At 70.6% G+C, this 115,343-nt stretch carries 94 protein-coding genes and 1 tRNA gene (2 of these 95 only partly in view); 49 read left to right on the top strand and 46 right to left on the bottom strand.

What is annotated here, in order from left to right; genetic code table 11:
• On the bottom strand, window positions 1-2,083 hold the 5' portion of the coding sequence (locus ACQPZQ_RS09070) for a cytochrome c oxidase assembly protein (RefSeq protein ID WP_433294004.1). The gene continues 158 nt to the left of window position 1, outside the view; only the first 2,083 of its 2,241 coding nucleotides appear in the window; it begins with the start codon at window positions 2,081-2,083; its stop codon lies beyond the left edge, outside the window.
• Between the two features lie 78 nt (window positions 2,084-2,161).
• Here ACQPZQ_RS09070 and ACQPZQ_RS09065 point away from each other — a divergent pair, with 78 nt between their 5' ends.
• On the top strand, window positions 2,162-2,884 hold the full coding sequence (locus ACQPZQ_RS09065; RefSeq protein WP_433294002.1) for a class I SAM-dependent methyltransferase: 723 nt from the start codon (window positions 2,162-2,164) through the stop codon (window positions 2,882-2,884).
• A gap of 90 nt (window positions 2,885-2,974) precedes the next feature.
• Here the strand turns inward: ACQPZQ_RS09065 and ACQPZQ_RS09060 are convergent, their stop codons facing one another.
• Together ACQPZQ_RS09060 and ACQPZQ_RS09055 are read right to left on the bottom strand one after the other, a co-directional pair.
• On the bottom strand, window positions 2,975-3,769 hold the full coding sequence (locus ACQPZQ_RS09060; protein ID WP_433294000.1) for a PP2C family protein-serine/threonine phosphatase: 795 nt from the start codon (window positions 3,767-3,769) through the stop codon (window positions 2,975-2,977).
• Between the two features lie 139 nt (window positions 3,770-3,908).
• Complete coding sequence (locus ACQPZQ_RS09055; protein ID WP_433293998.1) at window positions 3,909-4,580, bottom strand: GOLPH3/VPS74 family protein; 672 nt, start codon at window positions 4,578-4,580, stop codon at window positions 3,909-3,911.
• Between the two features lie 600 nt (window positions 4,581-5,180).
• Here ACQPZQ_RS09055 and ACQPZQ_RS09050 point away from each other — a divergent pair.
• Window positions 5,181-5,254: transfer RNA gene (locus tag ACQPZQ_RS09050), tRNA-Arg, on the top strand.
• A 292-nt stretch (window positions 5,255-5,546) separates the two neighbouring features.
• Window positions 5,547-6,080 (top strand): pyridoxamine 5'-phosphate oxidase family protein, encoded by a 534-nt coding sequence (locus tag ACQPZQ_RS09045; RefSeq protein ID WP_433293996.1) that lies wholly within the window; start codon window positions 5,547-5,549, stop codon window positions 6,078-6,080.
• Between the two features lie 79 nt (window positions 6,081-6,159).
• On the opposite strand, the gene ACQPZQ_RS09040 is transcribed toward ACQPZQ_RS09045, so the two are convergent.
• From ACQPZQ_RS09040 to ACQPZQ_RS09025, 4 genes are all read right to left on the bottom strand, one after another.
• Window positions 6,160-8,550 carry a PAS domain-containing sensor histidine kinase gene (locus ACQPZQ_RS09040; protein WP_433293994.1) on the bottom strand — a complete coding sequence of 797 codons (2,391 nt, stop codon included), beginning with the start codon at window positions 8,548-8,550 and terminating at the stop codon, window positions 6,160-6,162.
• 74 nt (window positions 8,551-8,624) lie between these two features.
• Entirely contained in the window at window positions 8,625-9,989 is a 1,365-nt protein-coding gene (locus tag ACQPZQ_RS09035) for an ABC transporter substrate-binding protein (RefSeq protein ID WP_433293992.1), read from the bottom strand.
• A 517-nt stretch (window positions 9,990-10,506) separates the two neighbouring features.
• On the bottom strand, window positions 10,507-11,811 hold the full coding sequence (locus tag ACQPZQ_RS09030) for a cytochrome P450 (RefSeq protein ID WP_433293990.1): 1,305 nt from the start codon (window positions 11,809-11,811) through the stop codon (window positions 10,507-10,509).
• A gap of 50 nt (window positions 11,812-11,861) precedes the next feature.
• Complete coding sequence (locus tag ACQPZQ_RS09025; protein WP_433293988.1) at window positions 11,862-13,481, bottom strand: FAD-dependent oxidoreductase; 1,620 nt, start codon at window positions 13,479-13,481, stop codon at window positions 11,862-11,864.
• A 274-nt stretch (window positions 13,482-13,755) separates the two neighbouring features.
• Between ACQPZQ_RS09025 and ACQPZQ_RS09020 the strand changes: the two genes are divergently transcribed.
• The gene (locus tag ACQPZQ_RS09020) at window positions 13,756-15,360 is read left to right on the top strand and encodes an MFS transporter (protein WP_433293986.1); all 1,605 of its coding nucleotides are present in this window, start codon (window positions 13,756-13,758) and stop codon (window positions 15,358-15,360) included.
• Between the two features lie 150 nt (window positions 15,361-15,510).
• Here the strand turns inward: ACQPZQ_RS09020 and ACQPZQ_RS09015 are convergent, their stop codons facing one another.
• Together ACQPZQ_RS09015 and ACQPZQ_RS09010 are read right to left on the bottom strand one after the other, a co-directional pair.
• Window positions 15,511-16,728: a cytochrome P450 gene (locus ACQPZQ_RS09015; RefSeq protein ID WP_433293984.1), complete on the bottom strand. Its 1,218-nt coding sequence runs from the start codon at window positions 16,726-16,728 to the stop codon at window positions 15,511-15,513.
• Window positions 16,729-16,847: 119 nt separating this feature from the next.
• The gene (locus ACQPZQ_RS09010; RefSeq protein ID WP_433293982.1) at window positions 16,848-17,708 is read right to left on the bottom strand and encodes a polysaccharide deacetylase family protein; all 861 of its coding nucleotides are present in this window, start codon (window positions 17,706-17,708) and stop codon (window positions 16,848-16,850) included.
• A 190-nt stretch (window positions 17,709-17,898) separates the two neighbouring features.
• Between ACQPZQ_RS09010 and ACQPZQ_RS09005 the strand changes: the two genes are divergently transcribed.
• A complete protein-coding gene (locus tag ACQPZQ_RS09005; RefSeq protein ID WP_433293980.1) occupies window positions 17,899-18,669 on the top strand; it encodes an E3 ubiquitin ligase family protein in 771 nt (256 codons plus the stop codon).
• 3 nt (window positions 18,670-18,672) lie between these two features.
• Here the strand turns inward: ACQPZQ_RS09005 and ACQPZQ_RS09000 are convergent, their stop codons facing one another.
• Complete coding sequence (locus tag ACQPZQ_RS09000) at window positions 18,673-19,545, bottom strand: class I SAM-dependent methyltransferase (RefSeq protein WP_433293978.1); 873 nt, start codon at window positions 19,543-19,545, stop codon at window positions 18,673-18,675.
• 257 nt (window positions 19,546-19,802) lie between these two features.
• On the opposite strand from ACQPZQ_RS09000, the gene ACQPZQ_RS08995 reads away from it, so the two are divergent.
• Window positions 19,803-20,828, top strand: a complete 1,026-nt coding sequence (locus tag ACQPZQ_RS08995; RefSeq protein WP_433293976.1) for an arabinan endo-1,5-alpha-L-arabinosidase — start codon at window positions 19,803-19,805, stop codon at window positions 20,826-20,828.
• 9 nt (window positions 20,829-20,837) lie between these two features.
• Here ACQPZQ_RS08995 and ACQPZQ_RS08990 read toward each other — a convergent pair whose 3' ends face one another.
• Entirely contained in the window at window positions 20,838-21,524 is a 687-nt protein-coding gene (locus ACQPZQ_RS08990) for a response regulator (RefSeq protein WP_433293974.1), read from the bottom strand.
• Window positions 21,512-22,645: a sensor histidine kinase gene (locus ACQPZQ_RS08985; protein ID WP_433293971.1), complete on the bottom strand. Its 1,134-nt coding sequence runs from the start codon at window positions 22,643-22,645 to the stop codon at window positions 21,512-21,514. Before ACQPZQ_RS08985 ends, ACQPZQ_RS08990 begins: the two co-directional genes overlap by 13 nt.
• 182 nt (window positions 22,646-22,827) lie before the next feature.
• On the opposite strand from ACQPZQ_RS08985, the gene ACQPZQ_RS08980 reads away from it, so the two are divergent.
• From ACQPZQ_RS08980 to ACQPZQ_RS08960, 5 genes are all read left to right on the top strand, one after another.
• A complete protein-coding gene (locus tag ACQPZQ_RS08980) occupies window positions 22,828-23,058 on the top strand; it encodes a hypothetical protein (RefSeq protein ID WP_433293969.1) in 231 nt (76 codons plus the stop codon).
• A 138-nt stretch (window positions 23,059-23,196) separates the two neighbouring features.
• Window positions 23,197-25,140: a substrate-binding domain-containing protein gene (locus ACQPZQ_RS08975; RefSeq protein WP_433293967.1), complete on the top strand. Its 1,944-nt coding sequence runs from the start codon at window positions 23,197-23,199 to the stop codon at window positions 25,138-25,140.
• The gene (locus ACQPZQ_RS08970; RefSeq protein WP_433293965.1) at window positions 25,137-26,426 is read left to right on the top strand and encodes an extracellular solute-binding protein; all 1,290 of its coding nucleotides are present in this window, start codon (window positions 25,137-25,139) and stop codon (window positions 26,424-26,426) included. Before ACQPZQ_RS08975 ends, ACQPZQ_RS08970 begins: the two co-directional genes overlap by 4 nt.
• Window positions 26,427-26,540: 114 nt before the next feature.
• Window positions 26,541-26,966, top strand: coding sequence for a hypothetical protein (locus ACQPZQ_RS08965; RefSeq protein ID WP_433293963.1), 426 nt, complete (start codon window positions 26,541-26,543; stop codon window positions 26,964-26,966).
• 165 nt (window positions 26,967-27,131) lie between these two features.
• Entirely contained in the window at window positions 27,132-28,658 is a 1,527-nt protein-coding gene (locus ACQPZQ_RS08960) for a GMC family oxidoreductase (RefSeq protein ID WP_433293961.1), read from the top strand.
• A gap of 22 nt (window positions 28,659-28,680) precedes the next feature.
• On the opposite strand, the gene ACQPZQ_RS08955 is transcribed toward ACQPZQ_RS08960, so the two are convergent.
• Together ACQPZQ_RS08955 and ACQPZQ_RS08950 are read right to left on the bottom strand one after the other, a co-directional pair.
• Window positions 28,681-29,601 carry a ribonuclease Z gene (locus ACQPZQ_RS08955; RefSeq protein ID WP_433293959.1) on the bottom strand — a complete coding sequence of 307 codons (921 nt, stop codon included), beginning with the start codon at window positions 29,599-29,601 and terminating at the stop codon, window positions 28,681-28,683.
• Window positions 29,602-29,660: 59 nt separating this feature from the next.
• On the bottom strand, window positions 29,661-30,602 hold the full coding sequence (locus tag ACQPZQ_RS08950) for an SDR family NAD(P)-dependent oxidoreductase (protein ID WP_433293957.1): 942 nt from the start codon (window positions 30,600-30,602) through the stop codon (window positions 29,661-29,663).
• 793 nt (window positions 30,603-31,395) lie between these two features.
• Here ACQPZQ_RS08950 and ACQPZQ_RS08945 point away from each other — a divergent pair.
• The 3 genes from ACQPZQ_RS08945 to ACQPZQ_RS08935 all read left to right on the top strand — a co-directional run bounded on the left by ACQPZQ_RS08945 (window position 31,396) and on the right by ACQPZQ_RS08935 (window position 35,127).
• Window positions 31,396-32,355: a hypothetical protein gene (locus ACQPZQ_RS08945; protein WP_433293955.1), complete on the top strand. Its 960-nt coding sequence runs from the start codon at window positions 31,396-31,398 to the stop codon at window positions 32,353-32,355.
• Window positions 32,352-33,617 carry a glycosyltransferase gene (locus ACQPZQ_RS08940; RefSeq protein WP_433293953.1) on the top strand — a complete coding sequence of 422 codons (1,266 nt, stop codon included), beginning with the start codon at window positions 32,352-32,354 and terminating at the stop codon, window positions 33,615-33,617. The genes ACQPZQ_RS08945 and ACQPZQ_RS08940 overlap by 4 nt, the downstream gene beginning before the upstream one ends.
• A 178-nt stretch (window positions 33,618-33,795) precedes the next feature.
• Entirely contained in the window at window positions 33,796-35,127 is a 1,332-nt protein-coding gene (locus ACQPZQ_RS08935) for a right-handed parallel beta-helix repeat-containing protein (RefSeq protein ID WP_433293950.1), read from the top strand.
• A gap of 26 nt (window positions 35,128-35,153) precedes the next feature.
• On the opposite strand, the gene ACQPZQ_RS08930 is transcribed toward ACQPZQ_RS08935, so the two are convergent.
• Window positions 35,154-36,614, bottom strand: a complete 1,461-nt coding sequence (locus ACQPZQ_RS08930; RefSeq protein ID WP_433293948.1) for a peptide MFS transporter — start codon at window positions 36,612-36,614, stop codon at window positions 35,154-35,156.
• Between the two features lie 351 nt (window positions 36,615-36,965).
• On the opposite strand from ACQPZQ_RS08930, the gene ACQPZQ_RS08925 reads away from it, so the two are divergent.
• Window positions 36,966-39,137 (top strand): putative bifunctional diguanylate cyclase/phosphodiesterase, encoded by a 2,172-nt coding sequence (locus ACQPZQ_RS08925; protein ID WP_433293946.1) that lies wholly within the window; start codon window positions 36,966-36,968, stop codon window positions 39,135-39,137.
• Between the two features lie 10 nt (window positions 39,138-39,147).
• Here ACQPZQ_RS08925 and ACQPZQ_RS08920 read toward each other — a convergent pair whose 3' ends face one another.
• The 3 genes from ACQPZQ_RS08920 to ACQPZQ_RS08910 form a co-directional block, all read right to left on the bottom strand.
• Window positions 39,148-40,863, bottom strand: coding sequence for a PHA/PHB synthase family protein (locus ACQPZQ_RS08920; RefSeq protein WP_433293944.1), 1,716 nt, complete (start codon window positions 40,861-40,863; stop codon window positions 39,148-39,150).
• A gap of 377 nt (window positions 40,864-41,240) precedes the next feature.
• Window positions 41,241-41,513, bottom strand: a complete 273-nt coding sequence (locus ACQPZQ_RS08915) for a hypothetical protein (protein ID WP_433293942.1) — start codon at window positions 41,511-41,513, stop codon at window positions 41,241-41,243.
• Between the two features lie 153 nt (window positions 41,514-41,666).
• A complete protein-coding gene (locus ACQPZQ_RS08910; RefSeq protein WP_433293940.1) occupies window positions 41,667-42,452 on the bottom strand; it encodes an IclR family transcriptional regulator in 786 nt (261 codons plus the stop codon).
• A 358-nt stretch (window positions 42,453-42,810) separates the two neighbouring features.
• On the opposite strand from ACQPZQ_RS08910, the gene ACQPZQ_RS08905 reads away from it, so the two are divergent.
• Complete coding sequence (locus ACQPZQ_RS08905) at window positions 42,811-43,770, top strand: extracellular catalytic domain type 1 short-chain-length polyhydroxyalkanoate depolymerase (RefSeq protein WP_433293937.1); 960 nt, start codon at window positions 42,811-42,813, stop codon at window positions 43,768-43,770.
• A 47-nt stretch (window positions 43,771-43,817) separates the two neighbouring features.
• Here the strand turns inward: ACQPZQ_RS08905 and ACQPZQ_RS08900 are convergent, their stop codons facing one another.
• The 6 genes from ACQPZQ_RS08900 to ACQPZQ_RS08875 form a co-directional block, all read right to left on the bottom strand.
• Window positions 43,818-44,825: a YihY/virulence factor BrkB family protein gene (locus tag ACQPZQ_RS08900; RefSeq protein WP_433293935.1), complete on the bottom strand. Its 1,008-nt coding sequence runs from the start codon at window positions 44,823-44,825 to the stop codon at window positions 43,818-43,820.
• A 67-nt stretch (window positions 44,826-44,892) separates the two neighbouring features.
• A complete protein-coding gene (locus ACQPZQ_RS08895; RefSeq protein WP_433293933.1) occupies window positions 44,893-45,534 on the bottom strand; it encodes an anti-sigma factor family protein in 642 nt (213 codons plus the stop codon).
• Window positions 45,531-46,118, bottom strand: coding sequence for a sigma-70 family RNA polymerase sigma factor (locus tag ACQPZQ_RS08890; RefSeq protein WP_433293930.1), 588 nt, complete (start codon window positions 46,116-46,118; stop codon window positions 45,531-45,533). Before ACQPZQ_RS08890 ends, ACQPZQ_RS08895 begins: the two co-directional genes overlap by 4 nt.
• Before the next feature lie 45 nt (window positions 46,119-46,163).
• A complete protein-coding gene (locus ACQPZQ_RS08885; protein ID WP_433293928.1) occupies window positions 46,164-47,093 on the bottom strand; it encodes an LLM class F420-dependent oxidoreductase in 930 nt (309 codons plus the stop codon).
• A gap of 16 nt (window positions 47,094-47,109) precedes the next feature.
• Complete coding sequence (locus ACQPZQ_RS08880; protein ID WP_433293925.1) at window positions 47,110-47,607, bottom strand: MEKHLA domain-containing protein; 498 nt, start codon at window positions 47,605-47,607, stop codon at window positions 47,110-47,112.
• 251 nt (window positions 47,608-47,858) lie between these two features.
• The gene (locus ACQPZQ_RS08875; protein ID WP_433293923.1) at window positions 47,859-48,569 is read right to left on the bottom strand and encodes an SDR family oxidoreductase; all 711 of its coding nucleotides are present in this window, start codon (window positions 48,567-48,569) and stop codon (window positions 47,859-47,861) included.
• A gap of 90 nt (window positions 48,570-48,659) precedes the next feature.
• On the opposite strand from ACQPZQ_RS08875, the gene ACQPZQ_RS08870 reads away from it, so the two are divergent.
• On the top strand, window positions 48,660-49,115 hold the full coding sequence (locus tag ACQPZQ_RS08870; protein WP_433293921.1) for a winged helix-turn-helix transcriptional regulator: 456 nt from the start codon (window positions 48,660-48,662) through the stop codon (window positions 49,113-49,115).
• A 12-nt stretch (window positions 49,116-49,127) separates the two neighbouring features.
• Here ACQPZQ_RS08870 and ACQPZQ_RS08865 read toward each other — a convergent pair whose 3' ends face one another.
• The 3 genes from ACQPZQ_RS08865 to ACQPZQ_RS08855 are packed head-to-tail and all read right to left on the bottom strand — an operon-like array spanning window position 49,128 to window position 53,711.
• A complete protein-coding gene (locus tag ACQPZQ_RS08865) occupies window positions 49,128-51,143 on the bottom strand; it encodes an ABC transporter ATP-binding protein (RefSeq protein ID WP_433293919.1) in 2,016 nt (671 codons plus the stop codon).
• Window positions 51,140-52,948 carry an ABC transporter ATP-binding protein gene (locus ACQPZQ_RS08860; protein ID WP_433293917.1) on the bottom strand — a complete coding sequence of 603 codons (1,809 nt, stop codon included), beginning with the start codon at window positions 52,946-52,948 and terminating at the stop codon, window positions 51,140-51,142. The genes ACQPZQ_RS08865 and ACQPZQ_RS08860 overlap by 4 nt, the downstream gene beginning before the upstream one ends.
• 43 nt (window positions 52,949-52,991) lie before the next feature.
• On the bottom strand, window positions 52,992-53,711 hold the full coding sequence (locus ACQPZQ_RS08855; RefSeq protein WP_433293915.1) for a TetR/AcrR family transcriptional regulator: 720 nt from the start codon (window positions 53,709-53,711) through the stop codon (window positions 52,992-52,994).
• A gap of 209 nt (window positions 53,712-53,920) precedes the next feature.
• Between ACQPZQ_RS08855 and ACQPZQ_RS08850 the strand changes: the two genes are divergently transcribed.
• Window positions 53,921-54,802, top strand: a complete 882-nt coding sequence (locus tag ACQPZQ_RS08850) for an alpha/beta hydrolase (protein WP_433293912.1) — start codon at window positions 53,921-53,923, stop codon at window positions 54,800-54,802.
• 55 nt (window positions 54,803-54,857) lie between these two features.
• On the opposite strand, the gene ACQPZQ_RS08845 is transcribed toward ACQPZQ_RS08850, so the two are convergent.
• Window positions 54,858-55,301: a carboxymuconolactone decarboxylase family protein gene (locus ACQPZQ_RS08845; protein WP_433293909.1), complete on the bottom strand. Its 444-nt coding sequence runs from the start codon at window positions 55,299-55,301 to the stop codon at window positions 54,858-54,860.
• An 89-nt stretch (window positions 55,302-55,390) separates the two neighbouring features.
• On the opposite strand from ACQPZQ_RS08845, the gene ACQPZQ_RS08840 reads away from it, so the two are divergent.
• Window positions 55,391-56,254, top strand: coding sequence for a sigma-70 family RNA polymerase sigma factor (locus ACQPZQ_RS08840; RefSeq protein ID WP_433293907.1), 864 nt, complete (start codon window positions 55,391-55,393; stop codon window positions 56,252-56,254).
• A gap of 77 nt (window positions 56,255-56,331) precedes the next feature.
• On the opposite strand, the gene ACQPZQ_RS08835 is transcribed toward ACQPZQ_RS08840, so the two are convergent.
• Genes ACQPZQ_RS08835 through ACQPZQ_RS08815 form a run of 5 tightly spaced genes read right to left on the bottom strand, consistent with a single transcriptional unit; the run spans window position 56,332 to window position 61,976 of the window.
• On the bottom strand, window positions 56,332-57,423 hold the full coding sequence (locus ACQPZQ_RS08835) for a mandelate racemase/muconate lactonizing enzyme family protein (RefSeq protein ID WP_433293905.1): 1,092 nt from the start codon (window positions 57,421-57,423) through the stop codon (window positions 56,332-56,334).
• On the bottom strand, window positions 57,420-58,805 hold the full coding sequence (locus ACQPZQ_RS08830; RefSeq protein ID WP_433293903.1) for a cellulase family glycosylhydrolase: 1,386 nt from the start codon (window positions 58,803-58,805) through the stop codon (window positions 57,420-57,422). Before ACQPZQ_RS08830 ends, ACQPZQ_RS08835 begins: the two co-directional genes overlap by 4 nt.
• A gap of 34 nt (window positions 58,806-58,839) precedes the next feature.
• Entirely contained in the window at window positions 58,840-59,706 is an 867-nt protein-coding gene (locus ACQPZQ_RS08825; RefSeq protein ID WP_433299078.1) for a carbohydrate ABC transporter permease, read from the bottom strand.
• A gap of 12 nt (window positions 59,707-59,718) precedes the next feature.
• Window positions 59,719-60,666 (bottom strand): carbohydrate ABC transporter permease, encoded by a 948-nt coding sequence (locus tag ACQPZQ_RS08820; protein WP_433299076.1) that lies wholly within the window; start codon window positions 60,664-60,666, stop codon window positions 59,719-59,721.
• The gene (locus ACQPZQ_RS08815; protein ID WP_433293901.1) at window positions 60,663-61,976 is read right to left on the bottom strand and encodes an extracellular solute-binding protein; all 1,314 of its coding nucleotides are present in this window, start codon (window positions 61,974-61,976) and stop codon (window positions 60,663-60,665) included. The genes ACQPZQ_RS08820 and ACQPZQ_RS08815 overlap by 4 nt, the downstream gene beginning before the upstream one ends.
• Window positions 61,977-62,201: 225 nt before the next feature.
• Between ACQPZQ_RS08815 and ACQPZQ_RS08810 the strand changes: the two genes are divergently transcribed.
• Window positions 62,202-63,206: a LacI family DNA-binding transcriptional regulator gene (locus tag ACQPZQ_RS08810; RefSeq protein ID WP_433293899.1), complete on the top strand. Its 1,005-nt coding sequence runs from the start codon at window positions 62,202-62,204 to the stop codon at window positions 63,204-63,206.
• A 96-nt stretch (window positions 63,207-63,302) separates the two neighbouring features.
• Here ACQPZQ_RS08810 and ACQPZQ_RS08805 read toward each other — a convergent pair whose 3' ends face one another.
• Window positions 63,303-64,019 carry a GntR family transcriptional regulator gene (locus tag ACQPZQ_RS08805; protein ID WP_433293897.1) on the bottom strand — a complete coding sequence of 239 codons (717 nt, stop codon included), beginning with the start codon at window positions 64,017-64,019 and terminating at the stop codon, window positions 63,303-63,305.
• 140 nt (window positions 64,020-64,159) lie between these two features.
• Here ACQPZQ_RS08805 and ACQPZQ_RS08800 point away from each other — a divergent pair, with 140 nt between their 5' ends.
• The 14 genes from ACQPZQ_RS08800 to ACQPZQ_RS08735 all read left to right on the top strand — a co-directional run bounded on the left by ACQPZQ_RS08800 (window position 64,160) and on the right by ACQPZQ_RS08735 (window position 80,352).
• Window positions 64,160-65,485 carry an MFS transporter gene (locus ACQPZQ_RS08800; protein ID WP_433293895.1) on the top strand — a complete coding sequence of 442 codons (1,326 nt, stop codon included), beginning with the start codon at window positions 64,160-64,162 and terminating at the stop codon, window positions 65,483-65,485.
• Entirely contained in the window at window positions 65,482-66,696 is a 1,215-nt protein-coding gene (gene manD / locus ACQPZQ_RS08795) for a D-mannonate dehydratase ManD (RefSeq protein WP_433293892.1), read from the top strand. The genes ACQPZQ_RS08800 and manD overlap by 4 nt, the downstream gene beginning before the upstream one ends.
• Window positions 66,693-67,619 carry a PfkB family carbohydrate kinase gene (locus ACQPZQ_RS08790; RefSeq protein ID WP_433293890.1) on the top strand — a complete coding sequence of 309 codons (927 nt, stop codon included), beginning with the start codon at window positions 66,693-66,695 and terminating at the stop codon, window positions 67,617-67,619. The genes manD and ACQPZQ_RS08790 overlap by 4 nt, the downstream gene beginning before the upstream one ends.
• Window positions 67,620-67,772: 153 nt before the next feature.
• Entirely contained in the window at window positions 67,773-68,408 is a 636-nt protein-coding gene (eda, locus tag ACQPZQ_RS08785; RefSeq protein ID WP_433293888.1) for a bifunctional 4-hydroxy-2-oxoglutarate aldolase/2-dehydro-3-deoxy-phosphogluconate aldolase, read from the top strand.
• A gap of 55 nt (window positions 68,409-68,463) precedes the next feature.
• Window positions 68,464-69,549: a malate/lactate/ureidoglycolate dehydrogenase gene (locus tag ACQPZQ_RS08780; protein WP_433293886.1), complete on the top strand. Its 1,086-nt coding sequence runs from the start codon at window positions 68,464-68,466 to the stop codon at window positions 69,547-69,549.
• Between the two features lie 271 nt (window positions 69,550-69,820).
• The gene (locus tag ACQPZQ_RS08775; RefSeq protein ID WP_433293884.1) at window positions 69,821-69,964 is read left to right on the top strand and encodes a hypothetical protein; all 144 of its coding nucleotides are present in this window, start codon (window positions 69,821-69,823) and stop codon (window positions 69,962-69,964) included.
• 762 nt (window positions 69,965-70,726) lie between these two features.
• Window positions 70,727-70,879, top strand: coding sequence for a hypothetical protein (locus ACQPZQ_RS08770; RefSeq protein ID WP_433293882.1), 153 nt, complete (start codon window positions 70,727-70,729; stop codon window positions 70,877-70,879).
• Window positions 70,880-75,441: 4,562 nt separating this feature from the next.
• Complete coding sequence (locus ACQPZQ_RS08765) at window positions 75,442-75,654, top strand: hypothetical protein (protein WP_433293880.1); 213 nt, start codon at window positions 75,442-75,444, stop codon at window positions 75,652-75,654.
• Window positions 75,655-75,719: 65 nt separating this feature from the next.
• Window positions 75,720-77,630, top strand: coding sequence for an ABC transporter ATP-binding protein (locus ACQPZQ_RS08760; protein WP_433293877.1), 1,911 nt, complete (start codon window positions 75,720-75,722; stop codon window positions 77,628-77,630).
• A 64-nt stretch (window positions 77,631-77,694) separates the two neighbouring features.
• Window positions 77,695-78,036, top strand: coding sequence for a YbaB/EbfC family nucleoid-associated protein (locus ACQPZQ_RS08755; RefSeq protein ID WP_433293875.1), 342 nt, complete (start codon window positions 77,695-77,697; stop codon window positions 78,034-78,036).
• The gene (locus ACQPZQ_RS08750) at window positions 78,033-78,332 is read left to right on the top strand and encodes a hypothetical protein (protein ID WP_433293873.1); all 300 of its coding nucleotides are present in this window, start codon (window positions 78,033-78,035) and stop codon (window positions 78,330-78,332) included. Before ACQPZQ_RS08755 ends, ACQPZQ_RS08750 begins: the two co-directional genes overlap by 4 nt.
• Window positions 78,329-79,213 (top strand): WXG100 family type VII secretion target, encoded by an 885-nt coding sequence (locus tag ACQPZQ_RS08745; protein WP_433293870.1) that lies wholly within the window; start codon window positions 78,329-78,331, stop codon window positions 79,211-79,213. Before ACQPZQ_RS08750 ends, ACQPZQ_RS08745 begins: the two co-directional genes overlap by 4 nt.
• A gap of 100 nt (window positions 79,214-79,313) precedes the next feature.
• Window positions 79,314-79,865 (top strand): hypothetical protein, encoded by a 552-nt coding sequence (locus ACQPZQ_RS08740; RefSeq protein ID WP_433293868.1) that lies wholly within the window; start codon window positions 79,314-79,316, stop codon window positions 79,863-79,865.
• A gap of 43 nt (window positions 79,866-79,908) precedes the next feature.
• Window positions 79,909-80,352, top strand: a complete 444-nt coding sequence (locus ACQPZQ_RS08735; RefSeq protein ID WP_344729268.1) for an SRPBCC family protein — start codon at window positions 79,909-79,911, stop codon at window positions 80,350-80,352.
• A gap of 142 nt (window positions 80,353-80,494) precedes the next feature.
• On the opposite strand, the gene ACQPZQ_RS08730 is transcribed toward ACQPZQ_RS08735, so the two are convergent.
• A complete protein-coding gene (locus ACQPZQ_RS08730) occupies window positions 80,495-81,772 on the bottom strand; it encodes an MFS transporter (RefSeq protein WP_433293865.1) in 1,278 nt (425 codons plus the stop codon).
• A 118-nt stretch (window positions 81,773-81,890) separates the two neighbouring features.
• Complete coding sequence (locus ACQPZQ_RS08725; RefSeq protein WP_433293863.1) at window positions 81,891-82,064, bottom strand: hypothetical protein; 174 nt, start codon at window positions 82,062-82,064, stop codon at window positions 81,891-81,893.
• A 338-nt stretch (window positions 82,065-82,402) separates the two neighbouring features.
• Between ACQPZQ_RS08725 and ACQPZQ_RS08720 the strand changes: the two genes are divergently transcribed.
• Window positions 82,403-83,338 carry a carbohydrate kinase family protein gene (locus ACQPZQ_RS08720; protein ID WP_433293861.1) on the top strand — a complete coding sequence of 312 codons (936 nt, stop codon included), beginning with the start codon at window positions 82,403-82,405 and terminating at the stop codon, window positions 83,336-83,338.
• A 104-nt stretch (window positions 83,339-83,442) separates the two neighbouring features.
• Here ACQPZQ_RS08720 and ACQPZQ_RS08715 read toward each other — a convergent pair whose 3' ends face one another.
• The 7 genes from ACQPZQ_RS08715 to ACQPZQ_RS08685 form a co-directional block, all read right to left on the bottom strand.
• The gene (locus ACQPZQ_RS08715) at window positions 83,443-84,465 is read right to left on the bottom strand and encodes a PHP domain-containing protein (protein WP_433293859.1); all 1,023 of its coding nucleotides are present in this window, start codon (window positions 84,463-84,465) and stop codon (window positions 83,443-83,445) included.
• A 159-nt stretch (window positions 84,466-84,624) separates the two neighbouring features.
• Complete coding sequence (locus tag ACQPZQ_RS08710) at window positions 84,625-86,160, bottom strand: CHAD domain-containing protein (protein ID WP_433293857.1); 1,536 nt, start codon at window positions 86,158-86,160, stop codon at window positions 84,625-84,627.
• Between the two features lie 79 nt (window positions 86,161-86,239).
• Window positions 86,240-87,652, bottom strand: a complete 1,413-nt coding sequence (locus ACQPZQ_RS08705) for an AMP-binding protein (protein WP_433299074.1) — start codon at window positions 87,650-87,652, stop codon at window positions 86,240-86,242.
• Window positions 87,653-87,657: 5 nt separating this feature from the next.
• Window positions 87,658-89,073: an FAD-binding oxidoreductase gene (locus ACQPZQ_RS08700; protein WP_433293854.1), complete on the bottom strand. Its 1,416-nt coding sequence runs from the start codon at window positions 89,071-89,073 to the stop codon at window positions 87,658-87,660.
• A 113-nt stretch (window positions 89,074-89,186) separates the two neighbouring features.
• Window positions 89,187-90,137 (bottom strand): NAD(P)/FAD-dependent oxidoreductase, encoded by a 951-nt coding sequence (locus tag ACQPZQ_RS08695; RefSeq protein WP_433293852.1) that lies wholly within the window; start codon window positions 90,135-90,137, stop codon window positions 89,187-89,189.
• 65 nt (window positions 90,138-90,202) lie between these two features.
• Window positions 90,203-91,162: an o-succinylbenzoate synthase gene (locus ACQPZQ_RS08690; RefSeq protein WP_433293851.1), complete on the bottom strand. Its 960-nt coding sequence runs from the start codon at window positions 91,160-91,162 to the stop codon at window positions 90,203-90,205.
• A 64-nt stretch (window positions 91,163-91,226) separates the two neighbouring features.
• Window positions 91,227-92,708 carry a flavin-containing monooxygenase gene (locus tag ACQPZQ_RS08685; RefSeq protein WP_433293850.1) on the bottom strand — a complete coding sequence of 494 codons (1,482 nt, stop codon included), beginning with the start codon at window positions 92,706-92,708 and terminating at the stop codon, window positions 91,227-91,229.
• Window positions 92,709-92,796: 88 nt separating this feature from the next.
• Between ACQPZQ_RS08685 and ACQPZQ_RS08680 the strand changes: the two genes are divergently transcribed.
• The gene (locus ACQPZQ_RS08680) at window positions 92,797-93,408 is read left to right on the top strand and encodes a TetR/AcrR family transcriptional regulator (protein ID WP_433293848.1); all 612 of its coding nucleotides are present in this window, start codon (window positions 92,797-92,799) and stop codon (window positions 93,406-93,408) included.
• Window positions 93,405-94,148, top strand: a complete 744-nt coding sequence (locus ACQPZQ_RS08675) for a siderophore-interacting protein (protein WP_433293846.1) — start codon at window positions 93,405-93,407, stop codon at window positions 94,146-94,148. The genes ACQPZQ_RS08680 and ACQPZQ_RS08675 overlap by 4 nt, the downstream gene beginning before the upstream one ends.
• Window positions 94,149-94,185: 37 nt before the next feature.
• Here ACQPZQ_RS08675 and ACQPZQ_RS08670 read toward each other — a convergent pair whose 3' ends face one another.
• Both ACQPZQ_RS08670 and ACQPZQ_RS08665 read right to left on the bottom strand, forming a co-directional pair.
• Window positions 94,186-94,626 carry a hypothetical protein gene (locus ACQPZQ_RS08670; RefSeq protein WP_433293844.1) on the bottom strand — a complete coding sequence of 147 codons (441 nt, stop codon included), beginning with the start codon at window positions 94,624-94,626 and terminating at the stop codon, window positions 94,186-94,188.
• 74 nt (window positions 94,627-94,700) lie between these two features.
• On the bottom strand, window positions 94,701-95,390 hold the full coding sequence (locus ACQPZQ_RS08665) for a DUF2461 family protein (RefSeq protein WP_433293842.1): 690 nt from the start codon (window positions 95,388-95,390) through the stop codon (window positions 94,701-94,703).
• Between the two features lie 143 nt (window positions 95,391-95,533).
• On the opposite strand from ACQPZQ_RS08665, the gene ACQPZQ_RS08660 reads away from it, so the two are divergent.
• The 12 genes from ACQPZQ_RS08660 to ACQPZQ_RS08605 all read left to right on the top strand — a co-directional run bounded on the left by ACQPZQ_RS08660 (window position 95,534) and on the right by ACQPZQ_RS08605 (window position 113,857).
• Window positions 95,534-96,265, top strand: a complete 732-nt coding sequence (locus tag ACQPZQ_RS08660) for a response regulator transcription factor (RefSeq protein ID WP_379660279.1) — start codon at window positions 95,534-95,536, stop codon at window positions 96,263-96,265.
• On the top strand, window positions 96,262-97,839 hold the full coding sequence (locus ACQPZQ_RS08655; RefSeq protein ID WP_433293839.1) for a sensor histidine kinase: 1,578 nt from the start codon (window positions 96,262-96,264) through the stop codon (window positions 97,837-97,839). The genes ACQPZQ_RS08660 and ACQPZQ_RS08655 overlap by 4 nt, the downstream gene beginning before the upstream one ends.
• A 122-nt stretch (window positions 97,840-97,961) precedes the next feature.
• Entirely contained in the window at window positions 97,962-99,965 is a 2,004-nt protein-coding gene (locus ACQPZQ_RS08650; protein WP_433293837.1) for a glycosyltransferase family 39 protein, read from the top strand.
• Window positions 99,962-101,911: an ArnT family glycosyltransferase gene (locus ACQPZQ_RS08645; RefSeq protein ID WP_433293835.1), complete on the top strand. Its 1,950-nt coding sequence runs from the start codon at window positions 99,962-99,964 to the stop codon at window positions 101,909-101,911. The genes ACQPZQ_RS08650 and ACQPZQ_RS08645 overlap by 4 nt, the downstream gene beginning before the upstream one ends.
• A gap of 205 nt (window positions 101,912-102,116) precedes the next feature.
• Window positions 102,117-103,376 carry a glycosyltransferase gene (locus ACQPZQ_RS08640; protein WP_433293833.1) on the top strand — a complete coding sequence of 420 codons (1,260 nt, stop codon included), beginning with the start codon at window positions 102,117-102,119 and terminating at the stop codon, window positions 103,374-103,376.
• Window positions 103,373-105,250 carry an ArnT family glycosyltransferase gene (locus ACQPZQ_RS08635; protein ID WP_433293831.1) on the top strand — a complete coding sequence of 626 codons (1,878 nt, stop codon included), beginning with the start codon at window positions 103,373-103,375 and terminating at the stop codon, window positions 105,248-105,250. Before ACQPZQ_RS08640 ends, ACQPZQ_RS08635 begins: the two co-directional genes overlap by 4 nt.
• A 687-nt stretch (window positions 105,251-105,937) precedes the next feature.
• Window positions 105,938-107,815 (top strand): ArnT family glycosyltransferase, encoded by a 1,878-nt coding sequence (locus ACQPZQ_RS08630; protein WP_433293828.1) that lies wholly within the window; start codon window positions 105,938-105,940, stop codon window positions 107,813-107,815.
• A 68-nt stretch (window positions 107,816-107,883) separates the two neighbouring features.
• Complete coding sequence (locus tag ACQPZQ_RS08625; RefSeq protein WP_433293826.1) at window positions 107,884-109,500, top strand: AMP-binding protein; 1,617 nt, start codon at window positions 107,884-107,886, stop codon at window positions 109,498-109,500.
• A gap of 50 nt (window positions 109,501-109,550) precedes the next feature.
• Window positions 109,551-110,435 (top strand): sucrase ferredoxin, encoded by an 885-nt coding sequence (locus ACQPZQ_RS08620; RefSeq protein WP_433293824.1) that lies wholly within the window; start codon window positions 109,551-109,553, stop codon window positions 110,433-110,435.
• A gap of 131 nt (window positions 110,436-110,566) precedes the next feature.
• On the top strand, window positions 110,567-111,667 hold the full coding sequence (locus ACQPZQ_RS08615) for a hypothetical protein (RefSeq protein ID WP_433293822.1): 1,101 nt from the start codon (window positions 110,567-110,569) through the stop codon (window positions 111,665-111,667).
• Between the two features lie 61 nt (window positions 111,668-111,728).
• Complete coding sequence (locus tag ACQPZQ_RS08610) at window positions 111,729-112,238, top strand: PH domain-containing protein (RefSeq protein WP_433293820.1); 510 nt, start codon at window positions 111,729-111,731, stop codon at window positions 112,236-112,238.
• Window positions 112,235-113,857: a PH domain-containing protein gene (locus ACQPZQ_RS08605; protein WP_433293818.1), complete on the top strand. Its 1,623-nt coding sequence runs from the start codon at window positions 112,235-112,237 to the stop codon at window positions 113,855-113,857. Before ACQPZQ_RS08610 ends, ACQPZQ_RS08605 begins: the two co-directional genes overlap by 4 nt.
• A gap of 6 nt (window positions 113,858-113,863) precedes the next feature.
• On the opposite strand, the gene ACQPZQ_RS08600 is transcribed toward ACQPZQ_RS08605, so the two are convergent.
• Window positions 113,864-115,343, bottom strand: the 3' portion of a protein-coding gene (locus tag ACQPZQ_RS08600) for a helicase HerA-like domain-containing protein (RefSeq protein WP_433293816.1). The gene runs 80 nt beyond the window's last position; 1,480 of the gene's 1,560 nt are visible here — the last part of the coding sequence; its start codon lies off the right edge, out of view; the stop codon is at window positions 113,864-113,866.

The following is a 115,343-nucleotide window of genomic DNA, read 5'->3' as shown; positions in this document are numbered from 1 at the left end:
TAAACGCATCTTCCGTGTGACTCGGGTCATAATCGTTTTGGTCGCTTTGCGCGACGAGTGGCGGTCCGTCCGTCGCCAGGCGGCGCAGCATGGCGTTGTATGCCGTCAGTTCTGCATCTCCGTCGGCATCTGCCCGACGATCATCGCGTCTGGCCGACCGTTCGTCCTGACGCGACCACTGAATCAGCAGCGCGATCACCACGAGGAGCAGCGGCACTTCTCCAGCTGCCCATGCCATTCCGCCGCCCAAGTGCTGATCCAGCAACGGATCGGGCACCCAGGGCAGGGCGAGGCTGCGGTAGTACTCCCCGCCCAGAAGCGTGTTCGCGCTCATCACGGCCAGGCCGAAGAAGGCGTGGAAGGGCACCGACGCGAAGACGAGGCCCATGCGAGCGGCGGGCGGAAGCCGGCGCGGCGCAGGGTCGACGCCCACGATCGGCCAGAAGAACAGCGCCCCGACCAGCAGGAAGTGCAGGTTCATCAGCTTGTGCGCCCAGTGCTCGGGCAACGCGGCGGGGAACAGCCCCGAGAAGTACAGGGCGTAGTAGCTCCCCACGAACAGCACCAGGGCCACCACAGGGTGTGTCAGCACGCGCGCGACCGGTGAGTGCACCGCGGCGAGCAACCATTCCCGCGGGCCGGGCGGCCTGCCCCGGCCGGCGGGTGGCAGCGCCCGCAGTGCGAGCGTGACCGGCGCGCCCAGGACCAGCAGGATCGGGACGAGCATCCCGAGGATCATGTGCTGGCCCATGTGAACGCTGAACATCGCGGGCGCGTACCGGCCGATCCCCGAGCTCGTGCCGAGCAGGAGTGCCGCACATCCCGCCATCCAGCCGATCGTGCGGCCGACGGCCCAGGTGTCGCCCCGGCTCCGCAGCCTGTGCACGCCGAGCAGGTAGACCAGGGCCATGACGATCGCGGCGGTGCCGAAGACCATGTCGAACCGCCAGTCGAACAACAGCCGTAGTGCGGTCGGCGGCCCGGCGAGGTCGTACCCGATCACCGCGTCGAGGCGGGACGGCACGACGCCGGTGTCCGGCGGCGCGCTGCGTCCGAGCGCCACTGCGAGGCCCATCGTCGCGAGCATCAGCAGCACCTCGACGCCGCCGAGGCGCAGGAGAGCACGCGTATCCCCTCGGGAGGCCGCACCGACCGACGACCGCCGATGGGCCGCTCCGAGCACGCCGAGCACGACCAGCGCCGCCGCCTTCGCGAACACGAGCGCCCCGTACTCGGAACCGATCAGCGCGGGGAGGGGGATCCGCACGAGCGCGTTCACCACACCCGTGACGGCGAGCGCCAGCCAACATATGAGCGCCACGCGGGAGAACCGGGGCACGGCCGTGGCCAGTGCGGCGTTGCGGTCGGGACCACGCATCGTGGCGACCCCGATCAGCGCCACGAGGCCGCCCACCCACAACGAGGCGGCCAGGACGTGCAGCATCAGGCTGTCGCTGGCGATGTCGTGGGCGCCGCCGCCTGCGGAGTGGCCGGTCAGCGCCACCGGGAGCGGGCCGAACAGGGCCAAGCCGAACAGCACGACCGTCCAACCCCAGGTCAGGACGGTTCGGCAGCCCACGAGCACGAGCATCGCGACGATTGCGGTCAGCAGCCACGCCGAGGCGTCAGGTAATCGGGGCACCAGATCGGCCAGCAGCCCGGGATCGAGCACCTCCCCCACCGGGCGTCCGAGCACATCGGCCACGCTGAGCGGCACCATCAGGAGAGCGCCGGCCGTCCAGCCTGCGGCGCTCCACGAGCCGACGCGCATTGCGCGGTAGCCCCCGACGTCCAGGAAGCCACCCCGCTGCGGCGCCACGAGGAACGCCGCGAGCAGCAGCGCCCCGATCGTCAGGACCATGCACACCTCGGTGGCCGCCCGCACGGCGGGCAGCGCCAGGTTCGTCAGCACGCCCGGGTCGGGCAGGCCCAGGGACGCGGCTGGGCGCGCATTGGTCAGGGCGGTCAGGCCTGCGGCCACCACGACGGCAACAGTGGCGCCCAACCCCACGAGGGCACCCACTCCGGACGGCGGTCCGGTCCGTGGTGGCGTAGCGGCTGGCTCGACTGTCGCGTGCGCCATGGCGTCAGGTTATGCCCGTTATCAGCCGCTGCGCCCGAGCGGTCGGGAGGTCGGAGCGGCCCCTGCCACACTTCGTCCGTGACGGACGGGGCGGGGCCCGGGGACGACGACATCGCCGAGCGGGTGCTCCGGGCAGCCTGCAGCCCGGACGGGAGCGGGCCCGTGCGCTGGGCGGCGGCGCCACTCCTGACGGCCGGATTGGTGCTCGACCTGTGCTGCGGTACGGGTCCGTTGGCCGACGAACTGCCCGCCGGTCGTTGGCTGGGTGTCGATCCCTTGGCGAGGAACCCGCTCAGGAAGCCGGTCCTTCGTGCGTCGCCGTGGTCGCTCCCGCTGCGTGCCGGCGCGGTGGACGGGATCGCTCTGGTGCTCGTCCTCCCAGGTCTGCCGGATCTGGACGCGCTGTTCGCCGAGATCCGCCGTGTGCTCCGGCCCGGAGGGACGCTGGTGGTGGTCGTGCCGTCCGCCGTGACGCGCTCGGCAGCGGAGCTGCGGCTCGCCCCGCTGCTCTCCCGCGTGCACCGCTCCGGATGGCTGCACCGCTCCGCGCTCGACCAGACGGGCTGGCTGCTCGCGGCGGCCGACTTCGCCGTGCTCAGCGACGACCGGGTTCCGTTCGCCCTTCCGCTCCCCGACGCCGCCGCCGCGCACGCCCTCGTGGCAGACCTCCCCCGGGCGGGCGTGTGGCCACCGGATCTACCCGAGGCGGTGCGGGCGCGCGTGGCCGCGGGCCTCGCGCGCCGGGCGGGACCAGGCCGCACGCTCCCGATACCCCTGCGGCGGCTCGTCGCGCGTCGATGACGGATGTGCGGCGGGTCGGCCGTCCCCCGGACCCGGCGCGAATCCCTGCGACTCACGCCACCGAAACGGGCGACTCGCGGCGGGGCCGGGTCAGGTCTCGTCCTGCTGGGCTGCGCCCACCACCACCGGGACGTCGTCGGGTTCCGGGACACCCTCGACGAGGTCGGCGACGACGCAGGTGATGTTGTCCGGTCCACCGCCCTCGTTGGCGAGGGCGATCAGCTGGGCGACGACGTCGTCAGGTTCCGCGATGCCGGCCAGGACCTCGCGGATGTGTGCGTCATCGAGCACCGCTGTGACCCCGTCCGAGCAGACCAGGTAGCGGTCGCCGACCCGGCCCTCGAGCGGGAAGAGGTCCGGCTCGGCCGGCGTGCCCTCCTGCAGGGTGCGGATCAGCCAGGACCGCCGGGGGTGCGTCGCCGCCTCTTCAGCGGAGATGCGCCCCTCGTCGAGGAGGCTCTGGACAAGGGTGTGGTCGCGGGTGAGCCGGTGCAGTTCGCCGTCGCGTAGCAGGTAGGCCCGTGAGTCGCCGATGTGCGCCACGCCGATGCGTGCGCCGTCGACGAGGAATGCGACGACCGTGGTGCCGGTGCCGCGGAGCTCGGGGTTCTGCTCGCTCAGTTCGGTGAGCCGGGCGGCGGCGTCGGCGATGGCCTCGCCGAGCGCGGCCAGGAGGTCGACGTCGCCGAGATCCACATCGCGCAACCGGGCGTCGAGGTCGAGGAGCGTGGCCACGGCGACCGCGCTCGCCACCTCACCGTGGGCGTGGCCGCCCATGCCGTCCGCCACGGCGAGCAACCTGGAGCTGGTGGCCGCCGAGTCCTGGTTCATCGACCTCCGGCGCCCGACGTCGGAGCCTGCGGCGGAGCGCAGCGTCGGTGACATGGCGCTCACCCTCTCACGGCGGGCTGGAGCTGATCGTCCAGCGGCGCGCCCGTGTGCGCCGGATAACCGGAAGTGCACGTGGCGGACCGTCCACGATCGACGAGCGGCCCAAGAATATGCCCCTGGCAGGCGTGGGGCGTCAGGAGCCGCCGGAGGAGCTCGCCGCCGCCGTCGAGGCGGCGACGGCCACCGCGACGCTCGTCTGCACTGCCTGCACGGCCTTGCGCACGGCCGGTCCGGCCCAGTCCCCTTGCGCCACCTGTTCCGCGCGGGCCCGCAGCTCTCGGCGGGGACCGTTCACCACCTTGTGCTCGGCCTTCACCGCGTGGAGCAGCGAGATCAGCAGGGCGATGTGCTGGTCGGCGGCCGCGCCGTCACACAGCACCTCGAAAACTCGCTTCCGCAACGCCGTGACCGGCGCGGTGTCGACCGCGGGCCACCGCGTGGCCGGGAGGAACCCGAGCAGCCGCGTGCGTTCGCGGCGCATCAGCCCACGCTCGGCCAACCGCTCGAGCACGGGCTCGCGTGTCTTGCGTGCCAGCAGCTCCACCGCCTTCTGGGCGCGCACCGGTTGCCGGTCGCCGAGCTTGGTCAGTGCGCCGTCGAGGAGTGGGTCGCGGGTGGGAGAGAAGTCGGTGACGGACAACCGGGCGCGGGCGCCCTGCCCGTCCGCGGCGAGCCGATCCTGGATGGACAGGTCGAGCAGGAGGGCGCCACCGATCGCGCGATCCAGCGAGGTGCTGTCGACGAGGGCCCTGCCGGACTCGAGGTCGAAGAGCAGGAGAACGAGGTCCTCGGTGATGCGCGCCATCAGTGGCTCCTTCCGTCAGGTGGATCTTCGGGCGGCGACCCGACGCACGAACTCCAGCACACGAGCGGAGATCTCGTCGGCGAATTCACCCGTCGACGCATGGCTCACCCGGGCTCCGGCTGAGATCGACCCGCTCAGGCAGGCCATCACCGAAAATCCCGGCGGCGTGGGACGCGCGCTCAGGAGCCATGGCCGGCAGGTTCGTCGCCCACATCGTGGGGTTGCCACCCTGCGCCGGCAACTGCACGAGCAGCGTCAAGGGCACCGGCCCGAACCGGTGCGCGTGCATACGCGCGAATGCCGCGGAAATCACGGCGGCATCGCTGTGCGGGCGGCCGGTTCGCGTGGGCGGCCCGGAGCCTCGCCTCAGCGAACCCCCACGACCCGGGACGCCGGCTGATCATCTCGTCCACCGGTGGCCGACGGCATCGGGATGCACCGGTCAGGCGTCGCCTCATCGGCGGTTCGGCGACGTGAACGGGCACAGGGCACGACCTGGGAGGGGACGCCTCCGCATCGTGATCTGTTCGCCAACCTGTGACGCACCGGCCCGGAGCGCCCCGCTAGGCTCGTGGCAGCGGTTCATGCCGGACCGCACCGGCCCTCGTAGCTCAGCTGGATAGAGCAAGAGCCTTCTAATCTCTAGGTCGCAGGTTCGAGTCCTGCCGGGGGCACAACTCCATTGGTCAGCGATCTCGCGCGCGCTGAGGCCGGCAGCGGCGAGCCGGGTCGCGACGAAGGTGCCGGAACGCGTGCGGGTGTCGCCCTTCCGAGGCGGAGCCGGCCAGAACCTCGCCCAACTGCTTGCCACGACTCCGCTGTTGGAGGCGCGCCGGCGGACGGTGATCGGCTCGACCTACGTCGACCACGCGCCGCCCGGACCTGTCGCCCGCGGGTCCGGCGCTGGCGGGGGATCCACGCGATTCGACGACAGGACCTGTCAGGTTCAGGTGCCACGTTGTCGATGTGTACGAAACCGAACCGGAGCTCCGGGACCTGCAAACCCTCATCGACACCTCGCGCGGACGCGCGACAGCGCACCTGCAGTCGATCATCACCGGCGAGCGAAGCCTGACCGCCGAGCAGCTGGTGCGCGTGCTCACCGGCATGTGCGTCCTCGTGCTCTCCACCGTCACCGCGCAGGGCGAGCCGCGCGTCAGTGCCGTCGACGGGCACCTCCTGCACGGCCGATGGGTGTTCGGCACCAGCCCGGGAGCGGCGAAGGCGCGGCATCTGCGGGCGCGGCCCGCCGCAAGCGTCGCGCATGTGCGCGGGGAGGAGCTCGGCGTCTTCGTCCACGGCGTCGTCGAGAATCTCAACCCGGTGGACGGCCCCGGCCACCCCGACTGGCCGGCGACCCGCGAGTACCTGCACGCGTTCTACGGCGACGGGGCGTTCGACTGGTCCGACGTCGTCTACTACCGGCTCCGGCCGACGTGGATGACCGTCTACGCCGCCGACCCGGACCGGCTCCTCTCCGGGACGGCGCGGGCGTCCTAGCACGGCGCAGAGCCGGGCACAGCGGTGCAGACCGATCGGGCGCGCCCGTCGAACTCATCTCGGCCTTCCGGGCCCGCTGTCAACCTTCCCGTGCCTTGTCGGGGCGGTCGGGCTCGGCCGGACGTGCAGGGCCGGGGCCTGCTGCCCGCAGCCCGGGCCTGCCGGATGCGGTCAGCGGAATCGTGAGCTGAACCGTGGTGCCTGCGCCGGGAGGGCTGCTCACCCGGAGCCGCCCACCGAGCGCTTCGGCCCGGTCGGTGAGCCCGACCAGGCCGGAGCCGGCGGTGGGGTCTGCGCCGCCGCGGCCGTCATCGCGCACGGCGACCCGCAGCACGTCCTCGCTGGCCGCCACGGTGACATCGACGACGGAGGCGTCGGCGTGCCTGGCGGTGTTGGTCAGCGCCTCCGCAACGACGCAGTACGCGGCCAGCTCGACCGGCTCGGGCAGCCGGCCGTCGACCTCGACATCGAGGTTGACCGGGACTGCCGAGCGGCGGGCCAGCGTCTTCAGCACCGGGCGCAGGCCGCCCTCGGCGAGCACGGCGGGGTGCAGGCCACTCGCGATCTCGCGCAGCTCGTCGACCGCACCGTGCAGCTCCGTAACGACCTCGTCCAGCTGCGAGCTGAGCTCCTCGGCCTCGGGAGGCGTCGCCTGCAGCGCGCGCACGCGCAGGGCGAGGGAGACCAGCCGTTGCTGGGCACGGTCGTGCAGATCGCGTTCCATCCGGCGGCGGGCGGCGTCGCCCGCGGCAACGATCCGCGCCCGTGAGGCGGCCAGCGCGGCCTGCGCATCGGCGTTGGCGATCGCGGTCGCGACCAGCTCGGTGAACCAGGTCAACCTGGCCTCGGTGCCGGCGGGCAGCGGTCCGGGGCGGGATCCGACGCTCATGACGCCCCACAGCTGTCCCTCGACCCAGATCGGCACGCCCACCGACGCCCGGAGCTGCCAGTCCCGAGCGGCGTCGGCGATGACGCCCGAGGCGGCGCTGTAGTCGTCGATCCGCGCCGAGCGGCCCGTCTCGAACACCCGTGTGTGGATGTTCTCCCCGCCGAACGGCAACCGGGTGCCGACCGGGGTCGGCCCGGTCGCACCCGTGCTGGTCCACATGCCGACAACCGTGATCGTGTCTTGCGGGTCGTACCGGATCAGGACCGCGATCTCGACCTCCAGCAGCCGGCCGACCTCCGCGACGACCGCGGCGAACACCTCCTCCGGCCCGGCACCGCCTGCGACCAGCGTGGCCACCCGCCGCAGCGCTGCCTGCTCGTGCGCAAGGCGTTCGAGCTCGATCTCGGCCTGCCGTCGCTCGGTCACGTCGCGCGCCACCGCGTAGACGACGCCCTCTTCGACGACCGGGGTCGCCGTCCATTCGAGCACCCGGTACGAGCCGTCCTTGCGGACGTAGCGGTTCTCGAACGACTGCGTTGTCTTGCCCTCACCGATCGCAGCCGACGCATTCGCCGTCCACTCGCGATCGTCGGGATGTACGAAGTCGAGGTAGGGCCGCTCGATCAACTCCTGCCGCGTGTAGCCGAGAATCTGCTCCGCGGCCGGGTTCACCCGGGTGAAGCGCCTCTCGAAGTTCGCCACCGCGATCATGTCGGGCGAGAGAGTGAAGATGCGGTCCAGCTCTTTCTGCGCCTTCGCTCGCCGCGTCGCGTTGATCCCGAGTACCGTCGCGAAGCCGGCGAGAACGAGGCCGCAGGCGAGGATGATCCACGGCAAGGTCGCCGCGGCGCCGTGGATCGAGCCTATCGGCAGGATGACATCGAATCGCCTTCCTGCCTCGGTGAATGATGTGCTGACGGTCTGCTCACCGGTGAGAGGTTGGCCGGTGAGCAGATGATCGCCGACCTCCAGCCGCACCCCCGGCCTGTTCGCCGCCGCAGCCAGCGTCTGATCCGGCACGAAGACCACCACGTACCCCGGGCGCAGAGCATCCCCGATGAGATTCGGTGCCGGCGCGATCATGAGAAGGCTGTTCGTCCCGGTGTCGGGGCCGGGCACAGGCGCCGCGGAGACGCCATCGAGGCGGGTCGCGCGATCGAGCGCCGTGGCCACATCGGTCATGTCCGTTCCACCGCTCAGATCGGTGCCGGGCAGGGCCAAGGGAGGAAAGCCGGACACGAGCGTCGCCGCCAGATACGAGGAGCGCGATCCGGCGGGCACGACGCTGTGTTGCTCGTCGAGTGTCACGATCGGCTGGCCGATTCGCTGCTCGTACTCCGCTCGCCGTGTGTCGGGAACCGGCTCGACCCATGCAGCGGCTGGGAAGCCGGCCGGGCTGAGCCAGTTGAGCGCGTTGCTGGCGAACTGGTCGCTTGTGACGCCGGTACCGCTGGCGTCCAGCATGAACCGGCGGAGGCTTTCGGTGAGCGATGCCGCCTGCTCGATCCGCCCATGGATCTGTGCCGCCGCGACCTCGGCGTTGTGCTCGGCCTCGCGCCGGACGTCCCCCTCTGCGTGCATGCGCGCGAGGATGAAGCCCGCAACGGCCGCCGCAAGAATCAGCGCCACCACTGCCATGTGTCGCGGCCGCACGGTTACCGACCCACGCGGGAAGCGATCTCTTGGCAGTTCGCGAGCGCGGCCTCGATCGACGACCTGCCGGCGATCACGGCCGCGAACTGCGTGGTGCACTGGTTGCCGACGTCCCGGTACTCAGGGATGCCGACATAGGCGACGGCAGCCGGCAAGCCCGGCCGCTTCGTGGTGCCCGGATTGTCCACCGGCGCCGACTCGATGGCGGCCAGCGTCGGCGCGGCGAACGCGCTGGCGGCTTTCTGGTACTCGGGGATCTCGTAGGTCGAGCGGCGGGTGCCCGGAGGGACGGCAGCCCAGCCGCCGGCTATCCGGGGCCCGGCGTCCTTGATGTACTGCGGCCCGGCCGCCCACGAGATGTACCTCCAGGCCAGGTCCGGCTTGCTCGACGTGGTCGGAATGGCGAGCGCCCACGACCAGAGCCATCCCGAGGCCCGCGTGAGCACGACCGGGGCGGCGGCGTAGCCGTTCTTACCCTTCACATCGCTGTTGTCGGCTTCGAGCAGGCCGGCAGCGACGGTCGCGTCGTACCACATCGCCACCTTGCCGCTCAGGTACAGCTCGAGGCACTGGTTGTAGCCGGCGCGGGCGGGGTGGCTCTCGCCTGCGTCCCTGACGAGGTCGACGTAGAACTGGAGCGCCTTCCGGAACTCCGGCTGGTCGACCATCGCGTTGTCCACCGAGCCGTCCGGCTTCGCGGACCACCACGTTCCACCGAACGTGTTGAGCACGGTGCCGAACGACCCCCCGAGCTCACCCCAGCCCGGCTTTCCGCGCAGGCAGATTCCGGCCCGCTCGGGTGTGTCGATCCTCCGTGCAATGTCGGCCACCTGCCTCCAGGTGGGGTGTTCCGGCATCTCGATGCCCGCGGCCGCAAGGACGTCCTTGCGGTACATCAGGAAGGACGACTCCCCGTAGAACGGTGCTGCGTACAGCCTTCCCTGATACGACAGGGCAGTCCGTACCGACGGGATGATGTCGTCCAGCGCGTAAGCCTTGTCGGAGGAGGCCATGGGTGTGAGGTCTGTGATGTAACCGTCCCTACCGAACTGCGGGGCCTCGTACGGGCCGATCATCACCACGTCGTACCGGCGATCCTCGGTGCCCTCACCGCTCGTGGTGACCTCACGCAAGGTGCCCTCGTCGAGAATCGTGTAGTTCACGTCGATGTGGCTCTGCGCAGTGAAGAGCGACGGCGTGAGACGCGCGAGGTCCTGCGTCTGAGGATTGGCGACGATCGCGACATCGATCGAGCCGCCGGAGTTCGCCTGCGCATCGTTGTCGCCTGCGCCCTGGCAGCCGGCCAGCACCGTTCCCGCGATCGCGCACAGCATTGTGATCAAACCCCGGCGCACAGTGCCTTTCATGCCGCTCCTCCTCCCGGGTGCTCATGGGCGGACCATCGCCACACGAGCGCCACGGCCGAGCCGGCACGAGTGCAAATGGTGTTCGGGCCAACCTGCTGTTGTTCCGTCAGGAGCGAGGAAAACTGGGGCCGCGAATCAGTGAAAGGTGACGCATAGGCGCGCAGCTTCCCAGCGTCCCGGCCGCCCCTGGCGGGCGAAACCGGCGACGGGAAAACGCAGAGCTCATGCTCGCCGCGCAGCCGCGGCACCGTCCGGCTGGTCACCGGCAGCACCAGGTCGGAAGCGACCACCGCAGCTCCGCCAGCAACGGTGCCGCGTCTACCACATCCTCGAAGTCGTCCATCACCAGCAGCCGCTGGGCCCGCAGGTGCGATTGCGGGCCGCTCGTCGGCTCCCCGCAGTGGTGGCAACGATAACCGCCTGGCGACCGGCGCCGCCACCGAAAGGACCGGGGCCGGCTCGAGAAACCGCAGCTCCGGGCAGGGATCGTCGACCGCGGTCGCGCCGACCCGGTGCGTCAGGTGCCCTGCGCGACGGGCTGCTCCCCCGGTTCGTGACGGCCGGTGGCGGCCGGCTGCGCGGGGACCATCCCGTCGAACCGGACGGGAAGGTGGAGGGGCCCTCGCAGGACCGGATTGGGCCGGTACGGCGGGGGGTCGGCGACGAGACGCGGGTGCTCGAGCCTGCGGGCGAGCTCGCTGAGCGCGATCTGGGTTTCCAGCCGCGCGAGGGGCGCGCCGAAGCAGTAGTGGATGCCGCCGCCGAAGCCGAGGTGCTGGTCGTCGTCGCGGGCCAGTCCGAAGCGGTCCGGGTCGAACCGGTCGGGATCGAACCGGTCGGGCTCGCGTACGTGCTCAGGGTCGCGACTGCCGGATGCGAGCACCAGGATGACCTGCGAGCCCGCCGGGATCGTGGTGTCCGCGATCTCGATGTCGTCCAGCGCGGCCCGCCACGGCACGAAGTGCACGGGGGGTTCGTAACGCAGCAGCTCCTCGACCAAGCGAATGGGCAGGTCGGGGTCGCGGCGCACTCGCTCGAGCACGTCGGGATGGCGCAGCAGGGTGAGCATGCCGTTGGTGATGAGGTTGACGGTCGTCTCGTGCCCGGCCACGAGCAGCAGAAACGCTGTGCTCAGCAGTTGCTCCTGGGACATCCGCCCGTCGGGCCCGTCGTCGGTGGCCATCGCGGAGAGCAGGTCGTTGCCCGGGTTTCGGCGGTGGGACTCGATGAGCTCGGCGAGGTACTGCCCCATCTCCGCGCCGGCCTGGGCGTGTTTCCGTTGTTGTTCGGGGCTCGCCGCCTTCGGGTCGAGGGCCTCCAGTCCCGCTTCGACCCAGACGTGGAAGCGCGGTTCGTCCTCGCGGGGCACCCCGAGCAACTCGCAGATCACCGTGACCGGGAACGGATAGGCGAAGTCGTCGACGATGTCGACCTCGTTCCTTCCCGCGAAGCCGTCGATCAGGCGGGTGACGATGCCACGGAGATCGGGCACCATGCCGTCGACCCGGCCGGGTGTGTGGGGCGGGCCGAAATGGCGCATCGCCAGGCGCCGGAGCCGGTCGTGTTCGGGTGGGTCGAGTCGCAGGAAGCTCGGCGCCGACCCCTGCCCGGGGACGCCGGCCGCCGGGTGGGCGAGGTTGCGCACGTCCGAGCTCATCCGCGGATCGTGCAAGAGCTCTTCGATCTCCCGGTAGGTGCTGACCACGTAGCTGCCGTTCTCCTGGCGGGCGACGGGGGTCTTGCGCAGTTCCGCGTAGAGCGGATAGGGGTTGGCGCGGTTGGAGTAGTCGAGGATCTGCGCGAAGACGCTGGGGTCTGCCATGGCGCCGCCTCCTTGGTCCGGGCACTCGTGGGCAATCTCGGGATGCGGTGTCAGCGCACCAACGTTGCGCGCCGCTCGCTCGGGTCGTGGCCCGTGACCACGACGGTGGCGTCCTGGGTGGGGATCGGCCGCTGGGGGAACCCGGCCTGCATCGGCACCATCTCGGCAGGCTGGTCGACGCCGCGGAACGTGGGCGGGAACGGTGCAGCCCGCTCGATCAGCCGTTCGTAGAACTCCAGCCATTTCGACTGGTCGAAGGTCACCGCTCCGACGACGCGGCCCTGGTAGCCGTAGGCAGCGATGAACCGGCGGTCGGGAATGGAGCCCTGGGTGACGACGACCTCGTCGGCGATGTTCGGCACTCCCACGGACTTGATCTCGGTGCCGAACTGGGTGGACCAGAAGGCAGGCACGGCGAGGTGCGGCCAGCGATCGGCCTGCGAGCTGATCATGTTGTGGGCGGCGACCTCGGCCTGCGCGACCGCGTTGCCCCAGTGTTCGAGAGCGAGGAACTGGTAGCCGAACATCGGTTGCGGAGCACGTGCGACATCGCCGGCGACGAAGATGTTGTCGGTGACCAGGCCGTTGACGTCGAATGCTCGGCACCCCGCGTCGCAGGCAACTCCCCACCGCCCGGCCGCCAGCCCGGACCCCGCCAGCCACTCGACGTTGCGGATCCCACCGAGGGCGGCCACGGCGATGTCCACGTCGATCGTGCTTCCGTCGGACAGGTGCGCACGGCGCAGCCGCCCTCCCCCATCGCCTTCCAGCGCGGTGACCATGACATCGCAGCGCAGGTCGACGCCGTTCTCGCGTTGCATGTCCGCCGCGACCGTGCCGATCGCACTGCCCAGCGCCGCCACGAGCGGGGCGGGCCCGGCCTCGGCGACGGTCACCGCCAGCCCGTGCTCGCGACAGACCGACGCCACCTCGGAACCGGTGAACCCCGCGCCGATGACGAGCACGCGACCCGGCCGCGCGGCCACGAGCCGCTGCAGCCGCTCCGCGTCGGCGCGCGTGCGCAGTACGACCACGCCATCCAGCCGCGCCTCTGCAGGGTTGGGCCATGGCCGGGCCCGCACGCCGGTCGTGATCAGCAGACGGTCGAACCCGACGCTCTCACCGTCCGCCAGGTGCACGTGCTGGCCTGCCAGGTCAAGCTGCGTGGCAGGCACGCCGAGCCGCCACTCCGCGTCGACGTCATCGCGCCGCGGCAACCCGGTGTGTGTCGCAGGTACCGATCCGCCGAGCACCTGTTTGGACAGCGGCGGCCGGTCGTAGGGCTCGTCGGGCTCGTCCCCGATCAGTGTCAACGAGCCGGTGAACCCCTCGTGGCGAAGCGCCGCTGCGGCCCGCAACCCCGCCAGCGAGGCGCCGACGATCACGATCCGTCCGCTCCCCAGGAAACCCTCGTCGGACCCGCCTCGAGCCGCCTCGGCTCGACGCTCTGCATCTGCCTGACGGGCTCCGTTCCGACTTCCCACCCGGTCGAGGACGATGGCCTGCACCGGGCAGGCCGCCGCGGCCCGCAACACACGCTCCCGCTGCTCGTCGCTGGGGTCGGGGTCGTACAGGAGTGCTTCGTCCCCGTGCATCGTGAATGCGCTGGGGGCCAGAAACGCACACTGTGCGTAGCCCTGACACCGGGTGAGGTCGACGACCAGCTTCATTGTGGGATCCCCTCTCAGGCACTCGTTCGTCGGAGCCGCCGGCACGGCGAGTCACCTGTGTCCGTCACCGTCCAACCCGCTGCCACGGCGCCGCATCACCCGGAATGAACTAGCCGGATCCCGGCTGGGAACCGCGTCCCCGGAGGAGACCGGGCCGGTCGCGGCGGAGCACGCAGGACCCCTGCCTCGCCCAGCGCGGATGAGGACGCCGGGGCCTGGGTGCCGGACAGTCGCTGCGGGGCGACGCCGACGCACGGGGAAGGACCGACCGCGCATGAGCACGAGCGCAGCAGCCGAACGGGCGGGCAAGGCCGCGGCCGGCGTCCTGCTCACGCTGTCGGCGGGCCAGTTCCTCATGACCCTCGACACCTCGGTCATGAACGTCGCCATCGCGACCGTCGCCAAGGACGTCGGAACCACGGTCACCGGTATCCAAGGAGCGATCACGCTCTACACGCTGGTCATGGCCATGTTCATGGTGCCCGGCGGCAAGCTCGGATCGTTGATCGGCCGTCGGCGCGCGTTCGCGATCGGCTGCGTCGTCTACGGCCTCGGCTCGCTGACCACCGCCCTCGCTCCGAACCTGCCGATCCTCATCCTCGGCTGGTCGGCGCTGGAGGGCATCGGTGCCGCGCTGATCCTGCCCGCCATCGTCGCCCTCGTCGCGGGCAACTTCCCGCCGGAGGGACGGCCACGCGCCTACGGGCTCGTCATGGGCGCCGGAGCGATCGCGGTGGCCGTCGGTCCGCTGGTCGGTGGCATCGCGACGACCTACTTCTCCTGGCGGTACGTGTTTCTCGGCGAGGTCGTGATCGTCGCCGTGATCCTGCTGCTCGCCCGGCGCATCGCCGATGCTCCGCCGGAGTCCCGGGTGGGGTTCGACGTGATCGGCGCATTTCTCAACGCGATCGGGCTCGGGCTGGCGGTCTTCGGCGTCCTGCGCTCGGCCGAATGGGGGTGGGTGGCGCCCAAGGCAGGCGCTCCGTCCCTGCTCGGCATCTCCCTCACGGTGTGGTTCGTCCTCGGTGGGCTGCTGGTCGTCTGGCTCTTCTTCGAGCGCGAGGCGCACATGGAGGAGAGGGGCCTCGAGCCCCTGGTGAAACCGTCGTTGTTCGGCAATCGCCAGATGACCGGCGGGCTGCTGATGTTCTTCCTGCTCTTCCTCGTGCAGGCAGGGTTGTTCTTCACGATCCCGCTGTACCTGTCGGTGTCGCTCGGCCTGTCCGCACTGGAGACGGGGGTGCGGATCCTGCCGCTGTCGGTCACGTTGCTCATCGCCGCCATCGGCGTCCCACGGTTCTTCCCCGATGCGTCCCCGCGCCGGGTGGTGCGGCTGGGCCTGCTCGCCATGTTCCTCGGGATCGTCGTTCTGCTGACCGCGATCGACGCGAGCGCGGACGCCACGATCGTGACGATCCCGCTGCTCCTCGCCGGCCTCGGAATCGGTGCGCTGGCGTCGCAGCTCGGTGCGGTGACGGTGTCCGCCGTGCCCGACGAGCTGAGCCCTGAGGTGGGTGGTCTGCAGAACACCGCGACCTATCTCGGCGCGGCGATCGGCACGGCGTTGGCCGGTTCGATCCTCATCGGCGCGCTCACGACGTCGTTCCTGCAGGGCGTCGAGCAGAACCCGGCGATCCCCGAGCAGGTCAAGTCGCAGGCCAACGTCCAGTTGGCGAGTGGGGTGCCGTTCCTGTCCGACGTCGATCTGGAGGCGGCGCTCACGAATGCCGGGGTCGCCCCGGACGTGACGGCGGCGGCACTGGAGGTGAACGAACAGGCCCGGCTCGACGGCTTGCGTTCGGCACTCATGGTGCTGGCGCTCGTCGCGCTGGCGGGGGCGTTCTTCGCACGCCGGATCCCCACCCAGCCTCCGCGCTAGTGTCGCGGCCGCGAGGCGCCGTCCGGGCGCCGGAGGCGGGTAAGACGACCTCATTTCCTCGGCACTAGGGCACCCTCGCCGCCCCGAAGGCCTACGGGGCAGGAGCGGCACCTTCCGGCGCCCGCTCCCGCCGCACCTCAGCGTGCAGGCCTACCAGGCGATCGGCAGCGAGGTGAGTCCGTAGATGACGTTGAACGAGCGGAAGCCCGGCTCGGCGTCGGTGGTGCGAAGCCCGGGGAAACGCTGCAGCAGCGCCGGGAACGCGAGCCGCATCTCCATCCGCGCGAGCGGCGCGCCCAGGCAGTGGTGGATCCCGTGCCCGAACGCCAGATGCCCCATCGCGCCGCGGGTGATGTCGAGCTTGTCGGGGTCGGACAGCAGCTCCGGGTCGCGGTTGGCCGCGGGCAGGGCGCACATGACGAACTCACCCGCGGCGATCTTCTGCCCGGCGATCTCCACGTCGGTGGTAGTGATCTTGCCGGTGCCGGAGTGCACGATGCTCAGCCAGCGCAGCAGCTCCTCGACCGCGGCGTCAACGCGCTCGGGCTCGTCGCGCAGGAGCGCGAGCTGGTCGGGGTGCCGGAGCAGCGCGAGCGTGCCGAGTCCGAGCATGTTGGCGGTGGTCTCGTGGCCGGCGATCAGCAGCAGGGACGCGATGCCGCAGAGCTCGTCGAAGCTCAGCTCGTCGCCGTGCTCGCGCACGAGCATGCCCAGCATGTCCTCGCCGGGGTCGGCCTGGGCTCCCTTCACGAGCTCGGCCATGTAGTCGCGCGACTCCCGGCCCACCCGGATCCGCTCCTCCGCCGGCACCGAGAGGTCGAGCAGCCGGGAGCTGCGCTCCTGGAACTCGGAACGGTCCGCGTAGGGCACGCCGAGCAGCTCACAGATCACCAGCGAGGGCACCGGCAGCGCGAAGTCGGAGACGAGGTCTGCAGGCGGTCCGCTGCGCTCCATCGCGTCGAGGTGCTCCTCGACGATCTCCCGGATACGCGGCTCCAGCCTGCGCATCCGCCGCACCGTGAACTCCGGGGTGAGCAGCCGCCGCAGCCGCGTGTGGTCCGGCGGGTCGAACACGAGCAGGTTGCCTGCCCGCATCCGGGCCAGCTCCTCCTCGCTCACGTCCTCGAAGCCCGGGGGTCGCCGCAGCTCCGAGACCCGGAAGTTGCTGAACCGCTCGCTGTCGCTCAGCACCTCCCGAACGTCCGCGAAGCGCGTGACCATCCATCCCTCCAGGCCGAAGGGGGTGCGGATACGCCCGATCCCGGGGCCGTCCCGCAGCTCGGCGAGCTCTGGCGCCGGATCGAACGCGTCTCGCCGCATGTGGATGGGTAATTCCTGCTCCCGGGTCACGGCAGCTGTCTCGGTCACGCAACCTCCCCTGCGACGCGCGCCCGGTCAGCGCGCTCCGTGAAATGAACGATAGGCGCCTATCAAGTAGTTCCCATCCGGATTTTCCGTTCTCAGTGGTCCCTCAGCAGACGCCCGGATCAGGAGCGACGGCACGGACGCCGCGAGGCTTTCCGGAGCAGGCCGTAGTCGATCAGCACGATCCCCTCCTCACGGATGATGTCGCGAGCCCGCTGCGACGTCAGGAACTCGTGGTCGGTGCAGCGCACCCACGAATCCTCGTCACCGAGGCCCGGATGCACCGCCCACTCGCTGAGTCCCGCAGGCAGCTCACGCAGGAGCTGTGCGTACCGGTCCTGCTTGCTCTCGACGTCGAGACGGAAGCTGTCGACGAACTCGTGCTCGACGACGGGCACGCCACGGCGGCGCAGCAGTTCCGTTCCACGCTCGAGCCAGGCTCGCGTCGCCAGGCCGTACTCCTGCGCCAACGCCACCGTCAGGTCGAAGACGTCGGCGCGCCCGCCGTCCGCAAGGCAGTGCCAGTCCAGATGTGTCGGCGTGAGCCCGGCGTCCATCACGGCGTCGATCTGGGCACGGAACTCCACCTCCACCTCGTCGGGACGGGCCCGGGCCAGAAGCTCGGGCACCTGAGCGGGCGCGAACAGCTCGCCGTCGTCGTCGAGCAGGGACGGCACCCGCTCCTTGGCGGTCAGTGGGCGCCATCGGTCGCGGTCCGTGTCGCACACGAGAGTGAGGTGGATCCCGAACGGGATCTGCGGCCGCGACCGGAGCAGCTCCATCGCATGGGCCGCGCCGGGACACGGCACCATCAAGCTGCACGACGTGCCGATGCCCTCCTCGATCGACTGGACGACAGCGGCGTTGATCGCGGGGTTCATCCCGAAGTCGTCGCAGTTCACGATGAGCACACGCGCCTCAGGAGCGAGGCCGAGCAGTTCGTTCGACGAGGCAGCGGGCACGTCGGCGGCGTGGACGTTCACAACGTCCAGTCTGCGAGGCCTGTCCAAACGTTTCCGGACACGTCGACGTGGCGGCGAATCACACAAAAAGGAGAATCGCCCTCGAAACGGTCCACGGATTTCCGGGACTCGCCCGCAATCGTCATCGGGAGGGCGGTCGTGCACTACTCCCCGTGGTCGCGATGCCGGCGAGTCGATGTAGCCTCCGCCCGTGGTTCTGGCGATCATCGGCGTCATTCTCCTGGTCGGAGCGGCCATCGCCGTTGCCTTCGCCGTGCGGGGCAAGCGGCGCTGGCAAGCGATGCTGGGCACCGAAACGTCCACCGCCGCCGAATTGACCGCCGAGCTGACAACCGTTCGCGAGCTCGGCGGAAGTGCATTCAGCCGGATTTCCGAAGTGACCGGCACGGCAGCCCCGGGACCGATCGGCGAGCTGAAGTCGGAGCTGGCCGAGCTCCCCTGCATCTGGTATCGCTACGAGATCCGCCGCCGCTACTGGGACACCTCCACCGATTCGGACGGCAACAGGAGCCGCACGCAGCGCACCGAGACCGTTGCGAAGCTGGCGAGCACTCAGCCGTTCCGGGTGGTGGACGCCACCGGGAGCGTGCTGGTGCGACCGGACGGACTCGCGATCGACCACGCCGAGCGGGTGCTGGACCAGTTCGACCCGGACCAGGGCACGAGCTCCATCTCGTTCCTCGGCATCAGCATCGGCATGAGGAGCGACACCATCGGTTACGAGCGCGAGGAGTGGATCGTCCGGTCCGGCACCCCGCTCTACGTGCTCGGTGAGGCGAGAGACCAGGGTGGCGAGGTGGTGATCGGCAAGCCGGCGAGCGGCGTGCATGTCATCTCCACCCGCAGCGAGGCCGAGTTGCGCAAGTCGACCCAGCGGACGCAACGAATCCTCATGTGGTCGGCGCTCGCCGCCGTGGTCGTGGGCATCGTGCTGCTGGTGGCCGGCGCGGTGGCGGGCTGAACCTCAGGCCGGGCCGCGCCGTGCCACGGTGATCCAGGCCGCCGAGTCGTAGAGCACGCCTCGATCGGTGTCGTGCTCGGCCATGCCGGTCCGCAGGGCGTCGAGTGCGCGGGCTCTGGTGTCCACGTCGAGTCCGTCGAGCCGGCCGCCGAACTGCGTGGACACGAAGCGGTAGGCGTCGTCGAGGTCCGGACCGAAATACATGGGCTCGCTCACCGCATGCAGCCGCACGTCCGTGAACCCGGCCGACGTCAGCAGGTGCCGCACCCGTTCCGGGTCGCTCAGCGAGAACGGCCCCGGTGCCCCCACTGGGAGCGGCAGCTCACGCCCCGCGGCCAGCACGCTCAGGAACGTGCGGATCCACTCGTTCTTCTCGAACGGCTGCCAGGTCATGAGGACGAGGCGTCCACCGGGGCGCAATGCACGCGCGATGTTCGCGAAGGCGACTTCGGGGTCACCGAAGAACATGGTCCCGTTACGGCTGATCGCGATGTCGAATGACCGGTCGGCAAAGGGATGATTCTGCGCGTCGGCCTGTTCGAAACGGGCGTTCGGCACCCCCTCTCGGTCCGCCGTCCGGCGCGCGAGGTCAATCATTTGCGAGGACAGGTCCACACCCAGTGCGAATCCGTCGGACGCCCGGCGCGCGGCGTCCCGGGTGGTCTGGCCGCTGCCACACCCGATGTCGAGCACGTCCATGTTCGCGCCGATTGCGGCGGCCTCGAAGAAGTGTCCGTGGTATCCGGCCACCCCCTCGTTCAAGCGTTCGGCGTGGGCCGTCCAGAAATCACCTGAATCCCCGTTCCAGTCGCGTAGCTGCGAGACGTTGGACGGGTCCGGCTGCAAGGCGTCGACGGACGCCGGTTCTCCTGTCACACCCCGCAGTCTGACCCACCGTCCAGGCCCGTCGAGCTCACCCCCGACGGGTCCCTGGCCTGGGCAGGCGTCCGGGACGCGCATCCACCCGTCCCGCCCACAGTGATCGCGGAGCGCGATGGCGACCGGTTCCCGGGCGGGTGGTCATGGTCACTCTGCCGAGGGTTCACCCTTGTCAGCAGGGCCGAGAGCTCCGCGAACACCTACGCTGGCATTCCCCCGAGGAGCCACGTTTCCCTCTCGAATGGATGATGCCCGTGCGACTCGCACGCCTTCTGACCGTTGCTGCAGCCGCGTTCGTGTCCCTGGCAGCGGTCACGGCGCCGTCGGCAACGGCCGGCGTGCCCGACTCCAGCTCCCGCTCCTCGGGACTCACGGGCGACCTCGACACCCATGACCCTGCGCTCGTGGCGGGCGGGCCCGGTCAGAATTGGTACGTCTTTTCCACGGGCGACCCGTCGGTGGGCCACGGAACGATCCAGATCCGCAGCTCTCCCAATGGCCACGACTGGGCTTTCGCCGGCACCGTCTGGGATTCCATCCCGTCGTGGATCAAGAAGGAGATCCCCGGCGTGAACAACCTGTGGGCGCCCGAGGTCTACCATTATCGAGGCACCTACTACCTCTACTACGTGGCGTCCAAGTTCGGCACCAACGACTCGCTGATCGCACTGGCCACCAACACCACGCTCGACCCGCACAATGCCGCCTACAAATGGGTGGACCAGGGCCAGATCCTGCGCTCCGAGTCGTCGGACGACTACAACGCACTCGATCCGGCGATCATCGAGGACGGCAGGGGACGGCCGTACATGGCGTTCGGCTCCTACTGGAGCGGGATCCGCATGCTGCCGCTCGACTGGCCGTCGGGCCATGTGGCCGCGAACGCGGGTGAACCGCTGCATCTGGCCAGCCGGCAGGAACCGCCGTACGCCATCGAAGCGCCCTACATCGTGCACCGGGGAGGGTGGTACTACCTCTTCACGTCATGGGATGCGTGCTGCCGTGGCGTGGACAGCACCTACCGGATCGTCATCGGCCGCTCCCGTCTCGTCACCGGCCCGTATCTGGACCGCGACGGGAAGAGCCTGCTCGACGGGGGTGGCAGCACGTTCCTCGCCACCTCCGGCAACCAGGTCGGGCCGGGCGGCGAGTCGGTGTCGGACGGAATCCTCGCCTACCACTACTACGACCGCGCCGACGGCGGGAAGCCCCATCTGGCTCTGCAGCAACTGTCATGGAGCGCGGACGGCTGGCCCGAGATCAGCGACGAGAGGCAATGATCGGCGGCCTCAGACGTCCCCGTCCCGATCGTCGCCGGCGTCGTGGACGAGCAGGGCGATCTGAACACGGTTGTTGAGGTCGAGCTTGGTGAGAATGCTCGACACGTGCGTCTTGACCGTGGGCACCGCGAGGTGGAGCACGGCCCCGATGTCGGCGTTCGACCTGCCCTCCGCCACCGCCACCGCGACGTCCCGCTCGCGGTGGTTCAGCAGGGCGAGCCGCTCTCGCGCGTGCTCGCGTCTGCGGTCGCGATCCGAGTCCGTCACGCGCGCGATGAGGCGACGGGTCACGTCCGGCGAGAGGACCGGGTGTCCACGCGCCACGCGCCGCACGGCCTCCACGATCTCCTCGGGCGGGGTGTCCTTGAGCAGGAACCCCGCGGCGCCGGCGCGCAGGGCACGCAGCACGTGGCCGTCGGTGTTGAAGGTGGTCAGCACGAGGACCTCGGGGGCATCCCCGCGGGCGCGGACGGCCTCGGTGGCGGTGAGGCCGTCCATCGTGGGCATGCGGATGTCCATGAGGATCACGTCGGGCGCATACCTGTCGATCAGGCCGGCCACCTCGGTGCCGTCACTGGCCTCGGCGAGCACGTGGATGTCCGGGGCACCGCGGAGCATCATCGTGAGCCCGGCCCTGACCAGCGGATCGTCGTCGACGACGAGTACGCCGACCGGGAGCGCTGTCACGGCGGCCACGGTAGCCGGGCCTCGACCCGCCACCCGCCCGCCGCGGTGGGACCGTGCACGAGGTGCCCGCCGGCGAGTCTGACGCGCTCGGCCAGGCCGGCCAGGCCTTGCCCGGCCGCTCCGCCGCCCACGGCAGGCGCCGAACCGGGAGCCGTGTTGCACACCTCGACGGTGAGCCCCTCGCCGCGTGCCCCCGCCACGAGGACGCGCACCTCGGCTCCCGGCGCGTGCTTGCGGGCGTTGGTCAGGGCTTCCTGCACCACGCGGTAGGTCGTGCGCCCCGTCGTGTCGGGAACGGACTGCGGCAACGGTGCGCTGAGCTCGATCTTCATCCCGGCCCGGCTCGACTCGTCGACGAGCTCCTGGACGTCGGCCAGACCGGGTTGGGGCAGCTCACCGACCGGGGCGCGGAGGACGCCGATGACCGCTCGCAGGTCCTGCAGCGCCTGGTGGGCGCTCTCCCGGATCACCTTCGCCGCGCCGGCGACTTCCTCCGGCGGCGCGCCCGGACGGTATTCGAGCGCTCCGGCGTAGACGCTGAGCAGGGAGAGCCGGTGGCCCAGCACGTCGTGCATCTCCCGCGCCACCGCCTCACGGGCATGGTGCTGAGCCTGTTCGGCGAGCAGCCGCGCCTCGGCCCCGGCGCGCGCCACGAGCTGGCGGTGGTGATGGATGACGAGCCCCCAGCCGGTGGCGACGCCCTGAAATGCGACCCCGAGCATCAGCAACAGACCGCGGTCGTAGTCCGACTCGATGCGCAGCAGGACGTAGGCGAGCGCGGTGATCAGGCTCAGCCCGAAGACGGTGATCGAGGTACGCGGAGGCCGGTGCACCGCCACGGTGAACAGGCCCACCAACATCGCTCCCGCGACGAGCTCGAACACCGCCGACAACGCCGCCAGGGCCACGGCGACCGCCACCGGCCAGCGACGGCGCAACCAGATGGCGGCGCACCCGAGCGCGCCGACGACCTGCTCGACGTCGAAGAACCACGCCGGCTCGGTGAGACCCAGGCCCACGCGATCGACAGCGCTGAGCACGCCGATGCCCACTGCGAACAGGAACAAGCAGGCGTCGACGGCCCATTCGCGGCGCGTGCGCGCCGGATTCGGCGGGATGGAATCGGTCATCTCGCGCCGAAGCGTACGGTGGGCGGGCGGCCGGGAGGCCGCTGCTCGGCGCCGCCGGTACCTCCGTCGGTCGAACCGATACTTCGGTCGGAGCCGGACGGGAAGGGCAGCGACCTCGGTCGGCCCGGCGGCTCCCGGCGATCGATCCGGAAGCGGGCGGCTGATCCTTAGCGTCCGCCGGTATGCGGACACCCTTCCAGCTGCTCGGACTCTTCCTGCTCGCTGCGGGCATCAGCGGATGCATCGACCACCTGGCATATCAGCCGATCATGGGTCTCTTCCTCAACGTGTTCAACCGGTTCGTGATCCCGCGTATCGACGTACTGGCGGGGTACGAGCTCTTCGCGAACCTGGTCGTGGCGGTGGTCGGGGCCGTCGTCCTGATCGCCGCGAGCCAGGTGCGCAAGGCATGAGGCCACGCTGACGGCATCTGATCGATCGGGCCAGGAATCGTCCCTCTTGGACAGACTGCGTACGGTGTGTGACTGATCGGCCATCGCGCGGAAGCGGCCCGGTCGTACAACGGCGTAGCGGGAGGGGGACCCACGCGCGTGACCGACCCGGACGCTCCGCCTGCCCCCAGACCCCCCGCACAGCGACCGGGCGGCCCGTGGCGTGTGGCAGGGTTCGTCATCGCGGTGCTCGGCATCGTGCTCGTGGCGATCACGCCCAACCCTCCCGAGAACGTCCTGCACTGGGCCCAGATCGTGGCCGGTGCGTCGCTCACGGCGTTTCTCACGACGTACGCGGGGTGGCACGAGGTCGCGCGGCTGCGGGGCCACCCCAGGCGGATCCTGCGCTGGGTGCTGCGCAGGCGCGTCGCCGTGGCTGTGGGCGTCGTGCTGGCCCTGGTGCTGGCGTTCGGCATCCCCCCGGCCTGGGAGTTCACCCGCGGCGTCTCCCTCGCCGTGTTCGGCTGCTCGCCCCCCACCCAACTGCGCATGGTCGCGAGCCCCGAAACCATCACGACGGCACGCTCGCTCGCCGGCGACTACGAGCGGTGGACCGCCACCGAGAACCACGACTGCCCCACCGTGGAGATCTACGTCTACGAGGCTCCCCCCGACGAGATCCGGCAGCGGATCCAGATGGGGACGGGCTGGCTGGACGGGTCCGACGTGCTGCGGGAGATCGGGCCGCAGCCCGACATCTGGCTCGCCACGACGAGCCACGAACTCCCCGACCCGCCCGGCACGGCGATCGCAGGCACCACGCCCTTCGCCTACACGCCGGTGGTGCTGGCTGTGCCCTCGGCCGAGGCCGGCCGGCACGTGAGCCGGCAGGGCACGTGGGCGGACACGTTCCAGCAGGTCGCCGACCAGGGGGTCGACGTCGTCCGGGCGGACCCGAACTCCACCGAGCTGGGCCTGCTCGCCACCGCACTCCTGTACGGCTCGCGCGGCCAGGACAGCCCGCCGAGCCCGCACCAGCTCGGCCCGGCCGAGATCGAGCAGCGCATCGCGGTGTCCCTCGACAAGGGCGGCTTCCCGCTCACGGACACCCCCGGGCTCCTGTGCCGCCACCGGCTGCTCGGGTCGTCGGCGGCCGTCATCGCGTCCGAGCAGCAGGTCGTGCGCTTCAACCTGGGTGATCCGCTCGGCCCGTCATGTCTGTCGCGCACGGACAACCCCGAGCAGCTCGTCGCGCTCTACCCGTCGGACACGCGCAGCCTGGACCAGCAGTTCGTCCGGCTCTCGTGGAGTGAGCCGCCCCAGCAGCAGGCTGCGGCCGACTTCGGCGCATGGCTGCTCACCGAGTCCGGGCGGACGGCGGTCGTCCGGACGGGCCTGCGCCCCCTCGGGCCGTACGCGAAGGGGCCGACGCTCACCACACCCGGAATCGACACCGACGCCGTGCCGACGATGGGCCCGGTCCCGCCCGCCGAGTGGGAAGGCACGCTGTCGGCGCACGACGCAGCCCAGCGCCGTGGCCGAGTGCTCTTCGTCCTGGACACGTCCGGATCGATGGCCACGAGAGGCCCGGAGGGCACGAGGTCGGCCGTCGCGGCCGCCGCCGTCTCCGCGGCGCTGGGGGGAATGGGTCCTCGCGACGAGTTCGGCCTCTGGTTCTTCCCCGACCCGGCGGGCACCGGCCACGTCCAGGCCGTGCCGCTCGGTGCGCCCGACCGGGCTCGGCGTGACGCCGCGCAGCAGGCGTTGAACGGCGTGCGGCCCGCGGGGAACACGCCGCTCTTCCGCAGCATGATCGACGGCGCAGCGGCCCTCCCCTCCGACGATCCGGGCCGGGTCGACGCCGTCGTCGTCCTGACCGACGGCGAGGACACCAGCAGCGGAGTCGGCGCCGATGCGGTCAGCTCGGCCCTTGCCGGCACCGGCGTCCGGCTGGTCGTCGTCACGATCGGCGAGATCCGCTGCTCCGACGCGGGTCTGACCGCGATCACCACCGCGACCGCAGGCGAGTGCGTCGACGCCGACCTGGCGAGCCTCGACACCACGTTGCGCACGGCCACGGCGGGCTTGTGGGGTGGCCGATGATGGCCCGCTTCCGGCACTGGGAGCGCCCGCTCGCGTGGTGGGCAGCCGGGATCGTCGTCGGCGTGGCGGCCGTCCTGCTCACCACGACCGTCACCGCTCTCGTCGACGACCCCGGCAGGCTCGAGGACAACGGTGAGATCGTGATCCTCAGCGGGCGTGACGACAGTCTGGGTGGCCAGCGCCAGGAGTTGGTCAACCAATGGAACGAGCTCCATCCGGACAGCCGGGCGCGGATCGTCGAACTGTCCGCTCTCGCCGACGCCCAACGCAGCGAGATGCTGGCCAGGGCCCAGTCCGGCCGTGGGGACATCGACGTCTACAACCTCGACGTGACCTGGACGGCCGAGTTCGCCGACGCCGGATACATCCAGAGCCTCGACGAGTCGCGCATCCCCGAGGACGGCTTCCTCGCGGGACCGCTGGCCACCTGCCGCTACAACGGCAAGCTGTGGGCGCTTCCGTTCAACACCGACGTGGGTCTCCTGTACTACCGGTCGGATCTCCTCGACCTCCCGCCGCAGACCTGGAAGGACCTCGAGGACGACGTCGCCGAGCAGCGGGCGCGCAGTGGGAACGACGTGGACGGCTATGCGGGACAGTTCGCGGATTATGAAGGGCTCACGGTGAATGCACTGGAGGCCATCGGGGGCGCGGGCGGCTCGGTCGTCGACGACGATGGTGACGTCGTCATCGATGACCATCGCGTTGCGGTCACGGAAGGTCTCGACCGCCTCCGGAAGATCGCACCGACCGGCGTCCCCGCGCTCGACGAGGACAGCAGCACCCAACTTTTCCGATCAGGCAAAGCGCTTTTCATGCGCAATTGGCCGGTGAAGTTCCAGTCGCTGACAGAGGACCTCGAAGGGGCGCCCCCGGTGACGTTCGACGTCGCTCCCCTGCCCTCCGACTCAGGGGTCCTCGGCGGCCAGAACCTTGCCGTTGCGTCCGGCACCGACCGTCCACGTGCCGCGCGTGCGCTGATCGAGTTCCTCACCAGCGAGCGCAGCCAGCAGATCCTCTTCGAGCGCGGCGGCCTGCCCGCCACCCGTAAGGTCGTCTACTCCGACCCGGTGGTCCGGGAGCGCTACGAGTACGTCCCCACGTTGGAGCGGGCGCTCGAGCACGCGAAGCCGCGGCCCGCCCAACCCCACTACGCGCGGTTCAGCCAGGTGTTCCGTTCGGCCGTCGACGGCTTTCTCCGCCAGAGCGCACCCCTCCCCGACGACATCCAGGATCAGCTGGTGGGCGCGCTGAAGGGCCGGCTCGCCCCGGCCTCCGACAACTGACCTCCTGGTCGGCGAGCTGCGGGAGCCACGAACCGGCAGAGGAACGCAGGCCATCGGATGACGCCATGGTCGGCGCGGGGCGCTTATAGTCATCGTGCCGACAAGGAGGCAGCGGTGAGCTTGGCCAACGTGTGGCTGCAGACACCGGGGGACGGCTTGGTGCGCGCTGACCAGGTGGCCGGCATCGAGGCCCACCAGACGCCTGAGCTCACCGGCAAACCGTCGTACTGGCTGCTCGACATCGTGCTCCCTGCCCCGGTCGGCAGCGGTTCGGGTGGTGAGCTCTGGATCAACGTCCTGCACCGCACCCTGCTCCAGAGCTCGTTGGATCCGGGCGACGCACCCGTCGCGCTGGCCAGGCTGCTCTCCCAGCTCGACACCATCAGCGCAGCAGGGATCATCGTCACCACCCGCCACGGTGCCGACGGCTGGGATCCGGCAACGGACGGCATCGCCGTGGGATCGGCCACCGTGCGCTTCCACTTCACCCCGTTCAGCTCACCACCGCCTCGGGATGACACAGGGGCCGAATACCTGTAGGGCACACTTTCGCTGATTTCGGTGAATCCGCACTTTTATCGACAATCCGCCGGTAAGAACTGATCACGAAATGTTTATTGATCAACGCGGGAACATTCCCATCCACCCGTTCGTCCAACGAACTGATGCACTTCGGAGGCGCAATTCGGTAGGGAAGGTCGGATCATGGTGACTGGGGCTACGGGTTACGACGTCGTCATCGTCGGCGCGGGCACGGCCGGCTGCGTGCTCGCCGCGCGGCTGTCCGAGGACGCGGCCACGCGGGTACTCCTGCTCGAGGCCGGCAGCCGCGAACCGCTGGCCGCGGTGGCCGACCCCCAGGCCTGGCCCACCCTCACTGGCTCGTCGATGGACTGGGGCAACCACACCGTCGTCCTGGACGGCATCGGCCGGACCGAGGCGATGCCACGCGGCCGGGGGCTCGGCGGCTCATCGGCGATCAACGCGATGGCCTTCATGCGAGGCCATCGCGCGAGCCACGACGCGTGGATCACGGCCGGTGCGAAGGGCTGGGGGTACGACGACCTGCTGCCCTACTTCAAGCGCACCGAGCACGTCGAGGGCCGCGATCCCGCCGTGCGCGGCCAGAACGGCCCCCTCCACCCCTGGACGCCCACCGCGCCCCACCCGCTCTCCGTGGCCACCATCGATGCGGCCCGCGAACTCGGGCATCCGATCGCGCAGGACGTCAACAGCGGTCTCGAAGAGGGCTTCGGCTGGAGCGAGTTCACCATCCTCGACGGCAGGCGGCAGAGCGCCGCCGACGCCTACCTCCTCCCGGTCCTCGACCGCCCCAACCTCGACCTGGTCACCGACGCGCTGGTGCATCGCCTCCTGTTCAGCGGCAACCGCTGCACCGGGGTCGAGTACAGCGTCGGTGGCCACACGGTCACCGCGCAGAGTGGAGGCGAGGTCGTCCTGACCGCCGGGGCGATCGGCACGTCGCAGCTGCTCATGCTCTCCGGGATCGGTCCGCAGGCTCACCTGCGTCAGTTCGGGATCGACGTGTTCGCCGACGTCCCCGGGGTGGGCTCCAACCTCCACGACCACCCCATGACCACCCTCGTCTATCACTCCGCCCAGCCCGTCCCGCTCTCCACGAGCAACGGCGGCGGCGAGGCCAAGGGCGACCAGCGCAGCAATTCCGCCAGTCCGTGGCCCGACATCCAGCTGTTCACCTCGATCAGGCCGCTGCGCGCCGCCACACTGACCGGCCCCGAACCCGGCGCGGGCTACAGCATCGTGGTCGCCCTCATGGCGCCGTTCAGCCGCGGAACGGTGCGCCTGGCCGACGCCGCCCCGGACGCGGCTCCTCTGATCGATCCGCGCTACTACTCCGACGGCCGCGACGTCGACGCCATGGTCGCCGGGCTGCGTGCCGCCCGTGAGCTCGGCACCGCATCCTCGTTCGACCCGTGGCGCGGGGAGGAAGCCCAACCCGGCAGCGACGTGCAGAGTGACGACGAGCTGCGCAGCTACATCCCCAAGAGTCTGCGTAGCTACCACCACTACGCCGGGACCTGCCGCATCGGCACCGACGACGACGCCGTCCTCGACGCCGACCTGCGCGTGCGCGGCTTCGAGGGACTGCGCGTGGCCGACGCGTCCGTGATGCCCTCCCCGGTGGCCGCCAACACCAACGCCGCCGTCTACGCCATCGCGGAACGGGCTGCCGAGCTGATCCGATCCTGACCCCGGCCCGGGCCCGACCGGGTCAGGTGGGCCCGCGTCCCGGAAACGGAACGCGCATCAGGTCCTGCGCCACCACGATCTTCCCGTCGTAAACGGCTGCGGCCTCGGCGTGGAACCGCGCCGGGTCGCCGTAACGCTGGGAGAAATGGGTGAGCACGAGGCAGCGCACCCCACAGGCTGCGGCCACCGCGCCGGCCTGCCGCGCGGTGAGGTGTCCGTAGGAGTCGGCGAGAGCTGAGTCCTCGTCCAGGAACGTCGACTCGATCACGAGCATGTCCACGCCGTCGGCGAGGGCGTACACCGCGTCGCAGATGCGGGTGTCCATCACGAACGCGAACCGTTGCCCCGGCCGGGGTGCGCTGACCTCCTCCACCCGCACCGTGCGGCCGCCCACCTCGATGAGCCCGGTGCGCTGGAGGAGGCCCACGTCCGGGCCCGCGAGGCCGTACCGGGAAAGCCGGTCCGGCAGCATGCGGCGCCCGTCCGGCTCGACGAGGCGGTAGCCGAACGCCTCCACGGGATGGTCCAGACGGTGCGCCTCCAACGTCCAGTCCGCGGTGGCCGACACCGCGCCGTCCCGCTCGATCGGCTCCTCCCGCAGATCGACGACGTCGTGGAACACGCTCGCGTGGCGCAGGCGCTCGAAGTACTCCTGCCCGGACGCCGGGAAGTGCGCGCGCACCGGGTGTGCCACCCGGTCGAGCGAGAGCCGTTGGACGACGCCCGGCACGCCGAGGCAGTGGTCGCCGTGAAAGTGGGTGAGGCAGAGCCGGGTGATGGCGCTGCTCGCCACTCCCGCGAGGAGCATCTGCCGCTGCGTGCCCTCACCGGGATCGAAGAGGAACCCGTCGCCGTCCCAGCGCAGGAAGTAGCCGTTGTGGTTGCGCAGTCGCGTCGGCGCCTGGCTGGCGGTGCCCAGCACGACGAGTTCACGGCCCGACACCTCGCGCACGCTACCCGCACAGCGGACGTACCCCTCGCCATCCGCTGTGCGGGCAGAAGTCAGGACGCGAGCGCCGTGACCGACACCTCCCAGAGCTGCGCGGCCGCCTCCGGATCGAGCGCGTAGGCCGCGACGCCGCGACGGGTGCCGGGCTCGTGGGGTCCGGACTCGTTGCAGTCCTCGAAGTACCGGCCGCCGATCCCGTCCAGCAGCGGTGCCGTCGCGACCAGAACGGACGTGGCGGCGCCCTGCTCCGGCGTCTTCCACCGGACGTCACCGCCGGCATTCCGCGCGGCCGCCTCGAGCTCCTCCTCCGAGATGTAGCGCTGCAGGTTGGTCCGGATCCCGCCGGGCATCACCGCGTTGACCGTGATGCCGTCGTCGGCCCAGCGCCTCGTGGCCTCGACCGCGAACAGCACGTTCGCCGTCTTCGACTGCCCGTACGCCAGCCAGGGGTCGTAGGGCCGCTCCCGGAAGTGGATGTCGGAGAAGACGACCGGGGACCGCAGGTGTGCGCTGGAGGTGACCGACACGACGCGCGCCCCGCCGGCCGCGGCGAGCGCCGCGTGCAGTCCGGTGGTGAGGCCGAAGTGGCCGAAGTGGTTCGTCGCGAACTGCAACTCCCACCCCTCGGTCGTGCGGGTCTCCGGGTTGCCCATCACGCCCGCGTTGTTCAGCAGGAGGTGCAGCGGCCCCTCCCAGCCTGCGACGAACTTCGCGACCGAGACCCGGTCGGCCAGGTCCAGCGGAGCCACGATGACCTGCTTGTTGCCGGTGGTCGCGACGATGTCCTCGGCGGTGCGGTCCCCCGCCTCGGTGTTGCGCACCGCGAGGGTCACCTCGGCACCGGCCCCGGCGAGGGCCCGGGCCGTCTCGATACCGATCCCGGACGCCCCTCCCGTCACGATGGCGCGGCGCCCGGTCAGGTCGATCCCCGCGACGACCTCTGCAGTTGTCGACCCCGCGCCGAACGGCGTGACGATGCGTGAAGCTGAATCCATGATCTTCTTCCCGTCAGGCTCGACGCTGTGACGAGGTACCCTCCACGGAGAAGCGGAGGACCCTCCAGTCAAGAGTAACTGGAGGGTCCTCCGGATCGCAATGCTGGGGCCGCTGAGCGCCCGCACCCGACCTCTCCGCCCGACCGAAACGGCGGCATCACGCACGTAGCGCCCGACGGTTCCGACTTTCGGTTCCCGGCCTCACTCGACGAAGGAGTCGATCCGCCCATTCGCGAAATGAATTCTTCGCTACTGTCGACCGTCGCCAGGGCGCACGAATCGGAAACGACGGGCGAACACGATCGGCCGCACGTGATATTCGCTGAGATCTCGACGGCGACCGAGCCGGGGACGCCCGGGGTGCCCACGTCAGGTGAGCACCGATCCGTAACAGACCTTCGACAGACACTCGGAGAGACGAGGAGATCGCCACTGCCCGTGAAGCGCTGCGTCCCACCGGGCACCCAAAAGATCGGACAAAAGTGAGCAATCGAAACGATTGCGCCGACCGGGCAGCGATTAATCGCTGAACCGTGTGCTGTCGCATGTGGTCTGCATCACACTCCTACCTGTCATCGGTTGAGACGCCCGTCGGGATGACCCCCGGCGACACAGCCCGGGCCTGATCCTTGATCTGCGTTCCGACGTGGTCTTTCACCACAGTTTCGGACGCCTCGAATCAATGCGGTTGTGACGCGCCGTCACGACCGCTCGCCGCAATCAGCCACTTACGGCCTGGGATAGATATTCCCGAGGACCGGCGAACCGTACCTATCAGAAAGGCGCGCATCAGATGCAGGCGTCGAGGATCTTCATTGTTGGTTCGGGTGTGGTTGGTCTGGCGACGGGGCGGGGGTTTGTGGAGGCGGGTCATGAGGTGAGTTTTGTTGATGTTTCGCAGGCGCGGGTGGAGGAGTTGCGGGGGTGGGGGTTGGATGCGTCGTCGGGTGTGGAGTTGGGTGGGGTGTCGGATTCGATCATTTTTTTGACGTTGCCGACTCCGCATGTGGGGTGGGCGTATGACTTGGGGGCGTTTCGGGCGGGGACCGAGGCGGTGGGGCGGGCGTTGGCCGGTTCGTCGGGTCGGCACACGGTGGTGGTGCGTTCCACGGTGGTGCCGGGCACGACCGAGGGGGTGGTGCGGGAGGTGTTGGAGCGGGCGTCGGGGTTGGTGGCGGGGGTGGGGTTCGGGTTGGCGGCCAACCCGGAGTTTCTGCGGGCGGTGTCGGCGGCCGAGGACTTTCGGCGGCCGTGGATGACGGTGATCGGGTCGCGGGATCCGGAGACGTGTGCGTTGTTGGAGGGGGTGCTCAAGCCGTTCGGGGGTGAGCTGCGGGTGTTCGCCGATCCGGCGGAGGCGGAGTTCGTCAAGTGTGCGCACAACATCTTCAACGCGGCGAAGATCAGTTTCTGGAATGAGATGTGGCTGGTCGCCCGCGAGTTGGGGGTGGCGTTGGATCCGATCGCGGCGACGGTGGCCCGCTCGGCGGAGGGCTCGTTCAACCCCGAGTACGGCATCCGGGGTGGCGCCCCCTACGGCGGGGCGTGTCTGCCCAAGGACACCTGCGGGTTCCTCGGGTTCGCCGCGCAGCTGGGGGTGGCGATGCCGCTGCTGGAAGCGGTGGTGGCCACCAACGACCGGCTCGAAGCGCTGGTCAACCACGAGACCGACCCCACCCCCACCCCCACCGCCACCAGCACCCCCGCCAGCAGTGCGGTGTCGGGTGGGGTGTCGGGTGTTGGGCGGTCATGAGTCTGCCGCTGTACTACTACCTGCTGGGCACCCCGCTGGGGGTGCTGGGGTTGGTGCGCTGGTCGTGCTGGCTGGTGCGGCGGGTGCCGGCGGTGTTGTACCGCCCGATCGAGAACCAGCACCGGGCCAGTGTGAGTGTGGTGGTGCCGGTGTATCAGGAAGACCCGGCGGTGTTCACCGCGGCGATCGAGTCGTGGCTGGACAACGACGTGCACGAGGTCATCCTGGTCATCGACGCCTCCGACACCACCTGCCGCCAGATCGCCACCCGCTACCCGGTCACGGTGCTGGTCACCGAGGTACCCGGGAAACGCGACGCGCTGCGGCGGGGCTGGAACGCCGCCACCGGGGACCTGGTCGCGCTGGTGGACTCCGACACCATCTGGGCGCCGGACGTGGCCGAGCAGGTGTGCAAACCCTTCGCCGACCCCCGCATGGGTGGGGTCGGGACCCGCCAGAGCGTCTACGGCTCGTCGGGGTTTCTGGCCCGGATCACCGACATGTTCCTCGACCACCGCTACTTCGACGAGAACGCCTCCCAAAGCCTGCTCGGCCAAGCCGTCTCCTGCCTGTCCGGACGCACCGCGGTGTACCGGCGGGAACTGCTGCTGCAGGTCGAACACGAGTTCATGCACGAAACCTTCCTCGGCGTGCCGTGCCTGTCCGGAGACGACAAACGCCTGACCACCCTGATCCTCGAACGCGGACACAAAACCTTCATGCAACGCTCCGCCGAGGTGTGGTCAACCTTCCCCGACCACTGGCGAATCTTCATCCGCCAACGCCTGCGCTGGGCCCGCAACACCTGGCGCTCCGACCTACGGGCACTCTCACGCCGCTGGGTCTGGCGACACCCGTTCCTGGCCTACACCATGATCGACAAGGCGGTGTCGAGTTTCACGCTGTTGCTGGGGTTGGCGTTCATGATCGCGTCGATTGTCGAGCGGCAGTGGGTGTTCGTGATCGTGCTGGCCCTGTGGTGGCAGATCAGCCGGTCGGCGAAGCTGTTGCCCCACCTGCGGCGGCGTCCGTCCTCGTTCTTCTACATCCCCGGCTACATCGCCATCTCCTGGCTCATGGCCATCATCAAGATCCACGCCCTCGCCACCATCCGCCAACAACGCTGGCTCACCCGCCAAGTCGCCGTCGAAAACGGCACCGTCGTCCGCACCAACAACACGGCGGACACCACCACCGCGGAAACCACGACCGCCGGCACCGCAACTCGGGACAAGGCCCAGCCGGAGGACGTCTCGGCATGACCCGGCTCCGTCGTCTCCGCAGCACCCGGCGTTCCGTTGCGATCGTGCTCGGCGCCCCGCTACCGGGAGCCGCCGCGCGTGGCCCCCGGGCCGCCCGAGGAGGGCGTGACACACCGGCCACCGACACACCGGCCACCGACACCCGACCGACCGACGACACCGAATGTGGAGCGAAACCATGATCTCGGCGGCGCAGATCCGGGCCCTGTTCCTCGTAGCCGTGTTCCTGCTGCTGGGGAGCGCCTGCGCCGCTCCACCCGAACCCCTGGTGCGTCACGGGGCGCCGCCGCGCCCGGTGATCGACCCCGCACGGCCCTGCACCCGTGACGCACCGCCGATAGCCGGGGACGACCGGACGGCACAAGCAGGCATGCGTGCGAGCTTCGACTCCACGTCCAACACGATCGTGCTCTCCGCCGGCGAGGGGATCACCCTCCCGGCGCTCAGCCGCGCCATCGGCACGCCTGCTGCACTCCGGGAGGTCGCACCCGGTGAATGGCTACTCGCGGCAAACCTCCAGGTGCTCGCCGGTGCATCACTGCGGGTCGCCGCACCCGACGTCCGCTGGCTGAAGGTCAGCAGCAGCCCCACCGGTTTCGTCAGCGTCACCGCACTCGGCGGGGGCCTGGACGTCGCAGGCTCCTGCATCACGTCCTGGGACGAGGCGCGAGGGCAGGCCGACAGCGACCACGTCGACGGGCGCAGCTTCCTCCTCGCCCGCAGCGGCGCGCGGATGACGATCCAGCACGCGGAACTGCGCTACCTCGGTTACGGGGACGTGGAGTCCTACGGCCTGTCCTGGCGCACCGAGAGCACCACCGGCGGGATCACCTCCAGTCTCGTCTCCCACCTGTTCTACGGGCTCTACACCTACGAGGTGAACGGCCTGGTGGTGCAGGACAACGAGTTCCACGACAACGTGCTCTACGGCATCGACCCGCACACCGATTCACATCGCCTGCTCATCGAGCGCAACGTGGTGCACCACAACGGCAAGCACGGAATCATCCTGGCCGAGGACTGCACCGACAGCGTCATCCGGGACAACATCGTCTACAGCAATGAACACCACGGAATCGTGCTCTACCTGCGCTCCGACCGGAACCTGGTCGAAGGGAACCACTCCTTCGCCAACGCGGCCCAAGGCATCAACATCAACGCGTCGGTCGAGAACGTCGTTCGCGGCAACCGCGTCTACGACAACAGGGAGTCAGGTATCGGAGTCGGCCAGACCGCCGAGGCCACCGTCGTCGAGAACAACCAGATCCGCAGCAACCAGCAGGACGGGGTTCGTCTGGTCAGCGAGGCCACACACACCACCGTGCGCGGGAACGTGATCGGTGAGAATGCCCGCCACGGCGTCTACATCGACGGCAACGGCATCTTCGACCTCGCCGGAAACACCATTTTCGGCAACCGCACAGGCGTGATGTCGAGGAGTGCCCCCGCCGAGTACGTGGCCGACAACCGGGTCTTCGGCAACATCGAGGCCGAGGTCGGCGAGAGCTGACTGCCCCAGGCACTGGTGTCGCGGAACTAGGTCACCCCGCCCATCAGGCGGCGCAGGAACGGGCTGATCGCCGCGAGCACGGCACCCAGGGCGATCCCGATGATCCCGAGGACGCCGAAGTACACGGCCTCGTGGGTGGGGCTGTAGAACTCGGCGAGCACCCCGGACATGGCGGTGCCGAGCGCGATCGACAGGAAGAACAGGGCCACCATCTGCGTGCGGAACGCCGCCGGGGCGAGCTTGGTGGACAGCGACAGACCCACCGGCGACAGCAGCAGTTCGGCGATCGTGAAGACGAACAGGATGCCGATCAGCCCCAGCAACGGGGCGGTGCCCGGGGCGTCGCCCGCCATCGGCAGGAACAGCAGGAACGCCACGCCCATGATGGCCGTGCCGAGGGCGAACTTGATCGGGCTCGACGGCTGCCGGGTGCCGAGCTTCGTCCACAGCGCGGCGAACGTGCCGGACAGCAGGATGATGAAGATGGGGTTGATGGACTGCACGAAGGAGACCGGCATCTCCCAGCCGAAGATGTTCCGGTTCAACTGCTGGTCCGAGTAGATCGTGACCACGGTGAACTGCTGCTGGTAGAGCGACCAGAACGCCGCGCTGGCGATGAACATCGGGATGAAGGCGAGCACCCGGCGCCGCTCCACGCCGGTGATCCGGCTGCTGCGCAGGATCACCACGAAGTAGACGACCGTCGCCACCGCGCTCAGCGCCACCACGACGTTGGCGAGCCGGTCGGCGGTGAGCACTCCCCCGAAGGCCAGCACGGCGATCACGATGACGCCGGCGACGGCCACCGCCACCATCAGTGGCCGCCGGGAAGGGGGCAGCGGGTTCGGCACGATCCGGGCCGCTCCGACCAGCCGCTTGCGGCCGATCGTGTACTGGATGAGACCGATCCCCATGCCGACGGCCGCGAGCCCGAACCCCCAGTGGAAGCCGAGGCTCGTCTGCAACAGCCCGGTGAGGATGGGCCCGACCAGCGCGCCCAGGTTGATACCGAGGTAGTAGAGGGAGAAGCCGGCGTCCCGCCGCGGGTCGCCCGGCGCGTACAGCGTGCCGACCAGGGAGGTGGCCGTGGCCTTCACCCCTCCACTGCCGACCGCGACCAGCACCAGGCCGACGCCCACGCCCAGCAGCCCGGGCAGCAGCGCCAGTGCGATGTGCCCGGCCATCACCACGATCGCGCTGTAGAAGAGCGTCCGTTCGGCACTCAGGACCCGGTCGGCGAGCCAGGCGCCGAGGATGGTGGACAGGTACACCAGACCGCCGTAGGCGCCGACGATGCTCGTGGCCGTCGTCTGGCTTATCCCCAGACCGCCCTCGGCCGTGGAGTAGTAGAGGTAGATGAGCAGGATTCCCTGCATCCCGTAGAAGGAGAAGCGCTCCCACATCTCGACGCCGAACAGGTTCGCGAGAACCCGCGGCTGACCGAAGAACGTCTTCTCGTCACGAGTTGCATCGGCAACATCAGTCACGACGCACCATCCACTCCGAGACGCGCACGGCGGCCGGAACGGGAAAATCCACGGCTTCCCGACCCCTGGGTTCCGATCACCCTATTCCGTGGGAGGGTCCGGGAAAAGGTCACGACCGGCTGAGAACAGCGGCCCGGCAGGCGTGCGTGCGGCACTCTCGATCACGGTCTCCCGACCCCATCGACGGACGCCGAAGCCGATGTCGTCCGGGCAATTTCGGATCACTTTTCCCGATCGACCCGAGTGCGCCACCCAACAGGGTGAACACGATGGCGTACGACCCTGCGACGGAAACAGCATGTTCATATCGGACGGCCCGGTATGCAGCATTTGGCCCGTATCCTCTGATCGATGACCGGCGGTCACGAGCTTTCCCGATCCGGGCCGGATGTCACTGCTCTCGTGGCGTCCTGGGCCGGCGATCTCGCACGGCTGGCGGCCCTCCCGCTGGCCGGCGAGGAACTGCTCCATTTCCTCGTCCGCGCCGCGTCACTGGTGGCACGCGCCGCGGCCGCCGACCCGGTGGACGTCGACGCCGCACGTCAGGTCGGTGCGTCCATGGTGGACGCGGGGCTGCTCGCTCCGGACGTCCTGCCGATCACGGTGAGCGCCCTGGCCCGCAACCTGCCCACGGCAGCGCGTTCGGCGGGGGCCGACCGGCCGCACGAGACCGCGCCCACCGTGGAGGCGGCGGTCGCCGACGGCTATGTCGCACGGCTGCGGGCACGGATCCTCGACGAGCAGGAGTCGATGCACCGCACGGAGGTCGCGGCGCGCCGCCAGATGGAGGGCGCGCTGCGCTCGAGCGAGGCCCGCTTCCGCGCCATCTTCGCCAATGCGGGCATCGGGATCGGCATCGTCGACATGGAAGGCCGGATCGTCGACGTCAACACGGCGTTCGCCTCGATGCTCGGCTACACGGTGGAGGAGTTCCGCCTGCTCACGGTGGGCGACTTCGTCTACGCCGACGACGCGGCACAGATGTGGGAGCTCTACCGCGACATCACGGAGGGCAGACGCGACAGCGCGCGGGTGGAGAAGCGCTACCGGCACCGCGAGGGACATGTGGTGTGGACCGACCTCACTGCCTCGCCCATCCGCGACGCTCACGGTGTGCCCGTGTTCATCGTCGTGCTGGTCGAGGACGTCACCGCCCTTCGTGAGCTGCGGGAACGGCTGCGCCGGCAGGCGTTGCACGACCCCCTGACCCTGCTACCCAACCGCGCCCTCTTCCAGGACCGGCTCAGCGCCGCGTTCGCGCAGCCGGGTCGCCGGGTCGGGATCTGCCATCTCGACCTCGACCGGTTCAAGGCCGTCAACGACCGGCACGGGCACGAGGTCGGCGACGCGCTGCTCATCGCGGTGGCTCGCCTGCTGGACAAGTGGGTGGCCACCCGGGGCCATCTGGTCGCCAGGATGGGCGGCGACGAGTTCGCGATCCTGGTCGACGATCCGCCCGAGGGCGAGTTGGCGATGCTCGCCGACACCGTGCTCGCCGTGCTCACCGAACCGATCGTCATCGACGAGCACCGTCTCGTCGTCTCGGCCAGCATCGGGGTGGTCGAGTACGCGGTGGAGGAGACCACGCCCACGGAGATCCTGAAGGCCGCGGACGTCACGCTGTACTGGGCCAAGTCCGACGGGCGCAACCGGTGGGTCCGTTTCGACCCGGAGCGCCATGCCCGCGACATGACCCGCTACACCCTGTCGGCCACCCTGCTCCCCGGCCTCGAACGCGACGAGTTCCAGGTGGAGTACCAGCCGATCGTCGGGCTCTCCGACGACCGGGCCGTCGGCGTGGAGGCGCTCGTCCGGTGGGCGCACCCCACATTCGGGCCGCTCAGCCCCGACCAGTTCATCGACCTCGCCGAGGAGACGGGATCGATCGTCCAACTCGGACGCCACGTGCTGACGTCGGCCTGCGAGCGCGGCGCCGAGTGGAACACCGCGCATCCCGGTGCCGGGCTCTTCGTCAGCGTCAACCTCGCTGTCCGCCAGGCGCACGACCCCGATCTCGTCGACGACGTCACGCACGCTCTGGAGACCACCGGGCTCCCGCCCCACCTGCTGCAACTCGAACTCACCGAGAGCGCCCTGCTCGGCCCGGCCGGCCGCCCCGTCGAGGCGATCATGGCGCTGGCCGGCATGGGAGTGCGGATCGCCGTGGACGACTTCGGCACCGGCTACTCCAACCTGGGATATCTCCCGCGGCTCCCCCTGCACACCTTGAAGCTCGCGCGCATGTTCATCGACGGCCTGCACACCCCGCCGGCTGACGCCAGTCCCATCGTCGGCGGCCTCATCGCCCTCGCCCACGCTCTCGGGCTCTCCGTCACCGCGGAAGGCGTGGAGACCCCCGCCCAGGCCGACCGGCTCCGGGCGAGCGCCTGCGACACGGCACAGGGGTGGCTCTACGGCCGGCCCGCGCCCTGGCACGAGACCGCGCGTCTGCTCGACACGCCGCTCCCACCGGAGAACCGGCCGGCCGTCCTCACTCCGGGGAGACCGCAGCCCGGACCCTGAGCCGCCGGGTTCAGGTCCGGACGTACTCCCCCGGCCCGTCCCCCAGCACCGGGTGGACCGTGCTGCCCATCCGAGGCGGATCCTGCAGCGGCCCCGAGGTCTCCTCCGACCAGTGGGTCCAGTCCTCCCACCAGGAGCCGTTGTGGCGCTCGGCGGCGTCGTGCCACCCCTCCGCCGTGACGGGCAACTGCTCGGACTCGGAGACCATGTGCCAGACCTTGGGCCCCGGAGGGCTCACGATGCCGGCGATGTGGCCGCCGCTGCTGAGCACGAACCGCACCGGGCCGCTCACGAGGCCCACGGTCTTGTACGCCGACTTCCACGGCACGATGTGGTCGTTGACCGCACTGACGACGTAGGTCGGTGACTTGATCACGTTCAGGTCGATGGTCTTTCCGGCGATCTTGAGCTTCCCGGCGGCGAGCTTGTTCTCGATGTAGAAGTTGCGCAGGTAGAACGTGTGCATCGCGGCCGGCATGCGCGTGCTGTCGGCGTTCCAGGCGAGGATGTCGAACGCGGGCGGATTCTGGCCCAGCAACCAGTTGGACACCACGTAGTTGAAGATCAGGTCGTTGGCGCGCAGCACGTCGAACGTGCCGGCCATCGACTTGCCTTCCAGAGTGCCCTCGCGGCGCATCTTCTTCTCGAGCTTGTCCACGGTGTGCTCGTCGGTGAAGTTGCCCAGCGCGCCCGGCTCGGCGTAGTCGAGCATCGTGTTGAGCAGGGTCAGCGTGCCGATCCGGGTGTCGCCCGACTGCTGCAGGTAGGCCGCCGTGATCCCCGTCAGGGCGCCGCCGAGGCAGAGCCCGACGATGTCCACGGTCTCGGATCCGGTGATCTCCTGGATGACGTCGACGGCCTTCTGCGGGCCGTTGACCAGGTAGTCGTCCATGGTGGTGCCGGACATGTCCTTGGACGGGTTCTTGTAGCTGATCACGAAGACCGTGCGCCCGTGGTCCACCGCCCACTGCACGAAGCTGCGGTCGCGAGACAGGTCCATCACGTAGTACTTGTTGATCCACGGCGGGCTGCACAGCATCGGCGTGGCGTGCACCTGCTCGGTGCGCGGCTCGTACTGCAGAAGCTCCATGAGCTCGTTGCGGTAGACGACCTTCGCCGGTGTGCAGGCCAGGTTGCGGCCCAGCTCGAACCCGCTGGTGTCCACCTGACGCGGCCTTCCGGCGTTGTGCACCAGGTCGTCGAGGAAGTTGTGCACGCCCTTGGCGACGCTCCCGCCCGCCGTGTCGAACGCGCGCTTGAGGGCAGCGGGGTTCGTCATGAGGAAGTTCGTCGGGGCGATCGCGTCCAGCAACAGGTCCAGAGCCAGCTCAGCCTTGCGTGTCGCCTCTGCCTCCAGCTCCGCCGAGCCCACCACGTCGCGCGCGAAGCGGCACGACGCGAGATAGCCCTGCCGGAGCGCGTAGAACACCGGGTTGGTGTCCCAGGCCGGGTCGGCGAATCGGCGATCCTTCGGGTCGATCGGCAGCGGGGGCTCCGCCTCGCCACCGACCCAGCGGGTGGCGGCGATCAACGGGATACGCGCCAGGTCCGTGGCTAGCCGGATCGCGGCCAGCGCGGTGTCTCCTGGCTTGTAGAGGCTCGCGCGGACCGCGTGGGTCAGCGCCTCCCCCAAACCTGCGGCGTCCAGGTCCTCGAACAGTTCGGACTCCGGCCCCAGGACGCTCGCGGCGTGCTCGGCAACGGTGTCGGGCAGTTCTTCGGCCATGTGCCCATCCTCGTGTCCGCATTTCCCCTGCGGGACATCCTCCCGCTGGCCGGGAACCCGGGCCACCCCTCGCAGCGGCCCCCGGCGCGCCCACCGGAGCCCACGGAGAGCGACGTCGCCGACCCCGCGAATACACCCCCAGCGAGCTCCTGACCTCGCGATATCGGCCCCGATGGCACGCGTCCCGGATCGCGGCTCGCAGTGATCTCGCTGACTCGCGCCGACACCGGGAAGCGGCCCGGCGCTCTCTCACACAGCCCCTGACCTCGACCGAGGCGGGCGCGACGAGCCGGCCGTCGACCGCACGCGCCGCTGTGCGACGTCGGCAGTGATCTCCGTGACGGTGCGCTCGGCCGTCGCTTCTGCCTCGGCGTCAGTCAGGACCCGAGCTGCTGCCGGACGGTCTTGAGGAACGCCTCGGAGGTGTCACGCACGAAGTTCGCGTGAGCCGTGGCCAACGTGGTCGCCCATTCCGCGCCGCTGGACTTGGCCGCCTGCTCTTCCAGGTCGAGGAAGTTCTCGAGCATCTGCTCGTATGCCTCCACCCAGGCGAGCCCGTTCTGCTTCGCCTGCAGAGCCACCTGCTCGCCGAGCTCCCGAACGCGCTGCGTGGCGGCCTCGAGATCGTCGCCACCGTCGGGTGTGGTCATGCTCGTGCCTCCTCTGCTCGGTGCCCGCTTCGTCCCCTCCCGCTCGCAGACTCGCACAGGCGGAGACCGCACGCGACATGGACACGTGTCGCTGTTCGTCGGCGGATTGATCAGCGTGATGTGGCCATGTCGCGGCGAGTCGCCCTGCTGCGATCAGGCCGATCCTCGCTCGGCCGGCGCCGGTCTCGCCGGGATGCACTGCGCCAGTTCGCGCGAGAGCCATCCCGCCGACATGACGAGCGGGGCCCGCAGCGTCGGCACGTCACGGGCGAGGTCGCGCACCCGCAGCTCGACGGCGACCACGACGTCTCCGCCCGCTCCGAACGCCGGGGTGGCGACGGCGCACCAGTCCTGGTCGAGCTCGCGGTCGCACACCGCGATGCGAGTGGCCCGGATCGTGCGGAAGCTCCACCGCAGCCGTTCCGGGCGGGTCACCGTGGCGGTCGTGTATCGCACCAGGTCCTGCGCGAGGAGCGCGTCGGCGACGCGCGGCGAGGAGAACGCGAGCAGCACCTTGCCGAGTGCCGTCGCATGCACCGGCAGCCGTGCGGCCGGTGAGGGCGACGAGACCGGCAGGTGACCTGCCACCTTCTCCACGTAGGCCACCGCTGGGCCGTCGAGGAAGCCGACCCGCACCGGCGAACCGGTCGCGCGGAACAGGTCCTCGATGACCGGCACCGCCCGGTCCCGGACGCGCACGGCGGCAGTGGCGGCGTCGTCGGGTTCCCGGCGGGCGCAGCCGCCCCCGAACGTTCGCAGCGGAGGCCCGGCGCGGTAGCGCCCCTCCTCGTCGCGCTCCAGCACACGCCACGCCGTGAGCTCCGTGACCAGCCGGTGCACCGTCGACAGCGGCAGGTCCGACCGGGCGGCGATCTCCGTCAGCGTCGGTCCACCGCCCTCGGAGATGGCGAGCAGGATCGCGCTGATCTTGCTGATCACGGACCTCCCCGGGTCCCTTGATCCACCCGCCACGCGACACCTCCTCGCACTGTCTCGCGGAGATCCGCTGTCATCGCCGGATGGGATGGCCGAATGCGTACGAATCAAGCGTCCGCGCATACGGATAGCCACCGGGATCACACCGGAAACCTCCGTGCGGTAGCTCCACCCGCGCTGCACCGTTCGGCGGAGTCCCGGACGACGTCAGGAAGCCTCCGGCGTCGCACGTGCTCAAGAACACGGACGGCCCGGCGGGCGACCAGGCCGGTGAGCGGCGTCGACCTAGGAAATTCGGCATGCTGATCAGTGCGATCAGTTTCCCGACCACCACAGACCCCGTGCGGGCCAGGAGGACTTCGTGGACGATCTCGACGCCGGACCCACCTCGGCACTACAGCTGACCATGCAGGGAAGACCGGCAGAGGCGGCGGCTGCCATCCGGCGCATCCTGGCGACGGTCGCCCCGCCGGACGGCGTCCAGGCCCTGCGGCTGTCCCACAGCGAGGAGGCCGGCACCCGTCGTTTCGATCTCTACGTCCCTCCGCGCCACCCCGGTGGGCCACCGCCGCTCCTGGTGATGCTGCACGGCGGGACGCAGAACGCCGCCGACTTCGCGCTCGGCACGAGGATGAGCCGGCTCGCCGAAGGGCACGAGATGCTCGTCGCGTATCCGGAGCAGTCCCGCGCGGCCAACCAGGGCGGGTTCTGGAACTGGTTCTCCGCTGCCGACCAGCGTGCCGGTGCGGGCGAGCCGTCGATCCTGGCCGGGATCACCCAACGGATCATCGACGAGTACGGCGCCGACCCGCGCCGCGTGTACGTCGCCGGGATGTCGGCAGGCGGTGCCATGTCCGCCGTGATGGCTGCGACGTATCCCGACCTCTACGCGGCCGTCGGCGTGCACTCGGGTGTGGCGTACCGCGCAGCCGACGACATGAGCTCCGCGTTCACCGCGATGCAGCACGGTGGCACCCTTCATCCGGGTGCCGATCTGCCACTGATCGTCTTCCACGGCGACGCCGACAATGTCGTCGACCCGGTCAACGCCGAACAACTCGTCGCGGCCCGCCTCGCCGCCACCTCACGGCCCGCCGCCACCCCGACGACCCAGCAGGTCGAGGCGGGAGGCCGTTCGAGCACCCGGACCCTCGTGTGCGACGAGGACGACAGGGTCCTCGCCGAGTCGTGGCTCGTGCACGGCCTGGGGCATGCCTGGTCCGGTGGCGACCCGGCAGGCTCGTACGCCGACCCCGACGGACCGGACGCCTCCGCCGAGATGGTCCGCTTCTTCCTCGAGCACGCCCGGGACGAGAACTAGCCCTTCGGGCCGGCGCCGGAGAACGTCGATGCCACCCCGCTGATCACCTAGCCCTCCGGCTCGGTGATCGGGGGCTTCGCGCTCTCCCCGCGGGGCTCGAACTGCACGTTGATCGTCTGCTGCTCCTTGAACCGCTGCGTGCTGGCGTACGAGGTGTAGCTGCGGCGGTCGGCACGGGTCAGCTCGACGTCCTCGACGAAGGGAGTGAGGAGCGAACGCGGGTAGAGCCGCCTGCCCAGCACCGCGTTGAGCTCGGCGGCCAGCACGATGATCATCGCCTCGACGTAGATCCAGGCGAGCAGCCCGAGCACGATGCCGAAGAGCCCGTACACCTGTGTGGAGCCCATCAGCCCGTGGCTGACGAAGAAGGCGCCCATCGACTGCAGGATCTGCCAGGCGACCGCCGACAGCAACGCCCCTGGCAGCACCTCACGCGCACTGACGTCTCGCACCGTCAGCGCACGGAAGCCGACGACGAACAGCCCGCACATCGCCGCGACGGACACCACGATCGCCAGCAGGCGCAGCCCGACCCCCAGCTCCTCCCCCACGGCACCCGCCCCGGCCGCCAGCGCCGACAGCACGGTGGTGACCAGCACCCCGAGGCCGAGCAGCACGACCATCAGCAGGCTGCGCAGGCGCGCCTGGAACGGGTCGGGGCGCTTGTTGATCGGCACCCCCCACACGTGGTTGAGCGCGTTCTGCACGGCCACCGCCACGCCGAGGCCGCCGTAGAGCGACACCACGATCCCGATCGCCAGCCCGAAACCCGAGCCCCGCAGGGGCTGGGCGGTGCTGGTGAGCTGGTCGCCGATGATCGGGAACTGCGACAGCGCACTGTGGATCAGTTGCTGCTGCAGGCCGGGGTTACCCGGCAGCACGAAGCCGAGCACCGTCGACATCACCAGCAGCAGCGGGAACAGCGACAGGAACCCGTAGTAGGTGATCAGGGCCGCAAGGTAGGACCCCTGGTCGTCGACGAACTTGTAGACGACGGCGAGCGGCACCCCGAGCCAGCGGTGTCGTCGCTGATAGCCGTCGATCCTCCTGATCACACCCACAAAGGGAGGTACCCGGCCACGGCCTCGCCGAGTGGGCCGATCAGGTGATCGGTAGAGACATTCAGCAGGGCAGCGTCAGCAACCGCCGCCCGTCGACGGTGCGGATGTCGATGGAGGCGAGCTCGTTGCGCGGAATTGCCGTGGTGCCGATGACGGTGGCCCGGCCATCGGGGCTGGCACCCCAGTTGGCGGCCACCTCAGTGCGCCCGTCGCGGGCGGTGGCGTAGGCGCGGTAGCCCGACGCGGGCGGCAGCCCGCTCAGCTCGAGGTGGACCGCGGTGCCCCAGGCGCGCTGGTGCATGGTCCCGACGCCCGCCGCGGTGACACCGGTCATGACGGCCATCGGGGTGCCGTTCGTGCCGTTCGTGATCAGCTGGGGTAGCACTCCGGCTAGGACTGCCACGACGGCGGCGGCCGCGGCCGCCATCTTCCAGCGGAGCAACCGGTGTCGCTCCTTCTGCCCGTGCTCGTCGACGGCGGCGAGTGCCCGCGATAGTAGGTCGGGGCTCGGCGTCAGCAGGCGGTCGCGCGCCTCGGCAGCGTCGATGCGCCCCAGCACTCCGGGCAGCGGCGCCAGCTCGGTCAGCTCGGAGCGACAGTCAATGCAGGTGGCGAGGTGCTGCTCGACCTCGGCGCGCTCGGCGGGGTCGAGGCTGCCGACGAGATAGGCGCCGAGGTCGGTCCTCCGGCACCCGTCCTTCACGACGGCACCCCCATCTCCTCCAGCACGAGCCGCAAGGCGCGCAGGGCATAGTACGTGCGCGATTTGACCGTGCCGGGAGGGATGCCGAGCCGCTGCGCGGCCTCCGCAACCGAACGTCCTTCGTAGTACGTCTCGATGAGCACCGCGCGGTGGTCGAGGGACAGCCGATCGAGCGCGTCGGCCACCGTCCACCGCTGCACCGCGTTCTCCAGGTCGTCGGCAGCCGGAGCCGCGCCGAGGGCCCGCTCGTCGGAGACGGTGGTGGGGCGTGCGGCATCCGAGCGCCAGAGGTCGGTGACGAGGTTGCGAGCCGTGGTGAAGAGCCAGCCGCGCAGCTCGTCGGGCCCGCGGTTGAGCTGGTGGGCCCGACGCCAGGCACGGACGAAGGTCTCCTGCACTACTTCCTCGCTTCGGGCTCTGTCACCGGTGAGTCGCACGACATACCCGTAGAGCGGGCCGGCGACGTCCTCGTACAACGCACGGACGAACGACTCCGCATGAGCGGTGCTCTGCGACGCGGCCACACATCGGAGAACGCGTTGCCGATCGGGGTAGTTCAGCGCGGCGCATGTGACACCGACCATGTGGATGCAGCCACCATGTGCATGCACCGACCATGTAAATGCCGCTCACCCCATTCCCGCAGCCCGAAGTTCGCCCAGGGCCTGCAACGCCAGGTCGAGGAGTTCCTCCCCGCCCCGTGCCGTCCACGTGAGGTCGATGAGGATCTCGGTCGCGCCCGCCTCGGCCAACCCGGCGATGTCGTCCACCACCTGCGACAGCGATCCGTGAAACGGTTGGCGGCCCGCGCCAATCTCGGTGGGGTGGAGCATCACGTTCGCCCGCGGGATCAGTTCGAGGCGTTCGGGGTCGCGACCGTGCTCCGCCGCACGATCCCGGATCCGCTTCCAGCCCTCCGCCATCACCGCGGGGGGCGTGCCGGCCGGCAGCCAGCCGTCGGCCTTGCGGGCGATCCGCTCGGCCGCCCGTTCCGTGTACCTGCCGCCCAGCAGCACCGGCACCGGCGCCGCCGGCTTCGGCGCCAGGACGGCGTTCTGCACGGTCATGCGCGAGTCGCGGTAGCTCACAGGGTCGGGCCCCCAGAGCGCGCGGCAGGCGTCGATCGTCTCGTCGAGCGCCTGCCCCCGGCGCGCGAAGTCGGCGCCGGCAGCGCGGAACTCGTCGCTCGACCAGCCTGTACCCAGACCGGCGATCAACCTGCCGCCGCTGGTGACGTCCAGGGTGGCGAGCGCTCGGGCGAGGTGCAGCGAGGGGTGCAACGGGGCGAGCAGAACGCTGGTGCCCAGCCGCACCGTCTCGGTCACCGCCGACGCGATCGCGAGGACGGTGAGCGGGTCGGCGCAACTGCGGTAGCCATCGGGCCACGGGCGCGGCGTGCCGCCACCCGGCCCCTCGGCAGGCGTGAGCGGGAACAGCACGTGCTCGTAGACCCAAAGGCTGGAATAGCCGGCACGCTCCCCGCCACGCGCGATGTGCACGACGTCGTTGCGCATGTCGTAGCGATCGCTGCGCTGCGGAAGGCCCAGCCCGAACCTCACGGCTACTGCCGCTTTCCTACGGACACGTCCGCTCTGCCTCGGCCCGACCTGCCGGCGCGCCGGTCGCGTCCGTCCAGCGGGGGAAGACAGCCGCCTGCCCGACCCGTGACCCCGCGTCGTCCACGAGGTTCCACATCGTCACGTCCTCGATCCAGAACCGGCGCCGGGACTTCGCGATCCGCAGACCCCGGTACCCGGTGGAGAACCCGTTCGACTCGACGTCGGCGAGCAGCCGGTTGCGATCGGCCTGGCGGTCCGGTTCGGCGGAGAGCCGGGAACGCAGCCCGGTGAACTCCGTCCAGCCGTACTCGAAACAGCCCTGCGCAGTCCTGTTCGCGTAGACGAACCGGGGGTCCGGATCCGCGTCGTGGGCCAGCAGGCCGAAAGGCGCGTCCTCGTAGAGCCAGGCGGCGGCGTTCTCCCCGCCGGCGAGAGGCGTGCCGACGAACCGCTCGTACGAATGGAGCAACAGCCGGACGAAGCCGGGATCCGTGGGTGACGCAAGATCGAGCACCGCTTCAGCTCCTCACGTGGTCAGTGAGACGCCTGATCTCGGAGAGAGCGGAGCGCTCACGACGTCAGGTGTCCCTCGCCGGCCCCCTGGTCGACCGTAGCCCGGCAGCGCCGGGACCGGTCCTGGCGTCGTTGCCCCTGTGCCGACGCAACGGCCGGCCTGCGTCGACAGTTCCCCGTGGGTTCAGCGCGAAACCGGGCGGTCCGCCCCGGCCGGGTCCGGGCCGGGGCGGACCGCGAGGCACCCGCGAATCAGGCCTGCGGCGCGGTGAGCTGCGGATACAGGGCCGTCAGGTCCGCCGAGAGCCCGGCACGCACGTTCTTGCTGATCTCGTCCGCGAGCACCTCGTAGGCACCTGCCTGCACGCCGTCGAGCGCGAGGGCTGCCACCACCGCCGGGTCGCTCTTCGGACCGTCGATGTGCGCGGCCATGTCGGTGTCCAGGTAGCCGACATGCAGCGCGGTGACCCGGACGCCCTTCGGCGCGAGCCGGGTGCGCACGGAGTTGGTCATCGCCCAGCTCGCGGCCTTGGCGACGGAGTACGCCTCGCTCTGCGGGATGTGCACCCAGGACAACACGGACAGCACGTTGAGCACGCCCCCGCCGCCGTTGGCCTCGATGACCGGCACGAAGGCGCGCGTGGCTCGCAGCGTGCCGAAGAGGTGCGTCTCCAACTCCCGCCGGATGTCGTCGAGGTCACCGTCGAGCAGTTCGGTGTGCGTGTCGATGCCGGCGTTGTTGATCAGGAGCGTCGCGTCGCTCGCCGTGGCCGCGGCTGCCGCGACCGACTCCGGGTCGGTGATGTCGATCTGGAGCGGCACCACGTCGGGCAGGTCGATCGAGCTGGGGTTGCGCGCCCCGGCGTAGACCTTCGCGCCCCGCTTCACGAGCTCTGCCGCGAAGTGCCGGCCTAGCCCCCTGTTCGCACCGGTGACGACCGCGACCGAGTTCTGGATGTCCATGCTGTCTCTCTCCCGCCTGAGCCTGCTGTGTAGGAAAACCCAATCTAGCTATCTGAGTATGCTGAGGCAACTCAGGGTTAGACTGAACACATGGCGGCGACAGAGAAGGACAGGATGTGCTCGATCGCGCGCTCGCTCGAGGTACTGGGCGAGCGCTGGACGTTCCTGATCCTGCGCGAGGCCCTCTCAGGCACCACGCGGTTCGCCGACTTCCGCTCCGAGCTGGGCGTGGCCCCCGACGTGCTCAGCAACCGGCTGGCGACGCTGGTCGACGCCGGTGTGCTGGAGAAGCAGCCCTACCGGGAGCCCGGTGCACGCGTGCGCGACAGCTACCACCTGACACCCGCCGGGCGCGACCTCCAGCTGCTGCTCGGCGCCCTGCAACAGTGGGGCGACGAGCACCGGCCCTACGAGCTCGGGCCCACCGTCGTGCGGCGCACCGTGGACGGCGACCGCCCCGTGCACGTGGGGTTCATCGACGACACCGGCCGCGAGGTGCCACTCGAGAACGTGGCGTTCGTCCGGACCGCCCTCTACCCGGCCTGATCGGCCCCGCGCTCACTCCACGTCGGCTGCGGCGGCGGAGAACTGGGCGGAGTACAGGTGGTGGTAGGCCCCCCGCGCGGTGAGCAGCTCGTCGTGAGTGCCCTGCTCGACGATCCGCCCCGACTCCATCACGAGTATCAGGTCGGCGTCCCGGATCGTGGAGAGCCGGTGGGCGATCACGAAACTGGTGCGGTCGGACCGCAGCGCCGCCATCGCCCGCTGCACCAGCACCTCCGTGCGGGTGTCCACCGAGCTCGTGGCCTCGTCGAGGATGAGCAGCGTGGGGTCGGCGAGGAACGCCCGCGCGATCGTGATCAGCTGCTTCTCACCGGCACTGACGTTGCTGCCCTCGTCGTCGATCACGGTGTCGTAGCCGTCGGGCAGGCTACGGACGAAGCGGTCGACGTACGTGGCGCGCGCGGCCGCGAGCACCTGCTCCTCGCTCGCGGCCGGGTTGCCGTAAGCGATGTTGTCGCGGATCGTGCCGCCGAAGAGCCACGTGTCCTGCAGCACCATGCCGACCCCGGAGCGCAGCGCGGCGCGGTCCATCGTGGCGGTGTCCACGCCGTCGAGGGTGATCCGGCCGGAGTCGAGCTCGTAGAACCGCATGATCAGGTTCACCAGCGTGGTCTTGCCCGCTCCCGTGGGCCCGACGATCGCAACGGTCTGGCCCGGCTCCGCCGTGAGCGAGAGGTCGTCGATCAGGGGCTTGTCGGGCTCGTAGCGGAACGAGACGTGCTCGAAGACCACCCGTCCCCGCCGCGTCACCGGCACCACGGGCGAGGTCGGGTCGGGCACCTGCTCCTCGGCGTCGAGCAGCTCGAAGACGCGCTCGGCCGAGGCCACGCCCGACTGCAGGAGGTTGGCCATGGACGCGAGCTGGGTGAGCGGCTGGGTGAACTGCCGGGAGTACTGGATGAAGGCCTGGACGTCACCGAGGCTCATCGAGCCCGACGCCACGCGCAGACCGCCGACGACGGCCACCAGCACGTAGTTCAGGTTCCCGATGAACATCATCGACGGCATGATGATCCCGGAGATGAACTGCGCCCGGAAGCTCGCGTCGAACAGCCGCTCGTTCCGCTGCGTGAAGTCCGCCTCCACCTCCTGGCGCCGCCCGAACACCCGCACCAGTTCGTGGCCGGTGAAAGCCTCCTCGATGTGCGCGTTCAGCGCGCCGGTGTAGCGCCACTGCGCCACGAACTGCTTCTGCGACCGCTTCGCGATCGCCTTGGTGACGAACATCGAGACCGGGATCGTGACCAGCGCGACGAGCGCCAGCAACGGTGAGATCACCAGCATCATCACCAGTACGCCGACCACCGTGAGCACCGAGGTCAGCAGCTGGCTCATCGTCTGTTGCAGGGTCTGGGAGATGTTGTCGATGTCGTTGGTGACGCGGCTCAGCACCTCGCCCCGCTGCTGGCGGTCGAAATAGCGCAGCGGCAGCCGGTTGAGCTTGTCCTCCACCTCGCGGCGCAGCGAGAAGATCGTGCGCTGCACGATCCCGTTCAGCAGATAGCTCTGCATCCAGCCGAACAGCGAGGCGGCCACGTAGATCGCGATGACGCCGAGCAGCACCTGTCCGAGCAACCCGAAGTCGATGCCCTGCCCGGGCACCACGGACGAACCCTCGATGACGTTGGCGAACGTCTCGTTGCCCGCGGCGCGCGCCGCAGCGGCCGCCTCCGCGGTGGTGGTGCCGGGCGTGAGCTGCTGCCCGATCACCCCCGCGAAGATGACGTCGGTGGCGTGCCCGAGGATCTTCGGCCCGATCACCGAGAGCGCCACGCTGATGACGCCGAGGGCGACCACGAGCACCACCAGCGCCCGCTCCGGAGCGAGCATGCCCATCAGCCGGCGTGCCGACGGGCCGAAGTCCATCGACTTCTCGGCCGGCATCCCCGCGGACGCCCACGGCGGGCCGCCACCCCGGCGGGCCGCGGACATCTCCCGTGCCGCGCGACCGGTGTCGTCGCCGCCCCCGCCCGCCGGTGCAGGCGTCGGGGTCGGGCTCGGCCTGGTCATACCACTTCCTCCGCGCTGATCTTTTCTGCGCCGATCGCTTCTGGACCGATCACTTCTGGGCCGATCACTTCTGGGCCGATCACTTCCGCACTGAACTGGGACGCCACGATCTCGGCGTACGTCGGGCTGGTGCCGAGCAGCTCGTCGTGGGTGCCGATGCCGACCACCGCGCCGTTGTCGAGGACGACGATCTGGTCGGCGTCCCGGATGCTCGCCACGCGCTGCGCCACCACCAGCACCGTCGCCGTCTCGGTGACGGGTCGCAGTGCCGCGCGGAGCCGGGCGTCGGTGGCGAGGTCGAGCGCGGAGAACGAGTCGTCGAAGAGGTAGATCTGTGGTGCCCGCACGAGCAGCCGGGCGATGGCGAGCCGCTGGCGCTGGCCGCCGGAGACGTTCGTGCCGCCCTGCGCGATCGGGGCGTCGAGGCCCGCGGGCATGGCCCGGACGAACTCGGCGGCCTGGGCCACCTCCATCGCCGTCCACAGCTGCTCGTCGGTGGCATCGGGGTTGCCGTAGCGGAGGTTGCTCGCGACGGTGCCGGAGAAGAGGTACGGCCGCTGCGGCACGATCCCCACCCGGCTCCAGAGGTACTCCGGTTCGAGGTCGCGCACGTCGACGCCGTCGACGAGCACCGCGCCGCCCGTCGCGTCGAACAGGCGGGGGACGAGCCCGAGCAGTGTGGTCTTGCCCGCGCCGGTGCTCCCGACGATCGCCGTGGTGGTGCCGGGGCGGGCCGTGAACGTGACGTTGCGCAGCACGGGCTCGGCCGCGCCCGGGTAGGCGAAGCCGGCACCGCGCAGTTCGAGGACACCGGTGGCGACCGAGGGAACGACCGCTTCCCGCGGCGGTGCCACCGACGATGCGGTGTCGAGCACCTCGACGATGCGCTCCGCGCAGACGGCCGCGCGCGGGATCATCATCGTCATGAACGTGGCCATCATGACGGCCATGAGGATCTGGGTCAGGTAGGTCAGGAACGCGGTGAGCGCACCGACCTGCATCTGCCCGGCGTCGATCCGCCCCGCACCGAACCACAGCACGGCCACGCTCGAGACGTTCAGCACGAGCATGACGATCGGGAAGATCCGCGCCTGCAGGCGCCCGACCCGCAGGGCGACGTCCGTCAGCTCGGCGTTGGCCCGCTCGAACCGCGCCGTCTCCTCCGGCTCCCGGACGAACGCCCGCACCACCCGGATGCCGGTGATCTGCTCCCGCAGGATCCGGTTCACGTCGTCGATGCGCGTCTGCATGCTCCGGAAGCCCGGCACCATCCGCGCGATCACCACGCCGATCGACGCCACCAGCACCGGGACGCAGACCAGCATCAACCAGGACAGCTGCGTGTCCTCCTGCAGGGCCATGACCACCCCGCCGAAGCACATGATCGGCGCCGTCACCAGCATCGTGCACGACAGCAGCACCAGCATCTGCACCTGCTGCACGTCGTTGGTGCCGCGGGTGATCAGCGAGGGGGCACCGAACCGATTGACCTCGCGCGCCGAGAACTCCCCCACCCGGTGGAACAGCGCCGCACGCACGTCCCGGCCGAAGCCCATGGCCGTGCGCGCGCCCACGTACACGGCGGCGACCGAGCACGCGATCTGCACGAGCGTGACCACCAGCATCCAGCCGCCGGTGCCGAGGATGTAGGACGTGTCGCCGCGGGCGATGCCCTGGTCGATGATGTCCGCGTTGAGGCTCGGCAGGTACAGCGAGGCCATCGTCCCGATCAGCTGCAGCACCACCACCAGCAACAACGGGCGGGTGTAGGGACGCAGCCGCTCGCGTAGCAGCCGGATCAACATGAACGGTCCTCGGTTGTGATGAGTGGGGCGCAGGGGCCGGCGATCAGCGCCGGTCGGATGCATCCGTCGGACATGACGGGCTCCTCCCCCTTGTCCCTTGTCGTGGTGCGGACGCTAGGAGCCGGACGGAATCCGCCGAATCCGTCACGTGACCGGGCAACGCCAGGCCGTCCAGCAGGATGGAGACGATCTGCTCGGCGTCCAGCTCGCGGCCGTCGGCGATGAGCGGGTGGGTGCCGGAGAAGACGAGCAGCCGCAGCACGTGCGCGAACTCGGCAGGCGGCACGCGCAACCGGCACGCGTCCGAGCCGATCAGGTCGATCACGGCGGCGCGGAAGGCGTCGTTGATCTCGCCGGGGTTCTGACCCCCGGCCGGGCGGGGCGGCGACGGGCGCCCCTCTCGGGGCGGCGTCCGGGCCCAACCCAGGGCGTTGAGCAGGCCGAACACCTCGGCCATGCGGCGCTGCAGCACCGTGACGCCCGCGGTGAGGCGCTCGCGGAGCGGGAGAGAACGGTCCACGGCCGCCAGCTCGCGGAGCGCGGGCGCGGGGTCGAACGCGTCGGCGACCACCGCCTCCACCACCGACTCCTTGTCGGGGAAGACGCGGAAGATCGTGCCCTCGGCGATCCCGGCCGCCGCCGCGATCTGGCGGGTGGTCACGGCGGTGCCGTGCCGTTGCACGAGCGGCCGCGTGGCCGCCACGATCGCGGCTCGCCTCGCCTCCGGCGCCATACGGGGAGCGCGCCTTCCCTCGGAGATCACGCGGGGACAGTAAATGAGCGCCCACTCACTAACAAGCTGTTTCCCTCGGAGGGGATCCGCCGGCACCAGCGGCCCGGGTGGATCGCGGCGCAGGTCGCCGCGACCGTCAGGGGCCGGGCACGGCCGACGGCCGACATTCCTGACCCCGGACCCGCCCTTTACGCTTCCCTGAAGATCGACAACGCCTGCCCCACCACAACGGAGAGACGATGGCTCGGGAACGTATCGAGATCGCGGCGGGCGACCGGCGGGTCACGGGTGTCACCACCCGCCCGGGCAGCGCGGAGGCCCCGCTCCTGGTGGCCCTGCACGGCGGCACCTACACGTCGGCCTACTTCGACGTGCCGGGCTTCTCCTTCCTGGATCTGGCCGAGGCCACCGGCTTCACGGCCGTCTCGCTCGACCGCCCCGGCTACGGAGGCAGCGACCCGCTCGCCGACGGCACACCCTTCTTCGCCGGGAGCGCGACGGTGCTCGACGACGCGATCGCCCGGCTGTGGGCCGACCGGTCGGCCGACCACCCCGGCATCGTGATCGTCTCCCACTCGATCGGCTCGGCGATCGCCGTCCACATGGCCGCGGGCCGGCCCGCGTGGCCGCTGCTGGGCATCGCGCTGCACGGCGTCAACGACCGGTCTCCCGACCCGGTCGTGAACGCCTGGAACGCCATGCCGGCCGGGCAGCCCATCGCATTCACGCAGGAGCAGCGACGGATGTTCATGTACGGGCCCGACGGCACGATGGACTCCGACGCGGTGGCGAGGGCCGAGATCTCGGCCGCGCCCGCGCCGCTGGCCGAGCTGCTCGAGATCGTCCGGGAGTGGCCGGCGTCGGCGGCGCAGCTCGCCGCCGCGGTGACGGTGCCCGTGCACTACGCACTCGCCGAGTTCGACGGGCTGTGGCTCGTCGACGAGGAGCGCGTCGAGAAGTTCGCCGGCTACTTCACGTCGGCACCCTGGACCGTGGCATCGCTCTTCCGTGGTGCCGGGCACAACATCGACCACCACCGCCTCGGCCGCACGCTGCACCTGGAGCAGCTCGCCTTCGCGTGGGCATGTGTCCACCGCCGGAGCCCCGCAATCGTCGGCTGAGCGGCGAGGCCGTGTCCCGTGCATCCGGATCGACGGGACACGGCCTCACCTCCTCTCACCAGGCAGCGCCCACCGGCTGCCGGACAGCGGCGTTGAGCCGGTTCCAGACGTTGATCGCCGAGATCGACACCAGCAACGCCGAGAGCGCCTCCTCGTCGTAGTGGCGGGCGGCCTCGGCCCACACGTCGTCAGGGACGGCGTCGGACCGGTCCGCGAGCCGGGTGACGCACTCGGCGAGCGCGAGCGCCGCACGTTCGGCGTCGCTGAAGTACGACGACTCCCGCCACGCGCCGACACCCCAGATCCGCTCGTCCTTCTCACCGGCGTCCTTGAGCTCCCGCGAGTGCATGTCGACGCACACGCTGCAGCCGTTGATCTGGCTCGCCCGCAGGTGGATCAGGTGGTGGGTCGTCGCGGGAACGGCGCTCGACTGCGCCGCCTGGCTCAGCGCGTGAAGCGCCTTCATCACGTCCGGCAGCACCTTCACGGGGTGCGTCATCCGAGCCTGCATCATGTCCTCCTGCTGTCACATCCGCCCCGTCCGGGCGGGTCATAGGGGTGACCCGCCGGATCGAGAGGATGTGACAGGTGCAGGACGAAGAATTCTGGGCAGCGCAGTTCGAGGAGCACCGACCCCGGCTGCGGGCAGTCGCCTACCGGATGCTGGGCTCGTTCGCCGAGGCCGAGGACGCGGTGCAGGAGTCCTGGTTGCGCGTGTCGCGCGCGTCGGGCGACGACGTGGAGAACATCAGCGGCTGGCTCACGACGATCGTCTCGCGGCAGTGCCTCAACATGCTGCGCTCGCGGGCGACCCGCCGCGAGGACCCGCTGGACGTGCGGGTGCCCGACCCGGTCGTGGAGTCGGGCGAGGGGGTCGACCCTGCCGAGCAGGGTGCCCTCGCCGACTCCGTGGGACTCGCGCTGCTGGTCGTGCTCGAGGCACTCGACCCTGCGGAGCGGCTCGCGTTCGTGCTGCACGACATGTTCGCGGTGCCGTTCGAGGAGATCGCACCCATCGTGGGCCGGACCCCTGCCACGGCTCGGCAGCTGGCCAGCAGGGCCCGGCGGCGGATCCAGGGCGTGGCGCCCACCGGGCAGCCCGACCGCGCCCGGCAGCGCGAGATCGTCGACGCCTGGCTCGCGGCCGCACGCGGCGGTGACTTCGCGGGGTTGGTCACGCTCCTGCACCCGGACGCCGCGCTGCGCGTCGACACCGGCGGGGCAGGCTCGAAGCTCGTGCGGGGCGCGGCCGAGGTGGCCGGGCAGGCCGCGATGTACCGGGCAGCCGGGCTCCGGGCGCAGTTCGCGGTGGTCAACGGCGGCCCCGGCATCATCTCCGTGATCGACGGGCGGGTGACGGGGGTCCTGGCGTTCACGGTCGCGGACGGGCTGATCGTCGAGATCGACATCCTGGCCGACCCGCAACGGCTGGCGGCCCTTAACTTCGCCTGAGCACCCGGCCCGACTGCACACCCTCCCGGATGGCACCGGGCGGCGCCGCGTCCCCCTGGTCGGCGCCGCCCGGGAGCTCAGACAGCGGAGGTGGTGGTCTCCGCCTCCCGGACGAACGCCGGGTCCAGCTGCACGCCCCACCCCGGGGCGGTGGGGGCGTCGACCCTGCCGTCGACGACGCGGAGCGCGGGCTCGTACACCCCCTTCGTCCACGGCGTGGTCTCGATGCTCCACTCCTGGTACTGCGTGCATGCGGGCATGGCGGCCGCGAGGTGCAGCGAGAACACCTGCAGCAGCGAGTCGTTGGCACAGTGCGGAGTGCACGGGATGCCCGCCGCCTCGGCCAGCACGGCCACCTTGCGCGCTCGCGAGATCCCCCCGATGTAACCGACGTCGGGTTGCACGATGTCAACGGCACGGCCGGTGATCATGCGGTGGAACTGCGGCAGCGAGATGTCCTGCTCCCCACCCGAGACGGGGACGTCCAGTGCGGCGGCCACCTGCGCGGTCTGCTCGAGCTCCGGAAACGGGCACGGCTCCTCGAAGTGGAAGTACCCGTGCTCCTCCAGGAGCCTGCCGACGCGGATCGCACGGCCCACGGAGAACCCACCGTTGGCGTCGGCCGAGATGTCCACGTCGTCGCCCAGCACAGCGCGCACGTGCGGGACGATCCGCTCGGTGCGGCCCGGTGCCGCATCGACGTCACGACCCATCGCCTCGCCCACACGGATCTTCACCGCACGGAAGCCCTGCTCGGTGACGAACCCGGCGAGGCGATCGGCCTCCTGCTCCGGTGTGATCGACCGCAGCATGCTGGATGCGTACATCGGTACGGACGCCCGTGCATGACCCCCCAGGAGCTTCGCCACCGGTTGGCCCGTGACGATGCCCAGCACGTCCCACAGCGCCGTGTCGACCCCGGCGAGTGCCCGGTGCAGGAAGCTGCTGGGGAACTTGTAGTGCACGCGCAGGCACTCGTCCACCAGCGCCTCGACGTCCCAGGGGTCCCGGCCGAGGAAGAGCGGGGCCACCATCGTGTGCAGCACGTGTGCGCTGGTGGCGGCCTCGTAGGGCGCCGTCTGCCCGATGCCGACGACACCGTCGTCGGTGCCGACCCGCACGATGGCGAGCGGCCCACGGACGAGGGTCTCGATGCGGGTGATCTTCACAGGTGCTTCTCCAGGACGTCGACCAGGCGCGGACGCACCACGCAGCGTTCGAACGCGAAGCAGTCGGCCAGCGCCCGTGCCTCCTCGGCGTCGATCCCGGCGAAGCAGCGCGCGAAGTCGTCAACCATCGGCTCGGCCAGCAGGATGTGGCGCACCAGCACGTGGATCCACTGCTGCTGGCCGAACGGGTGCGGGTCGAAGTCGGGGAACTCCTCGGCCACCACGGCTTCGATGGGCTCGAGGATGTGCCGCACCCCGGTGTCGACGCCGCCCCAGACGTCCACGCCGAGCCGGGCCTTCTTCTCCAGCACGGGCTCGATCCGCTGCACGTAGGCGGAGTCGGCCGCGGCGTGCACCATGCCCTGCAGCCCGATGTCCTTGTAGGTCCACAGGCTCCAGCCGGCGGCGTGCTCGTCGTAGATGTCGAGCTGGTCCTCCAGCACGCGGTAGCGGGCGTCGTCACGGACCGGGTCGCCGTTGTACACCGGGCCGAACTCGCCCACCCAGATCGGCGTGCCGGTGCGGCGCATGTACTCCGAGCGGTGCAGGAACCGGGCCTCGATGTAGTCGCGGTCGACGTACTGGCCGCGCGAGTTCCCCGGGTAGGCGCCGCTGTCGGCGAACCCGGCGAGCGCGTAGTCGTGCACGGTGTAGACGGTGTTCTCCCACGGCTCGGTGAACACGTCGAACTCGGTGGCGTGCCGGTTGCCGTCCAGGAAGATCACGTGCTTCGGGTCGACCGCGCGGACGGCGGCGTGCAGCCGCTCGTAGAAGGGGCCGATCGTGGTGCCGTCGGAGTCGGCGGGCTCGTTGAGCGGGTTGTATCCGGCGACCCAGGGGTTGTCCTTGTAGCGGTCGGCGAGCGCCTCCCACAGGTGCACCACCCGGTCCTGGAAGTGGCGGTGGGTCCAGAAGAACGACCGGTGCGTCGGGTTGTCGCTGTGCCAGCGCTGGTTGTGGAAGCCGGGGGCCGCGTGCAGGTCGAGCACGGTGTAGAGACCGTTGCGGGCGCAGGCGTCGATGGCCCGGTCCAGCAGCCGGAAGCCCTCCTCCTTCAGCTGGAGCGGCCGGTCGTCGTCCTCGAAGTGGCGGTAGTGGAACGGCAGCCGCACGCAGTTCATCCCGCGCTCGGCCAGGAATCGGGCGTCCTCGTCGGTGAAGAAGACCTCGAGGAAGCGGTCGAAGAACGCGGCTGCGATCTCCGGGCCGAGCACCGCGCGCATGGCCTTGCGCTGCAACTCCTCCGTGGAGGGGTAGCCGGTGATGAAGTTCTCCATGTTCATCCAGCCGCCCAGCCCCACCCCGCGCAGCCGCACGGGCTCGCCCGCAGCGGTTGCGAGGTGGTCGCCGTCGACGCGGATCAGTACGGACTCGTCGGGCATGGGGGTGGACTCTCCTTCGTCGACCGGACCGGGATCACTTGCCGAAGCCGGCCGTGAGACCGCGCACCAGGTGGCGGCGGCCCAGCACGTAGGCCACGAGCATCGGCAGGGTGGAGAGCACGACGGCCGCGAGCACCGCCGGGACGTTCACGGTGAACTCACCCTGAAACGTCCACAGCGCCATCGGCAGCACGCGCTTGTCTGCGCTCTGGGTGAGGATCAGCGGGAACAGGAACCCGTTCCACACGTGCAGGCCGTCGTAGATCGCCACGGTCACCAGCGCGGGCCGGGCCAGCGGCAGCACCAGGTTCCAGAGGATCCGCCAGTCGCCCGCGCCGTCGAGCCGCATCGACTCGAACAGCTCGTAGGGAATGTCCCGCATGAAGTTGGCGAGGATCAGCACGGTGATCGGCACCGCGAACCCGATAGACGGCAGGATCAGCGCCAGCAGGCTGTCGTAGAGGTGCGCGCGCGTGATCATGTAGTACAGCGGGATGATCGTCGCGTGGGTCGGGATCGCCAGGCCCAGCAGGAACACCGAGAACGTCGAACGGACGAACCGGCCGTTACCCCGCACCACCGCGTAGGCGGCCATGAGCGAGATCGTCACCGTCACGGCCACTGCTGCCGCCGTGATGATCACGCTGTTGAGGAAGTAGAGGCCGAAGCCGCTCTGCAGCACCAGCAGGTAGTTGTCGAGCGTGAAGTCGGTGGGCGGGGCCAGCGGGTTGGTGGAGAAGAACCCGGCCTGGCTGCGGAGGCTGGAGATCACCACGAAGTAGATCGGCAGGATGATCACTGCCAGCCAGATGAACCCGCCGAGCCCGGCCAGGACGTTGGGCGGGCGCCGGGGGCCGCGCCGGGTGGGGCGCGCCTGCACCGGCGGCTCGCCCGCCGTCATCGTGACCGTCATCTAGAGGCCCTCCTGCTCACTGCTCATGCGGGCGAAGCCGGAGAACCTGGTGAGCACGAAGGCCAGCCCCAGCCCGGCCACCACGAGGATCACGGCCAGCACGCTGGCGCCGCCCATGTCGTTGGCCGAGAACCCGGTGAGGTACATGTCGAGCGGCAGCAGCCGCGTGGAGGTGCCCGGACCACCGCCGGTGAGCACGAACACCACGTCGAAGTAGGTCAGCGAGCCGGTCAGCATCAGCGTCGAGGACGTGACGATCGTGTAGCGCAACTGCGGCAGCGTGATGTGGCGGAACTGCTGCAACGTGCTCGCGCCGTCGATCGTGGCCGCCTCGTAGAGCGAGGTCGGGATCTGCCGCACGCCGGCCTGGTACAGCAGCGTGTGGAACGGCACGAACTGCCAGGCGATCACGAAGATCACCACGTACAGGACGAGGTCGGGGTCGCCGAGCCAGTCCTGCGCGAGGAACCCGAGACCCGGGGCCCCGCCGATCCCGAAGTTGGGGTCGAGGATCGCCTTGAACGCGATGGCCACAGCGGCCGAGGAGAGCAGCAGGGGCACGAAGTACAGCACCGCCAGCACCGCGCGGTAGCGCTGGGTGCCCGCGGTGAAGACGCCGAGCAGGAGGCTGATCGGCGTCTGCACCAGCCAGGACACCACCATGATCTTCACGGTCAGCAGCAGGGCCTGGCCGGTCACCGGGTCGGTGAGCACGCCTTCCCAGTTGCTCCAGCCCGCCCAGCCCAGCTCGCCGAGGCCGTCCCAGTCGGCGAAGCTCAGCACCACGGCACCGGCGAGCGGAACGAGCGCGAACACCACGAAGAACACGAGTGCAGGCACGGCCAGCAGCCCGTTGGCGCCCGTGCGCCGCGGCCGGTCAGCCGGCGCCGGAACTCGCGTCGCGGCCGGGACCGGAGCGGACGCAGTCGAGACCGTCACGACCGTCAGCTCCCGATCGTCGCGTTCATCGCGGCGGAGAACTGCTCGGGAGTGATCTGGCCGAGGAAGATCTGCTGCAGGTTGGTCAGCAGCGCGTCACCCTGTGCCGGGCTCAGCGCCTGGTCCAGGGATAGCTGGAAGTTCGGCGCCTTCGCCGTGACGTCGTAGACGGTCCGGAAGTAGTCGGGGTCGCTCGACGTCGCGATGGCGTCGTCGATCCCGGCCACCGGGGGCACGTTGCCGACAGTGAGCAGATCCATCACGTACTTCTTGTTCAGCAGGTTGTTCTTGATGTAGTCGCGGGCCACCTGCTTCTCCTGCGGGGTGGCTGCCGCGGAGATCGACCAGTAGTTGGACGGGTTGCCCACGACGTCCGCCGGGTCGCCCTTCCCGCCCTCGACGGCCGGGAACGGGAAGTAGCCGAGCTTGCGGTCCGCGACGAACGTCGGGTCGCCCGTCTTGATCGTCTGGTAGGTGGCGGGCAGCCCGAGCGTCATCGCTGCCTTGCCCGTGTAGAGCAGTGCGACGTCGGCGCCGCTGTCGGTGGAGATCGAGGCGAAGCCCTTGATGAACCCGCCCTTGTTCACGAGGTCCTGGATCATCCGGTTCGCCTGGAGCACTGCCGGGTCGGACCAACCGCCGGGCTTGTTCGCCACGATCCCGTTGAGCACGTCGGGGCCGCCGACGCGGTCGACGAGATAGGCGAACCACGGCAGGAGCGGCCACTTGGGCTGGCCCGCGACGGCGAACGGCGAGATGCCGGCGGCCTGGAACCGCGGCACCAGAGCCATCAGCTCACCCCAGGTGGACGGGGGCTGCGCGCCGATCTTCGCGAACAGGTCCTTGTTGTAGTAGATCATCACGGGCTTCACGCCGTTGTTGGGCACGGCGTAGGTCTTGCCGTCGATCTGGCCCACCGCGGCCACCGACGGCAGGAAGCGGTCCTTCAAGGCGGGGTCGGCGGCGAGATCCGAGAGATCGTCGACGGCCCCGGCCTCGACGTAGGAGCGGAGCACTCCGCCGCCCCAGTTGTAGATCAAGGTCGGCGCGTCTGCAGCCCCGACGGCCGTGCGGATCTTCTGCTTGTACGGGTCGTTCGCGAACGACTGGATGGCGAACTTCTGGTCGGGATGGTCGACGTTCCACGAGTCGAAGGAGTCGTCGAACGCCTTATCGGTGACGCCGCTGATGACCCACGCCGATGCGCTGCCTTCGCCGCCGGCCTGTGGTCCGGCGGTCCCACAGGCTGCCGCGCCGACGAGTGCCGCGGCGAGTCCCAGCGCCGCGAGCACCCGTCGCGCACTGCCTGATGCCTTCACAACTGTCCGCCTCTCTCACCCCGGTCATGGCGGTGGGCCCGGGGCACATCGGTGAGCGCGGCACCGACGTCAGGCGACTGGCACCGGTGCCCTGCCGAACTTCCGCTTCAACGGAATCTCAGGTCTCGCAGCCCTGAGGACTGGAACGGGAGGGATCTTGCAGTCCTCCGGCGGGCGTGTCAATCGTTATCGATAACGTTTTCGAAGGCGATAGAGTCTCCGCTCGTGAGCACCAGCCGCGTGACCATCCGGGACGTCGCCGCCATGGCAGGTGTGTCCGTGGCAACCGTCTCGAAGGTCCTCAACGACCGCTACGGCGTCGCGACGAGCACCATCGAGCGCGTCCGTGCGGTGATCTCGGAGCTCGGGTACGAGTCGAGCCTGGTGGCGCGCAGCCTGCGCAACCACCGCACGAACGTCATCGGCGTGCTGGTGTGGGACATCGAGCCCTACAGCGCCGAGGTGCTCAAGGGCGTGGCACGAGCCATCAAGAGCACCGGCTACGAGCTGGTGGTCTACTCCGCAGGCGGCAAGGGCGTCGAGCGCATGGGTTGGGAACACCGTTACCTGTCCCGGCTCTCCGGCACGCTGATCGACGGCGCGGTCATGGTCACCCCCACGGTACAGACCGCGCCATTCGCCGGGCCCGTGGTCGCCGTCGACCCGCATGCGGGCGCGGAGGACGTGCCGACGGTGGCGTCCGACAACTTCCGCGGCGCGCAACTGGCCGTCGAGCACCTGCTGGAGCTCGGCCATCGGCGCATCGGACTGCTGAGCAGGCCGCCCCGCGACCTGGAGTCCGGCCCGCAGCGCGAAGAGGGTTACCGCAGCGCACTGCGGGCCGCAGGCATCACGCCCGACCCCGACCTGGTGCGGGCGGGCGGGTACGACGACTCGGCACTGGAGGAAGCGGCGCGGCAACTGCTGGCGGTGCCCGACCGCCCCACGGCGATCTTCGCCGCCAACGACGTCTCCGCCATCACGACGATGAAGGTCGCCCAGTCGATGGGCCTCCGCGTGCCCGGCGACCTGTCGGTCATCGGGTTCGACAACGTCCCCGAGAGCGCGATGACCCAGCCCGGGCTCACCACCATCGAGCAGCCGCTCCAGCTGATGGGCCAGCGGTCGATCGAGATGCTCGTGGAGCTCCTGGCCGGCAGCGAACCGGCCGAGACACACATGCGCCTACCGACCCGGCTGGTGGTCCGAGGCTCCTGCGCCACTCCATGATCGCCCCATGATCGCTGCGAGATCGGGCTATCCGCCCTTCGATGGGCCATCAGCCGGATCTCGCAGCGATCTTGTCCCGTACTGCCGCTCGACCAGTCAGCGCCAGACCGTGACGCTGCGCCGCACCGGGCGCGCGCCCTCGTCGCTCACGAACAGTTCGGGCGACCGATCCCGGACCCGCTCGATGTCGTCGAACACCGCCCGCAGGTGCTCCCGCAGCGCCTCCTCCGCCGCCGCAAGGTCACCCGCGGCGAGCGCGTCGACCACTGCGGTGTGCTGAGCGACCAGCAGCGCGACGGGGCTGACCGTGCGGAGCCCGAGCCGGCGAGCCCGGTCGAGGTGGGCCTTGGCCGACTCGACCACGCGCCACGCCCCCGCGTGCCCGCCGACGGCGAGCAGCAGATGGTGGAACTCCTCGTCGAGCCGGAAGAACTCCTCCACGTCATCATCGAGCTCGCGCTGGCGGGCGAGCACGTCCCGGAGCGCGGCGAGTGCCTCGTCGTCGAGCCGGTCGACGGCATCACGCAGCGACGCGACCTCGATGGCCTCCCGGACGAACTGCGCGTCGGCGACGAGCCGCATGTCCAGGCGGGAGACGAACGAGCCGAGCTGCGGGAAGACCTGCACGAGGTCCTCGTCGGCGAGCAGGATCAGGCTCTCCCGCACCGGGGTACGCGACACCGACAGCTCCGCGGCGAGCTCGTTCTCCGACAGCGGCGCACCGGGCGGCAGCTCGCCGCTGATGATCCGCCGCCGGAGCTGCTCGTGCACCACTGCACGCGCCGACCGGCCCACGCCTGCCCCCTGTGCCACCGCGACACCGTAGCGGTTTGCTTTGCGAAGTATGGCAGTGCTTGTATGGCAGTGCCCCCAGCACTGCTCCCAGGAGTGTCGATGCCGACCGAGCCCACTCCCGCCCCCGGAGCGGGAACCACTGCCGGGAAATCCCGGCAGTGCTGAGACGCACCGTCGCAGCCTCGGTGATCGGCACGATCGCCGAGTACTACGACTTCTTCATCTACGGCACCGCATCGGCGCTGGTGTTCAACGAGGTCTTCTTCCCCCAGGTCCACCCGTTGGTCGGGACGCTCGCGGCGTTCTCCACCTACGCCGTCGGGTTCTTCGCCCGTCCGTTGGGCGGGATCTTCTGGGGTTGGTTCGGCGACCGCGCCGGACGCAAACGCACGCTGGTCCTCACGCTCCTGCTCACCGGGATCGGCACGTTCGCGGTGGGCCTGATGCCCACGTACGACGAGATCGGCATCTGGGCCGCGGTCGTCCTCGTGTTCGTTCGGCTCCTTCAGGGCTTCGGCGTCGGCGGCGAGCAGGGCGGAGCCGTGCTGCTCACCGCGGAGGCCTCGCCACCGGAACACCGCGGATTCGTCACCAGCTTCGTGCAGCTCGGCTCCCCCGCCGCCTACCTGATCCCGACGGCGCTGTTCGCCGTGCTCGAAGCCCAGCTCACCGAGGAGCAGTTCCTGTCATGGGGCTGGCGCGCTCCGTTCCTGCTCAGCGCCGTGGTGGTGGCGATCGGGCTCTACATCCGGCTGCGGGTGCCGGAGTCGGCGGCGTTCCGCGCGGTCAAGGAGCGGCGGCCCCCGAAGTCCCCGCTCGCCACGCTCGTGAACGAGAACCGCGCCGAGGTGGTGGGCGGCACCCTGGCGAAGTTCGTGGAGGCGGCGGTCTTCCCCTTCTACACGATCTTCCTGGTCACCTACGCCGCCAGCCAGGGCGTCCGGTCGGGGATCGTGCTCGACGCGGTGATCATCGCGATCGTGGCCGAGCTGATCCTGATCCCGGTCATCGGCAGGCTGACCGACCGCGTGGGCAGACGCCCGGTCCTGCTCGGCGCCGCCGCGCTCAACCTCGTGCTGGTGGTGCCCGCGTTCCTCGCCGTCCGCACGGGTGACGTCGTCCTCATCACACTGCTCCTCATCGCGGGGCTCGCTCTCGGGCACGGCGGGACGTACGCGCCGCAGGCGTCCTACTTCCCGGAGCTGTTCCCGTCCTCCGCGCGCTACAGCGGCGTCTCGATCGTGTGGCAGTTCGGCGCGATGATCGCCGGCGGGCCGTTCACGGTGGTGGCCACGGCACTCCTGGTGGCCGGGCACGGCGCCTTCGTCTGGCCCGCCGTCTACGTCGCCGCACTGGTGCTCGTCAGCATCGTCGCCCTTCTACGAATGCCCGAGACCGCACCCGGACGGCTCGGGGGCCGTGAGTACGCCGACTGGACCGCAGACCGGACGAACGTCAGGTACCTGCACAAGGAGAGGGCATGACCACGATCACCGAAGCCCGCGTGATTGTCATCTCGCCGGGCCGCAACTACGTCACGCTCAAGATCACCACGTCCGACGGCGTGGTCGGTTGGGGCGACGCCACCCTCAACGGCCGCGAGCTCGCCGTGGCGGCCTACCTGACCGACCACGTGTGCCCGCTGCTCGTCGGCCGCGACCCCGCACGCATCGAGGACACCTGGCAGCTGCTCTACCGAGGTGCCTACTGGCGCCGCGGCCCCGTGACGATGACGGCGATCGCCGCGGTGGACATGGCGCTGTGGGACATCAAGGGGAAGGTGGCCGGGCTGCCGGTCTACCAACTGCTCGGCGGCGCGGCACGCAACGGCGTTCTGGTGTACTGCCACGCCAGCGGATCGGACGTCCCCGCCCTGCTCGACGACGTGGCACGCCACCTCGACCAGGGCTACCTCGCGGTGCGGGCGCAGGCGGCGGTGCCGGGGCTGGAGGGGACCTACGGCGTCCCCGCTCCCGACGGGAAGCTCTACGAACCCGCATCGGCGGCGCTGCCGGCGGAGCATCTCTGGGACACCGGGCCCTACCTGCGGTTCGCTCCGGAGATGCTCGGCGCGGTCCGGGAACGTTTCGGCTTCGGCTTCCACCTGCTGCACGACGTGCACCACCGGCTCTCGCCGATCGAGGCGGGCCGGCTGGGCCACGACCTCGAGCCGCACCGCCTCTTCTGGCTAGAGGACCCCACCCCGGCAGAGGACCAGTCGGCGTTCCGCGTCATCCGGCAGCACACCACCACCCCACTGGCCGTCGGCGAGGTGTTCAACTCCATCTGGGACTGCCAGCAGCTGATCACCGAGCGGCTGATCGACTACATCCGCACCTCCGTCACCCACGCAGGCGGCATCACGCACCTGCGCCGGATCTTCTCCCTCGCCGACCTCTACGGGGTGCGCACCGGTTCCCACGGGCCGGGCGACCTGTCACCGGTGGCGATGGCCGCTGCACTGCACGTCGACATGTCGGTGCCGAACTTCGGGATCCAGGAGTACATGGGCCACCGCGACCCGGCAGGCGAGGTGTTCCGCACCACCTACACCTTCGCCGACGGCTACATGCATCCCGGGGATGCGCCCGGCCTCGGCGTCGACGTGGACGAGGATGCGGCCGTGCATTTCCCCTATGACCCCAGACAGCTGCCGGTGAACCGGCGCCTCGACGGATCGGTGCACGACTGGTGACCGCCTACGACGTGATCGCACTGGGTGAGCCGCTCATCGAGGTCGCCACCGGCGAGCCGTTCGCGCACGGCGTCCCGGCCACCCTCGGCGTCTCCGGTGACGTGGTGAACGCGGCCGCAGCGGCGGCAGCGGCCGGCGCCAGGGTGGCGATCATCGCCCGGGTCGCCACCGGCGAGCTCGGGGACGCCGTCGTCGCCCGCATCCGCGAGCTCGGCATCGACGATGCACTGGTGCAGAGGGTGCGCGGCCAGCAGGGCGTCTACCTGCTACACAGCGACCCGTCCGGGCAGCGGCAGTTCAGCTACGCTCGCGCCGGTTCGGTCGGATCCACCCTCTCCCCCGCCGATCTCGACGCCGACGCGCTCGCCGCGGCGGGTGCGGTGCTCGCGAGCGGTATCACGACCGCCCTCTCCCCGTCGGCCCACGACGCCGTGCTCGCAGCGGCGAGACTGACCTCCCGGTTCGTCTACGACCCCAACTTCCGCCCCCGCCTCACCACCTCCGCGGCCGCCGCGGCCGTTCTGACCGAGGTCGCCCCGCTCGCGGCCCTGCTCACGCCGTCGGCGCCCGCCGAGACCGGCGCCCTGCTCGGCACGGGTGACCCCGCCGCGGCGGTCGTCAGGCTGCGCGAGCTCGGCGCCGGAGCGGTCGCCGTGACGTGCGGGGACCGCGGTGTCCACGTCTCGTGCGGCACCCGCCAGGACCGCTTCCAGCCGGCGGTGCCTGCTCCTGCGGTGATCGACCAGACCGGTGCGGGCGACGTGTTCGCCGGCACCGTCACCGCCCGCCTCGCTCTCGGTGACTCGCTCGACGATGCGGTGCGGCTGGGCGCGGCCGCTGCGTCGCTCGCCGTCGGCGGGCAGGGTGGCACCGGGTTCATCGCAGACCTGCAGGAGGTACGCACCCACGCCGGAGCGGCATGAGCCGCCCGTGGCCGCCGATAGTGTCGCGGAAACGGGGTTCCTGCCCGGATCCGGTGTCCACGCAGATGGATCGCAAGGCGGAGGAGGCGCCGCCTGGGCACCGGAGGCGGGTAAGACGACCTCGTTTCCTCGGCACCAGGAGGAGGTAAGGGCATGTCGACAACCGCTGCCGACCTGATGGCGTTGAGCCGGGTGATACCGGTCGTCGTCCTCGACGACGCCGACGACGCCGTGCCGCTCGCGCGTGCACTCCTCGCGGGAGGCGTCCCGATCATGGAGCTCACCCTGCGCACCCCCGCGGCGCTCGAGGCGATCGCCCGCGTGGCCGATCAGGTGCCCGACATGCTCGTGGGAGCGGGCACGATCACCAGACCCGAGCAGGCCACGATTGCCGTCACGGCAGGCGCCCGGTTCCTGGTCTCCCCCGGCTCCCCGGAGCCCCTGGTCACCGCGATGCTCGCCGAGCGGGTGCCGGTGCTGCCCGGGGTGGCCACGGCGACCGAGGCACTGGCCCTGCTCCGCCACGGCATCACCGAGATGAAGTTCTTCCCGGCCGGCCCCGCCGGCGGCCCGGGCTATCTCGAGGCGCTCGCCGGGCCGCTGCCCGGCGTCACCTTCTGTCCCACGGGCGGGGTGAACCACGGCAACGCCGCCGACTACCTCGCCCTGCCCAACGTCGCGTGCGTCGGGGGCAGCTGGTTGACCCCGCCCACACTGGTCAAGGGCGGGTACTGGGACGAGATCTCGCGCCTCTGCTTCGGCACCTGGTCCGAGGAATCGCAGGGCTGAGATCACACGGCTGATCGGCCATCCTGTGATCGTGGCAAGCAATGAGGCAGACACGATGACAAACGCTCAGGTGCAGCTGGTGACCGCCGGCGCACTGGAGACGATGGTGCGCGACATCTTCGTCGCGGCGGGTTGTGACGACGAGGAGGGCGGACACATCGCCCGCGAGCTCGTCGGCGCCAACCTGACCGGGCACGACAGCCACGGCGTGGTGCGGGTGCCGATCTACGTCGACTGGATGCGCGCTGGATACGTCCTTCCCGGACGCAGCGCGCAGATGGTCACCGACGGCGGCGCGTTCGTGGTGCTCGACGGGCAACTCGGCTTCGGACAGACCGTCGCGACGCAGGCCGTGGCGCTGGGGATCGAGCGGGCACAGACGCAGGGAACGTGCATCGTGGCGCTGCGGAGCGCCGGGCACATTGGACGCGTCGGTGCCTATGCGGAGACCGCGATCGCCGCCGGACTCATCTCGATCCACTTCGTCAACGTCGCCGGATCGCCGCTGGTGGCCCCGTTCGGAGCGGTCGAGCGCCGCTTCTCCACGGCACCGTTCGCGATCGGGCTACCGCTCCCCGAACGCCCGGTGGTGCTGGACTTCGCCACCTCGCTCGTGGCCGAGGGCAAGGTCCAGGTGGCCTCCTACGGCGGCAGGCCGCTGCCCCCGGACGCCCTCGTCGCCCCCGACGGCCAGCGGTCCGGAGACCCGCACGTCCTCTACGGCGCGTACGCGAGCACCGACCTGCGCAGGCCGAGCGGGGGCACCGGTGCGATCCGAGCCTTCGGCGAGCACAAGGGATCCGGCCTCGCCCTCATGTGCGAGCTGCTCGCGGGCGCACTGACCGGGGGCGGATGCGCCGGGCCGCTCGAGGGCGAACGCCGCGGCATCGCCAACGGCATGCTCTCCGTCTACCTCTCGCCCGCACACTTCGGCACACAGGCCGAGTTCGAGCGGATCGGACGGGAGTACCTGGACTGGGTGCTCGCGGCCCGGCCGATCGACGAGGAGGCGCCGGTCCTCGCTCCGGGTGAGCCAGAGGCGCGGACGCGCGCGGCACGCCTCGCCGACGGCGTGCCGTTGCCCGTCGCGACGTGGGACGCGCTCCGGCGGACGGCGACGGAGCTCGGCGTAGCGACCTGACCATTCGCGTCCGCGCGAGCCGGTCGAAAAGGATCCTCCGCATGTCTCGGACCGATGTCCGGGTTAAACGGCGACCGACCATTCCTGTACCCCGGCCCATCCTTGCTGCCGACCGGCATCGTCGGACCATTGGATATGCATGATCGGACAGATGAACGCGGTGCTCCATCCGAGTGGCGACGGCATGAATCGTGATCCTCCTGAAGCGCGGGAACGTGCCCCCGGTTGGGATCACCGCATGGTGTTCCAACGACAGTAAAGGGGATTTACCATGGCTGAGTACCGGCACCGCGACGACAACAACAACCACAACCGGAGCCGCAGCAGCAGCCGCAGCAGGGCCAGCAACAAGAACAAGATCATCAACAGGATCGTGATCGTCCCACCGAGAAGCCGCCGCCGTCGCTCCTGGTAACCGGCGCTCGGCGGCCCCGCCCCCTCCAGGGCGGGGCCGCTGCCGGTGCCGTCGCGCGAGATGCGGATCAGTGACCGATCGTCGCACCAGGATTCCCTAGTAGGGACAGCACGCGTACCGTACTGCCGTGCATATCCATGCCGTCCGACGCTCGTCCGCAGCACAACACGAGAACGTTGGCCATGGATTGCAGAATAGACGATTGACCCCTCGCGCGATCTTCCTTGCCCGCCCAGCGCGGATGCAATCTTCTCCCCACCCATTGATCGCGTGAGCGCTTTTCCCCGAGTTTGCAGGACGCCACTCTTCTCGAGCGACCGCGCGCCCATCGCCGCCGCGTACAGCCACGGTCACGACACCTGCGCCCTCTCCGACCGGCGCGCGCTCGGCGCGCCAGCCCGCCAGGGCCGGCTTCGCTCGGCCACAGATCAGTCGCCCCCACCCCAGGTCAAGCCCGCTCCCCGACATGCGGCGGGCCCGGCCACGACCTCCCTCGCACACCGCGCAAAGGTTCCCGGCGAACGAGGCCCTCGCATACCCCGATAGATCACTCAGCATTCGTCGATCGGCCGGTTCCATGCCATTTCGCACTGCAGCAGGCGCCCGGCATCGAAGTCCGCGAAACACGCGAAACTGCCGAATAAAAAACTCCTACTCCATTCGAGTGGCATCGACGGAACCGCGATACACGCTGAAGCGTCGGCGCGATCTACCCGCTGGAACCGCCGTACGGGGTTCTCAGTGAAAGGAAGGGGTTTCACCATGGCCGTCTACCGGACCCAGGACCACAAGAACGACGACAGCGACAACGGCAACACGAGGGTCAGCCAGCATGGAGATCGGAACAGGAGCACCAGCCGGAGCCACAACCGGATCACCAACATCAACATTCTGGGCCGCCTCGGCCACCGCTGATCAGTAGCCGGTGCGCGGTGGCCCCACATGCCTGGGGCCACCGCGCCGCTACGCAGATGATCCTGCGATAGGACTCTCACACGGGCACTGGAGGATGAACCCGCCGCTCATTGCAGCAGGACCTCCACATCACCCGACTCCTACGGATTTCACCGATCCGGCACGCACCTGTCTCGCGGTGATGCCGTTTCCCGCCGGGCATTCGAACCAGCGGGCGATCTGCGCCGGCTCAGACGGAGCAAGCGATTCAGCCGCAACCGCCCGCCCCGTTTTCCGGAGCAGATCGCGGCAGATGGCACGCAGTCCGTACCCGGCAGCACGAATCCGACAAGATCGGCGACCGGCGGGCGGGAGCGTGGGACCCGCGGATCGCGGGGGCAAGATCAGCACGGGATCCGCCTATCCGCCCCGCAGAGGGCGCACAGCCAGATCTCGCGACGATCTTCGGGACCCACGCACGGGAACCCGGCCGGGGGCGCCCGCGGGCGGGAGTGAGTCGGACCGTGGGGTGGGTGGAGCAAGATCGGCACGAGATCCGCGCGTTCGCCCCGAGGAGGGCGCACAGCCAGATCTCGCGACGATCTTCGCAACCCATCCACGGGAACCGGCCGACCCGCGAGCAGGAGCGGGGGACCCACGGATCGCTGGAGCAAGACCGGCGACCCGCGGGCCGGAGCGGACGACTCGCGGCTCACGGGTCGCCGCTCGCGGGAGCAAGATCGGCACGAGATCCGCGCGTTCGCCCCGCGGAGGGCGCACAGCCGCATCTCGCGACGATCTTCGCGACCCGCCCACGGGAACCGGCCGACCCGCAAGCAGGAGCGGGGACCCACGGATCGCTGGAGCAAGACCCGCGGGCAGGAGCGGACGACTCGTGGGTCAGGGGTCGCCGCTCGCGGGAGCAAGATCGGCACGAGATCCGCCCGTTCGCCCCGCGAAGGGCGCACAGCCAGATCTCGCGACGATCTTCGCGGCCCACGCACGGGAACCCGGCGACCCACGGACAGGAACGAGGTGGGTGGCGGATGGCGGAGCAAGATCGGCGCGAGATTCGCCGATCCGCCCCGCTAAGGGCGCACAGCCGCATCTCGCGACGATCTTCGCGACCCACGCACGGGAACCCGGCGACCCACGGACAGGAACGCGGCGGGTGGCGGATAGCGGAGCAAGATCGGCGCGAGATCCGCGCGTTCGCCCCGCAGAGGGCGCACAGCCAGATCTCGCGGCGATCTTCGCGACCCACGCACGGGAACCCGGCGACCCACGGACAGGAACGCGGCGGATGGCGGATGGCGGATGGCGGATGGCGGAGCAAGATCGGCGCGAGATCCGCGCCTTCGCCCCGCGAAGGGCGCATAGCCGGACCTCGCGACGATCTTCGTCACCCACGCACCGGAACCGCGCGACCCACGGACGGGAGCGGCCGACTCCGCGGACCGCCGGAGCAAGATCGGCACGAGATCCGCCGATGCGCCCCGCAGAGGGCGCACAGCCGCATCTCGCGACGATCTTCGCGACCCACCCACCGGAACCGGCGACTCGCCGGCACAGGGCTTGTCTGTTCAGCCTGGCAGCCCGCCCGGCGAGGTGGCGGCGAGAGGCCGGCCGAACGCGCTCCCAGGGACACACCCACACCGGCAATCCGGCACGGAGACAGATGCATCCGAGACTCCAGCCTCCCGGGGCAGGGACCTCTCCCTCACCGGCAGGCGCCCCGATCAGCATCGCGGCCACCCCGCGGTGCCGGCATCGATTGCTCCCGGCCGGATCGCCGAACGCGGTTGGATGCCGCGCTACACGTCGATCATGGGCGTCTGCGAGATCTGGCTGCGCCAGCACTGCGGCTCGCGCAGGCAGACGTCTCCCGCTGGTCCCGCCCGGTGCCATGAGCCAGCGGGATGGCCTGGCCGGCCCTCCGGCACACAGAAGCTGTTCGGACCGCGGGTCCGGCACCGGAGCGACGGCACGAGAGTGCCGTCGGGGCTCAGTCGGCTCGGTACGGCGGCGCTGCCCCAGTGGCGTGCCTCAGGACGGCGCTCGCCGACCTCCACCCGGGATGGGCCCCGGAACCTACCCGGACACACCTCAGCGACCCGTAGCCCGCGGCCTCGGACCACGGCGGCACGTGGCGATCGCCGTGCCGCTCGTCGGCCCCGGCAGCGTGCGCACCCGGCGTCCCGGCGCCGAGATGGAGGCGACGTGCGACCCGGCGGCGTGGCCGGGCAGACCTGGGTCGGAGATAGGTGCCCCGGCGAAGGGCCTGGGCCCGTCCTGTCCGCGCTGCTGCGACGTCACCCGAGCCGGGTCGAGCGGGGGCACGACGGCACGGGCGCACGGGCCGACGAGGCCAGGGCCGGGCTTACCCACCGAGCACGTGCGGTTCGGTGCCTTCCGAGCCTCGCGACCCGAGAGGGGCGATCATCCGATTCGCCGGTACCCGACCCGTTCCCGAATCTGATGCCAATTTGCGTTTGATAGTAGGGAGGCCCAAGCTTGGTGGTTCGTTTAATATTGCGGGCTCATATGGGATCCACAGCCAAGTCCAACGGAAGCGCGCGTATGGTGGGCGGCCCGAACGCGCCCTATGGCTCCGCTACTCCGTTTGGGTAGCGTTGGCCCGGAGTTGAAACAGGTCGAGCTTCAGGTACGTTCCATAGTTAGAACGCAACACAGCGTTCCGCAGGGAAATACAAGGGGGCACAACGATGAAGGCATTCGGCAGCATCAACAGCGTCGCCCGACGTAAGCGCTACTGGCGCAAGCCGTGGTGGGACCGGAGCCACCGCTACCACAAGGGTTACTGGTACTGGGGTCGCTGACCCATCGGGCTTGTGGCCCCGCCGGATTCCGGCGGGGCCACCGCCTGGCTCATATGCGCTCTACCTGCAGGTTCACATCAATCGTTGATCTACTCCGGGCATGCGCGTTGCGCATCAGAACACGGGTCGGACCAATCGTCGCCATACTGGTGAAAGCGCCCGAAATGCGAACCGGGTCGCGTCACCGCTCAGCGGCTTGCTCCGCCGGAATGTACCGCGAGAAACTCCCGCTCCCCGCCACGAGGCTCGGGTTGCCCGCGTATGTCCTTCTCCAGGTCGAACAGGCGCCGCGGATTGCCGCTCAGCTGCCGCCGGCCCGGGTGAATCACTCAGTCGGCGCGACGCAGCATTGGTGGTCCGATCGGTCTCCAATGCCGGGATCTCGGCTCGTTGGCCGCCGTTCGACGGCGTGTGACACACCGAGCTCATGGCACGGCGCGGTTTATTTGCAGAACACTGGTTGGCAACGACACCCGCACAACAACTAATAGCTCGGGCGGCACCGGAAGCCAACCCACTTCGACTGGGACTACACGCACAGGTTCCAAGCGTTCGCTCCCCTTGATGCAGCGCCACTGGAAACCCGTCCCAGGTGTGGAAGACCACAGCTGTCAGGTGCCTTATCGGTGGCGTGCCGCCTGATATGCAGACGCCGACGACCCGCCCGGACCGCGGAATACCGCAGGCCCGGATGCAAAATTGCTCAGAGCCAGCCGGTGAAGCGCACGTCAACGACATCGACGCCAGCGCCACGCCGACAGCATGCACGCGTCCAGGCCCGACTTCGGGTGTGACGCCATGAGCACAGGCGGCAACTTCCATAGAACAGAGTGTCGGAGAACCAGGATTGCTCCGTTCGAGCGTTTGAAGCCGAAATTCCGAACTGCACGGACTCCGGGCACGTGTAGATGCATGAGGGCCAACACTGCATCCAAACGGGCCGAACAGGAGCGAGCAGGAGAATGAGGGCACAGAGGTTCAGCGCCGTCGGGCTGGCCGACAGGAGAATCCGAAGGAACATCCAGCACGACGATCTCAGCAACACCGGCCACGACTACCGGTGCGCGACCGACGACGACTGACGGGACGACCGGCGACCGAGTGGTCACGCTGGGGTGCCTCGCGACACCGCTAGCCCAGCACACGGGCTCTACCAGGGGATTTACGGTGATCCCCCAGATCCTGTCCGACCCGAGGTGACGTTTACCGGTGGACACAGAGAACGTGGCCTTCCGGAGTTCAACCGGAACGAGGTGGACACCCCTCCGACGAAGAGCAGCATCCCAGCCGCCTCGAGCACTCGCCCGCACGGAGCCGAAGGCGTGTCTCAATAGCGGCTTTACTACCGTTTCTGCACGCTGCCCGATTCGTCCGCGATTTCAGATCCTCACGCACCGGCGGTTCGCCACGGTGCGGGAATCTGAGCCGGGTGCCAGGACGCCTGACGTAGGGTCAGTAAGAGTTGACCGACGGCACAGAGAATGCGCGATCAGTGGCCCCGCACACACCGAGACCAATGCCAGATAAAACAAGTTCTCGACCAGCCCTTTAATGACTGAGTTCACACGATAACGACGTCGGCAACCACCAAGATCGCGTACTATATGCGGCCGCTAAAACTGAAATAACTGCTACTCCATTCGGGTAATCTCGGCCGAGATTGGGATCCACTCGGGCTGCACCTGGGTTCTACAGTTAGAACGCCACACGACGTTCTGAACTGACGCAGAAAGGAGCGCTTACATGAGCGCCGGCAAGTTCAGGTTTGTTTCGAGCCTCTACCACGGCCACGGACACGGCCACGGACACGGCCACAGCTACGGCCACGGACACGGCCACAGCCACTACGGCCACGGACACGGCCACAGCCACTACGGCCACGGGCACAGCCACGGACACGGCCACGGTGGCTACGGCCACGGACACGGCCACGGCGGCCACGGACACGGCTACTGATCGATCTACCGGGGTGGCCTCGCCAAAGTGGGCGGGGCCACCCGGTGGCCCGGGGTTGAGAAAAAATGAGCGCACGTCACGCCAAGCACGCGTCCGACACGCCGACGACGCGATTCGCCGTCACCGATCTGCTGGTGGCCTCAGACCTCCGGCCGGAAGCGCCGGCGATGAGCCTGACCAGCATCTTTCGCCGCTTCTGGCCCGAGACACGTCCGTTTCGGGGTCGGGTGTGGCTGAGTCTGATGTTCGTCGTGGTGGGTCCGTTGTTGAGCGCCGCGACGATCTACCTGCTCAAGATCCTGATCGACGACGTGCTGCAGCCGCACGACTTCCATCTCTTCCCCGAGGTCGCAGGCGCCTACCTCGTGCTGACCGTGCTCGGCGGCGTCATCTCGTTCTTCGACGAGTACCTAGCGGCCTACATCGGCGAGCGGCTCATCTTCAACCTGCGGAGCAAGGTGTTCGGTCACCTGCACCGCCAGTCGTCGGCCTTCTTCGACCGTAACGAGCTGGGCGACATCCTCTCCCGGCTGACCGGCGACATCACGGCGATCGAGCTCCTCATCCTCTCCGGGCTGGGCACGGCGCTGACCTATGTGTTCGAACTCGCATTCTTCGTCGCTGCGCTGTTCTACCTCGACTGGCGCCTCGCCATCGCTTCGCTGATCGCCGCGCCGGGCTTCCTTCTCATCGCCCGCTCCTTCTCGAGCCGGATCAAGTCGGCGTCCGGGGAGAAGCGGCGCAAGACCGGCTCGATCACGTCGGTCGCCGAGGAGAGCTTCAGCAACGCCTCGCTGGTGCGCGCCTACGACCGGTGGGACGACGAGCAGCGCCGGTTCGACAAGGAGAACCTCGCGAGCTTCCGCGCCCAGATGCGTGCCACCCGCCTGCAGGCTCTGTTCTCCCCGCTGACCGACCTGCTCGAGGTGGTCGGCGTCCTGCTGGTGGTGGGGTTCGCCGTGTGGGAGCTCTCCAACAACAACATCACCCTCGGTGGCGTGCTGGCCTTCGTCGCCTACCTCACCCAGCTCTACGGGCCGATCCAGGGCATCGGCAACCTGACCAACGAGCTGTTCTCCGCCAGCGCGGGGGCCGAGCGGGTGATCGAGCTCCTCGACCTGGAACCCGCTGTCGACGAGCCCGCCAAGCCTGAACCGCTGGAGCGCGCCGGTGGTGAGCTTCGGGTGAGCAACCTCTCCTTCCACTACCCGGACACGGACAAGCCCGCGTTGTCCGACATCGACTTCACCGTCGAGCCGGGGCAGCGCATCGCGCTGGTCGGTCCGAGCGGGGCCGGCAAGTCGACGCTGGCGAAGTTGATCCTGCGGTTCTTCGACCCCGATTCGGGGTCCATCACGCTCGACGGTCACAACCTGCGCGACCTGGCCCTGGCCGACCTCAAACGCAACATCACACCGGTGCTGCAGGAGACGCTCGTCTTCGACGGCACGATCCGCGACAACATCCTCTGGGGCCGGCCGGACGCGACCGAGGAAGAGGTCATCGAGGCCGCCACCGCGGCCGACGCCAACTCCTTCATCAACCAGCTGCCCAAGGGCTACGACACCCGCATCGGACAGCGCGGCCGGCTGCTCTCCGGTGGCCAGCGCCAGCGGATCGCCATTGCCCGAGCGATGATCCGCAACCCTCCGGTGCTGCTGCTCGACGAGCCCACCACCGGCCTCGACGCCGAGTCGACCAGGCGCATCCTCGTGCCGCTGCGCCGGCTCATGGCCGGCCGCACCACGATCGTCATCTCGCACAACCTGCTCACCGTGACCGACGCGGACCGGATCCTGTACCTGGAGAAGGGCCGTATCACCGCAGCCGGCACCCACACCGAGCTGCTCACCACGAGCCCCGGTTACGCCGAGCTCTACCGGCTGCACGCAGCGCCCACCAAACCGCGACCGACCCCTCGGCCGCGAGAGTCTCCTGAGGCGAACGGTGCGGTGCTGAGCTCGAAGCTGAGCTAGGGCCTGCCAACGAGTTCTGCCGAACGGCCCCGCGGGGGCGGCCTTGCTCCGTACCGTCCGCGCCATGGACGGAGATCAGTGGCTCGCCTCCTACCGGGAGCGGCTGCAGGAGTTCGGGGCCAGGGCCACGCAGGCGCAGCGGGCGCTGGCGGAGGTCTCGGCCAGTGCGACGAGCCGGGACGGCGCAGTCACCGTCACGGTCGACCCGGCCGGTGCGATGCAGCGGCTGGTGCTGTCCGAGCGCACCGAGACCATGACCAGGGTGCAGCTCGCTGCGGCCGTGGTGGCCACTGCCCATGAGGCCCGGGCCGAGGCCGCTCGGCGGGCCACCGCCGCCGTCGCGCCGCTGATCGGGCCCGAGGCCACGGAGATCCTGCGGTCCCATCTGCCGGACGGTGAGCGATGACCGACGGGTTCGAGGTCGACGACGTGGCGCTCCACGCTCACGCCACGCAGGTCGACGCACTCGCCGCCCGGATGCGCGCGGTCGCGGCCGCCGCCCGGCCGCTCGACCTCAGCGCCTACGGGCAGATCGGGCAGATCTTCGCCGGCGCCGCGAGCGAGGCGGCCCGGGCCGGATCGCTCGTCGTCGGGAGCCTGGCCGAGCAGGCCTGGGCGATCGCCGACGGGGTGCGCGCCACCTCCGAGGCCTACCGAGCGGTCGAACGCCGCACCACCACCGGCTTCGGGCAGGCGCGATGACCGAGATCCCCACCGGCGACTCCCTCGTCGCGGAGCGCGAGCCGACCTCCGATCTGGAGGGCGCGGGAGTCGTCTCGAGCTGGGCGGACGTCGCCGACGCTGTGGGAAAGCCGACTCCTGACGGTATGGAGATCGCCTGGGCGGCCGCGGGCGCGGGCCTCGACACGCTGGGCGCCATCGCCGACCCGTTCGACGCGCTGATGTCGTCGAGCATCGGATGGCTGATCGAACACGTCTGGTTCCTGCGCGAGCCGCTCGACGCGCTGGCGGGCGACCCTCTGCAGGTCACCGCCCAGGCGCAGACCTGGAGCAACATCGCCGGTGAACTTCGCGCGGTGGCTGCCGACCACACCGCGGCGCAGGTGACGGGCTGGGCAGGTCCCGCGGGTGAGGCCTACCGGGGCGCGGTGGACCGGTACACCGGCGCGGTCGTCGACGTGGCCGCGACGGCCGACCAGCTCGCGCAGCTCGTGCTCGGCTCGGGGGCGGCCGTCGGCACCGTCCGCGCCCTGGTCCGGGACCTCATCGCCGACTTCCTCATCTGGGTTGCACGCACCGCGCTCGCCGCGCTGGCAGCCGCGACCGTCACGCTGACCGGGTCCACCGCCGCCGCGATCACCGCGGTTGCGCTGGAGGCCTACCGCCTCGCCCGCACGATCGCCGAGCGCATCTCCTCATTGCTCGATGCGCTGTCGGACGCCGCCACCACGGCAGGAGCGCTCGTTGCCGGGATGCGCCAGACGGCAGCCGACGCACGAGCAGGAGCTCATTACATGCAGGAGCCGCTCGGACAGGTGCCCGCCGCGGAAGTGGTCGAGGCGGGCAAGCAGTTCTCCAGCGCGGCGCTCGAGAGCCCACCGCCGCAGCAGCCCTCGCGATGACCTCGCCGTCCCGAAATCGGGTGAACCACCCAGGCCCGACACACGTGTCCTTTGACGTGTCGGCCAGCCCCGAACTGGTCGCCTGATCGAGGAGCTCCCCGTGCACCTACCCCGATTCCTCCCCATCGCGGCACTCGCCGCCGCCACCCTGGCGCTCAGCGCGTGCAGCGCAGACGCAGGCGGCGGCTACACGTCGGACCCCGCTCCCCTGTCTGCCCCCTCGGCACAGCCGCCCTCGGACAGCGGTTCCGGTGCCTCCGCCCCCGCAGCCGCCCCCACCGAAGGGGGCGCGGTGCTAGTGGCCCGCGACACCCCCGCGCTCGGCACGATCGTCACGGACGGCCAGGGCTACGCGCTCTACCGCTTCGACCAGGACAAAGCGAAGCCCCCGACGGCCACGTGCGAAGGCGAGTGCGCAGCGAAGTGGCCGCCGATCATCGTCGACCCGGAAGGAAAGCTCTCGCTCACGGGCGTCGACCAGTCTCTGATCGGCATGGTCCAGCGCTCCGACGGCACGAGCCAGCTCACGCTCGGCGGTTGGGCGCTCTACCGCTACTCCGGCGACACGCCGGGCACGACGAAGGGCCAGGCGATCGGCAACACGTGGTTCGCGGCCACCCCGGAGGGCAAGAAAGCTCCGGCGACACCGTGATACCCACACGGACCGCCGCGCGGTGCGGGGGCAGGATGGGCCCATGGCACAGGTGACAGCCCGAGCAGAACGCACGATCGACGCTCCTGCGGAGCGTGTGCGAGCGGCGCTGGCGGACTACGAGACGGTCCGGCCGACGATCCTCACGGAGCACTACGGCGACTACCGCGTGGAGGCAGGCGGCACCGGAGCCGGCAGCCGCGTGCACTGGACCCTGCAGGCGACGAAGAGCCGCGTGCGTGACCAGTTGGTGGAGGTCAGCGTCCCGGCCGAGGACCGCATCGTCGAGCGCGACACGAACTCCAGCATGGTCACCACGTGGACGGTCACGCCGGCAGGCGCCGACCGCTCCGTGGTGTCGGTAGAGACCACGTGGAACGGCGCGAGCGGGATCGGCGGCTTCTTCGAGCGGACGTTCGCGCCGAAGGGCCTCCAGCGGATCCACGACGGGGTGCTGTCCAACCTCGTGGGCGTCGTCCGTTCCTGAGGTCGGCCCCTGGTCCGGTCCGTTGTCAGCTCGACCCGATCGGGACGGGTCGAACCACGGCGGCGTGCAGCGCTGCGTGCGCAGCCACAGCGCGCATGCGCTGCACGTCCACGGCAACTCGGTGCGGATGCCTGCGGCCCGATCAGCCCTGCAGCAGCGGTGCCTTGCGGGCACCGAACATGATGAACCCTGACACGAAGGTGCCGACAGCGCCGACCATGAGCGCGGCGTGGCCCCAGTTCGAGCCGCTCGCCAGCATTCCCGTGACGATCGCGCCGGCCACGATCGCGCCGGGCTGGGACAGAGCGTTGAGGAATGCGGTGCCCGTGGCACGGCACGTCGTGTCGTAGCACTCACCCATGTAGAACAGCAGCGCCGCGTACGGCCCGATCAGGAAGAACAATCCGAGCGAGTAGAGGATCACGACGCTGATCGTGCCGTTGGCGACGGTCAGCATCAGCGCGAAGAGGATTCCCGAGATGATCCATCCGAACGCGATGACGTTGCGGCGGCCCAGCCGGTCGCCGAGAAATCCGTGCGTCACATAGCCGACGTAGCCCACGGCGTTCGCCACGATGAGGAGCACCAGCGAGTTGGTGAAACTGACGTGCTTGCCCTCGGTGAGCACCGTGGTCCCGAGCACGCTGAAGAGCTGGATTCCGAACCAGTTGATGAACCAGGCGAGGCCGAGCACCAGCGTGTTGCGCAGCGCCTGACCCTTGAAGATCGCTGTCAACGGAGCGGCGGGCCGCTCGTCCACGCCGTAGGAACGCGCCAGTTCGGTGGCCTCGGCGTGCCTGCCGCGCTTGCGCAGCGCGCGCAGTTGCAACTCGAGCTCGAACTGCGGGCTCTCCCGCAGCCCGCGCCGCATCAGCGCGATGAGCACGGCCGGGAACACGGCGAGGAGGAAGCAGCCGCGCCAGCCGATCGTCGGCAGGAAGATCGCGACCCAGGCCGAGGCCAGGAGCACGCCGAGCGGCCAGCCGCCCTGCACGAGGCTGTAGATCAGGCCGCGCCGCCTCTTGATCGCCTCGTCGTCGGTGACGGCGTAGATCTCGTTGAGGTAGGTGGCGTTGACCGCCTGCTCGGACAGTCCGAGTCCGCCGAGGGATCGGACGCCGATGAGGTATGCGGCGCTCGGCGTCACGGCCGAGAGTGCCGACGCCACCGCCGTACCCGAGACGGTGAGGATCATCCCCTTGCGGCGGCCGATGCGGTCGGTGATCGGCCCGACGGCCAGAGCGATGACCGCGGTGGTGACCGAGACCAGGGTGGAAATGAACGACGCCGTGGCGTCGTCCCATCCGAAACTGCTGGAGATCTGCGGCAGCAGCGTGCCGAACATGATGTAGTCGAACACGGCGAAAAGCCAGGCGAAGAAGGCGATGGTGGTCGCCTTCCGAGTGGCTCGAACACCCACCCGGGAAAAGGTTCGGTATGGCTGCGGCGTGCTTGTCTCCGGTACAGCGGACATGATGGTGGCCTCTTCGAAATAGAACGGAAACAGGGGAGCAGTACTCAGGGCCGCGCGAAACGGCTCAGATGATCGTCGTCGATCTCGTCGACCCTCGCCCTGCGATGGTCATGGTGAACGAGCCGGTGAAGAGACCACGGGAGATGTCGCATGGCGAGTCCTCGCCGCCGCACGCATCGAGCCGGGCCACCACCGCGCCGACATCGACGCCAAAAGCGACAAAGACTTCCTTGGACACCAACCGGTCCTCTCGGTTCTCATCGGTGGCAGGTCGACGCGCACTCGCCACTAAAGGCTCAGATAACGCTGCAGTCCGGACCGGACGATGTCAATGCACTCCGTCGTTACGGTCATGAAAACCGCACGACCCATCGCGGTTGAACGATCGGCGCTTTCGGGCGATAAGTCCGGACGGGAAATCCGCTCGCTCCATGCGCGCGCCGCCCCGCCGGAACCGGAGGGCGACGAGGATGGCGCCGGCCGCTCACAGCCGCCAGCATGACGGGCGGCGGGTGATCACCCGTCCCGAGGAGAGGAGCGGCCATCACTCCATACAGCGAGACCGGCATCGTCGCCGTGGCGGGCGAGGCGCTCGTCGACCTCGTCCCGGCCCCCGCGAACGGCTACTTCGAAGTGGCACCGGGCGGCAGCCCGGCCAACGTCGCCGTCGCCCTGTCCCGGCTGGGTGTGCCCGCGCGGCTGCTCGCCCGCATCGCGGACGACATGCTCGGCCGCCGGATCCGCGAGCACCTCACCGTCAACGGCGTCGAGCTCGACCATGCGGTGCACGCCCGCGAGCAGACGTCGATGGCGATGGTGGCCGTCGACTCCGACGGAGGGCCGAGCTACGACTTCCGGATCACCGGCACCGCCGACTGGCAGTGGACACCGGAGGAGCTGGCCGGGGCGCTCGACGGACCGGTCGTCGCACTGCACTCCGGTTCGCTGGCCCTGACCACCCCACCCGGCGCCGCCGTCCTGCGCGACCTGCTCACCCGTGCCGCGCCCACCGCCACGATCAGCTACGACCCCAACTGCCGCCCGCTGCTCATGGGCGATCCCGCCGAGGTGCTCGCCTGTGCGCACGAGGTGCTCGCCGTGGCCGACGTTGTCAAGGTGAGCAGCGAGGATCTCGAATGGCTCGTCCCCGGCTCGACGCTGGAGGCCGTGCTGGAGGACTGGCTCGGCCGCGGGCCCGCGATCGTCGCCGTCACCCTCGGCGGCGAGGGCGCACTGGCCGGCACAGCCACGGGTGTGCGCACGCGGCGGCCGGGCGTGGCCGTTCCCGTCGTCGACACCGTGGGCGCGGGCGACACGTTCTCCGCAGCCCTGCTCGCCGGGCTGCACCGGAGGCACCTGCTCGGTGCGGCCGCCCGCCCCGGCCTGCGTGGCGTCGACGCCGAGACACTGGACGCCCTGCTCGACGAGGCCGTCACGGCCGCGGCCATCACCTGTTCCCGGCGCGGAGCCGACCCACCCACCGCCGACGACCTGCTGGCCCGCCGCCCCTGATCGCCTGCCTCAGCCGCGACATGGACACATATCGCACAAAGAAACCGCGCACGTTGCGCGACACGTGTCCATGTCGCCGAGGGGTCGCAGGTGCGTCAGGAATGTCAGCGGGTGCGTGTGAGGAGACGGTCGAGCGGGTGGGTGTTCAGCACTCGGTCCGTGGGCACCTCGCATGCCGCCGCGCGTTCGCACCCGTTGCGGAGCCAGTCGAGCTGCCCCGGCGCGTGGGCGTCGGTGTCGATCGTGAACGAGCAGCCCGCCTCCACCGCCAGCCGGAGGAGCCGCTTGGGCGGATCCAGCCGCTCGGGCCGTGAGTTCACCTCCACCGCGACGCCGTACTCCGCGCAGGCGGCGAACACCTCGTGGGCGTCGAACTGCGACTCCGGGCGCTTGCGGTTGCCCGTGACCATCCGGCCTGTGCAGTGGCCCAGCACGTCGACGCGCGGGTTCGCGACGGCCGTGAGCATCCGCTCGGTCATCTCGGCACGGGGCATCCGCAGTTTCGAGTGCACCGACGCGACCACGACGTCCAGCTCGGCGAGCAGGTCGTCGTCCTGGTCGAGCGAGCCGTCCTCGTTGATGTCGACCTCGATCCCCGTGAGCACACGGAAACCGTCGCCGAGCTCGGCGTTGAGCTCGGCGATCTGCCTGATCTGGGCGCGCAGGCGATCGGCGGACAGCCCGTTCGCGACGGTCAGCCGCGGCGAGTGATCCGTGATCACCATGTACTCGTGGCCCAGCTCCCGCGCGGTCTGCACCATCTCCCGCAGCGGGGAGCCGCCGTCGGACGCGTCGGTGTGGGTGTGGCAGTCGCCCCGGATCGCCGACCGCAGCGCTGTGGCGGCCTCGTCGAGCGGAGGGAGTTCCGTCTCCTCCAGCTTGCGCAGGTAGTCGGGCTCCTGCCCCGCGACCGACTCCGTCACGCAGCGCGCGGTGACCTCACCCACGCCTTTCAGCCGCACCAGCTCGCCCGTGCGGACCAGGCTCGCGATCTCGTCGGCGTCGCGCTTGTCCAGCACCGCGGCCGCCGTGCGGAACGCGCGCACGCGATAGGTGGACTCGTGCGCCCGCTCCAGCAGGAAGGCGATCCGGCGTAGATCGGCAACGGCGTCCCGGGCTTCGTTCACGACGGCGATGGTGCCACGGGGACTCGGCCAAGCCGTCGAACCGGACGCCCGCCAGGCGCAGGGAACCCACGTGGTCCGAGCCGGACGAGCCGCGCAGAAGAACGGGCGACTCACGGGAAGTCCCGCGGGTCGCCCGTTCTGTGTGAGTCGGGCCAGGGCTCAGCGAAGCCAGCGGCGGTTGCGGCGCTTCCAGGCCTGCGCCCACAGCGCCGGGAGGTCGCGCTCGATCTCGTCGGCACGGGCGGCGTCGCGCCCGTACAGCAGTCCGAAACTGAAGCCGTTCTCCCCAGCCGGGTGCGCCAGCGTGCCCAGCTCGCGCAGCGTCTCGCGGGCGACCACGGTGTCCTGGTGCTCACCGAGCGCCGACTGGAAGCCCTTGAGCGCCTTCGCGAACTGCTTCGCGTCCTTCCCCACGGGCGGCGTGGCCACCTCCGTGGCGTACCGGAGGCGCTTCCCGGCCTTGCGAGCGCTGTGCACCGCGACGTCCCGCTCGGACTCCTCGGCCGTCGGGTCGTGGGCGATCTTCACCGCATCCTCCAACCGCTTGGCGGTGCGGGCCACCAGCTTGGGCATCTCCTTGCGTGCGGGACGGGCGGCGAGCTTCGTCAGCGGGGGCCGCTCCACCAGCGCGTCGATGGCCGAGCGCAGCTTGGCGTGGCGCTCGCTGTCGAGCTCGGTGAGCACAGCGGCGTTGGCCTCCGCCTCGGCACGGGCGAAGTACCGCGTCATCAGCGCCTGTGCGGGGCCGAGCCGCAGCTCCGGCGGGAGCGCGGCGAGCCCGTCCGAGATCCGCTCGTGGAGCACCTCGGCGTCGCGGGCGGGGGCGAGCGCGCGGCCCAGCTCACGCAAGCCGTCGACGATCGGGTCCGTGCGCTTACGGTCGAGCAGCTTGCGGTAGGCCTGCAGGGCGCTGCGCATGCGGCGGGATGCGACGCGCATCTGGTGCACGGAGTCCGGTCCGCCGCGGCGCACGCGCAGCTCCTCGGCCGCCAGCCGGTCGGCCTGGGCCGCGATGTACTCCAGCAGCACCGCCCCGGCCGAGCCGCGCTTGCCTGCCTTCACCGGACGAGCCTTGGGGGCCGGTCGGAGCAGGCGGTCCAGCTCCTCGTCGGGCGCGGTCCCGGCGTTCCGCAGCCCGCTCTCGGTGAACCGTTTCTGCAGCTCGGCGAGGAGTGAGTCGTCGGCGGCGGTGTCGCGCAGCTCGACCTCTGTCCAGGCCTCCACCTCGGTGGCGCTGCCCAGAGTGGCAAGGGTGACCTCGTCGTGCACCACCACCGCGATCGGGCGGTCGCCCTCGCCGTACAGACGCGCTTCGGTGCGCACCCGCCGGATCCGGCCGGCGGGCCGGACGGCACGATCACGCGCGGCCCCGCGGATCAGCTCCGCGAGCTCGCCCGGCACGGCGGGAGCGACCCCGGCGTCCGGCGCGAGCGGGACGCGCAGGTCCTCGGCAGGGCCGCCGTCGGGGAGGTGGAGGTGCCACTGCGGCGGGCCTTCCGGCATCCGGTGCAGGGTCAGGGTGATGCCGGCTGACGCGAGCCGGCGGTCGTCGGTGTCGTAGCGCTCGGTCTCGAGCACCTGTTGGGGAAGGACCACGTCGCGACGGACCCCCGGGAGAGCGGCGAGGCGGGGGACTCCCGATCCTGCTGGTCCGCGGTAGGTCCGGTCCGAGGTGCGGGTCGTCGTCTCAGTCATCCGATCAGTGTGCCCGCGTCGGCGCGTCGAGATGCAATCTCGCGGATCCTGGGGCCCACTTCACCCGACCGACGCAACGTCATCGCGGCAGCCGGGCCTTCACCACCTTGCCCATGTCGTTCCGGGGAAGGGCGTCGGTGAACCGGACCTCCCTGGGGCGCTTGTGCGGCGCCAGCAACCTGGCGACGTGATCGACCAGATCGCGCTCGGCCGGTGGTGGACCCGCGGCTACGACGAACGCCACGATCCGCTCCCCCAGGTCGTCGTCGGGCACTCCGATGACCGCCACCTCGGCCACCCCCGAGTGCTCCAGCAGCGCGTTCTCGATCTCGCCCGCACCGATCTTGTAGCCACCCGACTTGATCAGGTCGGTGGCGCTGCGCCCCACCAGGGCGAGCGCTCCGCTCTCCGTCCAGCGCCCGATGTCGCCGGTGACGAACCAGCCGTCGGGGGTGTGCGCAGCGGCCGTGGCGTCGGGGCGGTTGAGGTAGCCGTCGAAGAGCCCCGGGCCACGCACCTCGACGGAACCGAGGCCGTCGGCCTGCTCCCCGGCCAGCGGGGCGAGCCGCACCTCGGTGCCCCGCAACGGACGACCCACCGCGCCGGGCTCCGGCTCGTCCTCGGCGCGGGCGGCGGTGAGGATCAACGTCTCGGTGAGCCCGTAGCGCTCGCGGACCGCGAGCCCGGTGGCCCGATGCAGCCGGGCGTGGTCGACGGCGGTGAGTGCCGCCGAACCCGACACCAGGAGCCGAGCACGGCCGATGGCCTCGCCTGCGGCCGGGTCCGACTCGAGCTGGTCGGCCAGCCGGTGGTACTGCGTCGGGACGCCGAAGACCATCGACGCGCCCGCCTCGGAAAGCGTCTGCGCGTCGAGCGTGCCGATGTGGTGCAGACTCCCGCCGCGGCGAAGCGGCCCGATCACCCCGAGCACCAATCCGTGCACGTGGAAGAGCGGAAGCGCGTGCACGAGGTGGTCCTCGCCCGTCCACGCCCAGGCGTCGGCCAGCGCGTCGAGGTTGGAGGCGACGGCGCCGCGCGACAGCACGGCGCCCTTGGGCGGCCCGGTCGTGCCGGACGTGTAGATGACCAGTGCGGGCTCGCTCGCCTCCGGCTCGTCGCCGGGTACCGGCGCGGAGGCCGCCAGGTCGACGTCGTGCCGGGGAACCGAGGCCAGCGGCCCGGGGAGCTCCGCACCGGGAGCGGCCAGCACCAGCTCGGGTGCAGCGTCGGCGAGGACGTGGCCGAGCTCCCGCTCCCCCAGCTTCGGGTTCAGCGGCACGGCCGTGACGCCGGCGAGCAGCGCCGCGGTGATCCCGACCGCCGTGTGCAGCGTCGGAGTGGCATGCACGGCTACCCGCTGCCTGCCGTCGAGCGCCGCGGCCAGAGCGCCGGCCGCACCCGCGAGCTGGGGGTAGGTCAGCGCGAGGCTCGTGTCACCCACGCCGAAGCGCAACGCTGGACGGTCCTGCGGATCATGAAGGGCGGGGAGCAGACGGGTCACCCGACCACCTTGCCCGGGTTGAGAATTCCCTGCGGATCCAGGGCCGCCTTGACCGCTCGCTGCATCGCGACGACGTGCGGGCCGAGCTCGCGGCGCATCCCGGCCAGTTTCAACAGCCCGACCCCGTGCTCGCCGGTGACCGTGCCGCCGAGCTCGAGCGCGGCGTCGATGATGTCCTCGAACGCCGCCTGGGCCCGCTGCTTGGCGGCCTCGTCGCCGTGCGGGGTGAGCATCAGCGGGTGCAGGTTGCCGTCGCCCGCATGCGCGACGGTGGCGATGAACGTCTCGTGCCGGGCCCCGATCTCCTCGATGCGGCGGAGCATCTCGGCGAGCCGGCCCCGAGGCATGCAGACGTCCTCCGTGAGCATCGCCTGGCCGAGCTGCTCCAGCGCGGGGTACGCGAGCCTGCGCGCGTCGAACAGCGCCTCCGCCTCGACCGGGTCGGTGGACAGCATCGCCTCACGCGCCCCGGCCGCCACGAACTCGGCGTGGATCGCCTCCGCCTCCTGCAGCGCCCCGGGCTCCGGGAGATCGGTCTGCGCGAGCAGGAGCGCGGCCGCGTTGTCGGGGAGCCCGGCGTTCTTCCACTTGTTCACCGCTTGCAGGCAGAACCGGTCGATCAACTCGAACGCCGCGGGATGCAGACCGCGCGCCGTGACCCGGGAGACGGCGTCACCCGCGGCGGCGAGATCGTCGAAGAACCCCACGACCGTCCGCGGCGGGCTCGTACGGAGCGGGCGCAGCCGCACCGTGGCCTCGGTGATCACCCCGAGCGTTCCTTCGGAGCCGACCATCAACCCGGCCAGGTCGTACCCGGCCACGCCCTTGGCGGTGCGCCGACCCAGACGCACGACCTCGCCCGCGGCGGTGACGACCTCCAACGCCAGCACGTAGTCACGGGTGACCCCGTACTTCACGCAGCACAATCCGCCGGCGTTGGTGGCGACGTTGCCCCCGATCGTCGACCACGGGGAGCTCGCGGGGTCGGGCGGATACCAGAGACCGTGCTCGGCGACCGCCGCGCGCAGGTCGTTGTTGACCACCCCTGGCTGCACCACGGCCAGCCGCTCGTCCGCGTTGATCTCCAGGATCTCGCGCATCCGCTCGGTGGACAGCACCACGCAGCCGTCCACCGCGTTCGCGCCACCCGAGAGACCCGTGCCCGCGCCGCGCGGGACGACGGGTCGGCCGTACCGCGCGCACGCGGCGACCACCGCTGCGACCTCCTCCGTGCTGCGCGGCCGCACCAGCGCCGCCGCACGCCCGTACGGCGCCCATTCCGCCTCGTCGTGCTGGTAGGCATCCACGACGGCGGCGTCGGTGACGATGCGGTCGGCCGGCAACGCCGCGAACAGGTCGGCGACGAGCGGGTCGGGCGGAGCGAGCGGAGCAGAGGCATCGGAAACGGCCATGGCGTGACGCTAGCCAACCGTGCGTGCAACCGCGCCTCCCGCAGCCGATCAACGGCGAGAGCGGCGGAAGATCGGCGCCTGCCGGGCGGCTCGTGATCCTGCCGATCCCCGGATCAGCTCCGGTGAGCGCCGAGGCGCGCCGCCACCGCTCGGCCCAGCAACGTCCCGGATCGCCATGCCGTCTCCACCCGCGAGCTGCCCCAGCTGTCCCCGGCGAGCGCGATCCCGTCGTCACCGAGGTGGAACGGACGGTCGCGATCGGCGGCGGGTGCGGCGTGACGCCATCCGTGGGCGACGGTCCACGACGGCGGCGTGCGGACGTCCAGCAACTCCCGGATGGCCTCGACCGCCGGACCGACGGCACCGGCGGGATCCGCCTCATGCGCGCGGGCGACGTCGGCGGTGGTGTGTGCGACGAGCACCGGAGCCCCGTCACCTCTCCGGTCGCCGTCGTCGGCGATCAAGGACAGGACCGGATGATCGTTGACGAACGCGGCGCTCATCTCGGGCCATTCCCGCGAGGGCCAGCCGGCCACGACGGTGATCACCGGCCGCCACTCACGACCGGTCAGTTCCGCGGTGGCGGAGGAGGCGGGGTCCACGAGGCGCACCGCCTCCGGGTCGGGCATCGCGAGCACCACGACGTCGGCGGGCGTGCCGTCCACGTCGGGCCCGTGCCCCACATGACGGATCTCGTGCCCCAACTCGATCGTCAGCCCCGCCGACAGATCCGCCACGAGGCTCGCCAGACCTCCGGGCGCGGCCCAGCGCATCGGTCCGGGCGAGCGGCCGCGGCTTCCGTCGCCCAGCACGGCGAGCTCGGACGTCCACGGCCGCGCCAGCCCTGCCGCCCGCCAGCGCTCCACGACCTCGGCGAACTCCGCGTCCCGCACGGTGAAGTAGGCCGCGCCCATGTCGACGGGCCGCCCCTGGATCACCCGGCCGCCCATCCGCCCCCCGACGGCCCCGGAGCGCTCCAGCACCCGCACAGGCACACCGACCGCACTGAGCGCATGACCGCAAGCAACACCAGCGATCCCGGCCCCCACCACCAGAACACCCACCCCAAAACGCTATGCCACCCCGCACTTCGGAGCCGTAGTGATGTCAGCGGGGCCGCGTAGCAGCTCTACGGCTCCACAACGCCCTTGAGGGCTGCTACGCGCTCTAGGCGGGATTTCCACCAGCTTTCGCGGTCCCCCGGTGCTGCTAGCGCGGCTCGGTTTACCGGGTCGGGGGCCTTGCGGGGTACTGCTAGCCAGCCCTCGTTCGGCACCAGGGGGGTGGCCACCACGTCGGCCGTGAGCAGCGCGCCGGTGCCGAACCCGCACGCAAAGTCCAGGTCGGGCAGCGCACCGGCCAACGCCAGCTCCGCAGCCAGGCCGACGCTCGTCTCCAGCGCGGACGACACCACGCACGGCAGCCCGCACGCCTCCGCGACGGCGAGCGCACGGCGTACCCCGCCGAGGGGAGCGCACTTCAGCACGGCGATGTCGGCCGCGCCGGCGACCGCCACCCGCAGCGGGTCCTCGGCACGGCGGATCGACTCGTCGGCAGCGATCCGCACGTCGACCTGACGGCGCACCGCGGCGAGCTCCTCGATCGTCCGGCACGGCTGCTCGACGTACTGCAGCCCGCCCGCCGCACGGTCCAGGGCCCGGATCGCGGCGACGGCCTCGTCGACGTCCCAGCGCGCGTTGGCGTCCACGCGCACCGCGCCGCCGGGGCCGAGTGCGTCGCGGACCGCGGCCACGCGCTCCAGGTCGTCCGGCAGCGAGCCGGGCGCGTCGGCGACCTTGACCTTCGCCGTGGAGCAGCCTGACGCCCGGACGATCTCCTGCGCCCGCTCCGGCCCGACGGCCGGGACGATGCAGTTCACCGGCACCCGGTGACGGACGGGCTCCGGCCAGCCCTCCTCAGCGGCCTCGACGGCGGCGGCGAGCCACGCTGCCGACTCGGCGTCGTCGTACTCGGCGAAGGGGCAGAACTCGCCCCAGCCCGCCGGGCCGTGCAGCAACATCCCCTCCCGCACGGTGATGCCGCGGAACCGGGTGGTCATGGGGATGGCGTACACGGCCTGATCGAGCACGGCTCCGACCCTAAGCCCAGCGCCGCGACGGCCCTCGCGGGCGCGAAGCGGGCGACTCACGGGGTCAGGTCAGCAGTTCGTGGTCGGACGGGCGGACCTTGCGAGTGCGGCGGCGGAAGGCGAACGTGTACCGCGGCCAGAGCACGCGGTTCCTGCCGTGCGCGTCGAGGTACCAGCTCGCGCACCCGCCCTCCGTCCAGACGGAGCCTGCGAACCTGCGCTGGACCGTGGCGTTGAAGGCGTCCTGCCGGTCGCGACGGGTGTCGATGGCCACCGAGCCGTTCTCGTCGAGGAGACGCAATGCGTCGAGCAGGTAGTTCAGCTGCGACTCGATCATGTAGATCATCGAGCTGTGGCCGAGGCCGGTGTTGGGACCGGTCATCGTGAAGAGGTTGGGGAAACCGGCCACCGTGGTGCCCAGGAACCCCTCGCGGCCGTCGCGCCAGACGTCGGCGAGTTCCAGCCCGTCGCGGCCGGTGATGCGGGCCAAGCGCCCGAGGCCGTCGGCCACCTTGAATCCGGTGCCGAAGACGATCGTGTCGACCTCGTGCTCGACGCCGTCGGCCGTGACGACGGCGGTGGGCGTGACACGCACGACCTTCTCCGTGACGAGCTCGACGTTGGGCCTGGTCAGGGCGGGGTAGTAGTCGCTGGAGAGCAGGATGCGCTTGCAGCCGATGGTGAAGTCCGGCGTGAGCTTGGCCTCGAGGTCGGGGCGGTCGGCGAACGTCCGCGCGAGGTAGGCGCGGGCGAACTTCTCGACCAGCGCCATCCGCTTCGGTTTGAGGAATCCGGTGAGCAGGCTTTCGTTGCGCGCGTAGATGAGTGCCCGCGAGAGCTTCTGGACGGCAGGCGCGGCCCGGTAGATGCGCTGCCACAGCGGGCGCACCTTCCGGTCGGGCTTCGGCAGCACCCACGGTGCGGTGCGCTGGAAGAGCGTGAGCCCTGCGACCTGCGGCTGGATGGCCGGCACGAACTGGGCTGAGCTCGCGCCCGTGCCGATCACGGCGACACGCTTGCCGCGCAGGTCGTGGTCGTGGTTCCAGCGAGCGGAGTGGAAGGTCGTGCCGGCGAACTCGTCGAGCCCGGGGATGTCGGGCATCGACGGCTCGTGCAGTGCGCCCGTGCCCCAGACCAGCACGCGGGCCGTGAGGCTGCTGCCGTCCGCCAGCCGCACGGTCCAGTGCCGGCCGCTCCACTCCGCGGCGACCACCGTGGCGCGGAACCGGATGCGCGCGCGCAGGCCGAACCGCTCGGCGATGTCCTCGAGGTAGGCCCGGATCTCGGGCTGTCGCGCGTAGAGGCGGCTCCAGTCGGGGTTGGGGGCGAAGGAGAACGAGTACAGATGCGACTGGACGTCGCACGCGCAGCCTGGATACGTGTTGTCGCGCCAGGTGCCGCCGAGGCTCTCGCCCTTCTCCAGGACGATGAAATCGTTGCGGCCCGCCTGCGCGAGCCGGACGGCGGCGCCGAGGCCGGCGAACCCGCTGCCGACGATGGCGACGTCCACGGCCTCACCGGCGACGTCCGGGGTCGGCTGGCTCATCCCGCTCCTCCCGTAGTGGGTACCCGGGCGAAGTTACCACAGGTAAGTTACTGGCGGTAGGTTTCAGTTGCCTGCGATAGTGGACCCCGTGGACCCCAGCAGGCCCCGCCGCCGGGTGAGCCGCGCCGAGCGCGAGCGGCAGATCCTGGACGCGGCCGTGGCGGTGTTCGGCGAACGCGGTTACCAGGCGGCATCCATGGACGTGGTGGCCGAGCGGGTGGGCGTGACGAAGCCCGTGCTGTACGCCCACTTCGGCTCCAAGGAAGGCCTGCTGCTCGCGTGTATCGCCCGGGCCCGCGCCGAGCTGCTCGAGGTGACCACGGCGGCTGCGGCGTCGGCGCACGGGCCGGAGGAGATGCTGCGGCGCGGCACCCTGGCGTTCTTCGAGTACCTGGAACGACGCGAGCCGGCATGGACCCTTCTGTACTCGGAGTCGACCGTGGCGGGCGAGGCCCTCGAGGGCATCAGAGCCCAGCAGACGGACTTCATCGCCGCCCTGCTCGCCGCCCAGGCCCCCGATGCCGATCCGCAGCGGCTGGCCGGGTGGGCGCAGGTGATCGTCGGAGCATGCGAGCGGCTCGCGCTGTGGCGCGGGAGCGAGCGGACGGTCACCAGCGAGCAGGCGACGGGGTACCTGATGGACCTGGTCTGGACGGGCCTGTCCGCCGTGGGGAGCACACCGGCACAATCGTCGCGATGACGACGACGGCACCCCGGCTGCTGCAGGTGCAGCGCAGCGAGCGGATCACCCCGCGGATGATCCGCGTGACCCTCGCCGGATCGGAGCTCGCCGGATTCGCCGGCGAGGGACCCGACCGCCGCATCAAGATGTTCTTCCCCGTGCCGGGTCAGGATCGGCCCGCGGTGCCGCGGGCGACGTCGGGCGGACCGGTGTGGCCCGCCGGGGAGCCCCGGCCGGTGATCCGCACCTACACCGTGCGGCGCTTCGACGCCGGCGTGGGCGAGCTGGACGTCGACTTCGTGCTCCACGAGGGCCACGGACCCGCGGCCGCGTGGGCACGGGAGGCGAGCCCGGGCTCGTGGGTGGGCGTGTCGGAGCCCGGCGGCCGCTACGAGCCGGACCCTGCGGCTGACTACCACGTGGTGATCGGCGACGAGACGGCTCTCCCGGCGGTGGCCACCGTGCTGGACGCCCTGCCTGCCGGGGTGCCGGCCATCGCCTTCCTCGAGGTGGCCGACGCCGGCGAGGAGCAGCAGCTGCCGGGAGCGGCCACGGTGCGGTGGGTGCACCGCGGCGACCGCGAGCCCGGCAGCCCGCTCAGCGAGGTGGTGCAGGCCGCGCAGTTCCCCACCGGCGCCGGGCAGGCATGGCTCTCCGGCGAGTCGGCCTGCGTGCGCGACCTGCGCAAGCACCTGCTCGACGAGCGCGGCCTGGACCGGCGCCGGGTCTACGCCACGGGCTACTGGCGCGCCCGCTGACCCGTCCCCGACGCCGGCGACAGCGGGACCGCGCCGGTCAGCCGATGAACTGGTAGTCGGTGCGGATGCGACCGTCTCCGTCGAGGACGAGGAACTCCAGGCCGCCGCCCACCGGCTCCCCGTCGGCCAGCGACACCATCTCCCAGTGGAACTTGACGACGCCGGCAAGGGCGACGGCGTCGGGACGCGTCCGGAACACGTGCTTGCCGGGCGCCACGAATTCCTCGTAGGCCAGGGCGACCCTGTTCTCGAGCGCCGCGTGCCCGCGCACCTCGAACGTCGGAGTCACCCCCAGCGCACTCGCCGTCGCCACGACCGCCTCCGGCGGCTGCAACAGCTGGACACCGTCCTCGGCCCACAGCTCGCCGATCAGCTGCCTGCGCCGTTCGGCGTCGGGTTCGTTCCAGACCGACGTATAGCGGTGGCTGAGCTCCTGCGCGTCCGGCACTGCGATCTCCTGGATCTCTTGCGTGGGCATGCGACGAGCGTCGCTCCGGGCATTGCGACCGGCAATTCCCGCCGAGGAATGACCCGGCGGCCCGGAGACGGAGCTCACGCCGGCAATGGCACCACCGGCGTTTCCGTAGCCGGCCGAGGTCGCTGCACCGGCTCGGCGGGGCCCACGTGCGCATCGAGCCAGGCGAGGACCGGGGCGGCCGAGCGCCACGTGGCACGCACCCACTCCAGCGGTTGGCGCGTGGCGAGCCACTCGCCCGCGGGCCGGGAACACGTGAGCTGCAAGCCGCGCCTGCGCAGCAGCGCGATGCGGGGGTGCTCGGCGCCGAAGCCCCGTGGTGTGCCGGTGAGCGGGCGTCCCGGATCGGGCACGAGACCGTCGAGCCCGGCGAGCAGTGCGGTGAGCTCCTCCCCCACCGGCCCGTCGACCGCCGCCCGGTACCGCCGGAGCTGACCGGCGTCGAACGACCAGTGGCCCGCTGTGACCGACAGCGCCGACGCCGACAGCACCACGGCGAGAGCCGACCCCCCGGAGGTGGTGGCCACACCCCCGGTGTCGGTGCGGTACGGCGGGGCGTCGGGCCGGAACCGCCTGTTGACGGCAGGCCGCAGCACACGGACCGGCCCGAACTCGGGAGCCAGCTCAGCGGCGAGGGCCAGCATCGGCGCCTGCACCGCGGCGGCATGGCGGTGGCGCTGCGCAGTCCAGAACTCGCGATTGTTGTCGGCGGCGATCTCGGCCAGGAACACCGTGGCGTCGGCGGGCCATCCCTCGAACACGTCCATCTCGTCCCCCTCGGGTACGGTCGGCTGCAGTTGATCGATGGGCACTTGGACGACGCGGTGAGTCCGGCGGTTCCACAGCGGGCGCACAGGTTTCGCCCATCGACGGCACAGTCCTGCGCGCGATGCTGGTTAGCATGTCGACGATGAGGGACCAGGCCACGGCGTTGCGGCGGGCCGATGGCAGCCCGATCCGGATCCTCGTCGTCGACGATGAGGCCTCGTTGTCCGATCTGCTGTCGATGGCCCTGCGCTATGAGGGATGGGACGTGCGCGCCGCGGCCGACGGCACGTCGGCCGTCCGGGCCGCGCGGGAGTTCCGGCCCGATGCCGTCGTCCTCGACGTGATGCTGCCCGATTTCGACGGCCTCGAGGTGTTGCGCCGCATGCGTGCGGAGACCCCCGACGTCCCCGTGCTGTTCCTGACCGCCAAGGACGCCGTGGAGGACCGGATCGCGGGGCTCACGGCGGGCGGCGACGACTACGTCACGAAGCCGTTCAGCCTGGAGGAGCTGGTCGCCCGGCTGCGCGGGCTGCTGCGCCGCTCCGGCATGGCGGCAGCCCGGCAGGGCTCCGAGCTCATCGTGGGCGACCTCGTGCTGGACGAGGACAGCCACGAGGTGCGCCGGGGCGATGCACCCGTTGAGTTGACGGCCACCGAGTTCGAGCTGCTGCGATACCTCATGCGCAACCCCAAGCGCGTGCTGTCCAAAGGACAGATACTCGACAGGGTGTGGAACTACGACTTCGGCGGCCAGTCCAACGTCGTCGAGCTGTACGTCTCCTACCTGCGTAAGAAAATCGACGCCGGCCGCACACCCATGATTCACACCGTCCGGGGCGCGGGCTACGTGCTCAAACCGGCGGCCGGGGGGTGAGGAGCCGCTCGCTGCGGACGCGGCTCGTCGCGACGCTGCTGCTGCTCCTCGCCGTCGCGTCGGCCGTGGTCGCACTGGTCACGGCCCTGACGCTGCGCGGCTTCCTGCTCAGCCGGCTCGACGGCGACCTGCGGGTGTCGAGCCGCGTGCTCGCCCGCATCGACTCGGACTCGACGCTGCTGCCTCCGCTCGACGCCGAAGAGCGGCCCGGACTCCGCCCAGCCGACAGCCTGAGCGCTGTCCTCCGGCACGGCCAGGTCCTCTCCGCGTGGGTGTTCACCCGCGACGGCGGGGTGCAGCCGGTGTCGCCCCAGGAATACCCCGACCTGGCCGCTGTCCCCGTGGACCACGCACCGCTCAGCGCCGATCTCGGCCCGCTGGGCGTCTACCGTCTCGTGGCGTTGCCGGGCGGGAGCGGCGACGTGATCGTCACCGGGTTCACAGAACGCACCGTGCAGGACACGGTGGCCCGGCTCGTCACCACCGAGCTGATCGTCGCCGCGGTGACGCTGCTGGGCGCGGGTCTCACCGGTGCCGTCCTCGTGCGGCGGGAGCTGGAACCGCTGGAACGGGTGGCGGCCACCGCAGCGCGGGTCAGCACGCTCCAGCTGGACCGCGGTGAGGTCTCGCTGGTGGAGCGGGTGCCCGACACCGACCCGCACACCGAGGTGGGTCAGGTCGGGGCGGCCCTGAACCACATGCTCGACCACGTCGGGGCGGCGCTGGAGGCGCGCCAGGACAGCGAGACGCGCCTGCGCCAGTTCGTCGCCGACGCGAGCCACGAGCTACGCACCCCGCTCGCGGCGATCCGCGGCTACGCGGAGCTGAGCAGGCGCGGGGAGCTACCGGCCGACGCCGAGTACGCACTCGTGCGGATCTCCGCCCAGTCCGAGCGGATGACCACCCTCGTCGAGGACCTCCTCCTGCTCGCCCGGCTCGACGCCGGCCGGCCGCTCGAGCGCCGCGAGGTCGACCTGACGCGGCTCGTCGTCGACGCGGTGAGCGATGCGCACGCCGCAGGCCCCGGGCACCGCTGGCAGCTCGATCTTCCCGAGGAGCCGGTGACCGTGCCCGGCGATGCGCTGCGGCTGGCCCAGGTGCTGGCCAACCTGCTCGCCAACGCCCGCACGCACACGCCGCAGGGCACCACGGTGACCGTCGCCCTCGCCGTGGAGTCCGCAGGCGCCCGGCTTGAGGTCGTGGACGACGGGCCGGGGATCGCGCCCGAGTTGCTGCCCCACGTGTTCGAGCGGTTCGCGCGCGGCTCCACGTCGAGGTCGCGGGCGAACGGCAGCAGCGGGCTGGGGCTCGCGATCGTCGACGCCGTGGTCGCCGCGCACGGGGGTTCGGTGCGGGTCGCCAGCGTCCCGGGCCGTAGCACGTTCATCGTGCGCCTGCCGAGCGTCGCGCCCGAGCAGACGGTGCCGCTGCGCGTCGTACACAGCGGCCTTTCACCCTCCGGCAATCCTGCAGACGGCGTGTGCACGGATGCCGCGGACCGCGCGGACACCACCGCTGCCCCGGCAGAGGCCGACGGCGATGTCGCGCCGGTGCCTCACCCGCCCCGCCCCTGAGCTCCTCGTCAGGAGCGCCCCGCGTCCCGTTCGGGTGATCATGGGGGCGCCGTCCGGAATCACAGCGGCCGCACAGGCATCCCATTGGGATGGCACAGGCCGAATCTCCAGCCTCGGCGCATATGACCACCACGCTTCCGGCCACCGCCGACCCGCCACACATCGGGTGTCCGCAGCCGCGCCGTACCTCGGCCCGGGCGCGGCGGGCCGTGGTGGTCGTCCTGCTCGCGGCCACCGCGGTGCTGTATCTGTGGGGTCTCTCGGCCTCGGGCTGGGCCAACGCGTTCTACTCCGCGGCCGCGCAGGCCGGCGGCGTGAGCTGGAAGGCGTGGTTCTTCGGATCCTCGGACGCCGCCAACTCGATCACGGTGGACAAGACGCCTGCGGCGTTGTGGGTCACCGGCCTGTCGGTGCGCTTCTTCGGGCTGAGCAGCTGGAGCATCCTCGTCCCGCAGGCGCTGGAGGGCGTCGCCACGGTCGGGCTGCTGTACGCCTCGGTGCGGCGCACCGCAGGCACTGCGGCCGGGTTGCTGGCTGGTGCGACGCTCGCGCTCACCCCGGTCGCCGTGCTGATGTTCCGGTTCAACAACCCGGACGCGCTGCTCACGCTCCTGCTCGTCGCGGCGGCCTACGGCACGCTGCGCGCCGTCGAGTCGGGCCGGACGCGGTGGCTGGTGCTCGCCGGCGCGTTGATCGGGCTCGGGTTCCTCACCAAGATGCTGCAGGCATTCCTGGTGGTGCCCGCGTTCGCGGCGGCGTGGCTGCTGGCAGCGCCGGTCACCTTCGGGCGCAGGCTGCGCGACCTCGCGCTCGCGACCATCGCCCTGGTGGTGACGGCGGGCTGGTGGGTGCTGGTCGTCGAGCTGTGGCCCGCGGACTCGCGGCCCTTCATCGGCGGCTCGCAGACCAACAGCGTGCTCGAGTTGGTGTTCGGCTACAACGGCTTCGGCCGGTTGACCGGCAACGAGGTCGGCAGCGTCGGCGGTGGGGCGGGCGGCCGGACGGGCGGCTGGGGCGAGACCGGCCTGACGCGCCTGTTCGACGCGGAGCTCGGCGGGCAGGCGTCGTGGTTGCTGCCGGCGGCGCTGGTGCTGCTCGTCGTGCTGCTGTGGTCGACGCGCCGGGCCCCGCGTACCGATCGGCTGCGCGCGGCCACGGTGGTCTGGGGCGGGTGGTTGCTCGTGACCGCCGCGGTGTTCAGCCTGATGGCGGGGATCTTCCACCCGTACTACCTGGTCGCGCTGGCGCCCGCGATCGCGGCGCTCGTCGGCATCGGGGCGGTGACGCTGTGGCGGCGCCGGGCCGCGGTCGCGCCGCGGGTGCTCCTGGCCGTGCTCGTCGCGTTGACGGCCGGATGGGCGTTCGTGCTGCTGGGACGGACCCCGCAGTGGCAGCCCTGGCTCGCGCCCGCGGTGCTCGTCGCGGGCGTGGTCGGCGTGGTGGGTCTGCTGGTCGTGCACCGGCTGTCGTACGGGCCGGCCGCAGTGGTCGCGGTCGTGGCCGTGGTGGCCTCGTTCGCCGGCACCAGCGGATTCGCGCTGGCCACGGCGGCCGTCCCCCACACCGGAGCGATCCCCTCCGCGGGACCCCAGCGGTCCGTTTTCGCGTTGTCCGGCCTGCGACTGCCCGGGCTGCACGGGTTCGGAGGTAAGAACGGAGCCGATCGACCCGCCCGGCCCGGACCGCGCCGGTCAGGGCCCGGCGCCGGACCAGCGCGCTGGGGACTTCTCGGCGGCGGATTCGGCGGTCTCGCGACGCTCCTCGACTCCCCCGCGGTCTCGCCGGACGTCGACGCGCTCCTCGAGCGCGATGCCGCCGACTACACGTGGGTCGCCGCCGCTGTCGGGTCCAACAACGCCGCCGGATACCAGCTGGCCACCGGCTCGCCCGTGATGGCCGTCGGCGGGTTCAACGGCACGGATCCCTCCCCCACGCTCGAACGGTTCCAGCAGCTCGTGGCGGACGGGCAGGTGCACTGGTTCGTCGGCGGCGCGGGACCGGACGACACCGCGAGCGGCGGGAGCGACGAGGCCATCCGGATCGCGAGGTGGGCCGCGTCGAACTTCACCCCGGTCACGGTCGACGGCCGGACGCTCTACGACCTGACGAAGCCGGTGGCGCCGTGACCGCCACCCTCGCCCCGAGCGGTCCGCCGCCCGTCACGGCCCTGCCGCCTCCCCGGCGTCGGCACGAGCGCCTCGGCCTGGTCGTGCTGCTCGCCGCTACCGCGGTGCTGTACCTGTGGGACCTGAGCGCGTCCGGATTCGCCAACGACTTCTACGCCGCGGCCGTTCAGTCGATGACCCGCAGCTGGAAGGCGTTTTTCTTCGCCTCGTTCGACGCCGGCAACGTCATCACCGTCGACAAACCACCGGCGTCGCTCTGGGTGATGGCGCTGTCGGGACGGATCTTCGGGTTCTCCTCGTGGAGCATGCTCGTGCCGGAGGCGCTGATGGGCGTCGCCACGGTCGCCCTGCTCTACGCCGCGGTGCGCAGGGTCAGCGGACCCGGCGCCGGGCTGCTCGCCGGCGCCGCCATGGCACTGACGCCCGTCGCCGTGCTGATGTTCCGGTTCAACAACCCCGATGCCCTGCTCGTGCTGCTGATCGTGGCCGCCGGGTACGCCACCGTCCGCGCGGTCGAGGCCGCCTCCACGCGGTGGTTGCTGTTCGCCGGGGCCCTCATCGGGTTCGCGTTCCTGGCCAAGATGGGGCAGGCGCTGATCGTGGTGCCCGCGCTCGCACTGGCGTATCTCGTGGCGGCGCCCACGGGGTTCTGGCGCCGGGTCCGCCAGCTCGTCGCCGCGGGGTTCGCCCTCGTCGTGGCGGCAGGCTGGTGGGTGGCCACCGTGGATCTGTGGCCCGCCGCGGACCGTCCGTACATCGGCGGCTCGACGACCAACAGCGTGCTCGAGCTCGCACTCGGCTACAACGGGCTCGGCCGGATCTTCGGCCACTTCGGCATGCCCCACCCACCCGGCGGAGGCGCAGCGGCGCATCCCCCAGCCGAGGTCCCGCACGAGGCGATGCCACCACATCCCAGCCCCATGGGTGGCTTCCCCGGCTTCGGCGGCGGACCCGGCCTCACGCGCATGTTCGGCACCGAGGTGGCCTCGCAGGTCTCGTGGCTGCTGCCGGCCGCGCTCGCGCTCCTCGTGATCGGGCTGTGGTCGACACGGCAAGCCCCTCGCATCGATCGCACCCGAGCGTCCCTCCTGCTGTGGGGAACGTGGACGGTCGTGTCAGCGCTGGTCTTCAGCCTGGCGGCGGGGATCTTCCACTCCTACTACACGGTGGCGCTGGCTCCGGGGGTCGCAGGACTGGTCGGCATCGGCGGCCACGAGCTGTGGCGCCACCGGGCAACGTTGGCAGGCCGGGTCGCGGCAGCACTGGTCGTCGGCGGCACGGCGGTGTGGTCGGTGGTGGTGCTCGACCGCTCCGCGGAGTTCCTGCCGTGGCTGCGCTGGGTGGTGGCGGTCGTCGGCGTTCTCGCCGTACTCGCACTGCTGGTGCGGCCGGGCGGGCGGCGTCTCGGCGCGGTCACCGCGCTCCTCGTGTTGCTCACCGGTGGCCTCGCTCCTGCCGCCTACGCCGTGCAGACCGCGACGACTCCACACACCGGCAGCACGCCGAACGCCGGACCACCCACGGGTGCCGCGAGCCTGTTCCTCGAGCAGCTCCGGCGCCATGCCGACTCGCTCCCGTTGGGCGTGGCGGCCCTGGTCGGCGGACCCGATCCGCAGATCGCTCCCGATCTCGTCGCCCTCCTGCGGCACGCGGGGACGACGTGGTCGGCAGCCGCGATCGGCGCCCAGGCCGCCTCGCCCCTCGCCCTGGCCAGCGGCACCTCGGTGATGTCCGTCGGCGGGTTCTACGGCGCGGATCCCGCTCCGACCCTCGCGCAGTTCCAGGGCTACGTCGCCGCGGGACAAGTGCACTACTTCTTCGTGGGCAAACGGGGCCGTTCCGGTGGGCAAGAGCGGTCCCCGATCGCCCGGTGGGTGGAGGGTTCCTTCGCCCCCGTCGACGTCGGCGGACAGACGCTCTACGACCTGACTCAGCCGGTGCACTGATCGCCCGCAGCGGGGGATGTCGATCTCTTGGCGACAAGGTTCACCCCGGCGACAGTCCACGCCGGACCGTGTCTGACCTCGCGAAACGGGCGGACAGGCGAGGTTGCTATGACATGAGCAGCATCACAGCCGGAGGGGCCTACGCACAGCCCGCGCACAGGATCGGCACAACGGCGGGACAGCGACCCCACCAACGATCGCCCATATGAGCGTCGACAGCGCCCCGCATATCGCCCCCGCAGGCCGGTCTCTCCCTCCCGTGCTCGACGTTGTCGTCCCCGTCTACAACGAGGAAAAAGATCTGGCCCTATCGGTACACCGCCTGCACAGCCACCTCAGCGAGCACTTTCCCTTCTCGTTCCGGATCACGATCGCCGACAACGCGAGCACCGATGCGACACCACGCATCGCGGCCGAGCTCGCCTCCGAGCTGACCGGCGTGACCGCGATGACGATGGTGCAGAAGGGCCGTGGCCGGGCGCTGCAGGCGGCCTGGTCGAGGTCGGATGCGCAGGTGCTCGCCTACTGCGACGTCGACCTGTCGACGGACCTGGCGGCAATGCTTCCGCTGGTGGCGCCGCTGATCTCCGGGCACTCCGACCTGGCGATCGGTACACGCCTCGGTCGCGGCTCCCGCGTGGTGCGCGGCGCCAAGCGGGAGTTCATCTCCCGCGCCTACAACATCCTGCTGCACGGGGCGCTGGCCGTCCGGTTCTCCGACGCTCAGTGCGGCTTCAAGGCCATCAGGGCGGACGTCGCAGAGCGGCTGCTGCCGCTGGTGGAGGACACCGGCTGGTTCTTCGACACGGAGCTGCTCGTACTGGCGGAGCGCAGCGGCCTGCGTATCCACGAGGTGCCCGTCGACTGGGTGGACGACCCGGACAGCCGGGTGGACATCGTCAAGACCGCCGTGGCTGACCTCAAGGGTGTGTTCCGGGTCGGCCGGGCGCTCGCCACGGGCCGGCTCCCGGTGCAGGAGCTGCGCGGCCAGCTCGGCCGGGGCGCACTCACCGGGCCGGACGTCGCCGGCGTGCCGCGGGGGCTGCCGGGCCAGCTGATCCGGTTCGCGGCGATCGGCGTGGTCAGCACACTCGCCTACCTCGTCCTGTACGCGTTGATGCGCGGCCCGCTCGGCGCCTTCAACGCCAACCTGGTGGCGCTCGTCGTCACGGCCATCGGGAACACGGCTGCGAACCGCAGGGTCACGTTCGGCGTGCGCGGCGGGGCGGCTGCCGCGGCCCACCACTTCCAGGGCCTCGTCGTGTTCGGCCTCGGGCTCGCCCTCACCACGGCGGCACTGGCTGCGCTGAAGGAGTGGGCACCGGAAGCGGGCAGAGTCATGGAGCTGATCGTGCTCGTCGCCGCGAACGGGGTGGCGACGATCCTGCGCTTCATCGCGTTCCGGTCGTGGATCTTCCGACCGCGCCGGAGGGTCACGGCGGGCCCCCAGGAGGCCCGTCCATGACCGCAGTCGTCGCCGAGAGGCTGCCCCGGATCGGCGCGCTGCCGCAGATCCGGCGCGATCGTCTCGCGCTGGGTGTGCTGCTCGCGGCCACCGCCGCGCTCTACGTGTCCGATGTCGGCGCCTCTCGCTACTCGAACACGTACTACTCCGCGGCCGTCTGGTCGATGACGCAGAACTGGAAGGCCTTCTTCTTCGGTTCCTTCGACATCGGCAACGTCTCGACCACGGACAAGACCCCGGGATCGCTGTGGTTGATGGCGCTGTCGAGCCGGATCTTCGGTTTCTCCCCATGGAGCATGCTCGTCCCGATCGCGCTGACCGGCGTAGCGACCGTCGCTCTCGTCTACGCCGCCGTCCGGCGGATCAGTGGGCCCAACGCCGCCCTGCTCGCAGGTGCAGTGATGGCGCTGACGCCGGTGGCCGTACTGATGTTCAGGATGAACAACCCCGACGCGCTCGCCACCCTGCTCATGGTCGGCGCGGGCTACGCCACCATCCGCGCGATCGAGTCGGCATCCACCCGCTGGCTCCTACTCGCCGGAGTGCTGCTCGGGTTCGGGTTCCTGACCAAGATGGGCCAGGCCTTCATGGTCGTCCCCGCACTCGCGCTGGCCTACCTCGTAGCAGCCCCGACCACCGTGTGGCGCCGCATCGGCCAACTCCTCGCGTCCGGCGTCGCCATCGTCGTGGCGGCCGGATGGTGGGTGGCGATCGTCGAACTGTGGCCCAAAGACGACCGCCCCTACATCGGTGCCTCGCAGAAGAACAGCGTGCTCGAGCTGGCGCTCGACTACAACGGTGTCGGCCGGCTCGTCGGCGACGACAAGCACGGCACCACCGGCGGGATGCGAGGGGGTGGCTTCGCCAGCACCCCCGGCATCAGTCGCATGTTCAGCGACGAGGTGGGGTCACAGGTGGCGTGGCTGCTGCCCGCCGCATTGATCCTGCTGCTGATCGGGCTCTGGCTGACCCGCCGCGCCCCACGCACCGACCGCGTCCGCGCGTCCCTGCTGCTGTGGGGCGTCTGGACGCTCGTGACGGGGGTGGTCCTCAGCTATGTCGCGGGTGACTTCCACTCCTACATCACGGTGACGCTCGTCCCCGGCATCGCGGCACTGGTCGGCATCGGCGGCCACGAACTGTGGAAGCACCGGGCGACGCAAAGGGGCCGGATCGCGCTCGCGGTGACCGTGGCGGTCACGGCGGCCTGGTCGGTGGTGCTGCTCGAGCGCTCACCGGACTTCCTGCCGTGGTTGCACTGGTTGGTCGCACTCGTCGGTGCGCTCACCGTGGTCGCGCTGCTGGCCCGGCCGGCCATACGGCGCTGGGGGGTGGTCACCATCACCCTGGCGACGCTCACCGGCCTGATCGCACCGTTCGCCTACGCCATCGACACCGCGGTGACGCCACACGCCGAAAAGCCGAGCGCCGGCCCCAAGGTCGACTACGGCATGAAGGACGATGACGACGAACAGCCCGCCGACTTCGATCCCTCCGCCCCGTCGGGTACGGACGCGCTGTTCACTCCGCTGCTGGGATTCCAGCCGGAGTTCGTCACGACGCTGCAACAGGCGGGGACGAAATGGTCGGCGGCGACGGTGGGTTGCCGCGATGCCGCGGTTCCCGCGCTGGCGAGCCTCACCTCAGTGATGTGCATCGCCGGGTTCAACGGCAACGACCCGGCGCCCACGCTGGAACAGTTCCAGGGCTTCATCGCCGCGCGTCAGGTGCACTACTTCATCCTCCCGGAGCCCAGTCGGCGTTTCAAATCTCCGATCACGAAGTGGGTGCAGGCCAACTACCCGGGCTCCGTGGTCGGTGGGCAGATGCTTTACGACCTGACCCGGCCTCCGCAACCACAGCCCCAGGCCTGACCGCTGACGACCTGCTCATAGGCCTCGGGCCGCGCTGATCCGGCCCGGATCGATGGCCGGTCCGGGTTTCCCCGTTCCGAGAACTGGCGGCTGGACGAAATCACCGGGCATTCGGCGGAGGTGGCGTACTCGCCAGATCTCGCATTGGGCGAGCGCCGAGGTGCGCGGCCTCCAAGCCCGGGGAGGGCCGGCGCTCCGGCGTTCCACCCGCCCTGCTTTCACGATTGACTACTACTACTACCATTACTGTTACTATTACTACTGGCGACTCCTTCCATTTCCATGTCGCTCCATCCCGCAACCAGTGTGAGCGCCGCGACGGGAACCTGCAACCATTTCGGAGTGCCGCGCCTGCTTTGCCAGGAACACGGCTCGGAAAGTGGACAGCAGACTGACCCGGGATTCGAATGGCTACCCGACGACGTACCGATCCCGTACGCTCAGTACCCGTACACGGCTGGTCCGTGGGCATCTGTCCGAAATCGAAGCCATCGAACCGATCTGCACGATGTACGACGGGACGGAAAAGCTATCTGCTTCATCCCATTGATGGCGCTACCACGGGGCGGCGCTGATCGTCCTCACCGCCGCAAACGCACTGGCAACGATCCTGCGGTTCGTCACGTTCCGTTCGTGGATCTTCCGCCCGAGGCGCTCCGGCGCCCCTGACGCCCAGGAGATCAACCTGTGACTGCAACCGTCGCCGAAAGGCTCCCCCGAATCGGAGTACTGCCGCAGATCCGGCGCGATCGTCTCGCGCTGGGCGTTCTGCTCGCCACCACCGCCGCTCTCTACGTGTCCGATCTCGGCGCCTCTCGCTACTCGAACACGTACTACTCCGCGGCCGTCTGGTCGATGACACAGAGCTGGAAGGGCTTCTTCTTCGGTTCCTTCGACACCGGCAACATCACGACCACGGACAAGCCACCGGGATCGCTGTGGTTGATGGCCTTGTCGAGCCGGATCTTCGGTTTCTCCCCGTGGAGCATGCTCGTCCCGATCGCGCTGACCGGCGTAGCCACGGTCGCTCTCGTCTACGCCACCGTGCGGCGGGTCAGCGGACCCAACGCCGCCCTGCTCGCGGGCGCGGTGACGGCGCTGACGCCGGTGGCCGTACTGATGTTCCGGATGAACAACCCCGACGCGCTCGCCACCCTGCTCATGGTCGGCGCGGCGTACGCCACAGTCCGCGCGATCGAGTCGGCTTCCACCCGCTGGTTGCTACTCGCCGGAGTGCTGCTCGGGTTCGGGTTCCTGACCAAGATGGGCCAGGCCTTCATGGTCGTGCCCGCGCTTGCGCTGGCCTACCTCGTGGCAGCCCCGACCACCGTGTGGCGCCGCATCGGCCAACTCCTCGCCTCGGGTGTCGTCATCGTCGTGGCGGCCGGATGGTGGGTGGCGATCGTCGAGCTGTGGCCCACCACCGACCGCCCCTACATCGGTGGCTCGGCGGACAACAGCGTGCTCGACCTCGCACTCGACTACAACGGTGTCGGCCGGCTCGTCGGCGACGACAAGCACGTCGTCACCGGCGCGACGCCAGGGGGCGGCTTCGCCAGCACCCCCGGCATCGGTCGCATGTTCAGCGACGAGGTGGGTTCGCAGGTGGCGTGGCTGTTGCCGGCCGCATTGATCCTCCTGCTGATCGGGCTCTGGCTGACCCGTCGCGCCCCTCGCACCGACCGCATCCGTGCGTCTCTCCTCATGTGGGGCGCCTGGACACTCGTCACGGGGTTGATCCTCAGCTTCGTCGCGGGTGACTTCCACTCCTACATCACGGTGACGCTCGTCCCCGGCATCGCCGGACTGGTCGGCATCGGCGGACGCGAGCTGTGGAAGCTCCGAGCGACGCAGCACGGCCGCATCGCGCTCTCCGTGATCGTGGCACTGACGACGGCCTGGTCGGTGGTGCTGCTCGAGCGTTCACCGAACTTCCTGCCATGGCTGCGCTGGCTGGTGATCTCCTTCGGGGTGCTCTCCGTGATCGCCCTGCTCGCCCGGCCCGCCGGACGGCATTGGGAAACCGCGGCCGTCGCCCTGATCATGCTCACCGCGCTGCTCGCGCCGTTCGCCTACGCCATCGACACCGCAGCGATACCGCACGGCAGCAAGCCGCTCGCCGGCCCGCCCGCCGACCACGGCATGAAGGACGACGACTCCGACGAGCCCGCGGACTTCGATCCCTCGTCCCCATCCGGGGATTCCGCACTGTTCACCCCGCAGCTGGGATTCGACCCCGCGTTCATCACCCTGCTGCAGCAGGCGGGGACGAAATGGTCGGCGGCGACGGTGGGCTGCCGCGATGCTGCGGTTCCCTCACTGGCGAGCCTCACCCCGGTGATGTGCATCGGGGGGTTCAACGGCAACGACCCGGCACCGACGCTCGAGCAGTTCCAACAGTTCAGCGCCACCCGCCAGGTGCACTACTTCGTCCTCCCGGAGCCCAGTCACCGTTCCAAATCTCCGGTCACGAAGTGGGTGCAGGCCAACTACCCGGGCTCGGAGGTCGGCGGCCAGATGGTCTACGACCTGACCGTGCCCGCGCAACCGCAACCCCAGCGCTGAATGCACGGACGCGTGGATCACGTCGCTGAGCGCTGCGAGGTCACACCTACCGCTGGGAGACTGAGGCCGTGATCGATGTGCTCACGCGGGTGCTGGCAACCGTGCAGACGGGTGCCGAGGAAGCAGTCGGATCGGGACGCGCGATCGTGGCGCTGACGCGCTCCGGGGTGGTCCGCCCCATTCGCCCCGACCGACTGCTCGGGATGGGTCTGGGCCTGGTGCGCTACGGCTTCAGCATCACGGCCATCTACGAGATGGGGGCGGCCCGGCATCCCGACCGCACCGCGATCATCGACGAGGACGGCTCGCTCACCTACGGCGATCTGCACCGCCGGACCGACGCCATGGCCCGCGGTTTCGCCGCCACCGGCGTCGGTCCGGGGGTGCGAGTCGGGGTGCTGTGCCGCAACCACCGCGGCGCCGTCGAGGCACAAGTCGCGGTGGGCAAGCTCGGGGCAGACGTCGTTCTGCTCAACACCGGGCTCTCGGCAGGGCAGCTCCGTGACGTCGCGACGGAGCAGAAGCTGCACACCGTCGTCGCCGACACGGAGTTCGGCGCGGCGCTGGCCGGGCTGCCGGAGGACTGCGCGGTCGTTCACGACCTCACCGAGCTGGACGGCTCCGGTTCGCTGCCGCTGCGACCTCCTGCGGGCCGCACGATCGTCCTCACCTCCGGCACCACCGGCACGCCCAAGGGCGCGCGCCGACCGCCGCCGCGCAGCCTCGCCCCCGCGGCGGCGATCCTGTCGACGATCCCGCTGCACGCCGCCGAGCCGGTGCTGATCGCGGCACCGCTGCTGCACACGTGGGGTTTCGCCGCGCTCCAGCTGGCCGCGCTGCACGGAGCACCGGTGGTACTGCGGCGGAAGTTCGACCCGGTCGGCTTCCTGCACGCGGCCGAGGAACAGCGCTGCGACGCCGTGTTCGCCGTGCCTGTGATGCTCAAACGAGTGCTGGAGCTGCCCGCTGCGGAGCTCGACGCCGCGTGGTCGACGCACCGGCCGCGGATCGTGGCCGTCAGCGGGTCGGCCCTGCCCGCCGATCTCGCCACGACGTTCCTGGACCGCTTCGGCGACGTGCTCTACAACCTCTACGGCTCCACCGAGGTGTCCTGGGTGAGCATCGCCTCGCCCGCCGACCTGCGCGCCGCACCCGGCACCGCGGGCCGGGCCCCGGCCGGCACCCAGCTGGTGGTGCTCGACGAGGACGGGCAGCCCGTTCCCGTCGGCACCGAGGGGCGCATCTTCGTGCGCAACGACATGCCGTTCGAGGGGTACACGCGCGAGGGCTCCGACGTCGAACGTTCCGGTGGGCTGCTCGGCACCGGTGATATCGGCAGGCTCGACGAGCACGGCAGGCTGCACCTCACCGGCCGGGCCGACGACATGATCGTCTCCGGCGGGGAGAACGTGCACCCCGGACCGGTGGAGGAGCTGCTGGCCGCCCGGCCGGAGGTGCGCGAGGCCGCCGTGAAGGGCGTCACCGACGAGCAGTACGGCCAACGGCTGGCCGCCTACCTGGTGCTCGAGCCCGGCTCCTCCGTCGATCCCGACGACGTCCGTGGCTGGGTGCGTGCCGAACTCAGCCGGTTCTCCGTGCCCCGTGACGTCGAGTTCGTCGACGAACTGCCACGCAACGCCACTGGAAAGGTCGTGCACCGGGAGCTCGGCTCCGACCGGAGCTGACGGAGACCTCACCCGCCTGAGTTAGGGCAGCCTTGGATAGGCTCGCCGGGATGACTGACGGACGAGTGGGCGCTGCACGGTGCGCGGTGCTCGCTCGCGCTCTCGGCGAACCGCTGGCGGGAACGGGCCCTGTGGCGTCCCGCTGGGTGTGTGTGGAGCACCGGGGCGCGTGGCCACGGACCGTCGGCAGCCACACCGACCCGTCGGTCGCCGCCTTCGTCGCGAACGCCGAGGCCGGCGGGTGGCGTCTGCTCCTGATCCGGCGCCCGGGCAGGCAGTGCGACGACCCCGACGGTCCCTCGCGCGTCTACCTCACCGACACCGCTCCCGCCACGGCCCGCACCACCGTGCTCACGGTGGCCGGGCCGGCGGAGCTCGCCGACGTGACCCTGCCCGGACCGGGCGAGTCGCTCCCCGGCGCCGCGGTCCCCGACCCCCTGCTGCTGGTGTGCACCCACGGCAGGCGCGACCGCTGTTGCGCCCTCGACGGGCGGGCGCTCGCCATGGCCCTCACCGGCGTGGACGAGCTGGACGTCTGGGAGTGCACCCACCTCGGCGGCCACCGTTTCGCCCCCACCGCGCTCGTCCTCCCCACCGGGTACACCTACGGATGGCTCGACCAGGCAGCAGCGGTGGCGGCGTACAAGGCAGCGGCGTCGGGCGAGGTCGAGACGGCGATGTGCCGCGGGCGCTCGACGTGGACGCCGGCCGGCCAGGTGGCCGAACTGGCGGTTCGCGCCGCCACTGGGCTGCGTGACGCCGGAGTGCTGCGGGCCGACCACGCTCCGGGCGGGGCGATCGTCACGGCGCAGGACGGCAGGCGCTGGTCGGTCGACGTCGCCGAGGTGGCAGGTGGGGCACGCCCCGCGTCCTGCGGCGACGACCCCGTGCCGTCCAGGGCGCTGCGGGCGGCCGGGATGCGTCGGCTCGCGTAACGTCCACGCGCGTGATCCCCCCTGCGGCGATCCCTCCGGTGGCGCCGCCTACCGAGTCTTCTTCTGGGTCCCCTTCTGGGTCCCCTTCTGCGGCGACGTCCGTCGCAGCCCTCTTCGCGCCGGAACCTCGCGTGGCCGAGCATCCGGCGGTGCTCTCCGCCGCCCGTATCTCCGCGAACGTGCTGGCCCCGCACGCCGAGGCCGCGGACGAGCCGGCCCGTGGCGTCGACCCCGCCCACCTCACGCTCATGGCCGAGCAGGGCCTGCTGTCGGTGAGGATCGCGGCCGCGGAGGGCGGCCACGGTGCCGACGACCGGGTGGACGCGGAGACGGTCGAGCTGGTCAGTGGGGCCTGCGGGGCCACCTGGTTCGTCACCACCCAGCACCGTTTTCCGCAGGCGCCCTCCCGAGGTCCGCTCCCGGGACTTCCTCCGGACGCCATCGAGCTCGGGCCCGCTGCCGCCCGCCACCGCGCAGGCCTGGCCTTGGCGAGCACCGGCGCCGGCATCGCGATCGCCCACATCCGCAGGCCCGGGCCGCCTGCGGTGCGCGCGGAGGCCCGCGACTCCGGCTGGGTGTTCTCCGGCACGGCAGACTGGTGCACCGGCTGGGGCCTGCTCGACGTCGTCATGATCGCGGCGTCCACCCCCGACGACCGGTTCGTGCTCGCGCTGCTGCCCGCCGCCGAATGCCCCGGCCTCCGCGCGGGCGCGGCGCTCCCACTGGCCGTCATGGGTGGTACGCGCACCGTCGCCCTCGAGATGGACGGCCTGCAGATCGACGCCGAGGACGTGCTCGCGACCGTCGACGCCCCGGCGTGGCGCACCCACGACGCCGCCCGCACCGCCAACACCACCCCGGCGTCGATGGGCCTGCTGCGCCGCACCCTTGTCGCGCTCGCCGAGCTCGGCGAGACGCGCGACCGGCCGGAGGCCGTCGAACTCGCCCTGGCGCTCGCTGAGCGCGCCGCCCACGTCCGGCAGGAGGCGTATGCCCTGCTCACCGGTGTTCCGCTGCACGAGCGGGTGCCCGAACGAACGATGCTGCGTGCCGAGGTCGCCGAGTTGGCGGTGCGCACGGCGAATGCACTGATCGCCGCCCGCTCGGGCAGCGCGCTGCTGCTGTCCAGCCCGGAGCAGCGGTGGGCCCGCGAGGCCGCGTTCCACCTGATCCAGGCACAGACGGCGGGAGTCCGCACCGCCCAGATGAAGGCCTTCGCCTGCCCGGAGTGACGCGGCCCGGCGCGAGGCGGACCCACTTCCGGGCTCCCTGGATCACCGGCAGACTCCTGCCATGGCCACCGCCGCCCCTCTTGCTCTACCGCTTCGCCCACCCGCCCACCAGGTCAGCCCGCGGGCCGTGCGGTGGTGGCAGCTGCGGGCCGCGGTGACGCTGGTGGTCCTCGTCGTCCCGCAGGTCGTCGTGCTGGTCGTGATGGGCGCGGGGGCACCGGGCTGGCTCACCTGGACGGCCACGGCCACCGCTGTGGTCACCCTCGGCTACGCGATCCTGGTGCCGCCGCTGCTGTACCGGATCCATCGCTGGGAGGTCACCCCCGAGGCCGTCTACACGCTGTCGGGGTGGCTGGTCCGGGAGTGGCGCATCGCCCCGATCTCCCGCGTGCAGACCGTCGACACCGAGCACGGACCGCTGCAGCAGCTGCTCAAGCTGGCCACCGTCACCGTCACCACGGCCTCGGCGCGCGGACCGGTCAAGATCAGCGGCCTGGAGGCCCACGCCGCCGCCGAGCTGGCCCGCACGCTCACCGAGACCACCCAGGCCACCCCGGGCGACGCGACATGACGCCTGGCACCGACATCGACACCACCGGCGCCGACGCGCCGCCCGTCGTCGAGACGCCGTGGCGACGGCTCGACAAACGGATGCTGGTCGTGAGCCCCATCGCCGGCCTCGTCCGGTTGCTGCCGGTCGTGCTGATCCTGCTCGTCACCGGGCGGCAGGGCACCCCGATGCAGGTGTGGTTCCCCCTCGGGATCGGCGTGCTGGTCGTCATCGGGGGCGCCATCCGGTGGCGGACCACCCGCTACCGGGTCACGCCGGACCGTGTGGAGCTGCACACGGGGTGGCTGCGCCGCCAGCGGCGCTCGGTGCCGCGCGACCGGATCCGCACCGTGGACCTCACCGCCAAGCTGCTGCACCGCATCTTCGGGCTGAGTGTCGTACACGTCGGGGCGGCGTCCGGATCGCCGATGGAGAGCGCCGGGCTCCAGCTCGACGCCGTCAGCAAGACGGAGGCCGACCGGCTGCGCCGCGAGCTGCTGGACCGCTCCCCCGCCGCAGCCGGTCCCGGGTCCGTCGAACACGCCCCCGTGACGCCACCGCGCCCACCCGCCACGGAGCTGGCCCGGCTGAACTGGTCGTGGCTGCGCTTCGCACCACTGACGTTCTCCGCGATCGCCGGCATCGGCGCGATGGGGGCGGCGGTGTTCAACCTGATCGGCGAGCTCGGTGTGGACCCCCGCGACATCCCCGCCGTCGACGACGCGGCCGACCGGCTCACCAGCACCCCGATCTGGGCCACCATCGCGGTGCTGGCGGCGTTCCTGCTGGTGGTCGCCGTGGTCGGCGCCATGGTGCTCTTCGCCGAGCGCTGGTACGGCTACCGGCTCACCCGTGAAGCCGGCGACCCCGCCGTCGCTGCGACCCCGTCCGCCGGAATCGGCACCGGCACGCTGCGCGTCCGGCGAGGTCTGCTCACGCGGCGCTCGCTCTCGGTGTCCGAGCAGCGGCTGCGCGGCGTGGAGGTCGTCGAGCCGCTGCTGCTCCGCGCCGGGCGCGGCGCCTACTCCAAGGCGCTCTCCACGGGCCTCACGCGCTCCGCACAGGGCGGGGCGCTGCAGCCGCCCTGCCCACGTCCCGAGGCACATCGCGTGGCGTCGGCGGCGCTGCGCGAACAGGCGCAGGAGATCACCCTCGCCCCGCTGCGCAAGCACCCGCCCGCCGCGCTGCAAAGGCGCATGACCCGCGCGCTCGTACCCACCGGCGTGCTGGTGGCGGGCCTGTTCGTCGCCGGGTCGGCCGTGCAGTTCCTGACCGAGCTGGCGGTGCCGAGCCTGCTACTGCTCCCGCTCGCGGCCCTCGTCGCTCTCGACCGCTTCCGGAACCTGGGCCACGAGCTCACCGCCCGCTACCTGGTGAGCAGGCAGGGCTCCATCCAGCGGCGGACCGTCGCGCTGCAGCGGGCAGGCGTGATCGGCTGGACGTTCCGGCAGAGCATCTTCCAGCGCCGGTCAGGTCTCGTCACGGTGGAGGCGATCACTGCGGCGGGCGCGGGCGGCTACCAGGTGCTCGACGTCGCGGCTGCCGACGGCGTCGCACTCGCCGACGCCTCGGTTCCGCACCTGCTCACGCCCTTCCTCGCGACAGCCGCCCCGGAGGACCCGCAGCTCGGCACCCGGTGAGAGCTGTCACCTCCGGCGGGTGCCGAACATGCCGCGCGTGATCTCCCTGCCCAACGCGCTCGCGGCCGACCGGAGGAACGACTTGACCACCGGCGAGGCGAGGACGTCCTCGACCATGCTCGGTTCCTCGCGCTCGCGACGCGGCGGAGGCTCGTAGGCGGGTGGCAGGACGTCGGCGGGTGCCGGAAGGGGCGGCGGCTCGGCGATCTTCGCCGTGAGCCGCTCGTAGGCCGACTCGCGGTCGACCGTCTGCCCGTACTTCACATAGAGCGGAGACGCCTTGGCCGCCGCGGTGACGGCGTCGTTGCCGATCGCGGCCATCAGCGAGCGCGGTGCCCGCATCCGGGCCCAGGCCACAGGGGTGGGCGCACCGCGTTCGGAGAGCACTGTGACGATCGCCTCGCCGATGCCCAGCGAGGTGAGCGCCTCCTCCATGTCGTAGGTCTTCGTGTTCGGGTAGGTGCGGACGGTCTTGGCCAGCGCGGCCTGGTCGTCGGGAGTGAACGCCCGCAGTGCGTGCTGCACGCGTGCGCCGAGCTGCGAGAGCACGTCGTTGGGGATGTCGGTCGGCAGCTGGGTGCAGAAGAACACGCCGACGCCCTTCGAGCGGATGAGCTTCACCGTCTGCTCGATGCGTTCCAGGAACGCCTTGGACGCGTCCGTGAACAGCAGGTGGGCCTCGTCGAAGAAGAACACGAGCTTGGGCTTGTCCAGGTCACCCGCCTCGGGGAGGTCCTCGAACAGCTCCGCGAGCAGCCACATGAGGAACGTCGAGTACAGGCGCGGGTTGGCCGCCTGCTCGGACAGCTCCAGCAGCGTGACGACCCCCTTGCCGTCGACCTGCCGGAGGAGGTCGGCGGGCTCGAACTCGGGCTCGCCGAAGAAGGCCTCCCCGCCCTGGGCCTCGAGGTTCACCAGCGCCCTCAAGATCACCCCCGCGGTGGCCGAGGAGACCCCGCCGATGCCCTTGAGGTCGGCCTTGCCCTCGCTGCTGGTCAGGTGCTGGATGACCGCGCGCAGGTCCTTCGTGTCCAGCAGCGGCAGGCCGCGCTGGTCGGCCCAGTGGAAGATCAGCCCGAGCGTCGACTCCTGCGTTTCGTTGAGGTCGAGCACCTTCGACAACAGGATGGGCCCGAACTGGGTGAGGGTGGCCCGGATCGGGACGGCCGAGCTGTCGCCGCCGAGCGACATGAAGTCGACTGGGTACGCGGTGGCCACCCACTCGTCCCCGGTCTCCCGGGACCGCTGCTCAGTCTTCGGCCCGGGCTCACCGGGCCGTGACATCCCCGACAGATCGCCCTTGACGTCGGCCAGGAACACCGGCACCCCGGCAGCCGACAGCTGCTCGGCGATCCCCTGCAACGTCTTGGTCTTGCCGGTGCCCGTCGCACCCGCAACCAGCCCGTGCCGGTTGAGAGTGGCGAACGGGATGCGCACGCGCGCTGACGGGTCGACCACCCCGTCGACGACGACCGTGCCCAGTTCG

The sequence above is a fragment of the Pseudonocardia sp. CA-142604 genome, from assembly GCF_050948475.1.
GTDB classification, from domain to species: Bacteria; Actinomycetota; Actinomycetes; order Mycobacteriales; family Pseudonocardiaceae; genus Pseudonocardia; species Pseudonocardia alaniniphila.
This window is presented reverse-complemented; position numbering and strand designations above follow the sequence as displayed.

Bases quoted from the DNA above. Each gene is read 5' to 3' on its own strand.
- ACQPZQ_RS09060 (WP_433294000.1), bottom strand. From the start codon at position 3,769: ATGTCACCGACGCTGCGCTCCGCCGCAGGCTCCGACGTCGGGCGCCGG.
- ACQPZQ_RS09055 (WP_433293998.1), bottom strand. From the start codon at position 4,580: ATGGCGCGCATCACCGAGGACCTCGTTCTCCTGCTCTTCGACCTCGAG.
- ACQPZQ_RS09040 (WP_433293994.1), bottom strand. From the start codon at position 8,550: ATGCACGCAGAGGGGGACGTCCGGCGCGAGGCCGAGCACAACGCCGAG.
- ACQPZQ_RS09035 (WP_433293992.1), bottom strand. From the start codon at position 9,989: ATGAAAGGCACTGTGCGCCGGGGTTTGATCACAATGCTGTGCGCGATC.
- ACQPZQ_RS09030 (WP_433293990.1), bottom strand. From the start codon at position 11,811: ATGGCAGACCCCAGCGTCTTCGCGCAGATCCTCGACTACTCCAACCGC.
- ACQPZQ_RS09025 (WP_433293988.1), bottom strand. From the start codon at position 13,481: ATGAAGCTGGTCGTCGACCTCACCCGGTGTCAGGGCTACGCACAGTGT.
- ACQPZQ_RS09020 (WP_433293986.1), top strand. From the start codon at position 13,756: ATGAGCACGAGCGCAGCAGCCGAACGGGCGGGCAAGGCCGCGGCCGGC.
- ACQPZQ_RS08985 (WP_433293971.1), bottom strand. From the start codon at position 22,645: ATGACCGATTCCATCCCGCCGAATCCGGCGCGCACGCGCCGCGAATGG.
- ACQPZQ_RS08980 (WP_433293969.1), top strand. From the start codon at position 22,828: ATGCGGACACCCTTCCAGCTGCTCGGACTCTTCCTGCTCGCTGCGGGC.
- ACQPZQ_RS08970 (WP_433293965.1), top strand. From the start codon at position 25,137: ATGATGGCCCGCTTCCGGCACTGGGAGCGCCCGCTCGCGTGGTGGGCA.
- ACQPZQ_RS08960 (WP_433293961.1), top strand. From the start codon at position 27,132: ATGGTGACTGGGGCTACGGGTTACGACGTCGTCATCGTCGGCGCGGGC.
- ACQPZQ_RS08950 (WP_433293957.1), bottom strand. From the start codon at position 30,602: ATGGATTCAGCTTCACGCATCGTCACGCCGTTCGGCGCGGGGTCGACA.
- ACQPZQ_RS08945 (WP_433293955.1), top strand. From the start codon at position 31,396: ATGCAGGCGTCGAGGATCTTCATTGTTGGTTCGGGTGTGGTTGGTCTG.
- ACQPZQ_RS08940 (WP_433293953.1), top strand. From the start codon at position 32,352: ATGAGTCTGCCGCTGTACTACTACCTGCTGGGCACCCCGCTGGGGGTG.
- ACQPZQ_RS08935 (WP_433293950.1), top strand. From the start codon at position 33,796: ATGATCTCGGCGGCGCAGATCCGGGCCCTGTTCCTCGTAGCCGTGTTC.
- ACQPZQ_RS08925 (WP_433293946.1), top strand. From the start codon at position 36,966: ATGACCGGCGGTCACGAGCTTTCCCGATCCGGGCCGGATGTCACTGCT.
- ACQPZQ_RS08920 (WP_433293944.1), bottom strand. From the start codon at position 40,863: ATGGCCGAAGAACTGCCCGACACCGTTGCCGAGCACGCCGCGAGCGTC.
- ACQPZQ_RS08915 (WP_433293942.1), bottom strand. From the start codon at position 41,513: ATGACCACACCCGACGGTGGCGACGATCTCGAGGCCGCCACGCAGCGC.
- ACQPZQ_RS08890 (WP_433293930.1), bottom strand. From the start codon at position 46,118: ATGGTCGGTGTCACATGCGCCGCGCTGAACTACCCCGATCGGCAACGC.
- ACQPZQ_RS08875 (WP_433293923.1), bottom strand. From the start codon at position 48,569: ATGGACATCCAGAACTCGGTCGCGGTCGTCACCGGTGCGAACAGGGGG.
- ACQPZQ_RS08870 (WP_433293921.1), top strand. From the start codon at position 48,660: ATGGCGGCGACAGAGAAGGACAGGATGTGCTCGATCGCGCGCTCGCTC.
- ACQPZQ_RS08865 (WP_433293919.1), bottom strand. From the start codon at position 51,143: ATGACCAGGCCGAGCCCGACCCCGACGCCTGCACCGGCGGGCGGGGGC.
- ACQPZQ_RS08860 (WP_433293917.1), bottom strand. From the start codon at position 52,948: ATGTTGATCCGGCTGCTACGCGAGCGGCTGCGTCCCTACACCCGCCCG.
- ACQPZQ_RS08850 (WP_433293912.1), top strand. From the start codon at position 53,921: ATGGCTCGGGAACGTATCGAGATCGCGGCGGGCGACCGGCGGGTCACG.
- ACQPZQ_RS08845 (WP_433293909.1), bottom strand. From the start codon at position 55,301: ATGACGCACCCCGTGAAGGTGCTGCCGGACGTGATGAAGGCGCTTCAC.
- ACQPZQ_RS08830 (WP_433293903.1), bottom strand. From the start codon at position 58,805: ATGCCCGACGAGTCCGTACTGATCCGCGTCGACGGCGACCACCTCGCA.
- ACQPZQ_RS08825 (WP_433299078.1), bottom strand. From the start codon at position 59,706: ATGACGGCGGGCGAGCCGCCGGTGCAGGCGCGCCCCACCCGGCGCGGC.
- manD (WP_433293892.1), top strand. From the start codon at position 65,482: ATGACCACGATCACCGAAGCCCGCGTGATTGTCATCTCGCCGGGCCGC.
- eda (WP_433293888.1), top strand. From the start codon at position 67,773: ATGTCGACAACCGCTGCCGACCTGATGGCGTTGAGCCGGGTGATACCG.
- ACQPZQ_RS08780 (WP_433293886.1), top strand. From the start codon at position 68,464: ATGACAAACGCTCAGGTGCAGCTGGTGACCGCCGGCGCACTGGAGACG.
- ACQPZQ_RS08775 (WP_433293884.1), top strand. From the start codon at position 69,821: ATGGCTGAGTACCGGCACCGCGACGACAACAACAACCACAACCGGAGC.
- ACQPZQ_RS08770 (WP_433293882.1), top strand. From the start codon at position 70,727: ATGGCCGTCTACCGGACCCAGGACCACAAGAACGACGACAGCGACAAC.
- ACQPZQ_RS08765 (WP_433293880.1), top strand. From the start codon at position 75,442: ATGAGCGCCGGCAAGTTCAGGTTTGTTTCGAGCCTCTACCACGGCCAC.
- ACQPZQ_RS08760 (WP_433293877.1), top strand. From the start codon at position 75,720: ATGAGCGCACGTCACGCCAAGCACGCGTCCGACACGCCGACGACGCGA.
- ACQPZQ_RS08755 (WP_433293875.1), top strand. From the start codon at position 77,695: ATGGACGGAGATCAGTGGCTCGCCTCCTACCGGGAGCGGCTGCAGGAG.
- ACQPZQ_RS08750 (WP_433293873.1), top strand. From the start codon at position 78,033: ATGACCGACGGGTTCGAGGTCGACGACGTGGCGCTCCACGCTCACGCC.
- ACQPZQ_RS08745 (WP_433293870.1), top strand. From the start codon at position 78,329: ATGACCGAGATCCCCACCGGCGACTCCCTCGTCGCGGAGCGCGAGCCG.
- ACQPZQ_RS08735 (WP_344729268.1), top strand. From the start codon at position 79,909: ATGGCACAGGTGACAGCCCGAGCAGAACGCACGATCGACGCTCCTGCG.
- ACQPZQ_RS08710 (WP_433293857.1), bottom strand. From the start codon at position 86,160: ATGACTGAGACGACGACCCGCACCTCGGACCGGACCTACCGCGGACCA.
- ACQPZQ_RS08700 (WP_433293854.1), bottom strand. From the start codon at position 89,073: ATGGCCGTTTCCGATGCCTCTGCTCCGCTCGCTCCGCCCGACCCGCTC.
- ACQPZQ_RS08685 (WP_433293850.1), bottom strand. From the start codon at position 92,708: ATGAGCCAGCCGACCCCGGACGTCGCCGGTGAGGCCGTGGACGTCGCC.
- ACQPZQ_RS08675 (WP_433293846.1), top strand. From the start codon at position 93,405: ATGACGACGACGGCACCCCGGCTGCTGCAGGTGCAGCGCAGCGAGCGG.
- ACQPZQ_RS08670 (WP_433293844.1), bottom strand. From the start codon at position 94,626: ATGCCCACGCAAGAGATCCAGGAGATCGCAGTGCCGGACGCGCAGGAG.
- ACQPZQ_RS08665 (WP_433293842.1), bottom strand. From the start codon at position 95,390: ATGGACGTGTTCGAGGGATGGCCCGCCGACGCCACGGTGTTCCTGGCC.
- ACQPZQ_RS08660 (WP_379660279.1), top strand. From the start codon at position 95,534: ATGAGGGACCAGGCCACGGCGTTGCGGCGGGCCGATGGCAGCCCGATC.
- ACQPZQ_RS08650 (WP_433293837.1), top strand. From the start codon at position 97,962: ATGACCACCACGCTTCCGGCCACCGCCGACCCGCCACACATCGGGTGT.
- ACQPZQ_RS08640 (WP_433293833.1), top strand. From the start codon at position 102,117: ATGAGCGTCGACAGCGCCCCGCATATCGCCCCCGCAGGCCGGTCTCTC.
- ACQPZQ_RS08635 (WP_433293831.1), top strand. From the start codon at position 103,373: ATGACCGCAGTCGTCGCCGAGAGGCTGCCCCGGATCGGCGCGCTGCCG.
- ACQPZQ_RS08620 (WP_433293824.1), top strand. From the start codon at position 109,551: ATGACTGACGGACGAGTGGGCGCTGCACGGTGCGCGGTGCTCGCTCGC.
- ACQPZQ_RS08610 (WP_433293820.1), top strand. From the start codon at position 111,729: ATGGCCACCGCCGCCCCTCTTGCTCTACCGCTTCGCCCACCCGCCCAC.
- ACQPZQ_RS08605 (WP_433293818.1), top strand. From the start codon at position 112,235: ATGACGCCTGGCACCGACATCGACACCACCGGCGCCGACGCGCCGCCC.